Genomic DNA, 115,343 nt, shown 5'->3' with positions numbered 1-115,343 from the left:
TGTTGCGAAAAGCCGTCACTGCTGCAGAGTAAGACTTCACTGGTATATATTTCACTTCAACGCCTAATTGCTCAGACAGATACACGGCGACTTTGTCAAAGCGAGTACGTAATTGGCTTTCATCTTCATCTGGAATTGCCGTAAATGTAAACGTTTCGCTTACTGCTACTGTTGAAAACAAGCTTAAAACGCCTGCTAATATCATTCCTGTAAATTTCATTTTAATCCTTTGATTATTCATTAATGGCATCATTCTAACGTCCCAAGACAACTTAACCTAGGGGGCTAACCATAATAGTGCAGGATATTTATTACGGTTAATATTCAACCAAACAAATAGATAAGGTAATATGAATGGAATATGACTCCTCTCATATCACCTTAGTTAAGGATAAAAATGCGTATATTAGTCATAGAAGACGATCCTATTTTATCGCATCACTTAACGGTGCAACTGAGCGATGCAGGTAATCAGGTACAAGTAGCCTTAACCGCCAAAGAAGGCTTTTATCAAGCAACTAACTACCCTATTGATGTGGCCATTATTGACCTTGGCCTCCCAGACCAAGACGGGATCAGCCTAATAAAATCTTTACGCTCGGCAGACATTAAAGCGCCAATCATGATTTTAACTGCACGCTTAACCTGGCAAGATAAAGTTGAAGGGCTCAACGCGGGCGCCGACGACTACTTAGTGAAACCCTTCCAAAAAGAAGAGCTCATTGCTAGGCTCGATGCCATCGTACGTCGAAGTGGCGGTTTTGTTCGCTCCATCATTACCAGTGGTCCATTACAATTAGATTTAGCGGCGAAACAAGTTAGCTTGCAACAAACACCACTAGACATCACAGCATTTGAATACCAACTGCTAGAATATTTAATGCGCCATTGCCATGAGGTGGTCGCAAAACAGCGTTTGCTCGATGTCATTTATGCAGATAAAGAAGGCGACCCTAATACTATCGAAGTGATGATAAGCCGGTTGCGGAAAAAGCTCAGTCAAGGCGGAATAATCGAGCCAATAGTAACTATTCGTGGCCAAGGATATAAATTTAACCACCCATGCGACTAACTTTGCAACCCAAAAATCGTTTACTCACTAGGGTGTTTGTTACCTCCTTGTGCATTATTGCCCTAGTCGGTTTTGGCTTAGCTTGGTTAATTAACTTACTCCACGCTCAAAATCGATATAACCAAACAACCAGCGCTCTTATTGCTAAACTCCCCATCATTGCAGCAGAATTTCGCGAAAATAATTTAGTGCCTATCACCCAAGCTCGAGAAGGTGATGACATTGATACCCAATACATTATGGCAACATGCAATGCGCGTTATGACACTTTATGGCGTTCAGAATTTGCCACTGGTTTAAACCTAAGCCAAATATGCGAACAATACCTCACGATTAAAGATGACTTACCGCCGTTTTATCTTAATTTTAACCAAAATCAAAGCTACTTTGCTTACCTACTGAGTATTGATGTCGACGCGCAAATGTACCATCTACTGATTTTACAAGATGCCAGCGAGCTAAAAGCAGAGCTAAGCCAGTTTAATCAACTCACCTATTTTAGACTCGCAATAGTCTTACTTGTTGCTTTGTTATTATTGATTAGCGCAGCATATTGGAGCATGCGGCCTTTAGCGCAATTAAAACTTGAGTTGGTCCAGTTGCAGCGAGGACGCAAAAACCGCTTATCTCAAGATTATCCAGAAGAATTACAAGGGATCACTACCGCGCTCAATCAATTAATCAGCCAAGCAGATGATCGCCAAACTCGTTATCAAAATGCGATGAATGATCTTGCTCATAGCCTTAAAACTCGTTTAGCCGCGAGCATAGCCATTATTGATGACAACACCCTAGAGAGACAGCAACAAAATAGACAAATCCTTGAGCAAATTAATGACATGGACCATCTTGTTCAATACCAACTAAAGCGAGCGATGCTCGGTCAACAAGGGCTGCATTTCCAACACACTGAGCTGCTACCCATTGTTGAATCGCTCGCACAAATGCTCACTAAACTGTACCAACAAAAACATGTTTCAATGACCTACAAAATCAGTGAGCATCTTGCGCTGCCATTAAGCAAAGGCGATGTCATGGAGCTACTAGGTAATTTAATGGAAAACGGCTTTAGACTGTGCATCAGCCAAGTGAGCGTGAGAGCTCATATCAAAGACGACAACAAAATATGCCTAAGCGTAGAAGATGACGGCCCCGGTGTGGATGACGCCATAAAACAAAAAATTATACAACGAGGCATACGCGCCGACACGCAATCACCAGGCCAAGGCATTGGCCTAGCCGTTTGCCATGAGTTGGTTAATAGCTATGGCGGCACATTGACAATTAACACCAGTAAACTTGGCGGCGCGGCATTTATTATTGAGCTTCCAATATAAGCGTCACAACTCTAATCAACTCAAATTTAGCCAATACCATTTTAGCTCAGTGGTGCGTATAATTGCTCTGCACGATTGAACATTGCCCAAGACGTTGCAATATACTTATCGTTACTAACTGGCACATTACCACGATGGCTGTGCGTAAAACCGGCAGGCGCTATCACCATGGTGCCTTTTTTAGGGTTTATTTTACGCTGCTGATAGTAAAACTCCGTCTCTCCGCCCTCTTCGACATCGTTTAAATAAAACATATATAACACCACACGGTGCAAGGCTTCATTATGACCGTTTTGCGGAAATTGCTCAGAATGCCAATGTGGGTAACCGCCGACACCTTTTTGATAATGTTGAATATTGATTGTTCCACTACGATATAAGTACTTTGTTAAAGTGCTTGCTCTTGGCATACCCAAAGCATCGAAGTTGTCGGGTGTTAATGTTTGAGGTTTACCCTGTTCATCGGTCACTTGTACTGACACAGCCCCCATTAATGCTAAAGAATATTGGCTAAAATAATCAGTTATATGGCTGAATGTTGCAGCCAATAGTTCATTTTTTAAGTCAGCTAAATCGGTAAAAGCATCTAACATTAAATCTCGGCTGCGCTTTTTTTCGCTATCTACGCCAAATCCAGTTTGACCAGGGCCAACATTTGGGTGGGCATTAAATGCAGCAATTAAGCGGTCACATAAATCATCGCTAATCGCATTGGGATATACTTCAATAAAATCCATAGAGGGTAACTATTATTTGTCCATTTATAGTATTATGCTGCCACGCCAACAAAGGCCCTGTAAAGCATAAAGGCAAACATCGCTTGTTGTTCCATAACGTCACTATGACTAAATTATGAAAAAAAACCAAAAAGTCGCTGTAGAACAACTTGAAGTTGGCACTTTTATTCGTCTGCCTATCTCGTGGAAAGATCATCCATTCTTGTTTAGCAGTTTTAAAATCAAAAATAGCGCCCAAATTGAGTTAATCAAAGGATTAGGACTCAAAGATGTCTTTTTCGACCCGGAAAAAAGTGACATTGAACCTGTCACCTCAGCAGACTCTCAGCAACCGCCTACAGAAGAAGAACTCACTACGCTGAAAGAACAAATGCTCAGCGACAAAACAGCTAAAATTGATGAACAAAAAAAGCTCATACGTGATTTAAAGAAAACCGAACAACAATTTGAACGCTCAGTGGCCATGATGCGCTCAATGGTGTCAAAAGTGAGCAGTCGCCCACTCAATGCCGTCATCGAAGCCAAAGATCTAATTAGTAACATGACCAGCATGCTGCTTAATTCAGACAATCTAGCATTGCATTTAATGGGTGATGCCAAAAACGATGAGCATATTTATCATCACTCACTCAACGTTGCTATGCTATGCATGTTAATGGCCAAAGAGCTTAACTGGAGCCGTGAAGAGGTTGAAACTATTGGTATTGGTGCGTTATTTCATGACATAGGCAAACTGAAAGTACCCAGTACGATTCTCAATAAACGAGTCGCGCTGTCTGCACCAGAAGAAAACTTTATCAAACAACACCCGTTAATGAGTATTAACTTTTTAAAGTTAGCAGACAGCTTCCCAGAGGAAGCAAAACCGTTAATCGCTAATCATCACGAATTTTTAGATGGTAGCGGCTTCCCACAAGGCCTAAAAGCAGACAAGCTTGATAAACTGTCACAACTGATTGCCGTAGTAAACGAATACGACAACCTGTGTAATGGCACCAACCAAAGTAAGGGTAAACCTCCCAGTGTGGCACTTGGAATGCTCTACAAAAACTACAATGCTAAACTCAATACAGAATACGTAGGTAAGCTCATCAAAATGCTTGGTATTTACCCACCGGGTAGCATTGTTGAGTTATCTAGTGGCCAATTTGCAATGGTGATGTCGGTTAACTTGCAGCAGTTATTATTTCCTAACATTGTGGTGTATGACCAATTGGTCCCTAAAGACCAAGCGCCAATCATTAGCTTACAAAATCACAACATCACCATAGTGCGTAGCTTACCTGCAGCTGCACTACCAAAGAAAATTCACGAATACCTTAACCCAAGAGATAAAATTAGCTTTGGTATAGGCACAAATTAAAAGAGCCTCAACAAGCTGTTTTGAATTAAATAAAGCCACTTACTAAAAGTAAGTGGCTTTTTGTTACATGCAATTTATGAATAAAAATGAGTGACTCAACAGACCATTTGTAAGTTACAACCAACCTTTTCGTTTAAAGAAAAAGTAAGTTCCCGCCGCACTGGCTAACATTAATGCTACAGCCATGGGGTAACCAAAACGCCAATCAAGTTCTGGCATAATATGAAAGTTCATGCCATAGCTACTTGCGATTAAGGTTGGGGGTAAAAATACCACCGCCGATACCGAAAATATCTTAATAATCTTGTTTTGTTGTAAGCCACTAAAGCCCATAGCTGCGTCGAGTAAAAACTGTAATTTATCGAAAATAAACTGACTGTGTGGCATTAATGATTCAATATCGGACAACATTTCACGAATAGATTTTAAGTTCTCATCTGACAAACTTTCACGGTAATAACGTTGCATGTAACGTAAAGACCGCTGAGTATCAAGCAAACTTAAACGGATTTTACCGTTAGAGTCTTCTTGTAAGGTAATGAGTTTAAATACATCATCAAGCTCGTCGTCATTAAACACTTGCTCACCGACATTTTCTAATACGCTATACACGTCTTCGATTAAGTCAGATAAGTAATCCACTTTTAAATTAAATAACTCTAGTAACAAACCTTGCGGAGTGGTGATATCTAAACGACCTAAACGTAAATAGTTACGCAATAAACGGATTAAACCAACATCTTCTTCACGAATGGTCAGTAAAAAATCTTTACGCAAGTTAAATGATACGTTTACTGCGCGCACATCTGAACTAACGCGTTGTGGAAATAACGAGTTAATGTGTAAACCGTCTTGGTTTTGGTAAAAACGTGCCGATGCCTCAATCTCTTTAATATCTTCTTCGTCGGGCACTTCTTCAGCAGAGAACAACCTGAGCCATTGGCGTTCGGCATCATCGGGTTTTAATAAATCTAACCACAATGTCGACTCCGGTACCTTGTCACCAACATTTAATTCAGTGGTTACCAGTTGTCTATTTTGATAGGCGTATGCAGTGATCATCGCTCCCCCAAAGTGTGTTAAACCATTAAAGGCATAACAAACAAAAATGCTCAAAAATTGGCGCTAGTTTACTCAACTAAAGCGTAATGAAAAGCAAAAAACTGATCCACGATGAATAATCGTACCAGTTGACATTAAAAAATGATTATTCAAAATAAAAAAGCGCCCTTAATGGACGCTCATTTAACGATATAAATCACCCTTAATGAATAATTACTCGCCCTTTAAACGTCGGTCTAACTGATCTTTTAAATTAGCCGGTACACCCTTAATTAAAATCGTGTCAGACACAGGATCGTAAATAACTCGCTCGCCTAAATGTCCACCGTCAAAACTTAAGGTTACGCCGCCACCTGTCCCCGAAAACTTCTTTAAACTTCGCAAACTGGCTTTATCTGCTGGGAATTCTTCATCGAGCTCATAACTACCGCCGCAAGCAAAATCATAAAATGAATCCATACCAGAATCGGCTAATTCATCGGCCAAATCTTTTACTTCAATCACCTCACCTGAGTCTGCACGCTCAGAGCAATACTCAAACACTTTATTACGGCATTGCTGGCGTTCATCTTTAGTGAGCTCACTGCCAGCAACAAAATCTTCAACCGCATGGATTAAGGTTTTATTTTGCGCTTTAGTATTAACCCCTTCAACACAACCCATAAAATCTAAAAAGAAATCGGCAACCTTACGGCCCGCGCGACCACGAATAAACGAAATATACTTTCGCGAGCTTTTATCGGCTTGCCACTCAGTTAAATCAATTCGTGCCGCTAATTGAATATTACTTAAATCTAAATGATTATTTTGTGACAATTCCATGTCATCTAATACTGTCATCGACGATTTAGCGCTCAATAACGCCACAAACAAATAATCGCTCGTCATGCTGGTGTAGCAAGACATCAACAAAAAGCCGCCCTGGCTAAAATCATACTTGGCTAGCTCTTGTTGCAATAACTTGCTTGCCTGGCCACTAAACTCAACAAAACCTAAATCGCCGTTGCGGTAACCAGTTAACGCATTCGCAAATTCATCATTGGCTTCGCCATCATCACCGTGAGTACCAAAAAAACCAAAGCCCTTACCCGCTTTACCTGAGTAAGTCTGGTGTAATTCTTCTAACATGGTTTCAACAGCGTTGGTATTCAACAACGGTTGCGGACGTAAACGACAGCGCATTTGTCCCTGACCGTCTTGAGAGATTTCGTGAATAATTGCTTGCTCAATACTAATAGCCATAAGCCTTGTTAACCCTAGTCTGTCGCAGATGATAATTTAAAAAAGAATGATATCAGACCCACCGTATAAATCGAACAAGGGTTTGCGATATTCCTTAATCTATGTCGAATAAAACTTGAGGCGATTAACGGCTAAATCCGTTATTATATGCAGCTAATTCATTTTCTATCGAAGTTTTCTGACTATGGCTATTCAATCTAAATACACCAACACCCAAGTTGAAGCACTTATCAGCGAGCTGCTTGCTACCCTGGCTAAGCACCAAGCGCCTACCGATTTAAGCCTAATGGTATTAGGTAACTGTGTAACCCATTTACTTGACAAAAAAGTGCCTAATGAGTCACGTCAAAAAGTGGCAGAGCAATTTGCAAAAGCGTTAACACAGTCGGTTAAGTAATCGACAAAATAAAATTTATCACTAGGGCTAACAATCAGTTACACTCAGTTAGTCTGTGATGATAACGTAGGAATACGAGTTAAGATGATCGAGCGCAAAAAGCAGCAAATGACACGAGATAACGTGTCGCGTTTAGTTAATTGGGGTCACTGGTTTGCCTTCTTTAATGGCATATTAGCGATGCTAATTGGCGCTCGATATATTGGTAGTGTCGGCTACCCAGAAACCTTTATCGGCTGGGTCTATCTGACCATCAGCACCATTGGACATTTTACCTTTTTAGCCTTCATCGGCTACTTACTGTTTATTTTCCCAATTACTTTATTGCTACCTTATTCTAAAATCCTACGCGGTTTTGCCGCGTTTATTGCTTCGCTCGGACTCTACGCCCTACTCTATGATACGGTTATCTACGATGACTACGGTATTCATTTAAGTCCCTTTGCATTCGACTTAGCCTGGCAAGACCTCAATGCATTACTGCACAGTACCTCTTACATTATTACGCCCATCGTCATTGTGTTAATTGAGTTAACTGCGGCGAATTTTTTGTGGAAACGCATCGACAAAATACAGAAAAAACAATGGGGCAACCGGGTTGTGCTGTTTGTGGGTGCTTGTTTTGTCAGCAGCCACTTATTCCACATATGGGCCGATGCCACCAGCATGACAGAAGTCACCCGCTTCGACGACGCCTACCCAGTGTCTTATCCGGCGACAGCACGCTCGTTTATGGAAAGCCATGGTATCGACAGCAGCATGCAAACGCCTCAGTCGCGCAGTGAGAAATCGCGTAAACTCAGCTACCCAATTAATCCTATGCAGTGCAGTGCCGACACTCAACAAAACGTGTTACTGATTAGCGTCGACAGTCTTCGTGCAGATATGGTCGATAACGAAACAATGCCATTCTTAAGTCAATACCGTAATAAAAATCAACGATTTACTAAGCATTTCAGTGGCGGAACAGATTTCGACACTAGCATGTTTACATTAATGTATGGCTTACAGGGAAACTACAGCGATCGTAAAGAATTTGCGGTCACTAGCCCAATGCTAACCAACATCTTAACTGAGCAGGGTTATGTGCAAGCATTTTTTGCGCCTACCGTGAGTAACGACATAACAAATAGCGCCATGTTTAAAGGGATGCAAATACATGTCAGCGAAGGCGCTAACGGCAGCGCAGATGCAGACATTAATACCATCAATGCTGTAAACGCCTGGCAAGCAAACCAAAAACAACCTTGGTTTGCCTTAGTTAACCTCACCGCGCCAAAAGATTACGATACGCCAATCGGTTTTTTAGGGGTACAAACCATCAAACCGAAAATGGAATTAAAACCTGCGCAAAAGGTATTATTTAATCAATATCGCCAATCACTTAATTTTATTGACCAGCAACTGTCTACATTACTGAATAATGTTAGCGACGACACCGTGGTGATCATTACCGGTACTTATGGGCAAGTGTTTACGAGTAATAGCAGCGACGCGCGTAACGACTTATCGCCAGGCAATGTTAATGTGCCATTAATTATTCATTGGCCAGACACCTATGGTAATAAAGTAAATTACCGCACCAGCCACTACGGTATTGCCCCAACCATACTCAGCCATGTATTGGGTTGTACCAATCCAAGCACCGACTATAGTGCGGGTCGCAGCCTATTAGAACCCAACAGTGAAACATGGGTTTACATCGGCGACAGCCGCCGTTTTGCGATTTACCAAAAGTCTGAAATCACCGTCCTTGATCGATTTGGTAAATACCGTATTTACGATGTCGATTATAAAAAGCGTTTAGATAAAAAAATGAGCGCACCAGAGTTGATACAAGTCATGCGAGAAGGCCGTAGACTCTACAATCAGTAATGGTTTACAGCTAATAATGTTTAATTAATTCTATTTAGTTAGGCTTAAATGCTTTTCACTCATTGTCTACCCAATGATGATATTGATTAAGATACACGAACCATAACTGAATAGTTTATAGCCAATCGGTAAATAGCATATAACTAACTGCTTGCGCTCATTAATTACTGTTGATAAAGTGCATATCCACTTAGTTACCCCAATTGTTATAACTCTCTAAGTGTTGATGTATACAGCAATAAATATTCGGTATGTAGCGCAGCCCGGTAGCGCACTGTCATGGGGTGTCAGGGGTCGGAGGTTCGAATCCTCTCATACCGACCAAATTAACAGTCTAGTGTCGATTCATAGTCGATATTAAACAAAACCCCGTATTAGCCATGCTAATACGGGGTTTTGTTTTAGAGTAAGCTTAATTTGTTAATGGTATTCATGCCTAACCGTTTGCATGATATCAATAATAATCTGGCCCTAAGCAAATGAACTCACAAGTAAATAACCATAATTTCCTACATGTATTTACTCACAACTTAACATGCACATAATCTTATTTCTGTTATAAATCCCTAATTGATTGCGTTGTGTAATTCCTGATACATCAATTCACGCATTTTAAACTTTTGGATTTTACCGGTTACCGTCATTGGATATTGATCGACAAATTTTATGTAGCGCGGCACTTTAAAGTAAGCGAATTTTTCGGTTAAAAAGTGGCGAATATCATCTTCAGAAATCGTGGCATTGGCACGGACTTTAATCCAGGCACAGACCTCCTCACCATATTTGTCGCTTTGTACACCAAACACTGCAGCATCTTGTACATCCTTGTGAGTATAAAGTTTTTCCTCAATCTCCCTCGGATAAATATTCTCGCCGCCACGAATGATCATGTCTTTAATACGGCCAACAATTTGCACATAACCTAACTCGTCCATTTGGCCGATATCACCAGAATGTAACCAACCTGCGCTATCTATAGTGGCTGCCGTTTTAACAGGGTCGTTCCAATATCCTTGCATAACACAATAACCGCGACTACAGACCTCTCCAGGCTGACCAATGGGAAGCACATCACCAAACTCATTAATGATTTTAACTTCAGTGTGCGGCAATGCTCTGCCAACCGTGAGCACTTGTTTCTCTATGGGTGAGTCAATTTCGGTAATGTGATTAAGTGGGCTACATTCAGTTTGCCCATAACCAATTAACACTTCCTTCATGTACATCAAATCTTGTACGCGCCGCATGACCTCTTCAGGACACGTCGCGCCAGCCATTATACCTGTGCGTAATGAGCTCAAATCAAACTGGTTGAATTGCGGATGCTCTAGCTCAGCAATAAACATTGTTGGCACACCATGTAATGCAGTACAACGTTCATTTGCAACTACTTGCAATGTGGTAAGCGGATCAAATGCCTCTCCTGGATATACCGCAGCAGACCCATAAATAATACTACTCAAACTGCCTAGTACCATGCCAAAGCAATGATACAAAGGCACTGGAATACACAATTTATCTGTTTGACTTAACCCCATAGCATCAGCAACTAAATAAGCATTATTTAAGATATTATGGTGTGATAGCGTCGCGCCTTTTGGACTTCCTGTCGTACCTGAAGTAAATTGAATATTAATTGCATCGTGAGCTGTCAACGACTCCGCAATATAATCTAACGCGTGTTTATCTTCTGCGTTAACACCTTGCAATAAATCATTAAAATTAAGCATCCCAGGCGATGTTTCATTGCCCATGCGAATAACATACTCGAGCTCAGGTAACGCTTTGGCCTGTAGTTCACCCACCTCACAAGTAGCTAATTCCGGCAATAGCTCATTTAACATTAACAGGTAATCACTAGACTTAAATTTGTCTGCACATATCACCGCGCGGCAACCAACATTGCCTAATGCATAAGCTAACTCTTCGGGCCGATAAGCTGGATTAATACACACCATTATCGCACCAATTTTTGCCGTGGCAAACTGAGTCAAGCACCATTCAATATTATTTGGCGACCATATTCCAACCCTATCACCAGGTTGAATACCTAGCTTGAGCAATCCAACGGCTAAAGCGTCTATTTGTTCGCAATATTGGCGATAGTTCCAACGAATATTTTGATGATTAACCACTACCGCTAAATTGTCAGGATATTGAGTTGCGATATCGGCTAAATACTGTCCAATCGTCTTAGTGGTAAGTACGGTTGAATTGTTACCATGATACTCACTTGAGCCAAGTGGGAATTGTGTTTGATGTTGTTTAATTGTCATTAAAGCCTCCTTGCGTCCTTTTTTACCAAGCTAACTAAAGAGCTGTGTCACTCACAAGGAAAAAAGCTCATCCTTAGACTAAAGATGCATGGAGAATAATCTTTACAATAGGCCTCGAATTAATTTTCACAATAAAAAAACAATAGAAACAAGATGCTCACAATGTAAAGGAATAATACGCAAAACCGATAACTATAACGCCAACAAGTAATAAAAACATTGATTGGGGACATGTTTTAATTAAAAATTAATCAAAATGCTGGTGTTTTTTAATTTGGCGCCGATACACTCTTTATCAGTCACACTAATTATGGTCATCATCAACGACATTATGCTTGAATCAATACATACTTTTTTTGCTATTCCCGATGATAACCTCTTAATTGTTGGTAACTTTCACCCCCTTGTTGTATTGATTTCTATCTCTATAGCGATATTTGCATCATTTATGGCACTGCAAGTTGCATCACAAGCAGTTACAACATTCAATACATACAAACGTCATATGTTGATATCTTGCGGCAGTTTCGCATTAGGTGGCGGCGTGTGGTCAATGCATTTTATTGGTATGTTAGCGTTTAGTTTATGCACCCCTGTAAGTTATGACATTGGCCTTACGGCACTATCATTTATTCCTAGTATTGCCGCATCTTGGGTAGCACTAAATGTTATCTCTAATGCAAACCCAAAACCGAGTCAGTTTATTATTGGTGGCATTTTAGTCGGTGCAGGCATTGGCACCATGCATTATGTTGGCATGGCCGCCATGGAAATGGCACCACTCTTACGCTATGACATGTTTTACTTTGGTTTATCCATTGTGGTTGCCGTTACATTAGCCATTTTGTCTTTGTGGATCCGCTTTAGTTTGGATAACTTAGGCCGTTTCAAGTTAACGATATTGCACAAGAATATGATCGCGGCGCTGGTGATGGGCTCTGCGATTTCAGCTATGCATTATACTGGTATGGCAGCGGCACGTTTTGTTAGGCCACTTGGGTTTGAGTTTTCCGACCAAACAAAAATGGTATCTCTGTATCTTGGGATTGCGGTAGCCACAATTACTGTCGTCATTATCCTTTTTGTACTAACAGTTAATATGCTATTCAAATATCAAGCATCACTACACCAGGCTAAATTAAGCGAAGCGCGTTACCGTGCGACCATCTCAACCGCCATTGATGGCATTATTACTTTTAACGACAAAGGTAAAATAGAAAGTGGCAACCAAGCTGTCGAAAGCTTATTAGGCTGGCGATTAGAAGATGTTTGCCATCAAGATATTCGTGATTTTATTCCATCGACGTTTATCGACGACTTTAATGCATATCTGTCCAGTTATTCAGATGACACAATAAATAATCAAAAAAGTGATGGCCGCGATGTTGAAGCCCTGCACGTCAATGGAACGACCATCCCAGTTAGAGTCTCAATCGGCCATGCCCGCATTGAAGGAAAAAGCTTATTTGTGATGTATGTAAGTGATCTACGTCATCGCATTGAAATGCAGCGCGCACTGATTAAAAGTGAGGCTCAATTCCGTTCGCTCATTACCAATATTCCCGGCATTGCCTATCGTTGTTTAAATTCAGAAAACTGGCCAATGGTGTTTATCAGTGACGCAGTTGAAGGTATTACAGGCTACCCTGCAAGTGACTATATAGGCCAAGCACCAAAACGTCACTTTTATGAACATGTACATCCGGACGATCTTGAACAAATAGCAAATCAAATCGCAATAGATAAGGTCTTTGTTCTTGAATATCGGATCATTAATGCAAATGGCGACACCCGCTGGTTGTTGGGTTATGGCACTCATGTCGATGGGCTAGACGTTACGGATAAATGGCTCGACGGCTTTGTAATGGATATCACAGAACGTAAAGAAATGGAGCAATCGCTATTGATTGCAAAAGATAAAGCAGAACAAGCAGCATCAGCTAGAGCCGCCTTTTTAGCTAATATGAGTCACGAAATCCGTACACCAATGAATGCAATTATTGGTTTTAGCGACATATTACTCGACGATAATCTGCCCGCTGAACAGCATAAGCATCTAAATACTATTAACCAATCAGCTAAATCATTATTGCATCTTCTTAATGATGTACTCGACAGTGCAAAGCTAGACAAAGGTAAATTTGAATTAGAACTTAGGGATTTCTCTGTCATTGAAGAAGTTGACTCAGTGGTATCGACCTTGTGGCTTCAAGCAAATAGTAAAGGTTTATATTTAAATGTCGACGTAGCACCAGAAGTCGCACAATCTTATCACGGTGCGCCAGATAGGCTCCGCCAAGTACTGACAAATATAATCGGAAATGCAATAAAGTTTACTGCCGAAGGTGGAGTTAGTATAGATGTAGGTATTAAGCCAAGTGGCTGTATTGAATTCTCGATTAATGACACTGGTATCGGCATGACCAAAGAGCAACTCGCACTAGTATTTGATGCATTTGCTCAAGCTGATGCCAGCATGAATCGCCGCTTTGGTGGTACAGGTTTGGGCACAACCATTAGCAAGCAGTTAGTCGAATTAATGGGCGGTAAAATTACCGCTAAGAGCACTTATGGTAAAGGCAGCTGTTTTGCGTTTTCACTACCACTCACACCACCAAAGCAAATATTAAGCGAGACTTCTCCTCTATTAACTAAAAGCCTTAAATCATTAGCGATATTAATTGTTGACGACATTCAACAAAACATTGATTTGCTTACGATTGTAATGAAGCGTCAAGGGCATAGTGTCATCACTGCACGAGATGGAAAACAAGCCTTATTACGCATGCTAAGCGACAAGGTTGATATTGTCTTGATGGATGTGCAAATGCCGATTATGGACGGATTAACCGCATCCCGACTGCGCAGAGAGCAAGAGCGTGAGCAGCAACTACCGCATATGCCAATTATTGCGTTAACCGCCAGTGTTCTGCCTGAAGACCGACTTGCCGCACTCCATGCAGGAATGGATGGATTTGCAAATAAACCGATTGATATCGCGTTGCTTAATCATGAAATAGCTCAAGTATTGCACCTTGAACCCCATGAACACACATCTTTACCCGCACAAGACGTTGTCGATAACAAGCAAGTAGTGAACGACAAAAAAGGCATGGTATTGTGGGGTGATAAAGGCACACTCGTTAAAGAAATTAACGGATTTATGCTTAAACAAAAAGGTTGTGTAGACCAATTACAACAATTAATTGTTGATAATAACTGGCCTGCAGTGCAAGCTCAACTGCATGGATTAAAAGGTTTAGCGGGCAATTTGTCACTCACACAGCTCACTCGATTACTCATCGACGCTGAGCGGCTAGCACTTGTATCATCGGCCGCTGAATTATCAGCATTATTACCAATGATTGAACAAGCATTTGTAAAAATAACTGCCTACCTTGACGCCCAGCAAGCCAATCCTGAAATCGTCGCACCAAGCGTTACTGAGACTGCAAATCACAAAATGGAAATTGCACAACTCAAACAGCTTATCAACCGTATTCGGCTCGCGGCAAAAGACAACGAGTACAATGACGTAGATGTCGATTTACTCATTGCATCAACGGCGATGTTATATCGCCCCAAGTGCCAGTCGATTCAACATGCTTTAGACGACTTTGAATTTGAACAAGCATTAACAGAACTCGACAGCCTTGAGTTGCTTATTAATGCACAGGTAACAGAACTCATTAAATGATATTTAACAGACAAGACAGCAAACAGACCATCCTAATTGTAGATGATGAACCCGCCAACCTTAGAGTATTGAAAAAAATGCTTGAGGAGCAATACAGACTCATATTTGCAAAAAGTGGCGAGGAAGCACTGCGCCTAGTTCAACGTGAACTGCCAAATTTGATTTTGTTAGATGTCATGATGCCAGGCATGACCGGCTTCGAAGTCTGTGAAAAACTGAAAGCTGATCCTCTGAGTAAACCTGTGCCGATTATTTTCGTCACAGCATTGAGTGATGAGGTAGATGAAGCAAAAGGATTTGATGTAGGAGCAGTAGATTACATTACTAAGCCTGTATCTCCAGCAGTGGTCAAAGCTCGGGTTCGGACGCACTTATCGTTAGTCCAAGCTGACGATCTGCGTCGCACCCGTTTACAAGTTATTCAACGTCTAGGCCGCGCATCAGAATACAAAGACAATGAAACCGGTATGCACATTATGCGCATGAGCCATTTTTCTAAAATAATTGCCTTAGCATATGGGTTGTCAGAATTTGCCGCAGACAATTTGTTGCACGCAGCACCAATGCACGATATAGGTAAAATTGGTATTCCCGATAGCATTATGCTCAAACCAGGGAAGCTAACTGAAGAAGAATTTACCATCATGAAGACTCACCCTGAAATTGGGGCTGAAATTCTCGGTGACTCTGATTCAGATTTAATTGCGCTTGCTAAAGTGGTATCGCTGACCCATCACGAAAAATTTGACGGTAGTGGCTATCCTAAAGGCTTAAAAGGTGAAGAAATACCAATTGAAGGGCGCATCGTTGCTATAGCTGATGTATTTGACGCACTCACCAGTAAACGTCCTTACAAAGAAGCCTGGACGGTTGAGCAAGCTATGGACTTTATTGAAAGCCAAAGCGGTAAACATTTTGACCCAGAATTAGTGGTGTTATTTCAACAATGTTTACCCAGTATTTTGTACATTAAACAACGCTGGCAAGATTAGCATTTCACCTTGTTAATTTATTTTCATCACGTGTAAATATTCTCTTTTTAATACATTCACTAAATTGATAATTAAGCCAGCTCTGCTGGCTCAATTGTTCTTCATTTATAGGACATTTATGGCCTCGGCAGACAACAGCGCACCGGAACTCAATCGTAACAATACTTGCTATAGGAACCTTTATTTTAGGGTTGTCTGAGTTTGCCATAATGCCCAAGCTGCCGCTCATTAGCGAAACTGTTGCCTGAACACCATCACAGGGTAGTTATGCAATAAGTGCTTATGCCATCGGTGTAGTGATAGGAGTTGAGTTGGCGGCATCGCGATTGCCAATGGCGCAATGCCTAACGAAACAGGTTATGTTGCTGCAGCATTGTTTATTGGTGGATTTATGATGTGGGTGGTGAGTTACCTACAAATGCACAATAATCAGACTCCCCTTGAGCCCTGCAATGCCTAAACAATAACGATCAATTACCGAAAACAGGACAATAATCGATTAACTCATTTAGTTATCGGCATATGCTTATGGATGATTACCATTAAGCTTAATAGGTTACATCAAATGTGAATATATTATTCAACCACACTAGACCAAATCACATCTTGGATCGTATTAAGCATTACCAACTACAAAACTAAATTGAGCAAGACTATGTTTTCATTTTTAAAACCAGATCCGGTCAAAAAACTACGTAAAACTTACGATCAAAAACTTGAACAAGCGATGCAGGCGCAGCGCAAAGGTGACATTAAAACTTATTCGTTATTAACCGCCGAGTCGGAAAGCATTTGGCAAGAGATCGAAGCGCTAGAACAGACCAGTAAATAGCTTAAGCTTTATTACTCAGTGGATAACTAACAATATTTTGAAATATCGCGGTTTCGCTCAAAGCATGATAACCATGGGGTTGGTCTGCAAAAAAACGGCTACTTTGACCGCTAGTGAGTGTTTGCCATTCACCACCACTAAACAGTGCTAACTCTCCTTGTAACACAATCACATGTTCAATCACCCCAACACTGTGGGGTGTCGACATTTGTTGATGATATCCGCTTAAGATAATTTCAAACATTTCAAAACGCGTCTGTGTATTAAACGTAAATATGTTCTTAATAAGCATGTTAGGATCATCAGGAAATGTTTTCTCTCTGATTACATCGCCATGCGGTGACGACATAAATGCTGAAAACGATGTGTCCAAGCCACTAGAGATTTTCCATAACGTTGCAATAGTTGGGCTCGATTCTTGACGTTCAATTTGGCCTAACATCGCTTTAGATACTCCAGTCAGTTTTGCGGTGGCATCTAAACTCAATGCCTTCGCTGTTCGCAATGCTTTTAAATGTTTTGCCATGTGGGCTTTAATATTCATATATGCTAACGCTATTTGAGTCATATTGCCGCTAATTATACGCTACTTTGAAACTATTGTGCGTTATAACATCCAGTGATATATTGCCTTTCAATAATGTGCGCTTTAACGCACATCAGAAAAACCCTTTTATCCCTAGTTTATACAACGCATTGCAATGGACTTTATTATGAATAAACAAGGCGTTGAAATCAGCCATATCTCAGCTGGATTTACGGCGGTACTGGTCGGTTATACCAGCTCTGTGATGATTGTTATCCAAGCGGCAACTCAGGCAGGCGCCAACGCTGCACAAGTGAGTAGTAGTTTATTCGCTTTAGGCTTAATCATGGGGGTAACGTCGATTGGTTTTTCTTGGTATTACAAAACGCCAATCTTGACTGCATGGTCAACACCCGGAGCTGCGATGTTGATTGGCGTTGTCGGTGAGTTCAGTTTAAAGCAAGTAATTGGAGCATATATTATTTCAGCAGGATTGATCACCATAAGTGGATTAATTAAACCGTTAACTCGTGGGTTATCATCTATTCCTCCAGCACTCGCTTCGGCCATGTTAGCGTCGATATTACTGCCATTTTGTGTCAAAGCATTTATGCCATTGTCCAATGAACCCATGTTGTTTTGCTTGCTGTTCATCAGCTTTATACTCGCCAAACAATGGTTACCCAGATATACCATGACCATCTTATTAATCGTCGCTATAGGATATGCCATTCATGCTGACGTATTTAACGCCACCATTCGTCAACAATTCAATTTATCCATCTCCTCACCCATTTTGATATCACCTGAGTTCAACCTTTTAAGCATACTCAATATCAGTATTCCTTTATATATTATTACAATGCTATCGCAGAATTTACCGGGTATAGCCATGTTAAAAAACTATGGCTATCAGGCTCATGGAAAACCACTTTTATTTGGCACGGGTATTTCAAATATATTACTGGCACCGTTTGGCGTGTTTAGCGTTAATCTTGCTGCAATATCAGCAGCTATTTGTATGGACAGCAGCGTTGATGACGATCCTAATCAACGATATCGCGCAACAATATGGGCCGGTGGCTTTTACATTCTTGCTGGATTGTGGGCCAGCGCGGTAGTGGCATTATTTTTGGCATTGCCGGAAAGCATTGGCGATATGCTCGCAGGGCTAGCACTAATGGGAACCTTATTGATGTGTCTTCATAGCGCTTTTGATGCAGTTGAATACCGAGAGTCTGCATTATTAACCTTTGCTTGCACCTTGTCAGGGATCAGTTTTTTAGGCATTGGAGCTGCGGTTTGGGGATTACTATTTGGATTAGCACATCTTGGGATAACCAAAAACAAAAGTGGCAAATAGAGATAACCTGACATAACAGTAATTAAACATGGCTAATATGTGAGCAAACATCAGGAATGTGTTCGCAATAACGCCTATGCTAGTAACTCAAATTCATTGTGAATTTGACGTTTCATTGGAGGCAACATTATGTGGTGGAGAGTAATCATCATTACGTTAGCTTTTCTATTATTAGGCGCACACTTTCTTCGTTTTAGTCAAACCGAATGGGCCATCATCGCGTGCGTAATGCCGCTATTGATGTTTATTCGTCACAATGTCATAAGCCAGTTTCTTAAGTTCACTTTGGTATTAAGTGTCATTTTTGTTTGGGCTGTGACCACATTTAACTTTATTGATATGCGCATTACCCTGTCAGAACCCTGGCTCAGACTTGCAGTGATCATGTCTTGCGTGATGTTATTTACCTTATTTGCCGCCTTTTGCACTAACGGCCTAAACCACAGATTACGTCACTAACTCGATTTGTTAATGACAAAATGAATTAACGCTTCGGCGTAAGCCATTTTTTAATACTGATTCGACGGTAAAACAATAACGCGGCGAATACCACAATATAAATGCTTGGCTCAATAATCTCTGATTTTACCGACCAATAAAAGTGGATCGGTGCTAACAGTGCAACTACATAAATCCAATTATGCAATGATTGCCATTGTTTACCCATTTTGCGCTTTATTTTGATCGGTGAGGTTAACGTTAGCAGTACCACGATAATCAACGCGGCGGCACCAACTAAAATGTACGGCCGTTTAATCACTTCCTCAAACAATAATCCCCATGCGAACAGTAAATCTAAACTAACAAAAGCACTAATGTGCAGTAATGCATATGCACATACATATAAACCAACTAAACGTCGGGTTTGCATAAGCGCAGCTAATTTAAACCGCTTCGCTATTGGTGAAATCAATAAGGTGGCAATTAAGCTATTTATCGCCCCCATACCGGTGTAATGGATAATATATTGCACCGGATCGCCACCGGCATTGTCAGTGAGCACAAGCGCAACAAGATACAATGCAGGCAATAAAAATACTATGTGCAATAACACTTTAAGCCAAAACACACCACGGGGGCTTAAACGCATTAGTAAAACTTCCTTAAATCCATGTTTTTATATAAATTGGCAACAAAATCACCATAGCCGTTGAACATTTGCGTAGGAATACGTTTAGCCGAAAACAACCCGCCCTCGCCTATACTTCGCTCGCTTGCCTGTGACCAACGTGGATGATCCACTTCAGGATTTACGTTGGCATAAAAGCCATATTCGTTTGACGCAAGTTGATTCCAACTGGTGGGTGGTTGCTTATCCATCACGCGGATCCGCACGACCGATTTAATGCTCTTAAAGCCGTATTTCCAAGGTACAACTAAGCGAATTGGCGCGCCATTCTGTGGCGGCAAGGTTTTACCATAAAGGCCAACAGCTAAAAATGGTAACTCGTTCATTGCCTCAGCAATGGTTAAACCTTCAACATAAGGATAATGGATACCTCCGCCCATTAACCGACTTTTTTGTCCTGGCATTTGCTCTGGATCAAACAAGGTTTCAAACGCAACATGGGTCGCATTTGATTTAATCCCAGCTTCTTTTAGAAGGGTTGCCAGTGAAAAACCAACCCAGGGAACCACCATCGACCAGGCTTCAACACAACGTAAACGGTAAGTACGCTCTTCAAGGGCAAAGCGCTTGGTTAACGCTTGTAAATCTAAAGTAATCGGTTTATCAACAAGACCATCAATCACCAATGTCCAAGGGTCGATGTTAAAACCTTGAGCGTTATCAAATGGATCAGACTTACTAGTACCAAACTCATAAAAATTATTATGGCGGGTCACTTTATCTTCAGGCGTGCTGACATCTGGTAACACAAATTGTCGCGGAGTTGAATAATTTAAGCTTTGAGTGGTAAAAGGATTGTTGGCTTTTTGCTCACCAAACAAATCAAATATTCCCGCTTGCACCTGCCCGGGTAAACTGGCACCTAATGCACCTAAACCTAAAGCTTTAATAATATTACGGCGGTCATTAAACACCGACTCAGGCGTTACTTGATTGTCAGCGACATGCCATGGGGCTCGTTGCAATATGCCTTGAGTAAATCGATTTTTACGCGCCATAAATCACCTCTTAAAAAGCTTATACTGAGTTATTTTCTGCCATATATAATGAATAGACAGATAAACTGATGTTTTTATTTCAATTGACTTAAAAATACTCATTAATGCTTTTTACCAAAAGCCTGATATTACTGACTATACGGCTTCACCACTGGATTAGATTCAAATTTAATCATTAACAATAAAAAATCATAAAATCATGATTTTGCCTCTTGCAGGCAGTTATTAGCCGTGCGACCCTTAGCCATTATTTTCTATCGGTTTTTGTTATGCCTTTTGCTGTGTCGTTAACTCCTCCACAAATTGCAGCGCTGATTGCGGTTGCGTTCCTTGCCTTTTTAATTGGTGCACTCATCAATCAACGGTTAACTCGTAAACGTTGGGAGCAACTTAAGCTTCAACACGAACAAGAAAATCTCACGTTAGTGAACGAGGCTCATGCTGAATTGGCTAGGTTGCAAGATACGCTCGATGACAAAATAGATCATAGTAATCACTTGCAAAATAAAATCGAAAGTTTAATTTCACAGCTTTCTACCGCCGAAACTAAAGCAGATCGTGTTTACACTGTTGAGCAACAATTAACTGACACTCAGCACCGCCTGATGGAATCTCAACTTAATCTTGCTAAATCAAACGCTGTACAGCAAACAATATTGGTTAAAGCCGAAGCCGAACAAAAATCATTAGAAGACAAAATCGTCTTGTTGGAGTCAGCCGAGGAGCGACTTAAGCTACAATTTGAAAACTTGGCTAACCGTATTTTTGATGAGCGAAGCGAAAATTTTAAGCAACAAAATGTCTCGCAAATGGACGGCGTTCTTGGGCCGCTGAAACAACAACTTGAAGGTTTTAGGCAACAAATCCAAGAGTCATATACTCATGAGCAATCTGAACGCAGTGCGTTAAAGCATCAGTTAGATCATTTGCGTGAGCTCAATATGAAAATGAGCCAAGATGCCATTAATCTCACCAAAGCATTAAAGGGTGATAATAAGCAGCAAGGCAATTGGGGCGAAGTCATTTTAGAACGCGTATTGCAAGAGAGCGGCTTACGTGAGAGCCACGAATACCACATCCAGCAAGATTTAAAAGACGACAACGGTAAGCGTTTCAAACCGGATGTTATCGTTCACTTACCCGAACAAAAAGATGTGGTGATTGACGCTAAAATGTCGCTTGTAAGTTACGAGCGATATTTTAATAGCGAAGACAAAGACATTCGCGAACAAGCCATCAAAGAACATGCTCTATCAATTAGACAGCATATTAAAGGCTTGAGCCAAAAGGATTATCATAAACTGCATGGGCTTAAGAGCCTTGATTATGTGTTGATGTTTATTCCTATCGAACCTGCTTTTTTGTTAGCCATTGAATACGATCCAAGTCTGGTTAACTTTGCGTTAGAACATAATATTATGTTAGTTAGCCCAACAAACTTATTGGTGGCGCTTCGCACCATTAACAACATTTGGCGCTACGAATATCAAAACCAAAATGCACAAAATATTGCAAAACAAGCCAGCCGAATTTACGACAAGCTCTGTGGCTATTTAGAAGATATGGAAAAACTCGGCCGTGCATTAGAAGGTGCCGACAAAAGCTACCAAAGTGCGATGGCAAAATTGTCGTCAGGTAAAGGTAACTTAATCAGACAAGCACATTTTATGCAGCAACTTGGCGTTGATACCAGTAAGCAAATTGACCGACAACTGCTCAACAAAGCATTAGATGAGTCGGTAGAAACAGCTGCTGAACAATCAATTTAATAAGCACAACCGATACAATAAATATTGCGATTAACGAGTAGATTAATCTTTATTTAATCAATACACGTAATAGTCAGACTTTCACGTAAGTAAACCGTATATATTATTATCGCAAACGATGTATTGAGGCGGAGACTCTCATTTAAATGCGTAACACTTTGGCTAACACTTTATTCACAGGCTTGTTGATTTTGGCCTCGCCTTTGGCTTTTATCAGCCAGGCCAACGCGCTAACACAACAACAGCAAACCTATCTTGATGCGCGTAAAGCTCTGGATAAAAAACAGCTGGGGCAGTATCAAATCTTACGCAAGCAATTAGCCGATTATCCGCTAACAGTTTACCTTGATTACCACGCTACTATTGATCAAATAGTCCAATCGCCTGGCAATACAGCTCTTAATGCCATTAATCAATTTGATACCACGCCGCTGTATAACAATGCCCGTTATCGATACTTGTTAAATGCAGGTAAAAAGCAGCGTTGGCAGGATTTTTTGGTGATATCACCAAATACCCCAAATGATATTCGCCTACAATGCTATTACTACCAAGCCCAACTTGATGCGGGCAACAAAGACATGGCATACCAAGGCATTGAACGTTTGTGGGTGTATGGTTATTCAAGACCAAATGAATGCGACCCAGTATTTGATAAATGGACCAAAGCAGGTTATCGCACTCAAGAGGTCATTTGGCAACGTTTGCTACTGAGCTTTCATTCCGGACAAAGCAGTTTATTAAGTTATTTATCGCAAAAAGTGACCACCCACAGTAATGAAGCTAAATTGCTTATGTCTGTGTATCGAGATCCTAATACCCTGCGCCACATGAATAAATTTGCCAGCTCAAAACCAATTGTCGGCGATATTGTTGATGCTGGTTTACGTAAGTTGGCTCAAAGAGATTTACATCAAGCCATTAAACTCTATGTTAAATATCAAAAAGCTCACCGTTTTAACGATGCCGAAAGTGGCCAATTAAATCGTTATTTAGTGCGCAGAGCCTTAATCAAGCAAGACGCAAAGTTGGTTAATCATATCGACAACATGCTACCACTATTAGACTCTGATGACTTATATGAGATGCGTATGCGCTGGGCGCTGCGTGAACTTGATTACACCACGCTCAATAAATATTTAGCGCTATTAAGTGATACAGGAAAAGCCAATCCGCGCTGGATGTATTGGCAAGCAAAAATGACTGCAAGAAAAGACAAAACTAAAGCTACTGAGTTGCAATCGGCATTAAGTGGCCAACGCAACTTTTATGGTTTTAGTGCTGCAGAAGCTTTAGGCAACCCGTTGTCGATGAACAACGACAACCTAGCACCAAACCCTGAGCTGCAAAAACAGCTAGACCAAGATAAAGGCTTAGCTCGTGTGATTGAGTTAATGGCGCTAGACAAACGTATTGATGCCCGTAATGAGTGGGTTTATTTAATGCGCCGCCACAATAGCGAGCTTACTGCACAGTATGGACTATTTGCACTGCAGCAAGGCTGGCATGGCTTTAGTGTTGAGTCGAGCATTCAAGGTAAGCTTTGGGACTCATTAGCGCTGCGCTTTCCGCTGGCAGCCAATGATGAATTTGTTAAAGCCAGTAAAAAATATAACGTGAATATCGATGAAATTAGAGCGATATCACGCCGCGAAAGTGCCTTTTATCCTTATGCAACTTCGGGAGTGGGCGCACGTGGCTTAATGCAATTAATGCCAGCAACAGCAAAACAAACCGCACAAAAGAACAAAATTGCCTATAAAGACGTAAAAGACTTATACGATCCTAAAGTAAATATTATGCTGGGTAGCGCTTATTACAGCGAACTGCTCAAGCAATTTAACAACAACCGAGTACTGGCCACGGCCGCATATAACGCCGGTCCTGGTAGCGTGCGCCGTTGGTTACGAGCATCAAACGGTTCTTTAGATGCCATGACATTTATTGAAACGATTCCGTACACCGAAACCCGAGAGTATGTGCAAGCCGTATTGAGTTATCGAATGATTTTCCAACAAAATGGTCAATCAAACGACAGCATGTTTAGCAGCAATGAGTTGAGCTATCGATACTAGCTTTAGATACGCTCTCAGGGTAACGTTATAGATTTATGAGCCTTGGGGTCATCAATCTATAACCACCATTTAGCAACAACCTCAATTAAGGGGTTAACATACTGGGAGCGTTCGTGTCGCAATTAACAATCGAAACCTTAATATCGCAACTAGGCCGGGTACTATTAGGGAAACCGGCTCAAATAAAGTTGGCGGTTGCCTGTATTCTCGCTAAAGGTCACTTACTGATCGAAGATCTTCCTGGCATGGGTAAAACTAGCTTGTCACAAGGCATTGCCAGCAGTTTAGGCATGAGCTATCAACGTATCCAGTTTACCAGCGACATGCTGCCAGCAGACATTCTTGGAGTGTCAATTTACAGTAAGGAACAGCAACAGTTTGTGTTTCATAAAGGGCCGGTATTTAATCAAATGCTACTCGCTGATGAAATTAACCGTGCCAGCCCTAAAACCCAAAGCGCCTTGCTTGAAGCCATGGCTGAGCAACAAATCACTATCGATGGCATTACTCATCATTTAAGCTCACCGTTTTTTGTTATTGCCACCCAAAACCCGCTAGATCAAGCAGGTACATTCCCGCTGCCAGAATCACAGTTAGATCGCTTTATGATGCGTATTTCGATTGGGTATCCAAGTCATGAAGCAGAATTGGCGATGTTAAAAACTCACACTCAAGCGACCAAACAAGCGCAGTTAGCTCAGTGCATTACCCCTCAAGAGTTGTTATTACTTCAACAACAAGTAGCACAAGTGTCGGCGTCTGATGCGGTACTGAATTACCTTATCGCCTTAGTCGATTTTTCACGCCAGCACGATGTTGCCAGCGGTTTATCGCCCCGAGCAAGTATTGCGCTATTGCAAGCCGCAAAAGCATGGGCGTTTATTAATCAGCGTCAATATGTGGTACCAGAAGACATTCAAGCGGTATTTGCCTCAGTCGCCGAGCATCGAATACGAAGCAGCAGTCAGTTTCAAGGGCAGGCTTTGTCTGACACTATCCTTGCCAGCGTTAACCCCATCCGTTAACGACAAGGGTCAACAGTTAACATGAGCAAACTTAACGCCAGCAACAATCAACCTAGTAATAGCAAGCCATCATGGTGGCAGCGTGCTATTCCCATATCGGTAACAAAACGCTGGGACCGTTGGCTTACTACGCGTTTACCACCGCAAAAGTACATCACCTTAAGCCATAGAAGTATTTTTATTTTACCCAGCGGCTTTGGTTTGTTTTGGATGGGGCTGATTGTGTTGCTGTATCTGTTTGGCACAAACTATCAAAATAATTTAGTCATTGGCTTAAGTTTATTATTAGCCAGTGTGTTTCACACCTGCATTATTTACAGCTACAAGAACCTTGCAGGGCTTAGCTTTAATGCTATGAGTCCGCCTATTGCCTATGCAGGCGATAGCAGTCCTTTTCCCATCATGCTGACAGGCAATGCACGCAACAAGCATAAAGATACCACTCATCAACAAATCTGTTTGCAGTTTAAACACCAGCGTCATGTGCGCTTAAAACACATGGAGCAACAATCCGTAGCGACCGTGCCCTTCGAGCACCCTAAACGCGGTTACTTAAATCCCGGGCGTATTAAAGTATCATCCAATTTTCCGTTAGGATTATGTCGCGCTTGGTCGTATGTCGACCTTGATATACATCATGTGATTTTTGCAAAACCCGAAGCCAGTGACATTGTGCTCTCTAGCCAAGTCAGTGACAGCGACAGTCAATATGAACACGGAAAATTACGCCCCGGGGTGGATGATTATAAAGGCCTACGTGCTTATGTCCCGGGAGAGTCACTTAAGCAAGTAGCCTGGAAACAATGGGCGCAAGACAAAGGCATGTTATCAAAAGAATTTGCAGAGCCAGAAGGCTTGCCCGTGTGGTTAACGTTGGCCAATACTAATGGCAAAGATATTGAGCAACAACTCAGTCGTTTAGCCTGGCAAGTTGATAAACTCAGTCAAAAACAGCAAATCTTTGGCCTCCTACTTGGACAAACTGTGATAAACCAACATACAGGTGAAGCGCATCGTATTGCCTGCCAAACAGCAATAGCAACCTATCAAGCTTACCCCAGCATCAATCCCGACTTTACCCCAAGTTCGGTTAACGCAGGTGCAGAGGCGACATAATGAAAGATAACTTTGACGCCATCATCAGCCGTAACACCCTGTTTTGGTTATTAGTCACCAATGTCGCTGTATTAAGTCCACTGTATCAGCAAGCCACACTATGGAGCATCGGCATCTGTGCTATTTGTTTTGTATGGCGAGTCGGTATCTACCTGGGTAAAGTTGCAGCACCGCCAAAACTATTAGTGACATCATTGGCAATTGGCGCGGCAACGACCCTCGCCTTAGTATCCTCTGAAATCGGTTTACTGAACGCATTAGTAAACTTACTGATTTTAGGGTATGCCCTTAAATACATCGAAATGCGTGAACAACGAGATGTAAAAGCTATTGTATTAGTTGGCTATTTCTTAATTGCTTTAACCTTGCTCGACCAACAAGGTATGCTAAACACCCTGCACTTATTAGCCGTGGTAGTCATTAACACCGGTATTTTGATCAGCGTATATCAAGACAAATCTAACAAAATTGCCAACCTAGGTTTTAGCGTTAAATTGGTGCTTCACAGCCTACCATTAGCCATATTATTGTTTATCGTATTTCCACGTTTAGGCCCATTGTGGATGGTGCCAAATATGAAGTCGGCTACCACAGGTTTATCTGATGAAATGTCCTTTGGCGATATTAATAAACTCACCCGATCAGCAGAGTTGGCCTTTAGAGTCGGTTTTGACAATCCAGACGGCACAACCATAGGCCCTGCCAACCAAGATTTGTACTGGCGAACCTTAGTAATGGAAAACTATGACGGCAAAACCTGGCGCCAAGACCCGAGTATAAAAAACATACAGCGCCAAGCCTATTTTCAAAAGCCGCAACGAGATAAAGCTGAAATTACGGGTCAAAACCGCAAAATTGAATACGTGGTGATCAGCGAGCCTAGCCATCAAAAATGGCTTTACGGACTAGATGAAGCCTTTAGCGACAATAACCAAATCGTTGAGTTGCCAGACTACCGCTTATATTCTCTGAGACCAGTCGATCAACGTATGAGCTATCGAGTTACCTCTTATCCAGATAATGTCATGGAGTTAACGTTAAAAGACAATACCAAAAAGTTGAATTTAACATTGCCACCAAACAGTAATCTTAAAACCCAAGCTTTAGCGCAGAAATTTGCTCAACAATACCCAGAGCCACAAGCTCGAATGAACGCGATGATGAATTACTTTGCCGAGCAAGCTTATTACTACACATTGAGCCCACCAACAGTGGGCGAGCAACAAATAGATGATTTTTTATTTGAAAATCGCGCCGGATTTTGCGCGCATTACGCCTCTGCATTGGTATTTATGGCCCGCGCGAGCGGCCTACCAGCGCGCATGGTGACGGGTTATCAAGGCGGCGAATATAACCCTCAAGCTGGCTATTACAGTATTTATCAATACATGGCTCATGCTTGGACAGAAGTGTGGCTAGAAGGCCAAGGCTGGCAGCGTTTTGACCCTACCGCAATGATTGCACCACAGCGGATTTTAGATGGCTTTGACGCCACATTTGACAGCCAAAGTAGCTACTTACAAGACAGTCCTTTTAGCTCATTAAGAATGAAGCAATATCCTTGGCTAAACGAGTTACGCCAGCAACTCTCTAGCCTAGATTACTATTGGAGTGTATGGGTACTGGGCTTTGATGAAGACCGTAAACAACAAGTATTATCAAAATTGCTTGGCGAAGTCACCAGCAGTAAAATTGCTTTAATGATGATTTTCAGCTTTATTATTATCGCCTTAGTGATTGGTTATTATGCTGGCTTGTTTAGTCAAAACGTCCAACAAGATCCATTAAATAAACGCTACCAGATTTTGTGTCAGCGTTTAGCTAAAAAAGGATTTCCGCGTCAACAAGGACAAGCCCCGCAAGATTATGCCAATTATGTGCTAACTAACCTCAGCGACAAACATCCGCGTTTAGCCGCCGACTTTAGCGCATTCAGCCAGATCTTTATGGCACTAAAATACCAACCGTTGACGCCAGAACAAAGCCAACTACAGAAACAACAATTTATGCGATTGTATCGCAGGTTACGTATCCGCCTGTTTCGCAGTTAATACTCAGTAGGTTAATTATAGGGAGTTTAGGGCTACTGCGGCTGAGTAAAACAATGCGCATTAGTTCACCAAACAGCAGGCTATATTATTAATAAGCACAGTTTTGATTGATGAAATACTTTAGAGTCCATAGAATGAATTAATGTCGAATCAGCGAGTGGCTCATGCTTACCTTAATTCAATCAAATCAAATGGAAGTGTTGTCGCAGCAACTAGCAAAACTGCTGGCTATTCGCTCCGATAACCTGAGTGTATTGAGCGGTGAACATATTCTGGTGCAAAGTCCCGGTATGTCGACCTGGTTACGGTTAGAAGTGGCTAAACACAATGGTATTGCGGCGGCACTGACCTTTCCGCTGCCATCTAGTTTTACCTGGCAGTTATGCCATGACTTACTGCCTAATGTACCAAAAGATAACGCGTTTACTAAAGCGGCAATGACCTGGAAACTAATGGATTTATTGCCAAATTTGTTAGACAACAGCGACTTTAGCCCATTAAAACAATATTTAAGTCCGCAAATCTCACCAGAAAATAACCTGAACGATACGATAACCGTCGAGCACGATGATGATATAACAAGTGCACCTGAAGATACCTGCAAAAATACCCATACGCTGCAAACAAACGACACCGCCCACGAGGCAATTAAGTTATTTCAATTATGTGGTCGCATTGCCGATATTTTTGACCAATATTTAGTTTATCGCCCTGAGTGGATTCTCGCCTGGGAGCAAAACTTACCGCTCAGCGAAATGAATAGCCAACTTAAACTCGATGACAATCAACGCTGGCAACCTATATTGTGGCGCGCACTGGTCGATTATAATCGCCACCAGCTACAAGCTAGCCATTATCATCGAGCTAATTTACACGCCGATTTGCTGGCAGCATTGATAAACCCCGCCACAGATTTATCCATGCTACCCGAACGCTTATATGTGTTTGGTATTTCATCCATGCCACCACAAACCCTTGAGGTGCTTTACCATTTAGCCTCAAGAATAGACGTGATCATGTTATCCCTAAGCCCCTGTCAGCATTATTGGGGCGACATAATTGAGCCCAAAGCCAGGGCTCGAATGGCATTGCAATACGCGAATAAAAAACAACTCGACCAGGGCTGGGAAGACAAGCTAGAAGTCGGTAATCCATTACTGGCAAATAACGGTCAGATGGGCCGCGAATTACTCGATTTAATGCTCAGTTTACCGCCCGAGCACACCGACTTTGGTTACGATTGTTATGTTGAACCCACACCAGACAACCTATTGCATGGCGTACAGTACGACATTTTACAAATGGAAACCCTCGGGCAACCATTAGGGCCAGATGCTGATATTTATCAGGACTTAGGCGCCAGACGAGAACTGCACATTAACGACAATTCTATTACGCTACGCAGTTGTCACAGTGCCTTAAGAGAAGTCGAAACACTGCACGATCATTTGCTCGAGCTGTTATCTAACGACAGCAATTTACGCCCTAAAGATATTGTGGTGATGATGCCAGATGTCGCGGCATATGCGCCGTTTATCGACGCCGTATTTGGCACAGCAAATAGCCAATACTTTGCCGACACCAATCCACAAAAAGGCGACTATTACCTGCCCTACGCCATTGCCGATCGCGGCGCAGCGCAAGAGTCACCATTGATTAATAGCTTTTTAACCCTGCTTAATATCAATCAAAGCCGCTTTGGCTTAACTGAAATTATCAGTATTTTAGAAGTTCCGGCTATTTTACGTCGTTTCGATCTCGATGATGACGAGCTGTCACTGATCCGACGTTGGTTAGACGAAGCCAATGTTCGTTGGGGACGCGATCAAGATACACGCAGCCAATTAGGTGTAGCCCCCTTCGCACAAAACTCTTGGGCATTTGGCATTAAACGCTTAATGCTAGGTTATGCGTTTAATGACCAGGCCGAAATATATCGAGACACCTTAACCGTACAAGGTATTGAAGGTCAGTCTTCGCAAGCGTTAGGTAAACTGCTTAACTTTTTAGAAACTATCGACACCTACTACAGCTTATTTGCCGGCGACTTTAGCACCCAACAACGTTTGGTCCAATTACAGCAATTATTGGCCGACTGTTACGACACCAATGATGACGAACGCGAACAAATTCAAGCGATACGCGACGCCTTGGTGGTGCTAGAAACAGAGCTTGAAAGTGCAGGACACCAAGGCCAGGTCAATATTGAAGTGTTAAAGCAATGGTTTAATCAACGCCTTACAGAGTCTCGTGTTGGCCAACGCTATCTTGCCGGCAGCATTAACTTTTGTACCTTGATGCCAATGCGCTCAATTCCATTTAATGTTGTATGCTTATTAGGTATGAACGATGGCGTATATCCTCGAGTGCAGCACCCTGTCGGCTTTGATTTAATGGCCCACTTTGGCCCTAAAAAAGGTGACCGTTCTCGACGTTTAGACGACAGATACTTATTTTTAGAAGCGCTGCTATCCGCCAGGCAGCAATTGTACATCAGCTATATAGGCCACAGCGAACGCGACAATGCTGAACGTATTGCCTCGATGCTGGTGTCTGAATTAATTGAATATTGTCAGTTAAGCTACATACCATCAATGCTTAAAGATCAGCTTAAAAATGGCCGTAAGGTCAGTAATGATGACGCTGACAGTCTAGTGTTACAGCAACTCATTCAAGCACAACCATTACAACCGTTTGATGCTAAATTATTTCGCGCCAACCGCGAAAATAATCCATTGCAACAAAGCTATAATGCACAGTGGTGTCCACCCGCTAAACAAGGAATGATTAGTATGCCATTTTTTTATCAGCCATTGCCGTTATCGACCGAACAAGCTGATGAAGTGTTTGCCCATACACATACTGATAACCTAGGCATTAAAGTGGTCGAATTAGAGCTGTCATCACTAATCCGCTTTTACCGAAATCCGGCTCAATTCTTTTTCAATCGCAGTTTGAAGGTGGATTTATCATTAGATATTCAAGCAGACGATAACGATGAGCCTTTTAGCCTCAATGCATTAGAGCGCTTTATATTGCAATTATCGATGATAGATAACGCCATAGATAATAAACTGAGCGTACCAAACGAGGCACTTATCAATCGGCTCAAAGCCAGTGGCGAACTCCCCATGGCACCGTTTGATAATATTTTGTTAGCGCAATATCAACGCGACATCGTGCCATTAATTAACCGGGTGCAGTTTTTACAAGACGAGCAACCCATGCACACTGTGAATGTCGACCTAAATTTTGATTTACTCACTGAAGATGAAAACCCCAATATTCGGGTTAATTTGGTTGGCCGCATAGACGATATCTTGCCAAAAGGCTTAGTTAACTACCGGCCAGGCACCGCACATGGCCGCGACTTTATTAGAGTGCATTTACGTCACTTATGCCTTAATGCCATGGCAGATCAAGTTGTACCAACAGCGCAATATAAAGCTAAACAAGGCTATAGTTATTTACTCGACATTGGACATTTTCATGCTTTTGCTCCCATTACTGCCGAGCAAGCCCGCGAACAACTTAAGCGTTTTATTGTGTGCTTTATTCAAGGCCAGCGCCAGCCATTGTGCTTTATGCCTAAAACCGCCTTTGCCTATGCAGAAGCTGAAGGTGAGCATGAAGATAAACTGCTTAAAGCCGAAGCGAAATGGGACGATGGCCAAACACAATTTGGCGAAGCCTTTGATCCGCACAATCAGCGTTTATTCACTTTTCCAGATGATTTTAGTCAAGAGCATTTTGGCCAACTGGTAGAACATTTATTACAGCCTATGATAAGTCTGTATCACAAAGATAAACTGGCAGAACTTGAAAGCTTTGTCTCTGAAAGCGCCATCACTAACGTTGTAAAACCGATTGCACCGAACACTTCTGGAACTCAAGAATGACGTTAGCGACAAGCGATAATAAAGTCATCCCGTTAAACGCCCTGACTCTACCTTTTGCAGGCTCAAGCTTAATTGAGGCCAGCGCAGGTACCGGTAAAACCTACACCATATCAGGCTTGTATTTACGCTTATTACTTGGCCATGGTGGCTATACACCACTGAGCTGTGAGCAAATTTTGGTAGTAACCTTTACCAATGCTGCAACAGAAGAACTGCGTGACAGGATCCGTAAACGTATCAACTTGGCATTTAAACGTTTTTTAGGGTTGCCGATTGACGATCCGTTTATTGAGCAGTTATACCAAGACATTACAGAAGATGAGCGCCCTATCGCGCTGCGCCGCCTAGATTTAGCCTTAAAATCGTTAGACGAAGCCGCCATTTTTACCATTCATGGTTTTTGTCAGCGTATTTTATCCGACATGGCATTTGAATCCTCACTGCTGTTTGAGTCAGAGTTTACCCTTGATGACAGCGAGTTTTTACATCACGCAGTGCGCGATTTTTGGCGTGAAGTCTGCTATCCGTTGCCACCATTTTTAGCAGAAGCCATTAGCGATAAATATGCCGAACCCGATGCGCTGGCACACAGTTTACGTCCGTTGCTTGGCGCCAGCCAAGCCCAATTATCAAATCAGCCAATGGCATTTGATAAACTCAGTTCAGATTTGAGCGTGAGCCTAAATCGCTTTAGCTTATTGTGGAAATCTCAGCAGGAGCAAACCTTAGCATTACTGCATAAACTGCCACTCAATGGCCAACGCTTTGGTAAAGCAAGCGATGGCTACCCCAAACTTGCCAAGGTATTTGATGACATCAGTAACTGGGCAACATTCGGCCAGGGTTTACCACCAATTAAAGCCCTAGAGCAAATTGCCTTATCAGAACTTAAGCTGAATAAAGGCGGTGTGCTACCCAGCAGTGCAGAAGCTCCACTACTTGACCACATCGACAATTTACTCGGGCTAATAAATCAATTAATTCCTTCATTTTTAGTGCGAGCTCGCGAAGGGATCCGCCAGCGTTTTGCAGGGCAAAAGCAGCAGCGCAATTTAATGACACCCGACGATTTGTTACTCAGCTTAGCCATGGCATTAAGCCAAAATCCGTACACCTTGGGCCAGGCAATCGCCAAGCGATTTCCAGTCGCATTAATTGACGAATTCCAAGATACCGACCCGCTGCAATTTACTATTTTTAACCAGGTCTACCAGCAACCACTGGCCTCTCAGCTTGACCTTGTGGCAGAGAACAGCCCTGAGCCAATTGAAACAAACAGCCTTGAGCAGGTTGAAGCAAACAGCCCTGAGCAAGCTGATTCAAACAAGCAGCAAACAGGCAAACTCAGTTTGTTAATGATTGGCGACCCTAAACAAGCAATTTATGCTTTTCGCGGCGCCGATATTTACACCTACATTGCGGCCCGCCAACAAACACAAGCGCACTATAATTTAGAGACAAACTATCGCTCATCGACCAAATTAGTAAACGGCGTCAATCAATTATTTAGCCAGCACAGCAATCCGTTTATTAGCGATGAAATTCCTTATGATCAAGTCAATACGCCACCAGCTTCAGCTCATAAGTTATTAATAGAGGCCAATACAGATCTCAGCGCATTACGGATTAAATTGCTCGCCGAAGACAGTGAGCTTGGCTTAAATAAAGCCACCGCCAGACAGAGACTTGCCGCCGATGTAGCCAGTGAAATAAAACGCTTATTAACCGAAGCGCAGCAAGGCTTGTGCACCATTAACAGTAAAGCGCAGCCACAAGGCGAACCGCTCATTGCGAAACACATTGCCGTGTTGGTGCGTGATCGCAACGAAGCCGCAGTGATGAAAGCTGAGTTGTCAGCCCGTAAAATTGGTGCGGTATTTTTAAGTCGTGACAGTGTGTTTAACACTCTAGAAGCACGTGAAATGGCGCTACTATTGTACGCACTCGCCACCCCAAAAGATGAGCGAGCCATTCGTGCAGCCCTAGCCACCGAGTTAGTCGGCTACAGCGCATTACAAATTCATCAATTTAATCAGGATGAAGAACAGCGCCAACAAGTGCTCAATCAATTTATTCACTGGCACGATCTATGGTTAACACGCGGCGTGATGCCAGCGCTGCTTAACTTTGCCAGCGAAACTCAATTAATTCATCGCTACCTGTCGCAAGCAGAGCAACTTAAAAGCGAGCACATTAACGATATTGACGACACTGACACGGCAACAAACAGTAAAGGTTCTGGCGAGCGCCGCCTTACCGACTTTAGGCATTTAGCCGAATTACTGCAGCAAAAAGCCACCGAGCTTGATGGCAGTAGCGCCTTAATCAATTGGTATGAGCAACAACTTATAGATACTCAAGGCGGCGATGAGCAACAGTTACGCCTAGAGAGTGAACAAAACCTGGTGCAAATTGTGACAATTCACAAAAGTAAGGGGCTTGAATACCCTGTGTGTTTTGTGCCATTTATTAGCCTCGCTAGAAACAACAGCCGACGCCCATCACCGATGTTGTATCACCAAGGTGAGCAATTAGTGTGGGACATAGACGCTACCGACGAAGGTTGGGAACAGCTTAAACAAGAAACCCTCGCCGAAGATTTACGCTTATTATACGTTGCCTTAACCCGGCCAATTTATGTGTGCTATTTATACATTGCTAATCAAAGTCGCAAGCTCAAAGCGGGCATAAGCAGTCAATTGCATGAAACTGGAATAGGCTATTTATTGGGGATTGTCGATAAACACACCGAATTTAGTTTAATCAAAGCGCAAGTCGACAAAATAGCCACTATTGATGCCATCAGTGTAAGCCAAATTACCGATACCATCGACACATCAGCACTAACCAGCACTGATAACAACGATGTTCATTTAAGCGCTAAAGCGGTTACACGTAAGCCAAGTTTAGCCTGGCGAGTCGGCAGTTACTCGGGCCTAGTGAAACACTTGCCCCATGAACGCGTCGCCCCGGGCGCTGATGATGAAGACTTTAGCGATGAGCTACAGCGATTGCAGTTACAAGATGATGAACTCCTTGAGCCACAACTTGACCGCTTTAACTTTGAGCGAGGTGCTAATGCCGGTAGCTTTATGCATTTAGTGTTAGAGCTGTTTGATTTTACCCAAGCAGACACCGAACTTGCCGGCGCGCTGCAAAAAGCCATGAAGCAATACGGCTTCGATGAAACGTTATGGTTTGAGCCATTGATGCAGTGGTATGAGCATATTTTAGCCACACCGTTAGGCAAGCATCAATCAGTTCACAATGACTCAGATGCCATTAGCCTAATACAGTTGCCGTCCAAACAAACCAGTGTAGAAATGGAGTTTTATCTGCCGATTTCGACCTTACAAGCGCAGCAACTCAACCACATTTTACAGCAACACGGCTATGTCGCCGGACTCGACTTTGACACCTTGCAAGGCATGCTAAAAGGCTTTATCGATTTAACGTTTGAACACCAGGGCCGCTATTACATTGCCGATTATAAGTCTAACCACCTTGGCGATAAATTTAGCGACTATAGCGAAAGCGCCATGGCACAAGCCATTAATAGCCACCGCTATAACTTGCAGTACATCTTGTATACTCTGGCATTGCATCGTTATTTACGTTTACGCTTACCCGGTTATGATTACCAGCAACACCTGGGCGGCTGCTATTACTTATTTTTACGCGGCATGAGCCCAGAACACCCTGGCAGCGGCGTGTTTTTTGACAAACCACCACAAGCGTTAATTGAGCAACTCGACAGCCTATTTAATGGCGATGCGACTCACGCTGTTTTGGAGACGCCAACATGCTAATGCTCAGCCAACCTATCGATTTATTACTTAAACAATGGCAACAACAGCGCTTATTAACCCCGCTTGACCGCCATTTTGCTCTTGAACTTGCCAGTATTGAGTCGATGCCAACGCAGCCATCAGTTAACGCCTCAATGCAAAACACACAAGCCGAGTCCGCAAGCTTTCAGCAGCAATTAATACAAGATAATAATTCAACATCGCTATTTTTATTAGTGTGTGCGTTATTAAGTCAGCAACTGTCTAATCAGCATAGTTGTTTGGTTATTGATCAAATTAATTTAGCTAATCCAATGGCAGAAGACAGCCACAAATATGCCCAAATTAATTGCCAAATCAACCTAAACCATAGCCAACTGATTGAACAAATCAGTCAGTTTGATGCTGTCGGTTTGCCCGGTGACAATAAGCCATTAATTTTAGAGCATGGCCGTTTATACCTTAATAAATACCACTTTTTTGAAACACAAGTCGCCAATAAGTTGATCCAGCTTGCCAGTCAGCAAATTAGTATTGATTTCAACCAAAGCCAATTGCCAAAGCTTATCGACAGTTTGTTTGCCGATGGACAGACGGATAATTCTGCCACTATCGATTGGCAAAAAATCGCCACTGCCACCGCGCTCATCAACGCATTAGCGGTGATCACTGGCGGTCCGGGCACAGGTAAAACCACCACGGTAACCAAGTTATTATTGCTACTGCTTACCCAATCTAGTTTAACCATTCGCTTAGTGGCGCCAACCGGTAAAGCGGCGGCACGATTAAGTGAATCGATTAAAGCTTCAAAACAGCGTTTGCACAAGGAGCTGACCCAATTAGCCGACCAAAGCATTGCAGCAGTGCTAATTGAAGCGCTCACCAACATCCCAGAAGAAGCCTCAACACTGCACAGGCTCTTAGGGGTAATTCCTAACTCGCATCAATTTAGGCATCATCAAGATAATCCATTACGGCTCGACTTATTAGTGGTCGACGAAGCCTCAATGGTCGACTTACCTATGATGTACAAACTACTCAGCGCATTACCCGCCCATGGCAGATTGATTTTACTGGGCGATCAGGACCAGCTCGCCTCAGTTGAGGCTGGCGCGGTATTAGCCGACATTTGCATTGGTTTAAAGCATGGACAAGACAATTTTTCATCGCCCTCTTCTTCGCCATGGTCAATGCGTTACAGCCAAGCTCAAGCTCAGAAAATTGGCAAACTTACAGAGCAAGATGTGAGTCAGTTTATTCACCCCCAGCCGAAAATCGGCGACAGCTTATGCATGTTAATGCACAGTCATCGTTTTAAAGGTGATGCCGGAATTGGCTTATTAGCAAATGCCGTCAATCAGGCCAACGTAGCCGCTATCCGTCAAGTATGGCGCCAACAACACGCTGAGCTGAATTGGTATGAACACCAACAAAATGCCCAAGGTGAAAATACAGGTAAGCAGCAGTTACTGGCGTTATCGGTACAGGCTTATGGAGAGTACTTACAGCAAGTCAACGCCAATCAACAGGCGATTTTGGCTTACTCTCAGCGACAAACTGACCGCGAACAACACACAGATCCAGAGAAAAATGCACCAATTGTGTTGCCGCACAGCGAGCAAACCATTATCGACAGCTTTAACCAATACCGTATTTTATGTGCCATGCGCGCCGGTGAATATGGCGTTGAAGGCATCAACATTGCTGTGACAGAAAGCTTAAAACAAGCTAAGTTAATCCATGTTCAAGGTGAGTTTTATCTTGGCAGACCAATCATTATTCAAAGCAATGATTACAACCTAGGATTATTTAATGGCGACATTGGCTTAATTTTACAAGACCGCAATAAACCAGAGCGCTTAATGGCCCATTTTGTGATGGCCGATGGCAGCTTGTTAAAAGTGTTGCCAGCCAGATTACCAAGCCACCAAACCTGTTATGCAATGACAGTTCACAAAAGCCAGGGCAGCGAGTTTGATAAAGTCAGCTTTGTGCTGCCCACACGCCCTAGCATCGCCCAATGGCAGCTACTCACCAAAGAGTTGGTATACACTGCCATCACCCGCGCCAAAAATCACTTTTATTGCCTAGGCAGCGCAAACATATTTGAAAAAGCCTGCCAGCAAGCCACCTCACGAGCATCAGGTTTAGCTTGGCGATTGTGGGGTGAAGATGACACAAAGTAATAAATACTCCCCCTTATTAGGAGGTGTTCTTAGCGCGAATAGATCATCCTTTTTGATAAGTGTCATAGAGGATTTTTAATGTTATTTTGCTTGGCTTAAGGGTTAAATTTAACAACAATCACTAAAAGGACATTAGAATTGAAAAACACCTTAGCAACAATAATGTTGGCACTATGTTTACTCCCTGCAACAGCCTTTGCCCGCGATGATATTGGCAATTACGCGATCGCAGATGCCATGAGCACAGAACATGCTAAAAACAAACTTGGCGACAGTATCCGTTTTTATTTTGGCGATCAAACTTATGGTGAACCCCAGCAAACAATGGGTGAATTTAACACCAGTAAAAAAACCAACGCCTTTAATAAAACCGATTTAGAGGCATGCCAATGGGTATTTTTATCGGCAATGATTGCTTTAAAAGATCGTGCGATAAAAGAAGGCGGCAATGCGGTGGTTGAGATTAAATCAAACTACAAGCACAACCTCACCAGCAGTAATGACACGTTTCAATGTGGTGCAGGCGCATTAATGGCAGGTGTCGCACTAACGGGGAAAGTAGTAAAACTCTAATTTATGCGTCTAGACATAACCATCAAACATCGTTTGATGGTTATTTTGTTATTGGCAATTAGGATAACCTGCCAACAATACGGTATCCTTAGCCAAAATAGTTAACCGCAGCCTTTAATGCCTTCAAATCTTATTGCCAAGTTTACCGATATAGCACCTAGCGCTTCACCTGAATCTGGCAGTGCTATCGACACCATTACGCCAAGAAAAAATCCGATAACCTGCTCAAACTGTCAAGCATGTTGCTGCCGATTAGAAGTGATGTTAATTACCGAAACCGGCGTGCCTAAAGCCTATATTGCTAAAGATGATTGGGGCGGGGAAGTGATGCGCCGCCTTGATGATGGTTGGTGCGCCGCCCTGGACAGAGACACCATGATGTGTTCAATTTACGAACTGAGACCACTTATTTGCCGTGAGTTTGAAATGGCCGAATATGAGTGTGAATCTGAGCGTAAGGCATTTGGTATTTAACAATGAGGCATTATTGCTGGCAATTGTTAAATACCAACAACCAGCAAACAACGCCCAACAGCACAAGGCTAGTTATCAGTGGTGTGAATATAACACCTCAGGTAAAGCCCAGCTCGTCACCTGATGCTGGCCTTGCCAATCTTCAATCGTTAACCAGACTTTATGCTCTGCACGCAATACTTCAGGCGCAATGGCATGCACTTCTTGTCCATGTTGGCTACCGTGTAAAATCCCTGCGTCCCCTAACTGTAATGTCGCCAAAGGTAGAGGATCGATACCAATGGTTAAATATGCCTGGCGAATCGCACTCACCTGCCCTTTACTGAACAAGAGTAAAAAGTCTTTGGTATAAGTACCATCATGCAGATATGGGGCATCTACATTGTAAGGAATTGGCGTGACTTCAAATGCACCCAGCTCCTGAGTGGGCAGCGCATCAGGAAATTCCGGAAACAGAGACTGATATAAAAAATAGCCAACGAGCACTAATATTAAGCCATTGATTTTATATTTGTAACGGTTCCAAATCGTGTTTTGCATGCGGGCCATTAGTGACTCTCCTGTTTAACTAAGTGCGAGTTAACACCCGAGGTCACGTCTAAATCAGCTTTAGCGGCTTTGACAGTGCGCCCTCCCCACATTAAAAAGCCTGTAATAGACATCCCCGTGAGAAAAATGCCAAAAACAAACCAAATCGCTTTTGTCCACAGCCCACCAATTGTGCCGTAATGCAGCGGATCGGCAATATGCGATAGCGTTTGTAATGTGGTCATTTTCGCTGGTGAACGCTCACTTTCAACTTTGCCATTCCATGGATTAACGGTCACACCATAAGCATACTGATCATAGAAAATATGATCGCCTTGACCATACACTTTATACGTATCTCTTTGGTGTTCTGGCAGCATAACATAGGTGCTTTTAAAATCTGGGAACTGTTGTTCAGCAACTTGTAACGCATTAGACAGTGTATAAGGTCTCGTCGGCGCCTCATTAGACGACATCGGCACCTGACTGACTTCAATTAACGGTGCGTGCTCTTCGAGTTCGATGTGATTGTGCCACATAATCGCTTGTGCCAAATACCACAAACCAGTAATGCTCATCAGCAGTAAAAACCACATCGACCATACACCCGCTAAACGATGTAAATCTGCAAGCAGTGTTTTTTTGCCTTGAGTAATACGTAATTTAGGTTGAGTAAAAGCCCGCCAGAAATTTTTATACACCACCAGCCCAGTAATGAGCGCGCCAAGCATCACAATGGCCATTGCACAAACAATGTAATAGCCCACGCTGTAATTACTATGCCAAGGAAACAGCAACCAGCCATGCAAAGACCGCATAAAATTAATGAAGGTGATGCCTTGATTAATCTCCTGAATGTCACCTGTATATTGGTTGACATAGGCAATAGCAAACGGCACATCCTTATCGGTAAAAATAACCGCATTAACCAAATAAGGCTCAAAACTCATTACCGTTGAAATACTTGCCGTTGGATGCGCCTGTTGAACAATTTCAACCAGTTCTGACATCGGTTTTTCTATAACATCCTGTGGATTACTTGCACGAGATTCAGGATTAGTCAGCCAAGTTAACTCATGGCTGATGACTGAAATGGTCCCAGTAAGGCACACAAAACAAAAAATGATCCACACGGGTAATGAAAACCAGCCATGAAGTCTAAACCAAAATCGATTATTAAGTTTTGCCATTTGTCTTCCGAATCTGTTCATTGCCTAGGTAAAGGCTAATATTGCCCATATGATAATAAGATTGAGAACTAATCTCAATAAGAATGTAATGATAACCATTATTAATTGTAAATAATGATTTATAGATCAAGTTTTGCGTTTTTTACTTCAAAACAGGGTTGTAAATGATAATGATTAGCAATACCATTCTTGTATCTTAACATTGTGCCACATTGTTAATTACAATCATCATAAAAAATTAGGTAAGGCAAACCATGCAATCTCAAAAAATCTTTGCACTTTCAACATTAGTTTTGGCTATGGGTTTTCTTGTTCAACCACTCGCTCATGCAGCTGAGCAACAAAATGCTGACAACAATGACCAAAATATCGAAAAAATCCAAATTATAGGCGTGCGCTATAAACGCGTTAGCCAAGGTGCAACCGGATTAACCATGGAGATTGATGAAACCCCTCAATCAATTAGTGTGGTCAGCAACGAGCAAATCACTAACTTTGCCGCTAACAACCTTAATGACGTCCTTCGTCTGGCGACCGGTATTAATGTCGAAGAATGGGAAACCAACCGTACGCAATATACCTCTCGCGGTTTTGAAATTAAAAGCACCCAAATTGATGGCGTCGGTTTACCTAATGATTGGGGCATTGTGACCGGGGCGATGGAGGCTTATGGTTATGAAAAAGTGGAAGTGATACGTGGCGCAAACGGCTTACTCACGGGTATTGGTAATTCTGCTGGTACAATTAATTATGTGCGCAAACGCCCTACGAACGAAAATCAAGGTGAACTTGGCGTTTCATATGGTTCAGATGACTTCAAACGGGTACAAGCAGATTACTCTGTTTTATTAACAGACAGCGGCAGCTGGGCTGCTAGAGTTGTTGCGGTAGCCGAAGACAAAGAGTCTTACCTAGATGGTCTAGAAAACGATCGCGGCTATATTTACGCTGTTGTTGATGGTCAATTAACTGATAATTCAACACTCGCATTAGGCTTTTCTTATCAAGATGCTAATACAGATGGCAATACTTGGGGTGGGTTAGTCTTTAATTATACCGACGGCACCCAGGCCGAATGGGATACTAGTGCGACGACCACCCAAGAATGGACCATGTGGGACACAATTAATACCACGGCCTTTGTTGAATACACTTACATGCTATCCAATGATTGGGATCTTAAAGTTGCCTATAACCACCAAGGCTTAGAAGACCAAAGCAAATTATTTTACGCCTATGGCACTATCGACAAAGATACGGGCTTAGGTTTAACCGGTTGGCCTGGACGTTATGACACTGACTTTTCAGCCGATATGTTAGACATTACCACACTTGGGCATTACAGCTTATTTGGTCAAGACCACGAGATAACTGTGGGAGTAAGCGGCTCTCAAAGCAAAAAGTACATGTATCAATACCCATTTGATTATGCTACTACAACCGCATTTGGAGCCACTCCAGCATTCCCTTATGCCCTTGACGCAATCCCAGAGCCTGAATGGGATGATAAAGTAGAATATTCAGATATTGATGTCAGTTTATTACGAGCATATGGTTCAACTAAACTTAATATCAATGACAACCTATTCGTGGTCGCTGGCTTTAATGCGATAAAATATACCCGAGAAGGTGTGAATAGCGGCGTTGATATCGACAACGATGAGAGCGAGTTCAGTCCTTATGCGGGTGTGGTTTACAGCATCACAGATGATATCAACACTTACTTCAGTTATTCAGATATTTACCAACCACAAGAGCAGTATGATTACGATGGGTATTTTTTAGCGCCAACCAAAGGTGTTAACTATGAGTTAGGACTTAAAACCTTATGGCTTGATAACGACTTAATGGCAACCTTTGCGTTATTTAGTGCTGAGCAAAATAACCTCGCAAGCTACGCCGGCCTCAATGCAGATGGAAATTACTTTTATGAAGGTGTCAACGTCGAATCAAAGGGCTTTGAAGTTGAAGTGACCGGGCGTGTAACAGACAACCTTAATGCAGTATTTGGTTATACCTTGCTTGATGTCGAAGACGAAAATGGCGATAAAGCAAACGAGTGGGCTGCTCGGAACGTGGTTAACTTCTCGATGGATTACACCCTACCACAATTACCAGAAGTGAGTGTTGGACTGGGCGGCCGGTGGCAGTCTAAAACCAAAAATGTTGATTACAATGTAGAGCAAGATGCCTACCTAGTCGTTAATGCTTTTGCCAACTGGGATGTATCGGAAGACCTTAGTCTAAGAGCTAACATTAATAACCTTACGGATGAAAAATACATTAACAGTTTAGCGACTGTTGGCTATTACGGCGCACCAGTAAACGGTTCAGTTAACTTAACGTATCGCTTTTAAGCGCAGTATCACCCACGTTAGCCGTAGCTAATGTTAATGCTTTAGCCACGCAATCTAGCCGATACCTCATGACACCTCTTTTATAAAATATAAAGAGGTGTCATTTTTACCATTGCTAGCCGCTAAACTCCCCCCCGCAAACGATGGTTGTACAGGGTTTCTAATGCACCTGAACCTAACCATCTGTATAACTTATAAGCGGTATACCGATTTATTATCTTAAATCAACAATCAACCTCGAAAATCAGACTACATAAGCTGAAATATTATTAACTCTTACTTGCACTGCATGGCTGTGGGTCTTTATCATAAGCAAACTTTTACAGGGCTAATCAGATCTTAACCTAGCCCATTTGTTGGTCTTTTCAGGAGTAAACATGCCAAAGATTAATCTGCTGTTATTGTGCGGCGGTGGCGGTGCAGAGCACGATATTTCGTTAATGTCTGCACGTTTTTTTGAGTCATCACTGGCAACGTCAGATAAATTTTCGGTACTTAAATTAGTACTCGACGAACATGGGCATTACCACACAGAAGACGGCAAGTTATGCGATTTAACCAACCGTCGTGAAATCCGCTTTGAAGACAACGACACACCAGCGTGGCCTGTAGATTATGTTATTCCTTGTATTCATGGGTTCCCGGGTGAAACCGGCGATATTCAATCGTACTTTAATTTAATCCAACTGCCCTACTTTGGCTGTGAGTCTGAAGCATCAAGCAATTGCTTTAACAAGATCACCGCTAAAATGTGGTTTTCAGCCTTGGGCGTACCAAATACACCGTACATCTTTTTACACCAACTCGATGATGATGCCATAAAACAGACTGAAGCGGCATTTGATCTATGGGGCTCGGTGTTTATCAAAGCAGCCTCTCAAGGCTCGTCGGTAGGCTGTTATAAAGTTGATGTCAAAGCCAATATAGCCAGAGTTCTCAAAGATGCCTTTAGTTATGCGCCTTATGTGGTGGTTGAGCAAACCATTCATGCTCGAGAATTAGAAGTGGCAGTATACGAATACCAAGGTGAAGTCGTCGCCACATTACCCGGTGAGATTATTTGCGACAGCAATACTTTTTACTCATTTGAAGAAAAATACGCTAAAAACAGTAAAGCGCGCACCGACGTCGTCGCAGAAAACTTGTCACCCGAGTTAAGTCAACAAATTCGAGACTATGCCATTAAAGCGTTTAAAGGCATGAAGCTGCGTCATTTATCGCGTATCGATTTCTTTTTGACCCAGGATGATCAAATTCTACTCAATGAAATCAATACTTTCCCGGGCCTAACACCTATTTCAATGTTTCCGAAGATGTTACAAAATCACGGCCATAATTTTACTGAGTATTTAATTGATGTGATTGGCAGACAAGTCGATTTGTCGTAACAACTTTTGTCGTTAATAAGCGATCGATAGATACCATTAATTGGTTTTTATGAGGCAAAAAATAAGGCCAGCATATGCTGGCCTTATTCATTTAAGTGTTATATCGACAGCGTTTAGAAGCCTTCTACACCTGCCATGTCAGGTAATTGATGCGCAATCCCCTTATGACAATCGATACAGGTTTTTTCGCCGCTAGCTAAAGAGGTTGAATGCATTTGCGATGCACGCTTAGACTGACGAGTAAAATCCATATAATCAAAGTTATGACAGTTACGACACTCTAAAGAGTCATTAGCCTTAAGTCGGTTCCATTCATTTTCAGCTAAATGGCGACGCTTTGCTTCAAACTTTTCACGTGTGTTGATTGTACCAAACACTTTACCCCACACTTCTTTAGATGCCTGCATTTTACGGGCAATTTTATCGGTCCAGTTATGCGGTACGTGACAATCAGGACACGTTGCACGCACACCACTACGGTTAGTAAAGTGGATCGTTGTTTGTAACTCTTGGTAAACGTTGTTTTCCATTTCGTGACAACCGATACAAAATTCCTCGCGGTTAGTTAATTCTAAAGCAGTGTTAAAACCACCCCAGAAAATTATTCCCGCAATAAAGCCACCGATGGTCAAAAAGCCAAGACTGTAATGGACACTCGGACGAAGCAGAATTTTCCATACCAGTTTTAGTTGTTCAAGCAGTTTTGCTAACATATTGACTCCTAGTGCTTAACCGCAGCTTTCGCTTTAATTAAGTGATCAATGTCAACGAAGTCATTTTCCACTAACAATTTCGCATCCAATTGCGGTGCATGACACTGGGTACAAAAATAACGACGAGGCGACAAATCCGCTAAGAAATTATTGTCGCGGTCCATATAGTGAGTCACACTCACCATCGGCGCTTGCGAATGCCCAGTACTCGTACGAGCATGGCATTGCATACACTTATTCACTTTAAGATCAATTTGATAACCATCAATCTTATGTGGAATAACCGGTGGCTGCATAGGATAGTTACGCACTTGCTTAACGTCAGTATTGATCACCGCTTGCATTGCTGGCGGAGTCGGTTCAACGTTAATCGGTGCTAAACGTAATGTGTCGATTTTTTCTTCAGGTACGCTGGTCGCCATTACGCTGACAGTGAACCCTAATAACGCGATAATCGATAATAATTTACCTGTTTTCATGGTCTGTCTCCTTAAGCCTTTACAATCTTAATGGCACATTTCTTATAGTCAGTTTGCTTTGACAAAGGATCTGTCGCATCTAACGTAACTTTATTAATGAGCTGACTGGCATCAAACCAAGGTACAAACACTAAGCCGACAGGCGGTTTGTTGCGACCACGAGTTTCAACACGGGTTTTAATCTCACCACGACGAGAAATCACTCGAATTTCATCACCGCGACGTAAACCACGCTTTTTAGCATCATCAGGATGCATAAAACATACAGCATCAGGGAAGGCTTTATACAGTTCAGGTACACGTTGCGTCATCGAACCAGAATGCCAATGCTCGAGTACACGGCCTGTTGATAACCAGATATCGTATTCTTCATCCGGCTCTTCGGCTGCTGGCTCGTAAGGTAATGCAAAAATAACCGCACGACCATCAGGCTTACCATAGAATTCAAAGTCTTTACCGGCTTTAACGTATGGATCAGACCCTTCACGGAAACGCCATTTAGTTTCTTTGCCATTCACTACTGGCCAACGTAAGCCGTGTTCTTTATGGTAAACATCGAAGTCGGCTAAATCGTGACCATGGCCGCGGCCAAAGGTCGCGTATTCTTCAAATAAGCCTTTTTGCACATAAAAGCCAAAGTGTTTAGCTTCATCGTTTAAATACTTAGGATCGGCATCGCTTAATGGGAACTTATCAACATTGCCATTTTGATAAAGCACTTCGAATAAGGTTTTACCTTTAAATTGTGGGTTAGCCGCTAACACGTCAGCAGGCCACACTTCGTCAGTGGTGAAACGCTTAGAGAATTCCATTAACTGCCATAAATCAGACTGTGACTCACCTGGGGCTTTCACCATTTGATGCCAAAACTGAGTTCTACGTTCTGCGTTACCGTAAGCACCTTCTTTTTCGACCCACATTGCTGTTGGTAAAATTAAGTCCGCCGCTTGAGTTGTCACTGTTGGGTAAGCATCTGACACAACGATGAAGTTTTCAGGGTTACGGTAACCCGGTAAACCTTCTTCGTTAATATTGGCACCAGCTTGGATATTATTATTGACCTGAACCCAGTAGCAATTTAAATCGCCGTCTTTTAAGCGACGGTTTTGCTCAACAGCGTGGTAACCAGGCTTTGGTGGAATAATACCACTTGGGATTTTCCAAATATGTTCAGCGTGTTTTCTGTGCTCAGGATTAGTTACAACCATGTCGGCAGGTAGACGATGTGAGAATGTCCCCACTTCTCGTGCAGTACCACAAGCCGATGGTTGACCCGTTAACGAGAATGGGCTGTTACCTGGAGTAGAAATTTTACCCACTAATAAGTGGATGTTATAGATCAAGTTGTTACACCAAACACCACGAGTATGTTGGTTAAAGCCCATAGTCCAGAAAGACGTCACTTTACGGTTAGGGTCAGCATAAAGCTCAGCTAACTCAATCAATTTGTGTTCAGGCACGCCAGATAATTTACTGACCGATTCAACATCATAATCAGCAACAAATTTAGCAAACTCATCAAAATCCATCGGGGTTGAATCGCCAGCTGTAGCAACGTTTTTGGCTTTCATTTCTAATGGATGCGTTGGACGTAAACCATAACCAATGTCAGTAGTCCCCTTACGGAAATTGACATGCTTGTTAACGAAATCTTTATTCACTTTGCCATTTTGAATAATGTAGTTGGCAATAAAGTTAAGCATGGCCAAATCGGTTTGCGGTGTAAATACAATCGGTAAATCAGCAAGGTCAAATGAGCGATGCTCAAAAGTAGACAGAACCGCAACCTTAACGTGTGGCGCACTTAAACGACGATCAGTAATACGAGTCCACAAAATTGGGTGCATTTCTGCCATGTTTGAACCCCAAAGTACAAACGCATCAGCCGCTTCCATATCGTCATAACAACCCATTGGCTCATCGATACCAAAGGTACGCATAAAGCCACCTACAGCAGAAGCCATACAATGACGAGCATTAGGGTCGATGTTGTTTGAACCAAAGCCCGCTTTCATTAATTTAACTGCTGCATAACCTTCCCAAACGGTCCATTGACCCGAGCCAAACATACCAACAGCGGTTGGACCTTTAGCTTTAATGGTGGCTTTCCAGCGTTCAGCCATAGTGTCGAAGGCTTTTTCCCAGCTGATCGGGGTAAATTCGCCATGTTTATCGTACTTGCCATCAGTCATACGCAACATAGGTGTTTGCAAACGATCGCGACCGTACATAATCTTAGATAAGAAGTAGCCTTTAATGCAGTTTAAGCCACGGTTTACTTCACTTTTTGCATCACCATGAGTAGCAACAACTTTGCCATCACGGGTGGCGACCATAACCGAACAACCTGTGCCACAAAAACGACAAGGGGCTTTATTCCATTCTAATTTGGTTTGTTCTGAGCTAGTGATCAGGTTACTTGCAGAAGTAGGCAGCGCTAACCCTGCTACACTTGCAGCTGCAATAGCGGCATTAGCTTTCATAAAATCGCGTCTATTCATTTTCATATTTCACCTTCTTCTAGCGCTTCACTTTGGTGATACACCATGGTGGCCGACAACACACCTGGAATGGCATTAATCGTTGAGATATCATCCATCAACGACTTTTGGCTCGGACCTTCAACGACAACAACTAACTTAACGTCATTATTGGCTGATAATTCAGCATTTGGGATGGCCATTATTTTCTGTCTTACTTCAGCCATTTGTTCAGGTTTCACTTGGACAATTAGGCTGGTTACGTGCAGTTCATTGCTCATTACATCACTCTCATTTTAATTATTGGATTGATGGATTAACCAGCGCCTGGAGGCCCTGTGAGTATTTGACTAAACCAAATACTGAAACCCAGTGCACTGACCAGTAATACAGATAAAATAGGTGCTAAAAATACAGTTAAGAAGATGAATATTTTCAGCTCCAAACCTTTTAAATTAGTAGTATCTTTACTCATAGACCCTCCAGCAGTGGGAGATAGATAAAACAACACATGAATTTATATTTGCTGTTTCTTAATTAGGACTCGGGGGAATTTTACCGTTTATCAATTAACAAACTATATACTCACAAATTGGTAAACTAAGGGTTATATGATCTAGATCATCAAATTAGGTAAATCATTATTCAGATCAGGGTTCTTAAACATAAATATCGATTAAATAAAGACTTATTTACCGATTATTTGATGAATATCACCTTTCACTAAAATAAATTAATTCTGCTTGCACGCTTAAATTGTTAATAAATTGTAGTAGACAAACGCCCATAAAAAAACCGACACCTTTACGATGTCGGTTTTATTTAAAAATTAACAGTTTAACTATAAGCTCAAACGATAACGTAATACTTTTAGAGACTTTTGTTCATCGATGTCAGCAAATACATTAGGATTGTCTATTCGCTCAACATAACTCAATTGTGGCGCGGTATTACTCACTTGCTGCATTAAAAAATCACACCCTAACTCTGGCGCATTAAGGCACAATAACACTTCACCTGCTGGCGCAAGCAAGTCTGGTAAGCGTTTTAACAGGCGCTCATAATCTTTTGTAGCCACAAAACTGCCACGTTGATTACTTGGCGGATCTGCAACAATTAAATCATACGGACCAAGTTTAGTGAGTTTGCCCCAGGACTTAAAAATATCATGCCCCAAATAACGAGCGCCAACGGGTAAATCGTTAAGTAAATGGTTTTGCTTACCAATACTTAACGCGCCTTTGCTCATGTCCATGTTAACCACTTCATCGGCCCCACCTTGCAGTGCGGCTACCGAAAACCCACAAGTGTAGGCAAACAAATTAAGCACTTTTTTGTGTTTAGCATGTTGCTTAACCCATGCACGCCCATTAGCCATGTCTAAAAATAGACCGTGATTTTGACCACGTAATAAATGCACAATAAAGCGGGCGCCATTTTCCGTCACAACGTGTTGTTCAGGGACTTCACCTAACAGTAATTCGCTTAAGGTTTGGCCTCCATGACGATATTGATAAACCAAATTTAGTGGTAAATTTGGGTATGTCGATTGCCAAAAAACCACAATGGCACTCACCAATTCATCTCGCTGCTCATCCGCTAACATTTTAAAGCTTGTGAGCAGTAATACCGGTTTATACCAGTCTAAACAAAGATGCTCATCGCCGGGAAACAAACCGCCACGCCCATGAAATAAACGGCAAACATCTTCGCCAACCGTTAAATTAGGTAATACCTGTAAAAAACGCTTCATACACTCTCTTACTTAATAAATGAACCATCACACTATGATGGTTTAATTTGATCATCTTTAGCGCTAACAGCGTTAACATTCGCTTGATTTGTCGCCACATCGGTTACGGCTACTTTTTCACTATCAGTCGAACTCTGCACTGTACTGTCAATCGAGTGTTCAGTATTACTCGCCGCAGTTTTCTCAGTACTAAGTGGTTCATTAGTAATCTCTTCAACATCATCAGATAACAATATCGCTAACCAGCCACCAGACTGGCTTGATTCAAGACCAATTTTGACAATCATAGTCAAAGGTACTGACAACAGCATGCCGACCGAGCCAAGCAACCAGCCCCAAAAAATTAATGATAAAAAAACCACTAAGGTAGACAAACCTAAGCCGCGCCCCATAAAGCGCGGTTCAACTACGTTACCCATAACCATGTTGGTACCCACATATAACAACCCGGTAATGCCTGCAGCACCTGGGCCCATTTGAATAAAAGCCAACAAAACCGCGGGGATCGCAGCAATAATAGAACCAATATTAGGAATATAATTGAACAAGAACGCAATCACAGCCCACAGTAATGCGTAATCAACACCAATGATGCTCAAACCAATACCGATAACAGCTGCTGTGGCCAAACTTACTAAAGTTTTAATCACCATGTACTGATTAACAGAATGTAAAAACTTGTCTATTTGCTTTAAACGCATGTCAGGATCGTCTAGCGCTAAATGAAACTTTTTAGGCAATGATTGTGCTTCAAATAACATAAACACAATAGTCAAAATGATCAGGAACAAATTAGCCATCACATTACCGACACCCGACAGCATATTGGTGGTCATTGATAACGCCATACCGGGATCAAAATAATCGAGCACTTTTTGTTTAGATATCTGAATATTAAAAGTTTGTAGTTTTTCTATAATCCACGCAAACTGTTCAATTAATTGCTGGCGATATACTGGCATCTGCTTAGAGAATTCATTGATAGAACTGCCCACTAAACTCGCTAACCATAGCCCCATGAGTACGATAAACGCCATCAACAAAATAATTGATAACCATTTAGGTATCCGATATTTGGACAACAACACAATGGCTGGGTTACAAATCACCGCCAAAAATGCTGACAACACAAAAGGCACCACAATTGGGCTAGCAGTTTTAATGCCCGCTAAAATAATCACCACACACGCCATAACCACAAAGCTGCGCACGGCCATTGACGACTGTTGTATTCCCTTCATAGAGTAAAAAATCCTTATTGCTACTTATTAAAATAATTGATTATGCTAAGCTAAACCCAGTAACGTGTTGCTAATTAAGTTAAATTTTTATTTTTTACGCCTTAACATTGGCTATATTAGCAGCTAATCACATTTAGGGAATAACACACACAATATGAAACCAGAAACCGCTATTATACGCATTAAAAACCTACGCTTACGTACTTATATCGGCATTAAAGAAGACGAAATTAACAATCAACAAGATGTTATCGTCAATGTGGTTATTCATTATTGTGCCGACAAAGCCCGCAACAGTAACAATGTTGCCGATGCGTTGAATTATCGCACCATTACTAAAAAAATCATTGCCTTGATTGAAAATAATCGTTTTTCGTTATTAGAAAATCTCACAAACCAAACACTGGCCATTGCCAGCGAACATGATTGGGTTGAGTTTGCCAGTGTCGAAATAGACAAACCGCACGCTCTGCGTTTTGCCGATTCGGTGTCGATGGAATTGTGTTATCAAAAGCAGAAATAAACTCACATAGCGTGAGTAAGCGGATGATCATTTTGATGTAAAGTCTCGTATAAAAATTAAATGGCATATAACAAGTGGGAACGGATATGAAAATTCTAGTTACTGGAGCCACAGGCTTTGTAGGCCAACACTTAGTTGATTTGCTAGCACAACATCAGCTGGTTATTTTGAGCCGTAACATTGTCGCCGCTAAAGCAAAACTAGGCGAACAACACCAATACTGGTCAAGCCTGGCAGACAAAACCGACCTCAATGACATTGATGCAGTGATCAATTTAGCGGGTGAGCCTATTGTTGCTAAGCGTTGGTCAGCTAAACAAAAGCAGCTTATTTGCCATAGCAGATGGGATATTACCGCCGCTATAAGCCAACTTATCCGCAACAGCAGCAACCCGCCTCACACCTTTATTAGCGGCTCAGCAATCGGCTATTACGGTAGCCAAGGCACTACACCAGTTGATGAAAAAAGCGGATTTCACGCCGAATTTGGCCACGACATTTGCCAAAAATGGGAAGATCTAGCCCTGCAAGCACAATCACCTAAAACGCGCGTGTGCATTACTCGGATTGGCATTGTATTAGGTAAAAATGGCGGTGCGTTAGCCAAAATGTTACCACCATTTAAATTAGGGCTAGGCGGGCCAATTGGCAAAGGCGACCAAGGTATGAGCTGGGTACACATCAGCGACTTGGTGGGCTTAATTAACTATTTACTCGAGCACCCGCCTTTGCAAGGCGTGTTCAATGCCACTGCGCCAAATCCAGTCAGTAATAAAGTGTTTTCACAAACATTAGGCAAAGTGCTTAATCGCCCAGCCATTATCACCACGCCACCGTTAGCACTGAGATTGGCTATGGGTGAAATGTCACAGTTGCTTATCGAAGGCCAATTTGTACTGCCCACCAATGCGATCAAAGCAGGTTATGAGTTTAACTATACCGATATTGAAGCAGCACTCACCGATGTTGTGAGTTAAATGGGTTTTGGATTGAGAGTGTAGTGAGTAAAGAAATGCTGAAATACAGTTTTTTGTTATGATTTGTGCTTAGGAGCTAAGGTAACTTGCTGGCCACAGAAAAGTGCCAGATAGATAACTATGACATCAAATTTCGCGTTTTCTCAAACTGTTATTTACCTAATAAATAGTCACATCTTACCTATTAGGGCTATACACCTAACAAAAGTAAACTTGGGATAAGGACGCGGCTTCGCACTGCCTATCCTTACTAGTTATTTTTTGCTCTCCACTTTCCATATGTGTGTTTTGTACTCCACTTTCCAGAGATAATCATGACATAAACACCAATTGTAATTATACCAAACATTAATCCTATGAAAGGCGATGAACTCCCGACAAATATAGACATACTAAGTGAAGTGCCAAAACATAAGGTTAAAGCACTAAGCTGCGCCCGATTGAGTTTATGGTTTAATTTCATCTTGGACTCCTCATCCTTGAATTGACAGAGAATCTTAAACACATAACCAGTCTCTAGAATTACTCGTTTTAAGATTTGTTTTGATTAATGAACAAACAATATCTGAGTTTCTATTTTGATTCCATTATTTAGTGGTTCTAAGATTATTATTTAACATGCAGGTGTATTGTTGTTTTTAAAGGGAGTATAAAGCGGGTTTGGTCAGAGCTACTTGCACCAAGATATTAGTGGTCGTAGGCCATATTAAATACCCAATGAGACAAAAATGAGCCAATAATGCCCCCTCCGAACCCAATAGCCCTAAAAACACCTAAATAATAAAATCATAAACTGACTCAAACCAAGCTGTGAATAATATCGATGATCGGTTGGTAACGCTTTGCCAGCGGGCGGTGCTTTTTATTAATTAAAAATAATGGCTCACTGACCCCCTGCTTTGGCTCAGTTATACCTTCAAGCTTGGCTATGCATATTTGTGCTTGCTGGGCAAAACTGTCTACTGCAAATTGTGGCAACACGGCAAAGGCTAAGCCTTTTGCTACTGGCACGAGTATTTGATTCAGCTGGTTAACGTAACTTCTTATTGGCACCTGCTGGGACATGGCTTGTTTGTCATTAAAGTAATGGTTCACTATTTGTTGCCAATAATGCATACCATCTGGATGCGCTACCATGCCTAGTGCCATTAATTGTTCAAAGCTTATCGCGGAATTTTGATATTTTTTCGGCAGTACAATACATAGAGCTTGCTCTTTAAGTGGTGTGAGCTCTAACTCATCCATATGAACCGCTTGCGTAACAATACCTAGCTCAACTTGATTAACCAATACGCTGTCAATAATACGTTTATTGGGCGCAGCTTCCAGTGATATTTGTAATTGCTGGTGCGGCTGCTGATAATCAATTAAGTGCGGGTAGAGCAATAATGCCAACGAGCCGGAGCAAGCTATTCGACACTCTCCAACGTAAACATCATCGACAGCCAGTTGTGATAACAATTGTTGCTGCTGTTGCTGCCAAAGTAGAGCGTGTTTATGCAATTGAATACCAGCTTCGGTGAGCTCAAAGCGTTTGCCGACCCGATATAACAATGCCACACCAACTTGCTGTTCCAACTTTTTAATGTGTTGGCTTACCCCTGGCTGGGTCATAAACAGTTGTTCTGCCGTCTGAGTAAAATGCCCGACTTCAACTAACTTAATAAAGGTTGATAACCATTGCTGGTTTAACATGCCAAGCTCCAATCCTATTGATGTCGATAGCATAACAGCTTTGATAAATTGAGATTATCGATAAGTTTACTTTTGATAACAAAATATTGAAAACGAGTTTTATGTTGATGTTAGCCAAGGGCAGATCGGTCTTCGCTATTTGCCATGTAAAAAGAGCTGATCTCCTCTGCGGTTAAATAGCGCCACTGACCTTCAGGCACATCAAGGCTAACAGCCCCAATACTTTGTCGATGTAATGCAACCACTTTATTACCAACCGCGGCAAACATTCTCTTCACTTGATGAAACTTGCCTTCTGTGAGTGTTAGCAACACCTGCTGTGCTGAGATAATCGTTAATTTTGCGGGTAAAGTAAGCCCTTTTTCGCCCTGTAATAAAATCCCATTTGCAAAGCGCTCTGCCACATCCTCTTTAATTGGTTTTGCCAAATTAACTCGATAGGTTTTATGGCACAATTTTGCTGGAGAAGTAATATTAAATGTCCAGCGTCCATCATCGGTAATTAACACCAACCCCGTGGTATCTGCATCTAAGCGCCCAGCAATATGAAGCTCAGACTGGCGCTCAATATCGATCAATGAAAATAGCGACGGATGAACCCCGTCGACATTTGAACATAAAGTTTGCTGCGGTTTATTAAACAACAAATAACGAAAGGGACGCGTTACTAACGTTTGGCCCTGTAATTGAACCACATTATTTTCATGCACTTGAGTGGTCTCATCGGTAATGGTAACCCCATTGACCCATACTTTGGCTTGACGGATATACTCACTCACTTGTTGTTGAGTTAATTCGGTACTTTTACTGATAAAACGGTCAAGACGCATATTATAGGGATACTCAGGATAATTATTTAAAAATAAACCATTGTTAAATAGACCATGGTTAAACCAAGATAAGCTGGCTAACGTATGTACAGGCAAACCCAATAACAACATCATACGCAATGCTTTCAGTGCAAGATACCTCAAGAATTATTGAAATGGCGTGGGAAGACAGAACGCCATTTGAAGCCATTGAACACCTTTATGGCTTAAACGAATCCGCCGTAATCAAATTGATGCGCAGCAGCATGAAACCTGGCAGCTTTAAACTGTGGCGAGCACGTGTTACAGGCCGAAAAACCAAACACCTTAAGCTGCGACCAGAAGGAATTGATCGTGGTTATTGCCCAACGCAATATAAACCTCGATCTAAATAACCTGAACTCGGGCTAAAATGGCTTCAGTCCACTCAAATAAAAAAAGGAGATGACAATGCATCTCCCTTTTCATTCATTTACCTGTCATTTTGCTCAGTGTTAACCCGCTTTTAGCATGTCACTGCACGACTTATTTAATAGCTGCCTGCAACGCCACACACCAAGCGTAGATACAATTGCGGCACCAGCTACAGGCGCAATCCCCCACCATGGCCAATGCATATAAACCACCAGCTCAAACACCTGAGTTTTAAGCATGTACAAGGCAAACTCAGCCACAATGACCGCTAACAAGCCGGCAATAGCACCAAGTAATGCAAATTCAAACCCCGTTGATGCTCGCAGTAACCACCCCGATGCCCCAAAGGTGCGTAAAACGGCTAACTCACGTTGACGAGTTGCCATGCCAGCCTCTGTTTGAGCAATCAATACTAACGCACTGGCGAGTAACACCAAGGCCAAAACTAATGACAAAGACAAAGACACTTGCTCAATAATTTGCCTTAACTGCCCCACCATGGCGCCAACATCAATAATCGACACTGTCGGGAATTGCCTAATTAACTGCAACACCACTTGGTCAGCCGTTAATGTGCTGCCATCTGCTGCCAATAGTTGATCATTGAGATGAAAACTGGCCATTGAAGTATATGCAAAAGGCTCAAGTGCTTTTGGGGTAAATATCATATAAAAGTTAGGTTGTAAGGTTTCCCACTGCACCTGCCTAATACTGGCAACAGTGACCGATAAATCCTGGTTATCAATGCGATAAGTCAGTTTATCACCCAGTTTAAGCTCCAAACGCTCAGCGACACCAGATTCGACAGATACCTCATCGTCAGTTTGATTAAATTGCCCCTCGAGCAATTTGTTATTGGGCGGCAAGGTAGCGCGATAGGTTAAGTTTAACTCACGAGAAATCCCCACTCGCCCTTCCTGACCATCTTCTGATTGGCGGCGAGAAATTAACTCTTCATCATTGATGTGGGTTAAACGTCCACGCACAACCGGATAAATATCGGTAGCTTTAATATGATTAAGCGTTAAAAAGTCATCGAGTGGTTTGCTGTCTTCAGGGGCAATGTTCACCAAAAAGTAATTAGGCGCATTTTCAGGTAACTGCTTTTGCCATTCGTTAAGCAAATCTTGCCTTAAGGCCAAAATGGTTAATAGCAATACCAGAGCACTGCTAAACCCCACCAATTGCACGGCATTTTGACGAGCACGGCGACGTAATCCAGCCAAAGCAAGTTGCAATGGATTAGTGGTTCTCATGCCGATACCATGGCCTAGACGGATCATCACAAAACCTAAAATACTGAGCAATACCCCAAGCAGCATGACCGCAAGCACAACAGTCATTGTGAGTGCGAGACTTCTTGAGTACAAATACCCTAACAAAGCCATCGCCGCTAAACTTAATAACAAATGCAACCACATTCCGAGCTGTAAGCCCTCAAGCTGGCGTTGCAGCACACGCAGTGGCGGAATCGCTAACAAACGCATTAACGGATAAGCAGAAAACATAAACGCGCTGATTAAGCCGGTACTGACACCGAGTAATACCGGGCGTAAGTATGGTGGCGAGTAGGCTGCTATTTCGGGCGGCAAAAATGCCGTAATACCGATATCGAGTAATAGGCCACCTATTAGACCAAGCGCAATGCCCAGTAATGTCACTAACGATAAATGTAAACCAAATAACACACGGATCTGTTTACCCGACGCACCAAAGGTTTTCAGCATCGCCACCACATCATAATGGCGCTGACAATAGCGCTGCGCAGCAATTCCAATGGCGGCACATGCGAGTGCAATCCCTAACAAACTGGCTAGCAATAAAAAACGCTCTGCGCGTTGTACCGCTGATGCAATAGGAGAATCGCCCGACTGCACATCTACCCAACGCTGGCTGTTATTGAGCAGCGGTTTAGCTTGTAGCTCAAAGTCGGCCAATTGCTGTACATTACCGGTAAACTGATACAGGTAAGTCACTCGGCTGCCAGGTTGAATAATGCCCGTCGCAGCAACATCATTTAAATGAATAAGTAACACAGGTGATGAAGCAAATGGATTAAAACCGGCATCCGGTAAACGGCTGATTTCTTCAGTTAGTAATAACTCACTGTTGCCTAACTCAATACTTTTTGGATAACCGAGTAAGCCGCCTAAACGATTCTCATACCAAGCTTGGCCAGTTTTAGGCAATGCGCGCGTAATACCATTGCTAAGTTCGATATCGCCTTTGAGTGGATAACCATCACCCACCGCTTTAACTGTGACTAACTGAAACTTATCACCCGAATATACCATTGAGTTAAACTGCATATTGGTGACATGAGCAAGGCCAATGTCATCTGCAATCGTCAACACTTTAGGGTCTAATTCAACAGGTGTGTCAATAATACGATCGGCAGCGATAAAGTTAGCTGCCTCACCATTTATGGCAACTTGTAAACGCTCGCTAACCCGAGCAAGCCCGGTAACAGAGAGCACAGCTAAGGTAATGGCTAATACAATCAGTACCAGCTGACCTTGAGCAAGCTCGCGTTTAAATAACCGCCAAGCAATACGCCACTCCATTAGCTTACCTCCGCGACTTTACCGTCAGCTGCTTGTGTTGTATTGCTCTGATTGGCCGCGGGTTCAGACAAATGACCATTTTCCATGACAAGCTGTCTTGCACAACGCTGGGCAAGGTGCAAATCATGAGTAACCAGCACTAAAGTTGTGTCACTTTCCTGGTTTAGGGCAAATAGCATGTCGGCAATTTTGTCGCCATTTACGCTGTCTAAATTTCCAGTGGGTTCGTCGGCAAATAACACTTTAGGTTCACAAATGAATGCTCTGGCAATTGCAACACGTTGCTGCTCACCACCAGACAATTGTTTAGGTAAATGATTTAATCTATGTGATAAGCCAACACGCTCAAGCATCGCTTGGGCTTTTTGTTTAGCATCTTTAACGCCTGCGAGCTCTGCAGGCAACATGACGTTTTCTAACGCTGTTAAGGTGTCGACCAGCATAAAGGATTGAAAAATAAAGCTGACTTTTTGCTTACGCAGGGCCGCTTTTTGTTCTTCGTTTAATCCTGATAATGCCACGCCATCAAGGACAATCTCACCCGTAGTAGGTGTGTCTAATGCAGCTAACAATCCAAGTAAGGTTGATTTACCAGAACCTGATGGTCCAAGAATAGCAATGCTGTCACCTTGCTTGACTTCTATATTAATGCCGTTGAGGATAGTCAACTCTCCCTCTTGGGTCACTACAGTTTTATTAAGGTTAGTTACAGTTATGGCACTGGTATTTCGAACGATATTATTAGACATACAATCCTTCTTATTTTTGTCGCTTAAACGCATGTTAGCTACTGCATTTACGCTAATGTTAATGTGCGCGCCCACCTATGCTGCCACGGTTTTGATACTAGGTGATAGCTTAAGTGCAGGCTATGGCATGCCAGAAAATCAAGGTTGGGTACAATTGTTGCGAAACGAACTACCTCAACATGACATAGTTAATGGTTCAGTTAGTGGCGAAACAACTGCAGGGGGACTGCGTAGACTCCCTAGTTTACTGGATTCTAGCCAACCTGACATTGTTGTTATTGAGCTTGGAGGTAACGATGGTCTGCGCGGATTTCCGCCAAACCAATTGAAATCAAATCTTACAAAAATCATCAACCAATCTCAGGAACATGGCGCCAAAGTGTTGCTTACCGAAATCATGGTGCCACCAAATTACGGGCCTCGCTACACAAAAATGTTCACTGATGTTTACCATCAATTGGCCGACGAATTTTCGATCAGCCTAGTCCCCTTTTTTATGCAGGATATCGCCGCAGATAAAAGCTTGATGCAACGTGATGGTATTCACCCCAACGAACAGGCTCAAGATAAAATTACGCAATGGATGCTGCCTTGGATCACTGCAGCGATAGATAAATAACTATTTAAATTTTATGAGTTTAATAGCAAATGTTAAAAAGTTTTGCATAAAGTGAACGAAAGTCATTTTATTTTCAGATTCAATGTTTAAAATGGATGCTCAGCAAGCAATTAAATAACGATAAACTTTAGACAACACTAGACAATTTAAGGAAATACCATGTCCGTCAGTCGTCAAAAAAAAGTATATTTACCTAGTGCGACCCGTAAAAACCAATACATCACTATCGGATTCCCATTAACCGACGAATACCTTAATACATACAGCAGCTTAGAAACTTGTTACGATGAATTCAGTAAATTAGTATACCAACTCGCTGAAAAACAAGAGCTGTATAATGTGCATGTTGTTACCACAGATAAATTACCTATGGTGCGCTTTCACAGTGAAGCTTACTGTTTAAGTTCAAACGAGCAACTGCGTTTCTTTTATAATCCAGCCCATCATGAAGCTAACCGCCTACATAGCACTCCGGGATTTAGAGCGCGTAAATTACGTATTGTATTTTTAGCTACAGGTGATGACTTACGCAGCAATGCAGCAAGTTTTCACACTAAAATTCAGCACTTTATTGCCGAACTAAAACCACTGTTACCAGTAAAAGATGTGCCGATTAAAATTCGCGATCACCAGCATATCTCTTATGACTTTTTTGCTAAAGCAAAAGGTCTTAAAGAAACATATGGTTATAAATTGCGCGCGGTAGACAGTCGCTATCAGCGCCGTCACTGTGAATTGCCTGAAAACGTTAGTACGTTGAACTACGTTACGATTAACATTCCTGTCGATCGCCGCATTAAAAAACAATTATTAGCTAATGATACTGTCGATTTTGGTGCTATTTACCAAACGGTTTATGACAAGTTTATTCAGGCAACTCAGAGTAAGCAGTTAAAGCGCGTGGCTATGGTTGCTAATGGCAAATTACCACTAGTACGTAACAGTAAATACGAGCAACTCACCAGTACCGATGAATTTCAAATGATTGGTTTTGATCCTCATGCCCAATCACCAGAACCGATTGGCCACTGGGACAGCAATAAGCTCGTCGATGTGTTCCGTTTTGTGATTGTTGCAGGTAAGAGTGACGAGACCGACGAAGGTTATGGTCGCTTTATGAATCAAGTAGAAGATGCATTGCGCATGTTTACTCAAGAATTTGATATTGATAAAGAGCATGTTGATGTGATTTTACGCTTCCACCAGCACATCAGTTATAAAGCTCAGTAATGATGTCATCATTATAATGCTTACCAAAATAAAAACGACAGCCTAGGCTGTCGTTTTTATTAGTCTAAACTAGTATTACACCGATTGATTGCGTTCAACCAGTTTGTTCATCACGGCATTAACCGACAACGAAGCTCCATGGGCAATTTTATCTGCCAACTTTTTCTTCATCTGATATCGAATTTTAATCACTTGGTGGGTTTTCACTAAGTTTAAAATAACATCATCACTAGTCGAAATTTCATCAATTAAACCGAGATCAATCGCTTGTTGGCCATACCAATGCTCGCCGGTAGCCACCTTAGCGATGTCCATTTCTGGACGGTAGCGACCAACGAACTCTTTAAATAATACGTGAGTCTCTTCAAGCTCTTGTTGAAACTTAGCCCGGCCTTCATCGGTATTTTCGCCAAAGATGGTTAAGGTACGCTTAAAATCACCCGCGGTATGTTGTTCGTAATCTATATCATGCTTTTTAAGTAAACGGTTAAAGTTCGGCACCTGTGCCACTACACCAATTGAGCCAACAATGGCAAAGGGAGCCGCATACACTTTATTAGCCACACACGCCATCATGTAGCCACCGCTAGCAGCGACTTTATCGATACAAATAGATAAGGGGATGTTGGCTTGACGTAAACGGTCTAATTGGCTTGATGCGAGGCCATAACCATGGACCATGCCGCCGCCACTTTCAACATTCACCAGGACTTCATCATCTTTATCAGCAATGGTTAAAATAGCCGTGACTTCTTCACGCAATGAAGCGACTTCACCAGCATCGATACTGCCTTTAAAATCAATAACAAAGACTTTCCCCTTGGTGACATCGGATTTTTCAGCCGCTTTTTCATCTGCCTTAACCTGTTTTTCATAGGCTTTAAATTGCTTTTTAGACAGCAACTCTTCTTTCAACTGGTGTTTAAGTTGCAATAGCTCATCTGAAATATCGGTCAGGCGTAGCTCACCTTTGTCAGCTTTATGTTTAATGCCACTGGCTAACACCAACACCACTACCGCCATTATTGCTATCACAATCGTCACGGCTTTAGCTAAAAATAAGCCGTATTCATATAAAAATTCCAAATTTCGCTCCATATAGGAAAAAACAATCTACCGATATTTTATCAGTAATTATCGATAAATAGAGAATAAAAAACCCAGCTAATTGCTGGGTTTTAAGTCAAAACGAAGACTAATTAGTAAGTATTAGTTACAACTTTTAATTACATCGCTATTTGATACCACAATTGTGGCTTGTCCAGCGCCAGCACTTTTTGCAAAGCCTGCAACCTGAGCTTGCATTTCTGCGGTCGCTGCAGCAGCCATTCCATCTGTAACACCAGCAACTTCACTAGGACTTACAATTGAACTGTGATGCCCTTTAGAGAAACGCACAGCACCAGAACCAGGCATGGTTGCATCAACACAATCTAAACCCATTGCGGAAATTAACGGCTCAGTTCCAGACAGAGGGAAATTAGCAACACTGTTAGGCAAGGTTTGGTCAGACAAGTTATCAGCACCATCACCCGCGATTTCGATTAGATGCACCGGAACTTCTGTCGCAGCTAACATCCCCGCATGGTTTAATGGGTCTGCAGAATCTACAGCTGTTTGTACAGCTAGAGCAAATGATGGGATAAATCCAGCATAAACAGCCTGCACTAATGCCTCGTACTCAGCAGTGCCTTCTTCATAACCTGCCGTATTAGCCGCAGTTAATAGTGCAGCAAAAGTGCTAGATGCAGTGACGTTAGCAAACAATTGTGGACCAAACGCTGCTGAACCCGCAAATGAACCCGCTAAACCACCCGCTGGAGCAACTAATGAAGCTGCATTAATGGCGTAAGGGTTACCTAAATACGTGCCCGTAGATGGATCTGTTAACCCAGTACTTGCATAAGTCGAGAAGGTTGTACCTACAATGCCGCCCAAGCTTAAACCTTGAGCACTGATTTTCGATACATCGAACACTTGTGGCTGGTTAGCCGCAGCTAATTGCCCTGCCATACCCTCTAATAATAAACGCAATGCTAAATGGTCTAGCGTAGCTTGGCGGAAATTATCACGAACCGTTAAGGTACTTGCGATGTTAACAAACACTAATGGGTCACCATTAGTAAATGCATCCGGCTTGCCAATTAAATTACCAAATGCAGGTGCTGTTGCCGACATTTCATAAACGCCATCACCATTGATATCATACGAACGCTCACCATGCAGTGGCATATCGATTGAAATGGTGGCAATACCTGCCGCTGCGTATGTACCTGCGTAAGCTAGGTTCATTTCTTTACCGCCGCCTAAACCATGCATAGTAATGGTCGTTGGCCAACCACTTGTTGGAGGAACAAATGTGCCACCTTGAGCGGCTGTAAATGCTGCAAGCTTAGTTGCATTTGGTATCGTAATTTGCACAGGGATTGTTTCATATCCCTTAATTGCTGGGATAGGATTTAAACGAGTTAAATGCTTTGACGTATCTGCTGCGGTGCCATCATCTAATTTCCACTGTTTACCGGCTAATAGGGCTGGGTTAGCTAATGCAGCTTGTGCATCAACACCTTGCTCAGAAGCTTGAGTGAAAAAGTTAGTTTGACTTAGCGTGCCAGCTTGTAACGCCAATAACACAGATACAGGGCTGTCTCCCTGAGCAAACCAGCGACCATTCGGTGCTGTCGGTGCACCGTCAACAACTGGAATAACACAACTAGCTGACGAACAGTTTCCATAAAATGGTACTGTAATTTCAGCCGTATACACATCAGCCATATCAGCTAATACATAAGCAACACCACTTGCTGAAGTTAATCCTAAGGCATTCGCGGCAGTATAACCAGCAGGGGCTGGCGTTTGAGTAAAAGAGGGTTTATATGGATCGCTTGATGCCATTAACAGCTTAGCTGTCTCATAAACATTAGCAACCGACTGAGTGGTAAATAAGCCTGAGAAGATAATGTTTTCAGAGTCAACGCCATGCTCAGCGGCTACCCCTTTTTCATAGCTATTGACTAAGCCTTGTAATTGCAATTGAGCAGCGGTTTCTAACGGCTTAGTGTCAATGTCTAACTTAAGTAGGTTATATGTTGAAGAAGGTGCAATGCTACGACCTAAAGAGTCTTGAATTAAGTCCGTAGCCACATATAAATACGATTGGATAGGTTTTAGAGGCTTAAGTGGCACAATAACCACACTGCTACCTGACGCTTTGGTAACAAAATCAACACCAAATGTTAATTCTTCACCTACTTTACAAGCAGATACAGATGCTTGTGAAGTACATTCAGGATCGGTAGAGAGTGAACCACCAACAGTGGCTTCAAAAACGCGAACAGCACCTGGCTGAAATACCGATGCTGCATCAATGGTAAGTGCATTACCCTGTAGGTCGTTTGCTAGCTCCATAGTTATTGAAATTGGTGAGCTAGTTGACCATCCATCTAGTGCACCTAGTGCAATTGAAGGATTAGTGTAATCGACACCGGTTTCACCCGGAATAGACAAGGTACCATCTGTAGTACCGCTAAACAGTAAATCGTTTGGTAGAGGCAGCTTTCCATTAGCTGGATCAAACTGAACGTATGACAAAGGCACCAATGGCTCAGCTTTTTCTTTTGCTTCGTTAAAACTATCACCACCACATGCCGTCAAACCAAGAGCAGATGTTATTGCAACACCCAAAATGAGTCTTTTCATCTTTTTTCCCCAAATCTTGTTTTAATAATTTTGTTTTCCCCAAGAATTGGTCACAATAGGCCTATCATGCGACCAAAAGGACTTATGTTAGTCCTTAACTATTCTCAAGTTAACGCAAAATTATAGAGTTAGCTACAAGTTTGTTACATACAAATGACCTATTCGCATACAATTATCAATCATTTGTTTCAAACGGTCGTTTATTTTTTATTCGGTTCTAGATTTGACGGGCGATTGCGCTAAGAGGAATTAATTAATCATGTTGGAATATCAAGCTGCAAAAGATTTACTTAATAATAAAACTATCTTGGTAACTGGCGCTGGAGACGGTATCGGTCAGGCTGCCGCGATTGAATTTGCTAAGCATGGCGCGACCGTTATTTTATTGGGTAAAACAGTTAAAAAACTTGAAAAAGTGTATGACGAAATTGTCAATGCTGGTTATCCAACACCTGCAATTGTGCCGCTTGACTTAAAAGGGGCAACAGAACAGAACTATATCGACATGGCTGAGACCATTGCAGAACAATTTGGCCACTTAGATGGGCTATTACACAATGCTTCACAACTGGGTGCGTTAGGCCCATTTGAACACATTGATCTAACCTCTTTAGAGACCATAATGAAAGTCAATGTAACGGCTCAAGCAATTATGACTAAAGCCTTGTTGCCGATTATGCGTAAAGCGCCACATGCATCAATCATCTTCACCTCTAGCAGTGTTGGCCGCAAAGGACGTGCTTACTGGGGGCCTTATGCTTTCTCTAAGTTTGCGACCGAAGGCATGATGCAAGTTCTCGCTGATGAATGTGATGAAACACATGTTCGAGTCAACACAATTAACCCTGGTGCAACACGCACTGAAATGCGCGCTAAAGCATATCCTGCAGAAGATCCACAGACATTAAAAACAGCCCTGCAGATTATGCCTACTTACTTATTTTTAATGGGTGATGAATCAATCGGTACTAACGGCCAAGCATTGAATGCGCAATAACAAGTCCGTAGCAGTTAATCTACTCAACAAAATTAGCTGTGCTCAACTAACAACACCCAAATAGAACGGTAAATTCGTTAGACAAAAAAACGGAAGCCAAGGCTTCCGTTTTTATTGCAATCAGTCTTTTATAATCTCACATCAGCTAACTTAAAAACTGATATTTTTGGCATTTTGACCGACTAACTTATCGCCCACACCTTTTACCATAGTCAATTGTTGTAAATTTTTGAACTTACCATTTTTACTCCGATAATCGACAATAGCTTGAGCCTTCGCTTGACCTATGCCTTTAAGCGATTGTAGCTCGACAACACTGGCTTTATTTACATTAACATTCTGTAATTTAGCGGTGTTTTCGTCGACGGTCTTGGTTACTTTTTTGGATGTTTCAGCGGTAACTTTCGTTTTGGCTGAGTCGGCGGCAAAAGATGAGGTGCTGAAAAAACAACATAAGCACATAAATACCGCGGTTAATGTCAATGATGACTTCATTAGAGTCTCCTTGTTTCCTTATTTTGCTGGCATGTTCCTTACTCCTTAAGCCAGCGCGAAGATTCAGAACGCTATGCTGTTTCTAAATCGACACTAACTGTAGTCAACAACGAGAAGTTGTACACAAAAAACACAATTCGCTATGCCTTATTATTGACCGATTCTGCGGTTTTGGCTTTTGTTTTAGTCATCATCGACGAGGTGAACTGGCTTAACTCACCCAATAAATGTTGGTGTACTTGAGTCAGTTTGGGCTTATTTTTAGCTTTAAAGGCAATAGGACGACATAAGCTCATTGCTTGGTAGCCTAATCTTGCTGTCAGCAGACCACCACCCAGCCCTTGCGCTATTCGAGTAGATAATTTACCGGTCATTTCGACCGATAATAATTGCGTACCAAGATCGGTAATAACTTCAGTGCTGCCCGCGTAAATAACATTGATAATGATGCTACGAATAAGTTTAATTCGGCTCCAATAACCTAATTCAATACCATAAATAGCAGCCACTTCATTAATCATCTTTTGATTACGCAACAAAATGATGGCCATATCTAATGCGGCCAACGGACTTGCAGCAAGTAATAATGCCGATTCTGCAGCGAATCGATTAACTCTTTTTTTCGCTAATAAATCACGTTCACTAAGGACTATTTGATCAAACAGCATGACAATCTCTGCATCATTATGCTCTTTATTACTGACCTTAATATAATGCTGCTTTGCCTGTGTATTAGGATATTTTGCTAAGATAGGTGAAATAAATCTATTAGCCTCACCCATTTGCATACTTTGCGATAATCGTTCTGCAATAGCCTGGTGATCGGCTACTTTTTTAAGATTAACCAATTTACGCCATTCTTTTATCACTCCTACACCAGCCCATAAACTCACAATGGCCAAAACAGCAGCATAAAAACCAAATAACCATGGGCTTTGATTAAATGACTCCAATAAGCCTAATACTGTTTGCACAACGGCTAACAAAGCCACACTGATAAGCGACAGTATCGCTAACCTAGACCAGCGTTTAGGTTTACTGGGTGCAATGCTGTCAGAAATAGATTCAGGTAATTCATCCAGAACCTGTTCGCACACAAACTCAACGTCATTGAATGATTGCGTTGGTTTGATAGGTTCAGCACTTTTGCTTGCCTCTGCGTCGTTGATAAGATCGACGTCATCGAAGACTTGTGATTTTTTAAGTCCTGAAATGTTATTTGTCTGATTCATAAAGATACTCACACTCATGCAACTAGGTTAACTTGTCGCCTAATAGAAACTCTAAAAGATGATCTAGACGAATATGCTCAAACGTAGGATGAGTTTCATTTAAATGGCTAATATTCGGAGGTAAAAAGGCGTTAAAGTTAAACCCCTGTTGCTGCCAAAACGAGGCATCGGGCAAAGTTATTGGGACATCGCCCGGATAAACCGTTATTTGTTTACCGTCTAAACCTGTCCCTTTGACAACTTCTTGTTGGCCATTTCCGGTATTAACCATCCCATGCTGAGTTGCCTTAATGGCACTGATGGCCATGGTTTCAACTTCGCTGCCTTCAAAATTGGCGTAATGCTGGCTTTGTTGCAACATTGCAGTGAGCAAACTAAGGACATGACTTTGTTGGTCTCTCGTCACCCGGTCGACTTGGCTTGCGGCAAATAATACTTTATCAATGCGGGGTGAGAACAAGCGCTTAATCAAACTTGATTGCCCAAACTGAAAGCTTTCCATAATACTGTTTAGCGCTCGGCCCATGTCATTAAACTGAGCTTGGCCATGGTTTAACGCATTTAAACAATCCACCAGCACTAATTGACGATCAAAACGTGAAAAATAATCGCGATAAAAAGGCTTAACCACCTGCGAGACATATTGTTCATAACGACGCTTTAACACATGATAATTAGAGTCATTTGGGCTTAAAGCCAATTCAGAATGATTCAAAGGGCTAAGAGACAACAAAGGAAAAAATGCCAATAATGGTGTGTTCTCATACTCGCCAGGTAATAACATCCGACCGGGTTGAGCGTGATAAAAACCTTGCTCACGAACTAAATCAACTAACAACGTTTGATAAATATCTGCAACGTATTTAAGTTGTTGCTCATCGGCGACTTCAACTAAGTCCAACTTGCTCACGGCCTGGGTAAAGTCAGCATAATAAGGAGAGTGACTCAAACAGGCTATATTTTGCTGTTGTGATAAACACCAATGGGTAAAATCATGCTTTAACATAGGTAAGTCGAGTAACCATTCACCGGGGTAATCAACTATATCGACATATAATGTGGCGGTATCGGTTAATTTTGCCAATATGCCTTGCTGAGGTTGGTACTTTATGGCCAAGCGTAATTCAGTAATCGTTCGCGTTGATGCCGGCCAACGTGGCGGAGATGAGTTTAATGCATTCATTGAGCCTTGATAGTCAAAGCTAGCAATGTCTAAGTCTGGCTGCATTGCACGTTGCACGCCAATTAATCGCTCATCTCTAGCAACTTGCCATAAAGGTAACGGGTTATGTTTATTGCCTTTACCTGCATGCAGTAACTGATTTACCAGACCACTGATAAATGCCGTTTTACCTGCACCAGACAAGCCAGTAACAGCAAGCCTAACATGACGGTCGGTACTGCGGTTTACGAGAGATTGTGCTGTTTGGGTGACTTTGAATAAGGAACGATCTAAAAAGTTCATGGTAGTTGACAGCTCCTAAATCAAGGTAAATAAAACAAGGGCGGTAAACCGCCCATTTAGAATCATTAGAGACTATTGATTTCCCGTTTTAAGTCAAAGCTGTCTGACGTTACGTGTTTCTCAAGTCGTTGTAGTCGAGTTTCGAGGCCATTAAACTGGCGACTAACATCAAACAAAGCGCGTTTAGCGGGTTCGCCGGCTTGCCATACTTTCTTTTTGACTTCGATATCTTTGTGCTCTTCTTTATAATCTAACGCTTGTGGTTTGACATCTAATATCATCCATAGCGCGATATAAATCACAAACACAAACCCGGTTCCACCAAGCAAAAATATCGATACAGCTAACACACGCACTAACCAGGTTTCAAAGTTAAAGTAATCCGCGATGCCTGAACAGACTCCCGCTATTTTACCACTTTTAGGATTGCGATATAACGTTCGACCATTAGATGTGCCCATGTTTCGCCCTCCACTCTGGTGAATCAGTATCTAAAATCGCTTCTAAAGTTTCTATGCGATGGCTCATTTTTTCAGCTTTCGCAATTAAATCATTGAGCTGACCAAATTCTTCCTCTGTGAGTCCTTGGCTCACTTGTCGCTTACTGCGGTAGTGAAGAATCAACCAAATGGGGGCAACAACAACCAAGAAAATGATAATTGGTGCTACAAGAAGATCCATATCCATAACTCACCTCTGAAAAATTATTATGCTTTTGATTTAGGTTGTGATTTTGCATTTACTTTTGCTTTTAGTGCAGCTAACTCATCGTTAACAGCATCTTCAGCTTCTAATGCTGCAAACTCATCAGCAAGTGAATCTTTTTTACCTAAGTCATATGATTCAACTTGAGCTTCTAGGCCTTCTACACGACGCTCATATTGCTCAAACTTCATCATTGCATCATCAATTTTGCTTGAATCAAGCTGCTTTTTCACTTCTAAGCGTGAGGTCGCAGTTTGTTTACGCATAATGATGGTTTTTTGGCGAGCACGGGCATCATTCAATTTGTCTTGAAGTTGCGCCACTTCGTCTTTTAAACGAGTGATATGCTCTTCAACAACTTGCAATTCCATTTCAAGCGTTTGCAGTAAACCAGTGGTTTTTTGCTTTTCAATTAAGGCGGCTTTTGCTAAATCTTCACGATCTTTAGATAATGCTAACTCAGCTTTGTTCTGCCAATCTTGAACTTGCTCTTGAACACGGTTAATGCGGCGTAACAGTTCTTTTTTCTCAGCCAATACTTTGGCAGAGGTTGAACGAACTTCAACTAGCGTGTCTTCCATTTCTTGAATGATAAGGCGAACCATTTTTTCTGGATCTTCGGCTTTATCTAGTATTGCACTGATATTTGAATTAACGATATCTGCAAAGCGAGAGAAAATTCCCATAATGTATTCCTCAAAAAGTAACGTGGATGTCGCAATAGGTATTACACATTGCGTGCCAACTTTTTCAACTATAACAATATCAGGCAGTTATACAAAATTTTAACTTTTACTTTCAATTATTAACTAAGCCATCTATTATGATTTTCACCAATTATTAGTCTAATTCACTAACAATTTTGCGAGAAAGCCAACTGTGAGTAAACAATACCAACAAGATAATCTCATCGGCCAATCTAATGCGTTACTTGAAGTATTAGAGCATGTGTCTAAAGTCGCGCCGTTATCAAAACCTGTGCTCATTATTGGTGAGCGAGGTACGGGGAAAGAGTTAATAGCAGAACGTTTGCATTACTTATCTGCCCGATGGGACCAAAGCTTTATTAAACTTAATTGTTCATCATTAAGTGAAAACTTACTCGAAAGTGAGCTTTTTGGCCATGAATCTGGTTCATTTACAGGTGCCAAAGGTAAACACGAAGGCCGCTTTGAGCGCGCCGATGGTGGCACTCTGTTTCTAGATGAGCTGGCCAATACTTCAGGTTTGATCCAGGAAAAGTTACTCCGTGTAATTGAATACGGTGAATTTGAACGTGTCGGCGGCAGCAAAACTGTCCAGTCTGATGTGAGATTAATTTGTGCGGCTAACGAAGATTTACCCGCTCTGGCAGAAAGTGGAGAATTTAGGGCTGATTTACTAGACCGCTTAGCTTTTGATGTCATTACTTTACCGCCGCTGCGCAGTCGTACAGAAGATATTATGCCATTAGCTGAACATTTTGCTATTAGCATGGCTAGACAGCTTGGGCTAGAATATTTTGGCGGCTTTGGGGCAATAGCCATTGAGCAACTCATGATGCACGACTGGCCGGGCAATATCCGTGAACTTAAAAATGTTGTTGAGCGTAGCGTGTACCGAGAAGGCTCTGAAGGGCAAGAGATTGATCACATTATTTTAGATCCCTTTGCATCCCCCTATCGTCCTTTAAGCAGAGTTAAAACTCGCGAACGTCAAGCAAGACCCATTGAATCCATAATAGATAAACCGGAAGCGGATGCTGAACAAAGTGAGATAACTTTAATGCAAAGTAGCATCGAGTTTCCGATAAACTTCAAAGAATACACCGAAAATGCCGAGGTAACGTTATTACAACGCGCACTTGCTGAAGGCCTATATAACCAAAAGAAAACCGCGGATTTACTTGGGTTAAGCTATCACCAGCTCAGAGGTATTCTCAAAAAGTACAACTTACTTGATAAGTCGTAAATGAACTCATGCATCAGCGATTGCTCCACTGACATGAACACTGTTAAAATACTGACTCAAAGTCGATAAAAAATGATCACACCATGCCTGTTATAGTAAAACGCTGGTATCAGCTGATTTCCTTATGTTTTACCAGTTTACTACTGGCAGCATGTGGACAAGCACAATTGCCTTCTGGTTTGGTATATTGCAGCGAAGGTAACCCTGAGAGCTTTAACCCACAATTAGTTACCTCTGGCACCACTATTGATGCCACTTCAAACCAAATTTACAGCCGCTTGGTCAATTACAGCCAAGCTAAAGCCGATATCATTCCAGGCCTTGCTACAGAGTGGCTTATGTCTGAAGACGGCTTAAGTTATCAGTTTACTTTACGTGAACATGTCAGTTTCCATAAAACACGCCAATTTACGCCAGCAAGAGACTTTAATGCTGACGATGTACTGTTTTCATTCAATCGCATTATCGATCCCTTACACCCCTATCACTTAGTCAGTCGAACAGGCTATCCATTTTTTCAAAGTATTGGATTTGCAAACCTTATTGAATCCATTGAAAAGGTAAATGACTATCAAGTTATATTCCATTTAACCCGAAAGGATGCTTCGTTCTTATCTAATTTGGCGACAGATTTTGCTGTCATATTATCTGCAGAATACGGTTATCAATTGTTATCTCAAGGTAAACCTGAAGACATTGATTATTATGCGGTAGGTACCGGACCATTTCAGCTCAACCAATATGTTAAAAACGAGTATATTCGTTATAAAAAACATCCAGTTTATTGGGGGCCAACGGTAGAACTCGATCAGCTAGTGTTTGATATCACCCCACGAAGCACTGCTCGTATTGCAAAATTGATTACCGGTGACTGCAGCGTATCAGCGTTACCTAAAGCCGGCGAACTTGCTGTGGTCGCGCAGCACCCTGATGTAATTGTTGAAGCAAAACCAGGATTAAACGTGTCTTTTTGGGCTTTTAATACCCAAAAGCCGCCGCTCGATGATGTCCGCGTGAGACGAGCTCTTGCACATGCTATTGATAAGCGTAATATTCTGGATGCGGTGTATAACGATACTGCGGTTGAAGCCACAGGCGTATTACCACCCGCATCGTGGGCTTACTCTAAAAATTTATCGCCAAATGAATACAACCCACAAAAAGCCATTGAGTTATTGAACGAGGCTGGGATTAATAATTTATCAATAAATGTTTGGGCGATGCCAGTTGCACGCATTTATAACCCAAGTGCATTAAAAACAGCCGAACTTATACAAGCCGATTTAGCACGAATAGGCGTAAAGCTGAATATCATTAGCTATGATTGGAGTGTATTTACGCAAAAGCTTTCTACCTCAAACTATGATTCTGTATTAATCGGATGGAATGCAGATAACAGTGATCCTGATAACTTTTTTACCCCGTTACTTAGTTGTGCAGCGCTGGCATCAAACAACAACCGGTCTAGATGGTGCCAAAAAGACTTTGAACATTTACTCACTCAAGCGCAAAGTGTTACGTCACAACCAGAACGCAAAGCATTTTATCAGTCAGCTGAAGCGATTATTAGCGACCAGGTTCCTATGGTGACTCTGGCTCATGCAAAGAAGGTCGTCCTGAAAAAGAACAATATTACTGCAATGCAAATTCGCCCTTATGGCGGTATTTCATTTGCAAAAGCGATACAGACATCAGAGGAAGGCGAATAAATGTGGCGTTATCTTTTTAGACGCATCACCCTGTTTGTTGCCACATCGATGTTGATGATAGCAGTACTGTTTGTTGCCACGGGTTTGTTTCCAGCCAGCAAAGCCTACTCGTTGTCGGGGATCCAATATCCCACAGCCGAACAACAACGACAGATAGACATCGATTATCAATTAAACGATAACGTATTATTGCAATTTACCGCTTATCTTCGTCAGCGGTTATCGGGCAATTTAGGGATTTCGAGTAATTCACAACAAACAGTGGCAGGAGAGTTAGCATCGGTGTTACCCGCCTCTTTTGAATTATCATTGTTCTCTGGTTTTATTGCAGTATTTTTTGGTGTTCCTATCGGGGTGATAGCAGCTCTAAGCCGAAACAAAGCTCTGCAACACAGCATTTTAGCGTTTACATTAACAGGATATTCCATTCCGGTTTTTTGGCTTGGACTAACATTGTCGATGTGGTTTGGGGTGAATTTAGGTTGGTTACCTATTTCTGGACAAATTAACTTATTATATGAAATTGAACCCGTAACCGGCTTTATGTTAGTAGACACATTAATGTCCGAATCAGCTTACCGTATTCCCGCTTTTCATGACGCAGTGCTGCATCTGATATTACCTGCAGTAACCTTAGCGCTGTTACCCTTTACCTTGGTTGTCCGCATTACTCGACAAGCTGTGATTAATGTCATGAATCAAACCTATATTCGCGCAGCTGAAGCTCGGGGATTACATACTTTTAAAATACTCGTCCGCCATGCAATGCCCAACGCACTTATTCCGGTACTCAAAAGCATTGGCTTAATGCTCGGTTCATTTGCTAGCTACGGTATTGTTGTCGAAGTCATATTTTCGTGGCCAGGTGTTGGCAGTTGGTTGGTTTCAGGGATTTATCAACGAGACTATACCGTTATTCAAGCAGGCATTTTGTCCGTGTCGCTGTTAATTATTTTCTTAAGTATTTTGATTGACCTATTGCATACCGCAATCAATCCGATGAGTAGAAAGGAATTATATGCCGCGCATTAAAGTCTATCATGAAGACCATATCGACTCGCCAATGTGGCGCGTTTGGCAAAGCTTTTCATCCAATCCGTTTGCGGTAATAGGTTTGTGGGCGGTAATATTTTTACTGGTGCTGACCATTTTTGCCCCGATTATTGCGCCCTACTCTGCAGAAGCTCAAGATCAACAAGTTTTGCTCTTGCCACCGTCATGGGATCCGGCAGGTAAAGTCGAACACTTTTTAGGTACAGATGATTTAGGCCGTGATATTTTCAGCCGCATTTTACATGGCGTGCAACTAACCTTCGGCATGTCGTTATTAATTGTGGCGGTGTCATTATTTTTTGGCTTTATTATTGGCTCTTTGTCGGGAATGATGCGCGGTATCAAGTCTAGCGTACTCAGTCATTTACTCGATGCACTATTGTCTATCCCGTCATTATTAATGGCCATTTTGGTGGTTGCGGTGATGGGACCGGGTTTGAACAATGTATTTTGGGGCGTGGTGATTGCCATGATCCCGCAATTTGTGCGTGCAATTCATCTTGCCGTCCATGAAGAACTGCAAAAAGAGTATGTTACCGCAGCAAGATTAGATGGAGCTAATTCCATGCAAATTTTTTGGTATGTGATTATGCCTAACGTGTGGGATGTATTAATTATTCAGGTTACGATGGCGATTTCTGCGGCCATTTTGGATATTGCCGCATTAGGTTTTTTAAACTTAGGTGCACAAGCGCCGAGCCCTGAATGGGGCGCGATGGTGGCGCAAGGATTAGATAACTTATTACTCGCGCCATGGACAGTGACTATTCCCGGTGTTGCCATTTTGTTTACTGTATTATCGGTAAATTTAGTGGGTGACGGTTTACGCTCAGCACTTGCACCAATAAGAAACTAACTTATGCCATTACTCGACGTGCGTAATCTCACCATTGAACTCGATACCGCTCAAGGCCGCGTGAAAGTGCTTGAAAAGGTTAGCTTGACCATCAATCCAGGTGAAATCCATGGCCTAGTGGGTGAATCAGGTTCTGGTCGCAGCTTATTTGCTAAAGCTATTTTAGGCGTACTTGGCCCCAATTGGCATATTATCGCCGATCGAATGATGTGGGATGGTAAAAATCTACTTGAAATGAGCGCCAAAGAACGGCGTAATTTAATGGGTTGCGACATTGCAATGATTTTCCAAGATCCATCCGGCAGTTTAGATCCAGTCAAAACGATTGGCAGTCAAATTATTGAAGCTATGATGCCTAATAAAAATGTGCCTTTTTGGCGTCGTAGCCGCGACACCTATTTGAATGCGCAAAAATGGTTACATAAAGTAGGCATAAAAAAACCTAAACAGCTGATGAAATGTTATCCATGGGAATTGTCTGAAGGCGAATGTCAAAAAGTCATGATTGCGATGGCGGTAGCAAATCACCCTAAGTTATTGATTGCTGACGAACCGACCAACTCGATGGAGCTCAATACTCAAGCACAAATATTTAGGTTATTATCGCAACTTAACCAACTGCAAAATGTATCCATATTATTGGTAAGCCACGAACTTGAAATTATGGTGAACTGGTGTGATAACCTAACCATTTTATACAGTGGCCAGGTGATGGAGTCTGGGCCTGCTGCGGCAATGGCAGAAATGCCCTTTCATCCTTACACTCGAGCACTGTTAAAAAACTTACCGGATCACACTCAAAAAATGCGGCATAAAGCTGACTTACCAACACTACAAGGTTCGTCACCGTCGATGCAACACTTGCCTACAGGATGTCGATTAGGTCCACGCTGTCCTGAAGCGCAGCGTAAATGTGTAAAACAGCCACACCTTGAGCACAGTAAAGGACGCTATTTTGCCTGCCATTTCCCTTACCAAAGTGAGCAAGAAGATGACGACGCCATTGCTTAAAGTGAACGACTTGTGCAAACAATACGTCACAGGTTATAAACGTTTTAAACCACAATATTATCAAGCCTTGGCACCTGTATCGTTTGAACTCGAACGAGGCGAAACGATGGCAATTGTGGGTTCAGTTGGTTCAGGGAAAAGCACATTAGCGCGTATTCTAGTTGGCGCTGAACGCCGAAGCGGCGGTGAGATTTTTTTTGAAGGTGAAGCGTTAGAAACTCGCAACCAAAAACAACGTTGTCGGTTAATAAGGATGATTTTTCAAGATCCTACCACCTCGCTCAACCCACGTTTATCAATAGGTAATTTACTTAAAGAACCTTTACGCTTTAACACCACATTAAATTCTAATGAGCGTAAAGCCTTAGTATTTGAAACCTTGCGTAAAGTAGGATTACTGCCAGAGCATGCCGATTTTTATCCACATATGATTTCTGAAGGACAAAAGCAACGCGTTGCCGTCGCGCGCGCATTAATGCTCAACCCTAAAATTATTATTGCCGATGAAGCCTTAACGGCTTTGGATATGTCTGTACGCTCTCAAATTATTAACTTATTGTTAAAATTACAGAAAGAGATGGGCCTGTCGTATATTTTTGTATCGCACAATCTTAATATTGTTCGCCACGTCAGCGACAAAGTCATGGTGTTACAAAATGGCGTTATGGTTGAAAAAACCACCACTGAAGCCTTATTTAACTCACCTCAACATGAATACACCCAAAGGCTCATTCAAGAACAAAGTCAATTTATGCAACGACGCTAAACTGCTCCAACCACTGTACATTTACAGGCTTTTTAGCAAAAATCAGTGCCATTTACGCGTCGAACTAATTATCCTAGAGCCAATGTTAAAGGAAGAAACCTAAATATGATTATTAAACCTAAGATCCGTGGCTTTATTTGTACAACAACTCACCCAGTTGGCTGTGAAGCCAATGTAAAAGAGCAAATCGAGCTAACCAAAGCCAAAGGCAAAATTGCTAACGGCCCTAAAAAAGTCCTTGTTGTGGGCTCTTCAAGTGGTTATGGCTTGTCTTCTCGTATTGCCTCAGCATTTGGTAGCGACGCGGCAACTATTGGGGTGTTTTTTGAAAAACCAAGCTCTGAAACCAAACCTGGGACAGCTGGCTGGTACAATACAGCGGCATTCGACAAATTTGCTAAAGCTGAAGGCTTATATTCTAAAAGTATCAATTGCGACGCCTTTAGCCATGCAGCCAAACAACAAGTTATTGACTTGATCAAACAAGATTTAGGTCAAATCGACATGGTGGTATATTCATTAGCATCACCTGTTCGCAAACTTCCAGACACTGGTGAAGTGATCCGCTCATCACTTAAACCTATTGGTCAAACCTACTCAGCTACCGCTGTAGACACCAATAAAAATACCATTATTGAAACCTCAGTAGAGCCTGCAACAGAGCAAGAGATTGCCGACACAATTACTGTTATGGGTGGCCAAGACTGGGAAATATGGATGAGTGCGCTTAGCGATGCTGGCGTATTAGCTGATGGTTGTAAAACAGTGGCTTACAGTTACATTGGTACCGAATTAACCTGGCCAATTTACTGGCATGGTGCACTTGGACAAGCCAAGATGGATTTAGACCGCGCAGCACACGCACTTAACACCCAACTCGCAACCACTGGTGGTTCAGCCAACGTAGCGGTATTGAAAAGTGTTGTGACTCAAGCCAGTTCAGCAATTCCTGTAATGCCACTATATATTGCTATGGTGTTCAAGAAGATGCGTCAAGAAGGCCTTCACGAAGGGTGTATGGAGCAAATTTACCGTTTGTTTACAGAACGTTTATACCGTGAAGATGGTCAAGCTCCTGTCGTTGACAGTGAAAACCGTCTGCGTTTAGACGATTGGGAATTGCGTGAAGATATTCAGCAACACTGCCGCGATTTATGGCCACAAGTGACTACTGAGAACCTTAGCGAGTTAACTGACTACAATGAATACAAAGAAGAGTTTTTAAAACTATTCGGCTTTGGCATTGAGGGTATCGATTACGAAGCGGATGTCGATCCTAACGTGACATTTGAGGTTATTGAACTGTAACGTTCAATTAGAATTAGCATCTCATTAGCCAAAAGCCGCAATGCACGCATTGCGGCTTTTTTGTATTTAAAAGAACCATTAAACTCACGTTAATACCATTCCCTGCTTTGTATATTCTGCCCATCGTCAAGATCAACAAACAATGATGCGAGTCGCTACACCAAAGGTTTATATTCATTCCATATTAGACATAAAAAAGGGTTAAGCCAGATGGCTTAACCCAAAGTAACGCAAGGGGGTAATAAGATGAAGTAAATCTATTTGTTATCTAGCGCATATTTAGCGGCATTTTCTCCTGCAATTCGACCAAAGACTACAGTATCGGCTATTGCGTTACCACCTAAGCGGTTATAACCATGCACCCCACCAGTCACTTCACCAGCAGCAAATAGACCAACAATAGGCTTACTTTGAAGATCAAGAACTGATGCGGTTGTATTTACCGCGACACCACCCATAGTGTGGTGAATACCAGGCGCGACTTTAACGGCATAGTAAGGGCTTTGTGTCATGTTTAGTGGCATATCATCACGACCAAACGCAGTGTCTTTACCTGAAGCGACATAACCATTGTAATCACTGACTGTTTTAGCTAAATCGGCTGCTTTCATTCCGGTTTTTTCAGCTAATTTTTCAATGCTATCACCCTTATAAAGCATGTTTAGGTGATCATAACCACGGACCATTTTGGCTTTTGCGTATAACTGGTTATCAAAAATAAGCCAAGCAAACTGTTCAGGTTGTTTTAAAATGGCATCTGAAGCTTTGTCACGGGTAGTTAACTCACTAATAAAGCGATTACCATCTTTGTTTACCATAACAGCACCGACACCACGCACAGTCTCTGAAATCAGAATACGGCTATCTTTACCAACGGTTGGATGCGCTTGAACCCAATCGATATCGGTCATGCTGGCACCGATTTCTTTTGCCAGTAACACACCATCACCTGTTGCGGTAATATTGTTAGAACTGGTCATGTCTTTCATTGTTGGACGGTAATAAGCAATCATTTCTTTATTCATACCGTAACCACCAGTTGCTAACACCACTGATTTAGCACTAATCATGTAATATCCAGTGTGCTTGCCGTGTACAACCGCACCGACAACAGTGTGATCATCATTAACCACTAACTTAACAACGCGTGAATTTAAGCGAGTATCAATGCCTTGAGCTTTAGTTGCTGCTCGTAAGGTATCAATAATTTCAGGACCAGAACTTTTGCCGCCATGTGGACGATGAGTACGGTCAACTCGAGCACCACCAGAACGTTTTAGATCGTCTAAGTTAGCACCTAAAGACTCTAACCATTCCACGCCTTCAGCAGATTTTTCGGCAAGAATAGTCACGAGTTTTTTATCATTATGTTGACGACCGCCTTTCATCGCATCTTCGATAAACCATTCAACGCTGTCATCTACACCATGATCTTTTTGCTGTTTAGTACCTACAGCATTTATGCCACCAGCTGAAATCATAGAGTTACCACCACTAAAGGGCGCTTTCTCTACCAAAATAACATCAGCGCCAGCTTTTTTAGCTGTAAGTGATGCGTTAAAACCTGCACTACCGGCACCCACTACGAGTACGCCTGTTGATTCACGTGGGCCAGCAGCAATCGCTTTTTGAATTTTGTCCTGATCCCAACCTGTATCCCAAGGTTGTTTCTTTTTAGCATCAGCAAAAGGCATTGGTTTGTTATCAAATGAATGACATTCATTACAGTAGAATTTAGGTTCTTCATGGCCTTTGTGGCAACTAGTACAGTTAATATCACCTAAGTGTGAATTGTGTGGATCAAACTGTAGCTTGTCGTTAGCCAGTTCTGCGTAATCTCCATGACATGATTTACATTGCGCATTTTCATGAGTTTCACTGTCGCTTACGTTAATTGGTTTGGTATGACAAGACTGGCAGCTGTCCATTTCGGCGTGAAAAGACGCCAGGTCATTCGTCTTGGCTACCGCTGTACCAGAAGATAGCATCATCACTGCCATCGCTGAGACTAAGTATTTTAGTTTCATTGTTCATTTCCTTTTCTTATTGGTTATTGACTTGCTTTGTTGACGGCAAGATTACTCATAAAGAGATATCGAAACTTAGACACATGTCATATTTGGTCTTTGGTTAAGTTTTTGTGAAACCCTGTTCAGACTTTCTTAAAATGCTCAGTAATCTAACGGGCTGTGACCCACGTTCATGTTCACCTATTCGTAAATCTTTAGCATTCACCCATGCTTTCAACTCGATGCGAAAGCCAACTCATACAAATAACATTAACTAATGAGAAGAGATGACTATGAACACAAATAAAAGCTTACTTTCTATGGCGTTACTATCTGCCTTATCATTAATGTCTGCCAACACATTGGCCGACTCACCTACCGCTTATGGTCGTTTAGATATATCGATGACGAATTCAGATCACGGATTCACCACCCAAAATAGAAAAGAAGGCACCGTACTTGAAAACAACTTGAGTCGTGTGGGTGTAAAAGGCAGTGAAAAAATCAATGATGACTTGCAACTGGTTTACCAAATGGAAGTACAGGTAAATAGCGCGACAAATGAGGGTGACGAAGAGGTATTCAGCGCAAGAAGTACCTACTTAGGTGTAGCATCCAATGCCGGTACTGTATTAATTGGCCGCAATGATACTGTGATGAAATCATCTAAAGGTGATGTCGAAGCATTTGATTTAACCAACGCAGCTTATAACCGCATGATTGCCGGTCAAGACAGAAAAGCGGATGGTATTACATATTACTCTCCTACCATTGCAGGTTTATTTACAGTAAATGGAACGTACCTCGTTGATGATAACTTCGAAGACAGCGATGAAACGCAATATGCATTAAGTGTTGTGGCTGGTGATAAAAAATTGAAAAGCACCCATTACTATGTCGCGGGAGCTTATAACACGATTGGAGGGGTTGATGCTTATCGTGCTGTTGGACAGGTTAAATTAGGTGACTTTAAAGTAGGCGGATTATTCCAAAACACCGAAAGCCAAACATTCGACCAAAAAGAAGGTAACTCATACTTTTTCACGGTGACTTACGATTTAAATGGTATTGATTTAAAAGTTGAATACGGTCAAGACGAAGCCGGTTTTGGTAAGTTCATCAAGTATAACTCAGCAGTTGCATCGAGCGCTGATTTCAACCAAGCAACCGATGTTGAAGTGACCTCGTTGATATTTGGTGCTAGATATCAATTATCAAAATCAACCATGCTGCAAGCGCACTATGCGATGTATGATGGTGAATATCAAATCGCGAATTCAGGCACGGTAATCGATCTAGTAGACGATAACATTGCCAGCGTTGGGGTACGATTTAACTTTTAACCTGAGCTCGCTTTTAGAGATCATTCATTTGCAAATCATCCAAGCCAAGTTAGATTGTCGTTTCAGCTAACTTGGCTTTATCACTAAATATTAAGAACTTTGCTCTTGTTAACATTTTTAACATTTTGATAGTCCCTTGTACGCAGGCATTCGCTAAGGCAAGGTATAATTCATCTAACAACCTTTACCGATATGCTTATGCGAATCACATTAAAACAATTATCTATTTTTAAAGCCATACATCACTGTGGGCAAATTTCTAAAGCAGCCAAAGAACTGCACATGTCAGTTCCAGCCGTTAGCATGGCATTAAGAGACTTAGAAGATTCACTAGGTAGTCGTTTATTTGAACGAAGCAGTACGGGACTGACCATTAATGACAATGGTGCAGTTATACTACCTTACGCCAATGAAATGCTGTCAAAAAGCATGGAGTTAGAGCATGTATTTGCTCAAGGCAATAATATTAGAGGCAGCATTAAAGTCGGTTGCAGCAAAACTGCAGGCAATTACGTATTGTCTCGAAAAATCCCTTTATTTAAAATGCAGCACCCTTCCGTTGATATTAAATTAGTCATAAATAATAGCCTTTGTATTGAGCAAATGGTTGCTGAAAAAGAATTAGATTTAGGCTTTGTGGACGCAAAACCTGGGCTTAAAAACCTATCTCATGAACCTTGGCTTAAAGACAGGCTATGTATTGTCACAGGATGTGATAACCCGCTCGTTACAGAAGTCATTACCAGTGAATTATTGTCCCAGCAACTTTGGGTGATGGATGAGACCATTTCGGTTTCTCGATTTAGAAATACTCAATTACTCAAAAGCGCCAACATTACCATCTTTCAAGAGTTATCAATGAACACGATGGGAGCAATAAAACGAGCCTTGGGTACAGGTTTTGGCGTCAGTGTTCTGCCACTTTTAGCGGTTGAGGAAGAGATTGTTCGCGGTGAGTTAGTTGAACTTGAATTAAACCATTGGGATTACTCACGCCATTACTGGGCAATTTATCGTAATGATGAACCACTAACGCGCCTTACACGTGAGTTTTTAGACTTTAGCTTACCAAAAACTGTTCAATGATAAATCAAGACCCTGTCATTCTTGGTTTATTGGCTGCCACACTGGGACTCATTTTTTATACCAGTGAACACCCTCATCCATTTTGGAAAAAGTTCTACCATTTTATGCCTGTTATGGTGGTGTGCTATATCGCGCCCTCATTGTTTAACACATTTGATATTATCGATACCACTCAAAGCCAATTAAACCATGTTGCCTCACGCTATATCATGCCATCTTGTCTCACATTGCTAATTATTAGCGTGGACATTAAGTCTATGCTAATGCTTGGACCGAAGATAATAGTGCTGTTTTTAGTTGGCAGTATCGGCATTATTCTAGGAGGACCTTTATCACTCTATATTTTCTCACTCTTGTCACCAGAACTAATTAACTGGGAGGGAAGCGCTGCGGCTTGGCGAGGCATGGCAACCCTTGCGGGTAATTGGATAGGCGGTACAGCTAATCAACTGGCCATGAAAGAAGTCTACGCTGTTGATGACAATATGTTTGCCATCATGATTTCTGTGAACGTGGTGTTTTCAGCGCTTTGGATGTCATTTTTACTCTTTTGTGCCAATCACGCTAATGCCATTGATAGCAAACTCAAAGCCGACAATAATGGCATAAACACACTGGTTGAGAGCATTAATTTACGAGACAAAACACAGTCTAAAATTAAGTTACCATTACCTAGTCTGTCCAGCTATATGGCTATTTTCGCAGTGGCATTTGGGGTCACAGGCTTTGCACACCTGGGGGCAGATCTATTAGTGCCATTTTTTAGTCAGCACTATCCTCAATCAGAAAAGCTAAGTTTCACATCGCACTTTTTTTGGATTGTTATCATTGTCACCAGTGTCAGTATTGCGTTGTCATACACCAAAGTACGCCGACTAGAACGCCAGGGAGCCTCGAAAATCTCGACAGCTTTACTGTACTTGTTAATCGCTACGATGGGATTAAAAATGGACTTAACCATGATTAATGACTTTCCAATTTATTTTGCCATTGGCTTTGTCTGGCTTGGCTTTCACGCATTACTGATTTTGATTGCAGGATTAATCATAAAAGCGCCATTAGCGTATATGGCCATTAGCAGCCAATGTTGCATTGGCGGCGCGGCATCATCGCCAATTGTGGCTATGGCGTTTAACCGCCACTTAGCTCCCGTTGCGGTGATGTTATCGGTATTTGGCTATGCTTGGGCCAATTACATGGTGTGGATTTGTGCCGAGTTAATGCGCATGATCAATCAATAAAGAATTCGTCCCTAAATAGCCGCCAATCATCAATGACGGCTCATTGATTAAAAAAACAAAAGCTATTGCAAAGGAAGGAAGATATCGACTGATTGTTGCAGTTCGGTGCCGGGCTCAACAACTTGGCCAACGTTAAGGCGTTCAAACATCAATGGGCTATTGCGTAATGAATATAACTGCTCGTTTAACCAAATACGGTAAAGGTAATCAACTCCAGCATGCAACAGCGCATTGATATTGCTATTTTGCTTATCGGTTGTTACCGATAGCTTTGCATAACGACCTGCAACAATAATTTTAGTCTCAATACCCTCTTGTGTTAAACCCGTAGACGCCAACCTAGATTGCGTTGCTTCATCAAGCTCGACGCCAATATCGATATGATATGGCTGCGTCTGTGGCAGACTGTGCACGAGATTAAATGTTCGACCAACGTTAGGCCCCACTTCGTTCTGTTGACGCCATTGAATAAAACGCTCGATCGTCTTAGGAATTGCCTTGGCAGGGCCATTGTGCGTAACGCTAGCCAGCGTTAAGCTATCCATTGACACTATCTCAACATTTGCAGTGAGCATTCCATCTTGAGGTGACTCAAACGATTTAAGCGGTTGTTGTTTGGAAAAGAAATTATTCCAATCGGGCGCTTGTCTGAATGACTGTGGGCTTTGACCAATACTATGGGTGAACGAGTCAACAAAATCAGTTTCATTGTTATAGCCTAAATTTGTCGCGAGAGTCTCAAGTGAAATTTGTTCACCAAACCCCAATTGATGGGCTGCCTGCAAACTTTTAAGTAACTCGACGTATTCTTCTATCGACAAACGGTATAGCGAGTAAAACAAGTGTTGAAAATGACACGCTGGCAGATCAGCAATCCTTGCGAGGTTATCAATATTCAGTGGCGCTGCAATATTAGAATCGATATAGGCGAGTGCTTTTTCAAATGCTTGATCGAGTTTATGGCTCACTTGTTTTCCTTAATGGCCTAAAAAAAAAAGACCTAGACAGTATGCCTAGGTCTTTTCTATTTCACTAATTTAATTGACTAAAACGAATAGACGATAATGAGATTAACGCAATTCATTGTCATTTAATTATTCAACTACTGGATATTCAATTTCAGCATCTGCTTTAAGTGTAGCAATTACCGCACGGTAATCAGCTTCACTATATTGTGGCGCTAAACGTTGCTTAAGAGTATTAATTAAGTTGTCATTAATGCCTTCAGCCTCATTTACTTTATCAACCACAATCACCGCATAGCCTGTGGCTAATGCAGCAGTATCAATCGTGACACTGTTTGCTGCAGGTGCTGCAATCTTAAATGCTTTATCAGTAATAGCTTGATCAATATCTTGATTAAAACGACCTAGCTTAGGCAATGCCGTTAATGTCGCACCGCTTAAGGTGTCATTACCTGCTTTTAACTGAGCCATAAATTCGGCCGCTTTTTCACGGGCGGTTTCATTAGCTTTATCTTGTTTTAAGCGATCACTAATTCCAGCTTTAACATCTGCGAAAGGCATAGTGCCAGCCATAGAGTGTTGCTTCATACGAATAACAACCACATGGTTAGGCGCCAACTCAATCACATCACTGTTCATACCGCTGGCTAACACTTGATCAGAGAAGGCTGCTTTAATGAACTCAGGATTATTAAATTGTGCAGGTACATTGTCACGAGAAAATAATGCAGTAGTTTGTACTTTTCCGCCAACAGCTTGGGCAGTTTCGCTTAACGTATCTGGAATTTCATAGCTCGTATCAGCAAGTTTACTTTGTAAGCCATAAAACACATCAAGGGCTTTCTTTTCTTGTAACTGAGCAACAATTTTTGCTTTTACGTCAGCAAATGAAGTTGCCTGGCTTGCTTGAATATCAAGTAACTTAATGATGTGATAACCAAATTCACTCTTAACAACGGGTGATACTTTACCTTGTTGTAAGGCAAATAACGCTTCATCGAAAGCAGGATCCATTACGCCTTGTTCAAACCAATCTAATTGACCGCCTTGCTCTGCACTTAATTGATCGTCTGAATCTGCTTTAGCCACTTCAGCAAAATCTTCACCATTGTTAAGCTTAGCGGCAATCGCGTCTGCTTTTGCTTTATCTGCGCTTTCATCGTCAGTGGCGGCAACAAATATATGTGCAGCTAAACGTTTTTCAGGTGTTTGATATTGCGATTGATGCTCATCGTAATAAGCTTGCACTTCTTCGTCTGTAGTTTGGCTATTCTGAGCCATATCAGCAGCATTAAGTTCAACATACTCTAAGCTGACTTTTTCAGGGCTCATAAACTGAATGACGTTAGCATCATAATAGGTTTGAGCCTCTTCGTCAGACACTGAAACCGTCGATAAGAAAGGCGTAGAATCAACCACTAAATAGCGTATATCGCGTGTTTGACCTTGAACTTGTGCAAGCTGTTTAGCTTCACCGTCTAATACAAACTCACTACCAACAAGTGCATTTAATAGCTGACGACGAGTCATGTCAACACGCATCATGGTTCTGAAACTGGTCGTTTGATATCCGAGTTGACGTAATACCGCTAGGTATCGGTCATTATCAAATTTCCCATCAGTTTGAAATGCAGGTTCTTCAATAATGGCTTTTTTGATTTGCTCGTCAGATACACGTAAACCTAATTTATTAGCAGCTTGATCAATCAATTTATCAGCGACTAAACGGTCTAATACACCCTGCTTTATGCCATTCATGTAGTTGTCATCAGCGGCTAATGCATTAAACATTTCACCCAACTGTTGCTCAATGCGCGAGCGTTCATTTTGGAATGCATTTTCAAGTTCGCTGGCGCTAACTTCTTCACCATTAACGATTGCAGCAGGTACACCTGTGTTAGAGCCTAAATAGCTGCTGACACCGGCAAAAGCAAAAGAAAGTATCACAAGCACAAGAATTGTTTTAGCAACAACCCCTTGTGATCCTTCACGGATTTTTTCTAACATCTGAATTCTCGCTTGTTGCGATTAATAAAATAAAAAGGCGCATCACCTTGTGGATGCGCCTTAATGTAAATTATATGGAGTTATCAGACGCTACCACGGGTATGACCCAATACTCCCAATATTCATTATGCTATACATAACGATATTGCTTTTCGTAAAAAGCACCGCCTAAGCAGTGCTTGTATTACGAATGCCTTACAAAGGCTACGTTGCTAACGATTTAGTTAACAGCGTCTTTTAGCGCTTTGCCAGCTTTGAACGCAGGAATGTTCGCAGCAGCAATTTTAATTTCTTTACCCGTTTGTGGGTTACGGCCAGTACGTTCAGCACGTTGACGTACTTCAAATGTACCAAAACCAACTAGAGAAATCTTATCGCCTTCTTTAAGACCTTCAGTTACCGCAGCGATAAATGAGTCTAGTGCGCGGCCAGCAGCAGCTTTAGAAATATCAGCACCAGATGCGATTTTCTCGATTAGTTCAGATTTGTTCATGTCATCCCCTTGAATGTTATTGTCGCGCCGCAACCAAATCCGTGTTTAGAGCGGTCTGCGGAGGCTTTATTGTAATAAGTTTGATAACACATCAAACTTAGTATGAAAACCAAAAAAATAAAATTGGATACAGCTCAAAGTCAGATGCCCCAAGGGCTTGGTGCGTCTGACTCTCCACAGACCTAGGCTACCACAGGTCAGCGTTTTGTTAAGCCCCTTTTTTCACTTTTTTCATGCTCTACAGCAATTTTTTAACTGATAAGCTATTTTTTAACCACTTCAAAGCCTTCAACTGGTCGCTCAAGCGCCAATTTTAAAACTTCGTCAACCCAACGCACAGGATGAATGATTAAATCAGCAATCACATTTGCTGGAATTTCTTCCAAATCGCGCTCATTTTCTTTAGGGATCAACACGTGTTTAATCCCACCGCGATGTGCAGCAAGTAACTTCTCTTTTAATCCACCAATCGGTAACACTTCACCACGCAAGGTGATTTCACCTGTCATAGCAACATCACTACGCACTGGGTTACCGGTTAAGCTAGACACTAAAGCAGTACACATTGCAGCACCGGCTGAAGGACCGTCTTTTGGTGTTGCACCTTCAGGGACGTGCACATGAATATCACGTTTTTCATAAAAGTCGCCATTAATACCGAGGTTTTCAGCACGAGCACGTACTACTGTCATCGCCGCTTGAATCGACTCTTTCATGACATCACCGAGTGAACCGGTATAAGTTAACTTGCCTTTACCCGCTACCGAGGTGGCTTCGATTGTTAATAAATCACCGCCAACCTGAGTCCAAGCTAGGCCGGTTACCTGGCCAATTTGGTTACTCGACTCTGCTTTACCAAAATCAAAACGCTGCACACCTAAGAATGATTTAAGGTTATCTTGATTAACTTCAACCACTTTGACAGTTTTGTCTAACAAGATTTGTTTAACAACTTTACGGCATATTTTTGATAATTCGCGCTCAAGTGAACGTACGCCAGCTTCACGAGTGTAGTAACGAATGATGCCTAAAATAGCACTGTCATCAACCTTGATTTCTTTAGCTTTTAGACCATTACGCTCAACTTGCTTTGGCAACAAATGTTGCTTAGCAATGTTAAGCTTTTCATCTTCGGTATAACCCGCTAAACGAATCACTTCCATACGGTCAAGTAATGGACCTGGGATATCCATTGAGTTAGATGTTGCCACGAACATGACATCTGACAAGTCATAATCAACTTCAAGATAGTGGTCGTTAAAGGTCGCGTTTTGTTCAGGATCGAGCACTTCTAATAATGCAGATGACGGATCGCCACGCATGTCAGAGCTCATCTTATCGATTTCATCGAGTAAGAATAATGGGTTTTTTACGCCCACTTTAGCCATTTTTTGAATGACTTTACCTGGCATTGAACCAATATAAGTACGGCGATGGCCACGAATCTCTGCTTCGTCACGCACGCCACCTAATGCTACGCGCACATACTTACGACCAGTTGCTTTTGCAATTGATTGACCCAGTGAGGTTTTACCAACACCTGGAGGCCCGACCAGGCACAAGATTGGGCCTTTAAGTTGTTTAACGCGGCTTTGCACCGCTAGATACTCAAGAATACGCTCTTTCACTTTTTCAAGGCCATGGTGATCCATGTCGAGCACTTCTTGTGCTTTGGCTAAATCACGCTTAATTTTAGAGCGTTGTTTCCAAGGCACAGACGTCATCCAATCAACATAGCTACGAACAACTGTGGCTTCTGCTGACATCGGTGACATCATTTTAAGTTTGTTTAATTCTGCACTGGCCTTTTCTTTTGCATCCGCAGGCATGCCCGCTTCTTCAATTTTACGCGCGAGTACTTCAAATTCGTCGTGGCTTTCGTCAATGTCACCTAATTCTTTTTGAATAGCTTTCATTTGCTCGTTCAAATAGTATTCGCGCTGACTTTTTTCCATTTGTTTTTTAACACGAGTACGAATACGTTTCTCAACTTGTAACAAGTCGATCTCCGATTCCATCATCGCCATTAAATATTCAAGACGTTCGCCGACGTTGATCATTTCTAATACCGATTGCTTGTCTTCAAGCTTTAACGGCATATGCGCTGCCATGGTATCGGCTAAACGCGCGGCTTCATCAATACCCGACAATGAAGTTAATACTTCAGGTGGGATTTTTTTATTTAACTTGATGTAACCTTCAAACTGACCAATAGCACTTCGAACCAATACTTCTTCTTCCTTGTCGCTTAATTCTTGCGATTCAAGGTATTCGGCAGTGGCTGCAAAGAACTCTTCTTCTTGAGTGTAGCGAGTAATTTTTGCGCGCTGGCCACCCTCAACAAGCACTTTTACGGTGCCGTCAGGAAGTTTAAGCAGCTGCAAAATAGAGGCTACAGTACCAATATCAAAAATATCGTCTTTAGTCGGTTCGTCAAGATCAGCATCACGCTGAGCGACAAGTAAAATTTGTTTGTCTTGTTCCATTGCCGATTCTAGGCAACGAATGGATTTTTCCCGTCCTACGAATAGCGGAATTACCATATGCGGATAAACCACCACATCTCGCAGTGGTAATACGGGGAGTTCGATATGCGCTTCACGCTCTTGGGTCATGGCTCGATTCCGTTTAATGAAATAGACTTAATACTGAGTATATTGGGGTGATGTTGTCAGTTTCAATGGCCAATACGAAAAAAGGAGCCCAATGGACTCCTTATTTTTCAGTTTATTAGCTTTTAGAACAATTATTGTTCTCCAGAAGCTGCCTGAGTGTCGGTATTTTCGTAAATTAAGATAGGTGCTGACTCGCCTTTAACCACAGACTCATCAATCACAGCTTTAATTACGCCTTCCGTTGATGGAATATCGTACATAGTGTCTAGCAAGATGCTTTCAACAATTGAACGTAATCCACGGGCACCGGTTTTACGCGACATGGCTTTATGAGCAATGGCTTGCAATGCATCTTCGCGGAATTCTAGTTCCACGTTTTCCATCTCAAATAAAGCACCATATTGCTTGGTCAATGCGTTTTTAGGCTCAGATAAAATCTGTACTAGTGCAGCTTCATCTAACTCTGTTAGTGTTGCAACGACGGGTAAACGACCAATAAATTCAGGAATTAAACCGAATTTAACTAAATCACCAGGTTCAACTTGACCTAAAATTTGTGAAATAGTCGCTTTGTCGGCTTCACCTTTCACTTCAGCACCAAAACCTATGCCTGTACCAGTATGTGCACGTTGCTCGATCACTTTTTCAAGTCCAGCAAAAGCACCACCACAGATAAATAAGATCTTAGAAGTATCTACCTGCAAAAACTCTTGTTGCGGGTGTTTACGGCCGCCTTGTGGCGGAACAGAAGCCACGGTACCTTCAATTAGCTTAAGCAATGCTTGCTGTACACCCTCACCCGATACGTCACGAGTGATTGATGGGTTGTCAGACTTACGACTAATTTTGTCGATTTCATCTATATAGACAATGCCACGCTCAGCTTTTTCAACGTCATAGTCGCACTTTTGTAGTAATTTCTGAATGATGTTTTCTACATCTTCACCCACATAACCCGCTTCAGTTAGCGTCGTTGCATCAGCCATTGCAAAAGGTACATTAAGTGAACGAGCAAGTGTTTCTGCTAATAATGTTTTACCGCTACCTGTAGGACCAATGAGCAAAATGTTACTTTTACCCAGTTCAATACCACCTTTAACGGAACCATTACGTAACCGCTTGTAGTGGTTATAAACCGCAACAGCCAACACTTTTTTTGCTTTATCTTGACCGATAACATAGTCATCAAGATGCTCGCGTAACTCATGTGGCGTAGGTAATTTGTCTTCATCGCGCTTAGGAGAAATCTCTTTAATTTCTTCACGGATGATGTCATTGCACAAATCCACACATTCGTCACACACATAAACCGATGGGCCAGCAATTAGCTTTCTGACTTCATGTTGGCTTTTTCCGCAAAAAGAGCAGTACAGCAGTTTGCCACTGTCACCGTTATTTTTGTTATCGCCCATTATTCTACCTCTGCTTACAGCCTAGACGTTACATCTGAGCTCTGCTTGTCGATATGTTTACCGTCTGCATATCTGGATTATTCGTTAACTAGGATGAAGAATAACCCAGTCGCAGCAAAAAATCAGCCTGAATTAACCGCGTGTGGTTAAAAGCGAATCCACTATACCGTATTCAACCGCTTGAGTTGCACTCATAAAGTTGTCACGGTCTGTGTCACGTTCTACCACTTCTAGTGGTTGACCTGTGTGATCGGCTAGCATTTGGTTTAATTTATTCTTAATACCGAGAATTTCTTGAGCGTGGATAGCAATATCTGACGCTTGACCTTGGAAACCGCCCAATGGCTGATGGATCATCACGCGAGAGTTAGGTAAACAGTGACGTTTACCCTTAGCACCGCCAGCAAGTAAAAATGCGCCCATACTTGCTGCTTGGCCCATACATACTGTACTTACGTTAGGCTTGATAAATTGCATGGTGTCATAAATAGCCATACCCGCAGTGACAGAACCACCAGGAGAGTTAATATAAAGGTAGATGTCTTTATCTGGGCTTTCTGACTCAAGGAATAATAACTGAGCAACAATGAGGTTAGCCATATGTTCTTCAACTTGGCCAACTAAAAAAATAACACGCTCTTTTAATAGACGAGAGTAAATATCGTAAGAACGTTCGCCTTTAGCTGTTTGTTCAACAACCATAGGTACAAGCGCATTGAGTACTGATTCTGGTGCTTTATGCATTATTCATTTCCCTAAAAAATAAAAATGGCCCGCATGAGGAACCTCATACGAGCCATTATAAATGGCGAACGCCTTGTTAAGTCAAGCTTAGCTTACGCTTTGCCTGTAGCCTTGTTCATAAATTCTTCAAAAGCGACGTCTTTAGTTGTCACTTTAGCCGATTTTAGTAGGGCTTCAACAGCTTGCTCTTCAAGCGCTACGTTGCGCATGTTTTGCATGAGTTCTTTGTTTGAGTTGTAGTAAGCTACAACTTCAGATGGATCTTCATACGCAGAAGCCATAGATTCGATCAATGCATTAACGCGATCATCTTCAGCTTTTAGCTCGTTTGTTTTGATTACTTCGCCTAAAAGCAAACCAATCTTCACACGACGCTCTGCTTGCTCAGTGAACAATTCAGCTGGAAGCTCAGGCATATTTTCAGTTTGGCCACCAAAACGTTGCATAGCTTGCTGACGCAATACGTTAACTTCGCCGTCAACTAATGCTTTAGGGATAACGATTTCGTTAGCCGCTAATAAACCAGTGATCACTTGCTCTTTAACGTTAGCTTTAAGCGCTTGCTCTAGCTCACGAGTCATGTTTTTACGGATTTCAGCTTTAAGCGCTTCTAAACCACCATCAGCAATACCAAATAATGAAGCAAATTCATCATTCACTTCTGGTAAGCTTGCGCCTTGAACTTCAGTTAAAGTAATTGCGAATTTAGCCGCTTTACCTTTTAAGTTTTCAGCGTGGTAGTCTTCAGGGAAAGACACTTCGATTTCAAATTCGTCACCAGCTTTATGGCCAACAACACCAGTTTCAAAACCTGGGATCATACGGTTTGAACCGATTTGCAGTTCGAAATCGTCAGCTTTTCCGCCTTCAAATTCTTCACCGTCGATAGAACCAACAAAGTTCATTTTAACTTTGTCGCCATCTGCAGCTTCACGCTCAACAGCAGCATAAGTTGCATGTTGTTTACGTAGTGTTTCGATCATTGTGTCAACGTCTGCATCGTTTACTTCAGCTTTAGGCTGTTCAACGGCAATCGTGTCTAAACCGGTTAATGCAACTTCTGGGTAAATTTCAAATGTAGCAACAAACTGGAAAGTGTCACCTTCAGTCGTACCAGGAGTGAATACTGGCGCGCCTGCTGGGTTTAATTTTTCAGCTACGATTGCTTCAATAAAGTTACGTTGCATCACTTCACCAGTGATGTCTTGGCGAATAGCTTTACCATAACGCTTGTTGATTTCTGTGACTGGTACTTTACCAGGACGGAAACCAGGAAGACGTGCACGCTTTGCTTCGCGAAGTACATTGTCTTTAACCAATTTCTCGATTTGCTCAGCAGGTACAGAAATAGTTAGGCGACGCTCTAGGCCTTGAGTTGTTTCAACAGAAACTTGCATTGTTTTACCTCGAAATATGTCTAACGTTCTTTTTAATAGTCGACAACTCAACTATTCGATATTCGTTTCTTGACCGTGTGTTTAGCTAAGGCCTCCAGCACAGCGATATTATGATGCTGAAGACGCTGTTGGTTCAGGTAGCTTATTTTTGATATTTATCAAGACGCGACATTATAGCCACCGTTTTTAGCATAGTCGAGCCTGAAAAGGTCGATTTACGCGATAAAAGGGCTGACTTTGAGCCATTTTTGACGTGTTTGCACGTTTAATGTGCGAATTGATTTTATTGTATTGCTAAGGAATGATTTGGCAGAACGGTTTTATAGGGTATCAAACTAGATGTTAAGTTTTTTACTACACATCTATTTGAATCAAACAAAGAAAAATGGGGTGACTGATGGGGCTCGAACCCACGACAACCGGAATCACAATCCGGGACTCTACCAACTGAGCTACAATCACCACTGAAATGGTACGCCCGGCAGGGCTCGAACCTGCGACCACCCGCTTAGAAGGCGGGTGCTCTATCCAACTGAGCTACGGGCGCATGGCACAGCAATTTGCTGTATCCTGTCTGGCTAAACAAGCTTAACACTTGTTTGATTATTTGTTTAGTTAACACATAAACAAATAATTGAATTTGGTCGGTGATAGAGGATTCGAACCTCTGACCCTCTCGTCCCAAACGAGATGCGCTACCGGGCTGCGCTAATCACCGAGTTTACTGTGTTCTTCAACACATGCAGTGTAACCATGTTGTCTTGAGAACGGAGCGCATCTTAACGAGTCACTTTGTTATCGTCAACGATTTTTTTGAGCTAATTGTCTATATGTTGAATTTAACAGCAAAAAGGGCGATTAGCATCATAGCGCGAATAGTTTATTCACTGTATTTCCCTGTCTTACAAATGACACACTTTTAATCGCCTGTTAGAATACACCCGATTTATTCATCAGCCTCAAGCCGCGCCATTCAAAGGAAACTCTACAGCCATGACTGCTCAACTTATTGACGGTAAAGCCATTGCACAATCTATCCGTAATACTCTTAAACAAAAAGTCGCCGCGCGCAAAGACGCTGGCCAAAGAGTTCCTGGACTGGCAGTTATTTTAGTGGGTAGCGACGCGGCATCACAGGTATATGTGGGAAGTAAACGCAGAGCCTGTGAGGAAGTCGGTTTTGAATCACAATCATTTGATCTTGATACAAGCACTTCTGAAGCAGAATTATTAGCCTTAATTGACCAATGCAACAACAACCCTCAAATAGACGGCATTTTAGTGCAACTGCCGCTTCCAGATCATATTGACGACTCTAAAGTGATTGAGCGTATTCGCCCTGATAAAGACGTGGATGGCTTTCACCCTTACAACGTTGGCCGTTTAGCACAGCGGATCCCGGTTCTTCGATCGTGTACTCCAATGGGTATTATGACGTTAATCAAATCGACGGGTATCGACACCTATGGACTGGATGCCACTGTTGTTGGCGCATCCAATATTGTTGGGCGTCCTATGACATTAGAGCTTTTGTTAGCCGGTTGTACTACAACCACTTGTCACCGCTTTACAAAAAACCTAGAACAAAAAGTTCGTCAGGCGGATTTATTAGTCGTTGCCGTCGGTAAACCTGGGTTTATTCCAGGAGAATGGATTAAGCCTGGCGCAATTGTTATTGATGTTGGTATTAACCGTCTAGAAGATGGCTCATTAGTCGGTGACGTAGAGTTTGATATTGCCGTTAAAAATGCAGCATTCATTACTCCCGTTCCTGGCGGTGTTGGCCCAATGACCATTGCCAGTCTTTTAGAAAACACGCTTTATGCTTGCGAGCAATATCACAGCTAAAATATCGTGTTAATACGCTGATCATTAGTGACTATCAAACAGTAAAAAGCCTGCAAGTTGCAGGCTTTTTACTTAATATATTGAAGAACTATTTTTTACGCCAAGTCGTACCACTTGGACCATCTTCTAAAATCACACCGAGCTCGTTTAAACGATCTCGTGCAACGTCAGCTGCAGGCCAGTCTTTTTCTGTTCTGGCGCGGTTACGCTCAACGATTAGGGCTTCTATCTCTGCCACTTCATCATCAGTCCCCTCACCTTTAAAAAATGCTTCTGGCGTTTGGCTAATCAAACCTAATACATCGGTTAACTGCTTAAGGCTCACGCCTAGAGCAGAAGCGGCTGCCATGTCTGTTGTTTTAAGACGGTTTATTTCACGTACCATATCAAACAACACTGAATACGCTTCAGGAGTATTAAAGTCATCATCCATCGCATGCTTAAATTTAGCCACATATTGCTCAGCATCCGCTGGAGAAACGGTTAGATCTAAATCTTTAAGCGCTGTGTATAAACGCTCTAACGCTGCACGAGCCTGTTTTAAATTATCTTCTGAATAATTTAACTGGCTGCGATAATGACCTGACAATAAAAAGTAACGCACGGTTTCAGGATCATAATGTTCAAGCACATCGCGAATAGTAAAGAAATTACCTAACGATTTAGACATTTTCTCGCGATCGACCATCACCATGCCAGAATGCATCCAGTAATTAACATATGGTGTATCATGAGCACAGCAAGACTGAGCAATTTCATTTTCATGATGTGGGAACTGTAAATCGCTTCCACCACCGTGAATGTCAAAATGCACACCTAAATGCTTGCTGTTCATGGCAGAACATTCAATGTGCCAGCCAGGACGCCCTGCTCCCCACGGAGATTCCCAAGTAGGTTCACCAGGTTTAGACATTTTCCACAATACAAAATCCATTGGGTTTTGCTTGGTTTGGTCGACTTCAACTCGGGCGCCGGCTTGTAATTGGTCGAGATTCTGGCCAGATAAGCGGCCATAATCTTTGTAAGACGCCACACTGAACAACACATCACCGTCTGGGGCAACATAGGCATGACCTCGGTCGAGAAGCAATTGCACCATATCAATAATTTCAGCCATGTGAAGCGTTGCACGAGGCTCGAAATCTGGACGTAACATATTTAACGAATCAAAATCACGGTGCATCTCTACTGTTAAACGTTCAGTTAATGCGTCACAAGATTCATTATTTTCAGCTGCACGTTTAATAATTTTATCATCAACGTCGGTAATGTTACGTTGAAAATTCACCTCGTAACCAATGTAACGTAAATAGCGTACGATCATGTCAAACGAAACAAAAGTACGCCCGTGACCAATATGACACAAATCATAAATTGTCACGCCACAGACGTACATGCCAATTTTGCCAGGGTTTATTGGTTTAAATTCTTGTTTTTCACGACTGATACTATTGTAAATTTTCAACATCAAAAGTTCTCTTTTACACTAATTTATAACGGTAAATGTTACTAGTGAGTCTATCATGATGTCACGGGTTTTGAACACTGCACTTTATGCCGCAACTAAGATAAGTTAGAATCGCGCAAATTATTTTTTCTAGGTGAATATTAATGGTTACTTTACACACAAATTACGGCGACATTACTCTACAACTTGATGCAGAAAAAGCACCTTTAACAGTTGCTAACTTCATGAAGTATGTTGAAGAAGGCTTTTATGACAACACCATCTTTCACCGTGTTATCGATGGTTTCATGATACAAGGTGGTGGTTTTACCGAAGATATGGGTCAAAAGCGTTGCAATGAAACCGTGAAAAATGAAGCCAGCAACGGTTTATCAAACCGTAAAGGTACTGTGGCAATGGCGCGTACTTCTGATCCGCATTCTGCTACGGCTCAATTTTTCATTAATATCAATGACAACACCTTCCTAGATTTTAAATCTGAAACGTCTCAAGGTTGGGGTTACTGTGTATTTGGTGAAGTCGTTGAAGGCTTAGATGTTGTTGAAAAAATCAAAGCAGTAGCTACTGGTAACCGTGGTATGCACCAAGATGTGCCTTTAGAAGCTGTTGTTATTAACAACGTTAGCGTAAAAGCGTAATTTTGAAGCGCACTGTCTTTGTGGGCGATTTGCACTTGAGTGCTGATCGCCCCGATATTACTCACGCTTTTTTAGATTTTTTAACCCACGGATTAAAAGATGCCGAGGCGCTTTACATTATCGGCGATTTGTTTGAAGTATGGATGGGTGATGATATTGCGGAGCCATTCTCACAAGATATCGCCAAAGCGATAAAGTCAGTTTCAACCGTAATGCCAGTGTATTTTATTCATGGTAATCGTGACTTTATGGTTGGGCGTGCATTTTGTAAACAAGCTGGCATGCAAATACTACCCGAAGTACATTGCGTTAACTTGTACGGCACTCGAACCGTTATTCTTCACGGTGATAGCCTTTGTACGCTTGATGAAGCTTATCAACGCTTTAGACGTTTTCGCAGCATTGCACTCGTTCGATGGATTTACGCCAATATATTACCGAAGCAAACGCGCTTAAATATAGCCGCGAAAATTCGTCAAAAAAGTATCAAAGGCAATCAACAAAAACATTACGAGATAATGGATGTTGAACCTGCAGCTGTCGATGCGCTCTTAACTGAAACCAACTGTCAACGCATGATACACGGTCATACTCACAGGCCTGATATTCATCAATTATCCAATCATAAACAACGTGTCGTTGTGGGAGATTGGTACACACAAGGCAGTGTTTTATCAGTTAATTCGCAAGGCTGTGAGTTGCAAAAAAGACCCTTCTCAACCTAATTTTTTGATCCCAGTTGTTTGTGACACACTGGGGTTTATCGAGATACAGGTACGCCACTGTGAAATCGAAATTCGGTATCTTCAGATAAAACTAATGCGGCTTCCTTCGCTCTAAAATATGCAACCCGCTCGCTGATATCTTTATCTGCAATATCTTGCGCCAATAACAAGTAATCTTGAAAATGGCGGGCCTCAGAGCGTAATAATGACACATAGAACTTAGCTAACTCATCATCTAAATGCGGTGCTAGCTTAGCAAAACGTTCACAAGATCTTGCCTCAATAAAAGCGCCAACAATTAATTTATCGACAATTTTTAACGGTTCATGGGTACGAACATAACTGATAAGCTGTTTCGCGTATGTTCCTGCACGAATGTTGTTGTAAGCAATATTTCTGGCCGTCATTATCTGAAGAACTTGTTCAAAATGATGAAACTCCTCTTTGATTAGGCGCACCATTTTCCCCATTAAATCAGCACTGTTTTTCATGGATGTATTTGCAACGAGCTCACTCGTGATGTCGTTCTTTTTAATATCACGATTTAAAAATGCCTTAACATCTCTATCTTGACTGTATACAAAGTCCTCATAAGGCTTTGCCCAGGCAACGAGTACTTGTGCACTTTGTTTATCTATAGCGTATTTTCGGATCATCATCATGGCAGTTTGCGCCGCTTTGAGCTCACAATTACAATGATCAATAAGTAAGGCCGTTAATTGCTCAGGTTGCTTAGCTAGCTCAATCCAGCTATTTGGCGTTTCACAACCTAAGAATTGATTAATTGGCACGAGTAGTTGCTGCATTTGTGTATGAATCCGAGTCAAACATTGAAATTCATTTTACCGTTTTGATGATCTTTTCTGAAGCTGAAATCGTAATACAACTTGACGAAAGTCTATTTATGTTCAATAAATAGACTAGACATTGGCAATTTAACGAAACATTAACACTTTAATTAATGTCTCTGTTAACCAATGTGTTCAATCTCCTTAAAGAGAACCTCTAGTTGGGATGAGGTGATAGCTTAGCAACAGACAGTAAACAGTTTTTATGTTTAGCTTTTATCAGTCTTTTGTAAAGTGGTAGTGAGCTGATTAAGGCGATTGATAATGAGCTGCAGTCAGCTCGTCTATAGTTTGGCGAGCTAGGTCGAAAATGCTAAACAAGGATAACTATAATGGTACTAAATCACTTAATGGGGCTTTACACTCATCCAAAACAAGAGTGGCAAACAATTGAAAAAAATCACGAAGCACTGAAAAGTAGCTTAAGTCATGTGTTACTTATCGCGTTAATTCCTGCTGTATGTTCATATTTTGCCACTGCCCACATTGGCTGGCACCCTGGTGCAGGCGATCCCCTTTTCTTAACACCGAAAAGCGCTATGTTTATGTCTATTGGGATGTACTTTGGCCTGATTGCTGGAGTGTTAGCTTTAGCTTATTTAGCATTTTGGATGGGAAGAACATTTGATGCTGATCCTACTTACACTCAAGCATTAGAACTTGCCGCCTATACAGCTACTCCATTGTTTATGGTGGGATTATCAGCTTTATATCCTGTACTTTGGTTTATTATGGTAGTGGGGTTAATTGGGTTGGCTTACTCTGTATATCTTCTATACGCTGGGGTGCCTATTATTATGAACATACCTGAAGAGAAGGGGTTTATTTATGCCAGTTCGGTTGTCACTGCAGGCCTAGTATTGCTTGTTGCTTTAATGGCCTCAAGCGTCATCTTATGGAGTGTCGGTTTAGGTCCTATGATGCAATAACCTCCCAAAACTAAATAATAGACATAAAAAAGGCGCTACTAGCGCCTTTTTTGAAAGTATTATTTATTGATTACACTGACTATGCGAAGGTATCGCGAAGTGGCACCGTTAAATTAAAGACTAAATGCTCTGCACTTGAGTCTTTACTATCTGCACAGAAATAACCTTCACGTTCAAATTGATAGGCTTTTTCAGCTTCAGCATTTACTAAGCTTGGTTCAACTAAGCCATTAACAATAACTAAAGATTGTGGGTTAATCACTTCATCCACTGTCTCAAATGCTGCAGGGTTTTCATTGGTGAATAAACGATCATAAAGACGGAATTCTGCTGGCTTAGCTGTACTAGCTTCAACCCAATGAATAACACCTTTTACTTTACGGCCATCAGCTGGGTTTTTGCCTAGCGTGTCAGCATCGTAAGTACAATAAATAGTCGTTATGTTACCTTCAGCATCTTTGTCACAGCGCTCAGCTTTAATGATGTAAGCATTACGTAAACGAACTTCTTTGCCTAGTACAAGGCGTTTAAAGTGTTTATTGGCTTCTTCTTTAAAGTCTTCAACATCAATAAACAACTCGCGACCAAAAGACAGTTCACGCGTGCCCATCGATTCGTTACTAGGATGTGCTGGAGCAGTAATCTTTTCAGGCTGTGCATTCGGGTAGTTTTCAATAACAACTCTTACCGGTCTTAATACTGCCATTGCACGTGGAGCATGTTCGTTTAATTCTTCACGAATACATGCGTCTAACATACCCACTTCAATCAAGTTTTCTTGTTTAGTGACACCAATACGCAAGCAAAACTCACGAATAGAAGCTGGTGTATAACCACGACGACGTAATCCTGCAATGGTTGGCATTCGCGGGTCATCCCAGCCGTCAACTAATTTACGAGCGACTAAATCGTTTAGCTTACGCTTCGACATCAAGGTGTATTCAAGATTTAAACGAGAAAACTCATATTGACGTGTGCGATTAGGCGCTTGAAAATCGTCTAAATGGTCTAAAACCCAGTCGTACAAACGGCGGTTATCTTGAAACTCTAATGTACAAATTGAATGAGTGATATTTTCAATCGCATCAGAAATACAATGCGTGAAATCATACATTGGATAAATGCACCACTTGTCACCGGTTTGGTGATGATGTGCAAAACGAATACGATAAATAATCGGATCGCGCATGCACATAAAAGGTGATGCCATGTCAATTTTGGCTCGAAGCGCACACTCGCCTTCTTTGAACTCACCCATGCGCATTTTTTCAAATAGCGCGAGGTTTTCAGTAACGCTAGTATCACGATAAGGACTGTTTTTACCCGGCTCTTTTAATGAACCACGGTATTCTCTTGTCTGTTCGCCATTTAAAAAGCAAACATAAGCAAGACCTTTTGTGATTAACTCCACTGCATATTGATGCAATTGATCAAAATAATTTGATGAATAACGAATATCACCAGACCATTCAAAGCCCAACCAACGCACATCTTCCTGAATCGACTTAACATAGTTAATGTCTTCTTTTTCAGGGTTAGTATCGTCAAAACGTAAGTTACATTGACCTTGATAATCTTTTGCAATGCCAAAATTTAAGCAAATAGACTTAGCGTGTCCAATATGCAAAAAGCCGTTAGGTTCTGGCGGAAAACGAGTATGAACTTGGCTGTGCTTACCGCTACTTAGGTCTTCGTCTATAATATTACGAATGAAGTTACTAGGACGTACTTCGGTGTCCACATGACTCATGGAATTCCTCTTGGCACACAATGGCAATATGAATAAAAAACAGATGATCCTACAGTTCTTCAGTAGTTACAACTACTAGCACTGAAAAAGATCGTCAGATAAACAAAAAACTCCAAATCATTTCTGTAGAATCTCACTTAAGAGGTAATTTTATTCTTAAAGAATAAAAAACCCAGCCATGCTGGGTTTTTAGTTTAATGCTAACAGTTACAGCGATGATTACTCAGTCACAATACGGATCCCAGGAATAATCTGTTGAGCTTGTCTGCCTTTTTTACTTAACCACATATAAAAGCCAACTAAGGCCACCGCAAAAAATCCAATCCAACATGCAGACTGTAAAGGATGCTGGGTAAACGTCGCACCTTGATAGATAACCGTAGCAGAACCGTATGCTAATGAAAAAGTCCAGATTGCTGCAAATCGAGCCCACTTAGCGCCAAATTCATTGACCAACGCTCCCATTGCCGCCACACAAGGTGTATAAAGCAATATGAACAATAGATATGAAAAAGCTGCTAGCTGGCTCTTAAAGCCACTCTGTAACGCGCTAAAGGTTGAAGTATCAACAGACAGTTCTGCGGCAGCTTCATCTAAATCGGTAATACTCGCTATAGCAATTGACAATGGGTCATCTGGTTCAATACCCAGTAAATTTGTTGGTATTGTGGCTAGACCTACTTTAACGCTATCCCATATAGACAGCATTTCTTCATCATCACCATCAGCAGTGCTATATAAGCTGTTTAACGTCCCCACCACAGCTTCTTTTGCAAAAATACCGGTAATAATTCCTACTGTCGCAGCCCAGTTATCTTGTTCTATTCCCATAGGAGCAAATAATGGCGTAACCTGTTGACTAGCAACACTTAATAATGATTCTTTACTGTCTTCATGGCCAAATGAACCATCTGTACCAATTGCATTAACGAAGTTAAGTAAGGTTACAACAATAATAATGGTTTTACCTGCGCCCATAATAAAGCTTTTAGTACGCTTTGTAGTGCGAGAAAACACCGCTTTAGTTTTAGGCATTTCATAACTTGGAAGTTCCATTACCACCGCACTACTTGTTCCTGGAAGTACTGTTTTACGTAATAATAACCCGGTACCAATTGCAGCAAAAATACCAATTATATAAAGAAGAAACACTAAGTTTTGACCCGATTGCGGGAAAAACGCTGCCGCAAATAAGGCATAAACAGGCAAACGGGCACTACAAGACATAAACGGAGCCATCATGCCTGTTACTATTCGTTCACGCTCACTGCCAAGGGTTCTGGTTGCCATAATCGCGGGCACAGAACAACCAAAGCCAACAATCATAGGGACAAATGCTTTACCAGGTAAACCAATACGACGCATTAAACCATCGACAACAAAGGCAGCTCGAGCCATATAGCCTGAAGCTTCTAAAACCGATAATGCTAAAAATAATGCCGCGACTACAGGAATAAACGTAGCGACAGTCTGAATACCTTGACCAATCCCGCCAGCTAAAATAGTCACTAACCAATCAGGAGAACCCATTGATGCTAATAATGCACCAAAGTGATCGACAAAAATTGCTCCCGCAGTGATATCGAAGAAATCAATAAATGAGTTACCGACATTAATACTAAATAAAAACATTAAGTACATAACAAATAGGAAAACAGGAATACCCAAAACTGGGTGTAGAACAATGTTGTCTAATCTGTCTGAAGCACTGATGTGTTTACCTTGATTAACAGAAGATTCAAAAACTTTTTGTACAAAATCATATCGCGTAGTCGCGATCATAATTTCAATATCAACACCATTTTGCTCTGCACGTTGAGCACATTGTTGTACAGTCTCGTGAAGTTGTACTTCACTAGTACCACAGGCATTACCGTGACAATTCGCTAAAATAGATAAGGCTTGACCACGGCTAAGTATTGGCAGTTCTTGATTAGTATTTTGTGCCTGTAACGCTTTGATACTGCCTTCAATATCATCAGAATATTGTAACACTAACGGTATTGTTACCTCGTTACTCTTCAACAAGGTTAATACGTTAGATTGTAATTGTTCAACATCTGTTGGATTACGAGAGCTTATAGCGATTACAGGACAGCCTAAACGACTAGACATATCATCTACATTGATATTAATACCAAGCTTTTTAGCCGCGTCAATTTTATTAATAACAACTATAATAGGAATGCCAAGCTCACGCAGTTGAGTCGTCAGGTATAAGTGACGCTCTACGTTTGTGGCATCAACTAAGTTAATGATTGCATCGACTTGTTGATTAGCTAAGTAATTCTGAGCGATTTGTTCGTCTAATGAGCAATCACAACTATTGCCGGCGGGTAACAAATCATAGATACCGGGCAAATCAGTGAGAGATATTTCAACACCAGAATAATTAAATTTACCGGTTTTCTTTTCGACAGTGACACCTGACCAGTTACCAACTTGTTGATTGGAACCTGTTAGTGCATTAAAAAGGGTCGATTTACCTGCGTTTGGATTACCAACAGTGACGCAATGGAATTTTTTAGTCATTAGTTATTACTACCTCGATGATATCGGCTAAATCGCAACGCATGCATAATTTACTGCCACGTAAATCTAATTCAACACCCGATCCCATCGGTGCTCGGCGAATAAAAGAAAACTGCGTATTAGGTGTTATGCCCATCGATAACAACTTACGCTTTACTGTTTGCGGTAACGTTAATTGACCGATTTCAGAGATAATTGCGCGGTCACCTGCTTTTAGTTCACTCAGCTTCATGTAACATATACCTTAAACAACATTATTAACGCCGGAAATTTTATCTGAGCTTAGCTTGTGAAACTCGAATCTAGATCAAAGTTTTACCTGCTAACGAGAATAGTTTTCACTTGTATTACGTATTATGTGACAAATGCCCAATAGAATACAGTGCATGATGCAATTTATTTTCTATTCACGCTTGATTTGACAATCTAGTTACAGCCTTTGCGAAGTTAATAAACCTAAATAACAATCATCAAACCAAGTACCATTTATACAACTATGTTGTCGTAATGTTCCCTCCAGAACGAACCCAACTTTCTTAAGAACTCTCTGTGATGCTATATTATCACTAGCACAAATACCCAAAAATTTATGCATATCATATTGCAACGCCCCCCAATCAATAACGGCGCGTAAACTTTCAGTTGCAAACCCCTTGCCTTGCTGGCTTGTTGCAATAAGGTAGCCGACTTCAGCACGTTTTAAAGATAAATCATCACACCTAAAGCCAATCAAACCAACAAACTCTTGGTTATCAACACGCTCAATAACCAAAGATAACCATTCACCACTTTCAAAAGACCAAGGCAAAGTGCGCTGAATAAACGTTGTTTTGATACTGGCTTCGCTCTCCACTGGGCGAATGTATTGTTGTACAACAGGATCACAATGCAAGGACAAAAAATCAGCCCAATCCGTTGAGGTTAAATTACGTAACACCACTTTATCGGCATATAACATCACTTGCATATTTAGCCTTCATGATTCAGAAATGGTTTAACAACCATAAAAAATGGCAGCCTAGGCTGCCATTTCCCCAGTTAATGCATTAAACATTAACCACGACTTGTCACTTCAAGTAAGTGATAACCAAATTGAGTCTTAACCGGCCCCTGAACAACATTTAACGGCGCACTGAACACAACTTCATCAAACTCTTTGACCATCATCCCAGGACCAAATGAACCTAAATCACCGCCTTGAGCACCAGAAGGACAAGAAGAATTTGCCTTCGCAACATCGGCAAAATCAGCACCTGATTCAATTTGTTGCTTTAACGATTCGCATTGCTCTTGCGTGCTAACGAGTAAATGTCTTGCTGTTGCTTGTACCATATAAAGGCTCCTAAAAAATATTCTCAATAAAAAATTACACTAACATAATGACACTAAGATGGCACTGTAAGACCTGTTGAAATTTGTCGGTTAAATAACCATGAAGATCAATAAGCCCTAAACAGCGATATTTTAGACGACTAATTTGCAGATTGGGCTTCTATCCAAGTTGCAATCTTATTTTCCATTACAGCCATAGGTAACGAACCCGTAGTTAATAGCTGCTCATGGAAACCTTTTAAATCAAACTTATCACCCAAAGCTTTTTCAGCGTCTGCGCGTAATCGTAAAATAGTTAACTGACCCACTTTATACGATAACGCTTGGCCTGGAATCGCCATGTAGCGCTCAACTTCGGCAACGATGTCAGACTCAGCCATAGGTGAGTTATCTTTCATGTATTGAATTGCTTGCTCACGGCTCCAACCTTTTGCATGCAACCCTGTATCAACGACTAAACGCATTGCTCTGAGCATTTCATCAGACAATTTTCCAAAATACTGGTAAGGGTCATTGAACACGCCCATTTCAATACCTAAATACTCCGCATACAAAGCCCAACCTTCTTCAAAGGCTGTATATCCCTGGAAACGTTGAAACTGAGGGACATCAGTTAATTCTTGCTTAATTGCTATTTGGAAATGGTGCCCAGGAGCTGCTTCATGTAAAGACAGAGTAGTCATTCCCCATTTAGGTTGAGCTTTTAAATTATAAGTATTGATATAGAAGATACCTGGACGAGACCCATCAACTGCAGGTGATTCATACGACGCGCCAGCAGCCGATTTTTCTCTAAACGCCTCTACAGGTTTAACGATGTAGTCAGCTTTTGGCATTACATCAAAATATTGCGGTAAAACCGCATTAATCTGATCTTTAATAATCATATAACCATCAATCAAATCTTGCTTATCAGTAAAAAAGTATTGAGGTTCAGATGATAACGAAGCAAAAAATGCATTCAGGTCTCCCTTAAACCCAACCTGTTCCCTCACTTTATCCATCTCAGATAAGATACGGGCAACTTCAGACAAACCTATTTGATGGATTTCATCGACTGGTAATGTTGTTGTTGTATGGCTATTTGCAAGATGTTGATACCAATCTTTACCATTAGGTAAACCCCACCAACCATCTGATGCTCTTGAATTTGGTAGATACACATCATTAACATATTGACGTAATTGCGCTAGAGCAGGGAGTAACTCTTTTTCGATAACAGATTGATACTCTTGTGTTAATTCTGATTTTTCATCTGAACTAAAGCTATCTGGCATCAAATTAATAGGTGAATAAAATAAACTGTTTTGCGCCCCTTCAACTAATTGGGCATCTAATTGAGGAATGATTTTTTCGACGAGAACTCGAGGAAGTACAACTTTACTTGCTATCCCCTCATCCATACGTTGCTGGGCTAATTCAGTCCATTTGATAAATCCACGAAGCCTTGATAACCAATTTTTATAATCTGCTACAGTCTTGAATGGTTGTGCACTTTCTCCGGTACCTAATTGGACCATAGTAAATACTGTACTATAAAACTGATTAATGGGTAAAAAGCGTTCTGGGTACGTTTCGCCAATAAGCTCCATGTTGCGATCATAAACAAACATATCATAACTCAACTTAAGCGGAGCAGATAACTGTTCTACATTGATCGATTTAGCCAAATCAAAATAACGGCTATTGAGCTGATGACGTTCTGTTAAGTATGCTTCAGTTAATGAACCACCAAATTGATCGTTATAATCGTTAACCCCAACAAAAGTAGCATAAATAGGTTCAAGTTTTAGTTGGTCTTGAAAGAAAGCATCAACCATCGCTAAGTATTTCTCTGAAGCAGTTTGTTCAACAGCCAGGCTCTTCGAGTCGCTTTGTGTATTATTAATTTCAGGTGCAATAGTGCTATCTGAACACCCTTGAGTGGTAATTAATAATGACACTGTAAGTGCCAACATCGTTTTTTTCATTGTTATTATTCCTTAACACATTCTCGCACAGGGTTATTGACTCTCGCTGAAATACGCTTAATAAAGCTAACAATAAGCAATAAGTTAAACAGCTTTAATCAAATCATGACTGTATTGTATCTATGCTATGCACCACTTGAAACTAAACTTATTCAAATACACATAAATTAACAATTTAGTACACAATACATAAGCCAGCACTAAATAACTGGCAATAAAAAAGCCCCTTAAAAGGGGCTTTTTATTACTAACTTAGTATTTAAAGCGTTACGTTGTGAATACGTGCCTTTTCTTTAATATAAGAAATATAGCTTCTTGCACTACGTTCTGTCTTCTTATCATTGGCAGCAAGTACTGCACGGTTATAAGCTGACTTGTACTTTTTCAAACTTAGGTATGCTAAAGCTAGCTCAAATTGAGCTTCACCAGGGTTATCAATACCTGCATCAAGTGCTTTTTTAAGCACTGGAATTGCATCGTTGAATTTTTGATCTAAAGCTAAGATTCGACCTTGCTTTAAGAATAAATCACCCTTTCCGCTAATAGCTGCTGCTTTACCGTAGTAGTTAGCTGCTTCTTTTAGCTCTTTAGCATTATGATAAAAACCAGCCAGAGTTGATAAACTCTTCTCGTTTTCAGCAATAAGACCAGACTTCATGTGCTTTTCAAAAATTGTTGCAGCTTTATAAGGTGAACCCTTTTGCGCTAACAATTGAGCTAAACGAGTAATATTACCGTCTGTCTCTAAAAAGCCATTTTTGTAAGCCAAATCATAAGTTGCTAATGATTTATCATAATCTTCAGTCATTAAGTAAAACTGAGCTAACTGTACCCATAGACGTTTGTCGTCTTGGAACAAAGGAACCATAACTTCTAATACTTTTACGGCATCTTTGTACTTTTTCTGGTTAAAGTAAGCAGTTAACTTCATCTGATACAGACCTTTGTCAGGTGTTTCAGCTAAAGATAACCCTTTATCAGCTACTTGTAGTACTTTGTTCCAATCTTTTAACTCTGTATAGGCAATACCGATACGGCGATACATTTGAGCATCAGCCTTACAGGTAAAGTCCATCCATTTGTAATAGTATGGAATCGCTTCTTTAAACTTTTTTTCCTGTAGTAATAAATCTGCATACAAACGCATAGTTGCAGCATGATCAGTACCACCAAGAATGTCAGCATCAACAGCAGTCTTCAAATATTTGATTGCTGTGCCCATCTGACCTTTTTCAGCGTAGAAGTTACCTAACATACGATCGACATAAGCTTTGTCGAAATCGTTTTTAGCATTAGCTTCAAGCAATATTGAAATTGCTTGGTCTAAATTACCTTCGGTATACGCTTCAAAAGATTTTTGAACTTTTTTAGCTGCACTTTCGCCTACTGCGCGCGATTGACGTTTGTCAATCTCACACTTTTCAGCGGCCAAAGCAGAACTAGACAACATTGCACTTGTACAGACTGAAAGTAATAACGCTGTAGCGATACTAGTAACTTTACGCATTATCTACCTCCTTTCTCTAAAGTAAAATCAAGTTGCACAGTCATGCCAGGTTGTTTTAATGGTTTTCCATCAACAATCTTTGGCTTATATTTCCACTTTTTCAATGCGCGAATCGCTTCACGATCGAATAAACGCTTAGGTTCTGCCTTGATAACAGATACGTCATCAACACCACCTAGTTCGTTAATTGTAAAGGTAAGTTGAACCCAACCTTCTTTACCATCACGGGCAGCAGCAATTGGATACTGAGGCTCGATACGAACGATAGGTGTAGCGTCACCATCACGGGTCATCATGTTGCCTAGCTTAAAGCCTGTACTTGGCCCGCCAGCTTCAATTCCACCCATATTAAACGCCAAGTTGGTGTCAATATTAGATGATGAGTCAGGCGGAGTAGTATCCGGCTTCGGTGGCTGCTCCGGTGGTGGAGGTGGCTTAGGTGTAACCCTTGGTTTTTTCTGTGCCTTCGAATCCTGTTTATCCATCGTAATTTCAATAACAGGGGTTTCCGCTGAGTCGCCGTTGCGCTGCGCACCGCCGCCGACTAGGAAAGCCATGAAAGCAAACAGCCCAAAAGTCACTGCAGCACCAATGATTATTGATACGAGTGCTCTTAGCATATTACTCATTCCCCGCTGATACTGAAATTTTGTCAATACCCGCAGCTTTCACGTTATCAAGCACTTTAACAACCAAACCATGTTGGGTGTCTTTATCTGCTTGAATCAGTACAGCTGCTTCTGGTGCTTCAGCTAACATACGTTCAACGTTAGCCGTTACACGTTCGATATCAACCTGACGGTTTTCCATCATAATGACGCCAGTTTTACTGATGCCAATAAAGATGTTTGCCGATGGTTTAGACGTAGCCTGTGACGCTTTAGGCTTGTTGTAGTCTAAGCCAGATGGCTTAACAAACGATGTTGTTACAATAAAGAAGATCAGCATGATAAACACGATGTCTAGCATCGGGGTCATATCAATTTGAGCTTCCTCTTCCATACTGGAATGCTTCTTACGTGCCATGTTCAATCTCTCTCTAGTGGTGAGGCATGCTGTCTTTTAGCTTTTCTAAACTGATTCTCATTTTTGAGTCTAAACGAGTGCTAAAGAAAACACCCGATAGCGCTGCAACCATCCCTGCCATAGTAGGCATGGTGGCCATAGAGATACCAGCGGCCATTAAACGAGCATTACTCGTCCCCTGAACTGCCATCACATCGAATACTGAAATCATACCAGTTACGGTACCTAATAAACCAATCATTGGACAAATGGCAACTAGGGTTTTGATTAACAGCATACGTGCATTCAAATCTTGCTTCGCTTGGGATACCCAAGCTTCACGGATACGGTGAGCATGCCAAGAAGTTGTTTCTTCTCTTGCTTCCCATGAGGCAATTACTGCTTGATGTTGTTTAGGTGATATCCAATTTAGATACCAATAACGTTCAAGCATTAACACCCACATTAGGAATAGCACTGCTGCAACCAACCAGAGGACATCGCCTCCGGAGGCCATGAAGCCCCTGACGGAATCCCATACGTCCATCAGGATTAGCATCATTAGTCAGCCCTCTTCTCAGCATGTTCTGCAATAATACCAGCACTTTGCTCTTCAAGAACTTGAACAATAGATTTACTACGTGCAACAACGATTGCATGTAATAACATTAACGGCAATGCAGCGATAAGACCTTGAACCGTAGTGATAAGTGCCATAGAGATACCACCCGCCATCAATTTAGGGTCACCAGTACCGAATAACTGAATTGATTGGAAGGTTGCGATCATACCGGTAACAGTACCTAATAGACCCATCATAGGTGCGATAGCAGCGATAACTTTAATAATAGAGATACGAGCTTCTAAAGCTGGCGTTTCTTTTAGGATTGCTTCATCAAGTTTTAACTCTAATGTTTCAACATCAACATCTTTGTTAGACTGATAAACTTTCAAGATACGACCTAAAGCATTGTTGCCTGGGTTATCGATATTCTTACGCTGGCTATTCACTTTACCGCCAATAACAGTAAGTGTAACTAAACGCTCAAGGGCAATTAAAGCACCTAGTGCAAGTAGAGCCAAAATAATATAACCAATTGTACCACCGGCTTCTAAACGGTCTTCAAGACTTGCTTTGTTAGTGAAGATGTTTAGCAACACGCCACGTGCAGGGTCGATATAGAAAGGAGCAGTACCAGAAGTGGTATTTTCCCATGAACCGACAGCACTCACTTGGTAACCTTCAGGCTGTTGAGATAATTCTTGAATCAAGCTCAATTCTGGCTTGTAAACAACATATTTACCTTCAGCTGTTAAGTTAAATGGACCAACACGGTGAATAGCAGTATTCACAACGTTACCGTCAATAGCAGTAACCGCGCCATCAAACTTAACGACTTTACCAGATTGAACCATTTCAAATAATTGAGCTTCCCAGAATTGCTCTAGTTCTTCAATTTTTGGTAATGATTTACGTGCACCTAGGTCAGCAATAAATGCATCGCGACCTGGAAACTGTGCGCTAATGTTAGATGCTGCAAGCTTACCAGCGAAATCGCCAGCTTCACCTTTTACAACACCAAACATTTCACCCAAGTCACCTTGAGCTGTTTTTAAGTCTTCTTCTAACTGAGCAATCTTACGCTCGTTGTCTAAAAAAGCTTGGTTTAAATCTTTACCACGTTGTTTTTCAGCAGATAAAGCATCTTTTTCACGCTTAAGTAATGCAGCTTTATCGCCACGTTCTGCTTGGAATTCTCTTTCGCGTTTAGCGTTGGTTTTACCTTCGTTAGCACGATCAACTTTAACTTGCTGTAACAGCTGGTCAATAGTTTTCGGTGCATCAGCAGCTGAAACCATACCGGTTGCTAAAGAGAAAGTTGCAGCCACTAGCGCTGATGTAATTAACTTCTTCATTATTGTGCAGTCTCCGCAGCAGGAATTGGTAATGCGAATAGGTCTAGAGCGCCTTGCTTACGAGCAATACGAATACCTTTTGTAATATCGCGTAAGTAGCTGTCTTCTAACTTGTTCCAAGTTTTAGCGTCAGCGTCATACATCCATGCTATTTTCTGATCTAAGCTTTGAGCGTAAAGTGCAACACGACCTAGGTTGAAGAAGTCAACTAACACTTCTTTACCATCTAAGTTTAATTTACCAGTGTGAACTGCAACGAAGCTACCGTATTCACGCTCGATGCTATATGCATCAAGGATAAGACGGTATTTTTCAGCAAGAGTAACCTCTGCTGTATTAAGAATGTTCTTTAGGTTCTCAACACGTTCTTTACGAACTTCAGTGTTGAATGGAAGATCTAGATTAACAAACTGATCTAAAGCTTCTACCATTTTAAACATTAAAGGAACAACACCTTGACGTAATTTATCAACGCCGTTGATGTCAGTTTGAATTGCATCAAGTGTTTTCTGTTGATCAGCTACCAAGCCTGCAACGTAATCATTATATGATTTTAATGACTCACGTTCGTCAGCAACGCTGCCATACTCAAAAAGCATGTCTTGTGCTTGGTCAAAATATTTGTCGACTTTCTGTTGTGACGCTGCTGAAGCAGCATGTAGGCTGCTATCCGCTTTTTGAACGTCAGCTAGAGGACCTGCAACAACGAAGTTGCTACCCGCTAAAGCCAGTGCGCCAACAAGTGCAGTAGCGATTTTTGTTCTATTGCTTACCTTGGACATAGTTCCCAACCAATTTGAAGTGAATTAAAAAGTTCTACTAGAGCGTAAATAACGAATGATAAATTTTTGTTATCAATGTTAATTCAACTAAGTGTGTCTTTTTCTTGTGATTGTTAGTTTTTCTTCCCTTTTCTACGCCACCTAAGGCGCAGACCCGTTGGCATCATTTCACAAAATGTTGACCTGTGTCAACATTTGCAAAGCGTAAAAACTAGTAGAAAGAGCTGTTAAGGCTAGCAATGTAAATGAAAGGTGAATAAATATACATCTTCAACAGAATTTTATAGGAATGGCATTTTATTTTAAAAAAGTAATTACTTTAAATCATTGACTTAAAGTGTATAAAACTTACTTTTTCATTCATAACATATCGCTAATCTATGGCATTAACGACTTTGCTGGCATCTAAATACCATCCTAAAATTTCATTTTTTTCGTTTTTAAGCACTTTAAGCTCATTTAACACCAATGAGTTTTGCTCAAATATAGCAATAAATTTTGCCAGTTTATTTTCATCAAAAGATGCATTAACCAATTCGGTTAGTCTTAGCTTTAACGTATCCATTTGTAATTTAATGAATTCGATAAATTGTTGCTTTTTTGCTAAAGGCCAAAATATCCCTTCTTTAAAAAATTGAGCAACGAACATCATTAACTGACTATCTTGTGCGGATAGTTCATCATATCCAACTAAATACTTAATTGATTGATTAATTTTTGCACGAATAGTTTCACACTTAGGATCTTGTTTTATTCTTGCAATATCATTTGCAGTCACCATAGACCCCATCGCGATTGCAATTTCACTTAAATATTCTATCAACTCATTTGCTTGAGGCTGCTCAATCAACCTTAAAATATTTTTATTTCGATTCAATATCATTGAATTACTATGGTGGAATACAATTGAAAATTGACCATTTGCTTTAAGTACTCTTGAGGCTTCTGTAATTGATTGCTCGATATTTGAGTACTCAAAACCAAATTGCGACGCATACAGGTCCACTGAATCATCGGCAAAAGGTAACTTTTCACTGGCTGTATTAGATAAAAGCTCTATTTCAATTGTTGATTTTTCGCTTTTATTTATGTCTGCTAGTTGCACTTCGGCAAGATCAACACCAAATACAGTCCCGACTTTGGCGCTATTAATTAATGTCTCTCTTAATAATAAAGGAACCGAGCCGTTGCCAGTGCCAACATCTACTGCGATAAAATCAGTCGGTAAATTATTGAAGGCAGAGAGCCAAACCGACTGTAAAACACCTTCATAATTACCTGATAATGCATCACCAAATGATGTTGTATGGCCTTGCCGCCAATATTCACTCCAATGATTACTCATATGAATCTCTCTATTACGCATACGCTTTGAATATTAGTCTAAATAAAAAGGCTCCCGAAGGAGCCTTTTTAGCCTAAATAATTAGCAAATGGTGACTAATTTTTAGAACTTTAGAGTATAACTTGCACGGTATTCACGACCGTAGTTGTTATATAGATCAGTATTTACGAACTGACCTGTAGATGTTAATACAGGATCTTCATCAGTTAGGTTGTTAATACCTAACAATACTGAGCCATAGTTACCAGCATCGTATACGTAGCTTAGGTTATGAATTAACCATGAATCTAAATGACCTGTGTCATCTGTTTCATAAGTAGAGCCAGTATAGTTGATGTTCCATGATAAGCTATGGTCACCTAACATGTAGTTAGTAGTAAAGTTAGACTTATAGTCTGGAGCACCGTTCCAACCTGCGATATCTTCTGCAGCCTGACCACCTTCAACTTCTTGAATGTAGTCAAGAACGAAGCTGTTAGTCCAGTTAAAGCCGATATCACCAATTGATGTTTCAAACTTAGCGTTTAATGCAACGTCAATACCTGTAATTTCTAACTTATCAGTATTACCATAGCCTGTACCAATTTCAAGTGCACGGCCAAGAGTACCATCAGTAGTAGGTGCAC

The 115,343-nt window shown here is 41.6% G+C and carries 95 protein-coding genes, 4 tRNA genes and 1 pseudogene (2 of these 100 cut by a window edge); 44 read left to right on the top strand and 56 right to left on the bottom strand.

Annotation, left to right across the window (positions count from 1 at the left end):
- Positions 1-205, bottom strand: the start of a protein-coding gene (locus IEY40_RS07755; RefSeq protein ID WP_428848155.1) for a putative selenate ABC transporter substrate-binding protein. It extends 635 nt beyond the left edge of the window; 205 of the gene's 840 nt are visible here — the first part of the coding sequence; it begins with the start codon at positions 203-205; its stop codon lies beyond the left edge, outside the window.
- A 192-nt stretch (positions 206-397) separates the two neighbouring features.
- Between IEY40_RS07755 and IEY40_RS07750 the strand changes: the two genes are divergently transcribed.
- Positions 398-1,072: a response regulator gene (locus IEY40_RS07750; RefSeq protein ID WP_188954910.1), complete on the top strand. Its 675-nt coding sequence runs from the start codon at positions 398-400 to the stop codon at positions 1,070-1,072.
- Positions 1,063-2,409: an ATP-binding protein gene (locus tag IEY40_RS07745; RefSeq protein WP_188954908.1), complete on the top strand. Its 1,347-nt coding sequence runs from the start codon at positions 1,063-1,065 to the stop codon at positions 2,407-2,409. Before IEY40_RS07750 ends, IEY40_RS07745 begins: the two co-directional genes overlap by 10 nt.
- Before the next feature lie 41 nt (positions 2,410-2,450).
- Here IEY40_RS07745 and IEY40_RS07740 read toward each other — a convergent pair whose 3' ends face one another.
- Positions 2,451-3,146, bottom strand: a complete 696-nt coding sequence (locus IEY40_RS07740) for a 2OG-Fe(II) oxygenase family protein (RefSeq protein WP_188954906.1) — start codon at positions 3,144-3,146, stop codon at positions 2,451-2,453.
- A gap of 115 nt (positions 3,147-3,261) precedes the next feature.
- Between IEY40_RS07740 and IEY40_RS07735 the strand changes: the two genes are divergently transcribed.
- Entirely contained in the window at positions 3,262-4,509 is a 1,248-nt protein-coding gene (locus IEY40_RS07735; RefSeq protein ID WP_188954904.1) for a cyclic di-GMP phosphodiesterase, read from the top strand.
- Positions 4,510-4,623: 114 nt separating this feature from the next.
- Here IEY40_RS07735 and corA read toward each other — a convergent pair whose 3' ends face one another.
- Together corA and yejK are read right to left on the bottom strand one after the other, a co-directional pair.
- Positions 4,624-5,571: a magnesium/cobalt transporter CorA gene (corA, locus tag IEY40_RS07730; protein ID WP_188954902.1), complete on the bottom strand. Its 948-nt coding sequence runs from the start codon at positions 5,569-5,571 to the stop codon at positions 4,624-4,626.
- Positions 5,572-5,784: 213 nt separating this feature from the next.
- Positions 5,785-6,813 carry a nucleoid-associated protein YejK gene (gene yejK, locus IEY40_RS07725; protein WP_188954900.1) on the bottom strand — a complete coding sequence of 343 codons (1,029 nt, stop codon included), beginning with the start codon at positions 6,811-6,813 and terminating at the stop codon, positions 5,785-5,787.
- A gap of 184 nt (positions 6,814-6,997) precedes the next feature.
- Between yejK and IEY40_RS07720 the strand changes: the two genes are divergently transcribed.
- The 3 genes from IEY40_RS07720 (at position 6,998) to IEY40_RS07710 (ending at position 9,409) form a co-directional block, all read left to right on the top strand.
- The gene (locus tag IEY40_RS07720; RefSeq protein WP_160056483.1) at positions 6,998-7,210 is read left to right on the top strand and encodes a YejL family protein; all 213 of its coding nucleotides are present in this window, start codon (positions 6,998-7,000) and stop codon (positions 7,208-7,210) included.
- 84 nt (positions 7,211-7,294) lie between these two features.
- Positions 7,295-9,085, top strand: coding sequence for a DUF3413 domain-containing protein (locus IEY40_RS07715; RefSeq protein ID WP_188954898.1), 1,791 nt, complete (start codon positions 7,295-7,297; stop codon positions 9,083-9,085).
- A 247-nt stretch (positions 9,086-9,332) separates the two neighbouring features.
- Positions 9,333-9,409, top strand: a tRNA-Pro gene (locus tag IEY40_RS07710).
- A gap of 242 nt (positions 9,410-9,651) precedes the next feature.
- Here IEY40_RS07710 and IEY40_RS07705 read toward each other — a convergent pair.
- The gene (locus tag IEY40_RS07705; RefSeq protein WP_188954896.1) at positions 9,652-11,361 is read right to left on the bottom strand and encodes an AMP-binding protein; all 1,710 of its coding nucleotides are present in this window, start codon (positions 11,359-11,361) and stop codon (positions 9,652-9,654) included.
- A 331-nt stretch (positions 11,362-11,692) separates the two neighbouring features.
- On the opposite strand from IEY40_RS07705, the gene IEY40_RS07700 reads away from it, so the two are divergent.
- The 4 genes and pseudogenes from IEY40_RS07700 to IEY40_RS07690 all read left to right on the top strand — a co-directional run bounded on the left by IEY40_RS07700 (position 11,693) and on the right by IEY40_RS07690 (position 16,882).
- A complete protein-coding gene (locus tag IEY40_RS07700) occupies positions 11,693-15,058 on the top strand; it encodes an MHYT domain-containing protein (RefSeq protein WP_188954894.1) in 3,366 nt (1,121 codons plus the stop codon).
- The gene (locus tag IEY40_RS07695; protein WP_283108062.1) at positions 15,055-16,050 is read left to right on the top strand and encodes a response regulator; all 996 of its coding nucleotides are present in this window, start codon (positions 15,055-15,057) and stop codon (positions 16,048-16,050) included. Before IEY40_RS07700 ends, IEY40_RS07695 begins: the two co-directional genes overlap by 4 nt.
- Positions 16,051-16,157: 107 nt before the next feature.
- Positions 16,158-16,364 (top strand): annotated as a pseudogene (locus IEY40_RS20315) (MFS transporter); the annotation flags it as partial.
- Between the two features lie 341 nt (positions 16,365-16,705).
- Complete coding sequence (locus tag IEY40_RS07690; protein WP_188954892.1) at positions 16,706-16,882, top strand: DUF6435 family protein; 177 nt, start codon at positions 16,706-16,708, stop codon at positions 16,880-16,882.
- A 1-nt stretch (position 16,883) separates the two neighbouring features.
- On the opposite strand, the gene IEY40_RS07685 is transcribed toward IEY40_RS07690, so the two are convergent.
- Positions 16,884-17,450 carry a helix-turn-helix domain-containing protein gene (locus tag IEY40_RS07685; protein WP_229777048.1) on the bottom strand — a complete coding sequence of 189 codons (567 nt, stop codon included), beginning with the start codon at positions 17,448-17,450 and terminating at the stop codon, positions 16,884-16,886.
- Positions 17,451-17,583: 133 nt separating this feature from the next.
- Here IEY40_RS07685 and IEY40_RS07680 point away from each other — a divergent pair, with 133 nt between their 5' ends.
- Both IEY40_RS07680 and IEY40_RS07675 read left to right on the top strand, forming a co-directional pair.
- Positions 17,584-18,771, top strand: coding sequence for a benzoate/H(+) symporter BenE family transporter (locus IEY40_RS07680; protein WP_188954890.1), 1,188 nt, complete (start codon positions 17,584-17,586; stop codon positions 18,769-18,771).
- A 129-nt stretch (positions 18,772-18,900) separates the two neighbouring features.
- Positions 18,901-19,230: a hypothetical protein gene (locus IEY40_RS07675; RefSeq protein WP_188954888.1), complete on the top strand. Its 330-nt coding sequence runs from the start codon at positions 18,901-18,903 to the stop codon at positions 19,228-19,230.
- Between the two features lie 25 nt (positions 19,231-19,255).
- Here the strand turns inward: IEY40_RS07675 and msrQ are convergent, their stop codons facing one another.
- Complete coding sequence (gene msrQ / locus IEY40_RS07670; protein WP_188954886.1) at positions 19,256-19,861, bottom strand: protein-methionine-sulfoxide reductase heme-binding subunit MsrQ; 606 nt, start codon at positions 19,859-19,861, stop codon at positions 19,256-19,258.
- Positions 19,861-20,898 carry a protein-methionine-sulfoxide reductase catalytic subunit MsrP gene (gene msrP, locus IEY40_RS07665; RefSeq protein WP_188954884.1) on the bottom strand — a complete coding sequence of 346 codons (1,038 nt, stop codon included), beginning with the start codon at positions 20,896-20,898 and terminating at the stop codon, positions 19,861-19,863. Before msrP ends, msrQ begins: the two co-directional genes overlap by 1 nt.
- Before the next feature lie 269 nt (positions 20,899-21,167).
- Here msrP and rmuC point away from each other — a divergent pair, with 269 nt between their 5' ends.
- The 10 genes from rmuC to IEY40_RS07615 all read left to right on the top strand — a co-directional run bounded on the left by rmuC (position 21,168) and on the right by IEY40_RS07615 (position 39,854).
- Positions 21,168-22,667, top strand: a complete 1,500-nt coding sequence (rmuC, locus tag IEY40_RS07660; RefSeq protein ID WP_188954882.1) for a DNA recombination protein RmuC — start codon at positions 21,168-21,170, stop codon at positions 22,665-22,667.
- 146 nt (positions 22,668-22,813) lie between these two features.
- Positions 22,814-24,742 carry a transglycosylase SLT domain-containing protein gene (locus tag IEY40_RS07655; protein ID WP_188954880.1) on the top strand — a complete coding sequence of 643 codons (1,929 nt, stop codon included), beginning with the start codon at positions 22,814-22,816 and terminating at the stop codon, positions 24,740-24,742.
- A gap of 113 nt (positions 24,743-24,855) precedes the next feature.
- A complete protein-coding gene (locus IEY40_RS07650; protein WP_188954878.1) occupies positions 24,856-25,767 on the top strand; it encodes an AAA family ATPase in 912 nt (303 codons plus the stop codon).
- Positions 25,768-25,788: 21 nt separating this feature from the next.
- Entirely contained in the window at positions 25,789-26,883 is a 1,095-nt protein-coding gene (locus IEY40_RS07645) for a DUF58 domain-containing protein (protein ID WP_188954876.1), read from the top strand.
- The gene (locus IEY40_RS07640; protein WP_188954875.1) at positions 26,883-28,934 is read left to right on the top strand and encodes a transglutaminase TgpA family protein; all 2,052 of its coding nucleotides are present in this window, start codon (positions 26,883-26,885) and stop codon (positions 28,932-28,934) included. The genes IEY40_RS07645 and IEY40_RS07640 overlap by 1 nt, the downstream gene beginning before the upstream one ends.
- A gap of 164 nt (positions 28,935-29,098) precedes the next feature.
- Positions 29,099-32,833 carry an exodeoxyribonuclease V subunit gamma gene (gene recC, locus IEY40_RS07635; RefSeq protein ID WP_188954873.1) on the top strand — a complete coding sequence of 1,245 codons (3,735 nt, stop codon included), beginning with the start codon at positions 29,099-29,101 and terminating at the stop codon, positions 32,831-32,833.
- Positions 32,830-36,642 (top strand): UvrD-helicase domain-containing protein, encoded by a 3,813-nt coding sequence (locus IEY40_RS07630; protein WP_188954871.1) that lies wholly within the window; start codon positions 32,830-32,832, stop codon positions 36,640-36,642. Before recC ends, IEY40_RS07630 begins: the two co-directional genes overlap by 4 nt.
- Complete coding sequence (gene recD, locus IEY40_RS07625) at positions 36,636-38,807, top strand: exodeoxyribonuclease V subunit alpha (protein WP_188954869.1); 2,172 nt, start codon at positions 36,636-36,638, stop codon at positions 38,805-38,807. The genes IEY40_RS07630 and recD overlap by 7 nt, the downstream gene beginning before the upstream one ends.
- 138 nt (positions 38,808-38,945) lie before the next feature.
- Positions 38,946-39,380, top strand: coding sequence for an excinuclease (locus tag IEY40_RS07620; RefSeq protein ID WP_229777046.1), 435 nt, complete (start codon positions 38,946-38,948; stop codon positions 39,378-39,380).
- 117 nt (positions 39,381-39,497) lie between these two features.
- Complete coding sequence (locus IEY40_RS07615; protein ID WP_188954867.1) at positions 39,498-39,854, top strand: YkgJ family cysteine cluster protein; 357 nt, start codon at positions 39,498-39,500, stop codon at positions 39,852-39,854.
- A 75-nt stretch (positions 39,855-39,929) separates the two neighbouring features.
- Here IEY40_RS07615 and IEY40_RS07610 read toward each other — a convergent pair whose 3' ends face one another.
- Positions 39,930-40,403: a PA2404 family protein gene (locus IEY40_RS07610; protein WP_188954865.1), complete on the bottom strand. Its 474-nt coding sequence runs from the start codon at positions 40,401-40,403 to the stop codon at positions 39,930-39,932.
- Positions 40,403-41,572 (bottom strand): PepSY-associated TM helix domain-containing protein, encoded by a 1,170-nt coding sequence (locus IEY40_RS07605; protein WP_188954863.1) that lies wholly within the window; start codon positions 41,570-41,572, stop codon positions 40,403-40,405. The genes IEY40_RS07610 and IEY40_RS07605 overlap by 1 nt, the downstream gene beginning before the upstream one ends.
- A gap of 254 nt (positions 41,573-41,826) precedes the next feature.
- Between IEY40_RS07605 and IEY40_RS07600 the strand changes: the two genes are divergently transcribed.
- Together IEY40_RS07600 and IEY40_RS07595 are read left to right on the top strand one after the other, a co-directional pair.
- Positions 41,827-43,929, top strand: a complete 2,103-nt coding sequence (locus IEY40_RS07600) for a TonB-dependent siderophore receptor (RefSeq protein WP_188954861.1) — start codon at positions 41,827-41,829, stop codon at positions 43,927-43,929.
- Positions 43,930-44,306: 377 nt separating this feature from the next.
- Complete coding sequence (locus tag IEY40_RS07595) at positions 44,307-45,317, top strand: D-alanine--D-alanine ligase (RefSeq protein WP_188954859.1); 1,011 nt, start codon at positions 44,307-44,309, stop codon at positions 45,315-45,317.
- Positions 45,318-45,430: 113 nt separating this feature from the next.
- Here IEY40_RS07595 and IEY40_RS07590 read toward each other — a convergent pair whose 3' ends face one another.
- The 7 genes from IEY40_RS07590 to IEY40_RS07560 all read right to left on the bottom strand — a co-directional run bounded on the left by IEY40_RS07590 (position 45,431) and on the right by IEY40_RS07560 (position 51,983).
- On the bottom strand, positions 45,431-46,018 hold the full coding sequence (locus IEY40_RS07590; protein ID WP_160053409.1) for a cytochrome c3 family protein: 588 nt from the start codon (positions 46,016-46,018) through the stop codon (positions 45,431-45,433).
- A 20-nt stretch (positions 46,019-46,038) separates the two neighbouring features.
- A complete protein-coding gene (locus tag IEY40_RS07585; RefSeq protein ID WP_188954857.1) occupies positions 46,039-46,509 on the bottom strand; it encodes a nitrate reductase cytochrome c-type subunit in 471 nt (156 codons plus the stop codon).
- A gap of 11 nt (positions 46,510-46,520) precedes the next feature.
- Positions 46,521-49,010, bottom strand: a complete 2,490-nt coding sequence (gene napA / locus IEY40_RS07580; RefSeq protein ID WP_188955324.1) for a nitrate reductase catalytic subunit NapA — start codon at positions 49,008-49,010, stop codon at positions 46,521-46,523.
- Between the two features lie 2 nt (positions 49,011-49,012).
- Positions 49,013-49,270 (bottom strand): chaperone NapD, encoded by a 258-nt coding sequence (locus tag IEY40_RS07575; RefSeq protein WP_188954855.1) that lies wholly within the window; start codon positions 49,268-49,270, stop codon positions 49,013-49,015.
- 35 nt (positions 49,271-49,305) lie between these two features.
- Complete coding sequence (locus IEY40_RS07570; RefSeq protein WP_160053316.1) at positions 49,306-49,464, bottom strand: periplasmic nitrate reductase, NapE protein; 159 nt, start codon at positions 49,462-49,464, stop codon at positions 49,306-49,308.
- Between the two features lie 366 nt (positions 49,465-49,830).
- On the bottom strand, positions 49,831-50,742 hold the full coding sequence (locus IEY40_RS07565) for a class I SAM-dependent methyltransferase (protein ID WP_188954853.1): 912 nt from the start codon (positions 50,740-50,742) through the stop codon (positions 49,831-49,833).
- Positions 50,743-50,774: 32 nt separating this feature from the next.
- Positions 50,775-51,983: an AI-2E family transporter gene (locus tag IEY40_RS07560; RefSeq protein WP_229777045.1), complete on the bottom strand. Its 1,209-nt coding sequence runs from the start codon at positions 51,981-51,983 to the stop codon at positions 50,775-50,777.
- A gap of 154 nt (positions 51,984-52,137) precedes the next feature.
- On the opposite strand from IEY40_RS07560, the gene folX reads away from it, so the two are divergent.
- Entirely contained in the window at positions 52,138-52,506 is a 369-nt protein-coding gene (folX, locus tag IEY40_RS07555; protein WP_188954851.1) for a dihydroneopterin triphosphate 2'-epimerase, read from the top strand.
- An 86-nt stretch (positions 52,507-52,592) separates the two neighbouring features.
- Entirely contained in the window at positions 52,593-53,483 is an 891-nt protein-coding gene (locus tag IEY40_RS07550) for a TIGR01777 family oxidoreductase (protein WP_188954849.1), read from the top strand.
- Positions 53,484-54,281: 798 nt separating this feature from the next.
- Here the strand turns inward: IEY40_RS07550 and IEY40_RS07545 are convergent.
- Both IEY40_RS07545 and IEY40_RS07540 read right to left on the bottom strand, forming a co-directional pair.
- Positions 54,282-55,178 carry a LysR family transcriptional regulator gene (locus IEY40_RS07545; protein ID WP_188954847.1) on the bottom strand — a complete coding sequence of 299 codons (897 nt, stop codon included), beginning with the start codon at positions 55,176-55,178 and terminating at the stop codon, positions 54,282-54,284.
- A 110-nt stretch (positions 55,179-55,288) separates the two neighbouring features.
- Entirely contained in the window at positions 55,289-56,008 is a 720-nt protein-coding gene (locus IEY40_RS07540; RefSeq protein ID WP_188955322.1) for a pseudouridine synthase, read from the bottom strand.
- Between the two features lie 119 nt (positions 56,009-56,127).
- Here IEY40_RS07540 and IEY40_RS07535 point away from each other — a divergent pair, with 119 nt between their 5' ends.
- Positions 56,128-56,382: a TIGR03643 family protein gene (locus tag IEY40_RS07535; protein ID WP_188954845.1), complete on the top strand. Its 255-nt coding sequence runs from the start codon at positions 56,128-56,130 to the stop codon at positions 56,380-56,382.
- 99 nt (positions 56,383-56,481) lie between these two features.
- Here IEY40_RS07535 and IEY40_RS07530 read toward each other — a convergent pair whose 3' ends face one another.
- On the bottom strand, positions 56,482-58,965 hold the full coding sequence (locus IEY40_RS07530) for an ABC transporter permease (protein WP_188954843.1): 2,484 nt from the start codon (positions 58,963-58,965) through the stop codon (positions 56,482-56,484).
- On the bottom strand, positions 58,965-59,714 hold the full coding sequence (locus IEY40_RS07525) for an ABC transporter ATP-binding protein (protein ID WP_188954841.1): 750 nt from the start codon (positions 59,712-59,714) through the stop codon (positions 58,965-58,967). The genes IEY40_RS07530 and IEY40_RS07525 overlap by 1 nt, the downstream gene beginning before the upstream one ends.
- A gap of 61 nt (positions 59,715-59,775) precedes the next feature.
- Here IEY40_RS07525 and IEY40_RS07520 point away from each other — a divergent pair, with 61 nt between their 5' ends.
- Positions 59,776-60,333 carry an arylesterase gene (locus tag IEY40_RS07520; protein ID WP_188955320.1) on the top strand — a complete coding sequence of 186 codons (558 nt, stop codon included), beginning with the start codon at positions 59,776-59,778 and terminating at the stop codon, positions 60,331-60,333.
- Between the two features lie 159 nt (positions 60,334-60,492).
- Positions 60,493-61,563 carry a DUF3083 family protein gene (locus IEY40_RS07515; RefSeq protein ID WP_188954840.1) on the top strand — a complete coding sequence of 357 codons (1,071 nt, stop codon included), beginning with the start codon at positions 60,493-60,495 and terminating at the stop codon, positions 61,561-61,563.
- Positions 61,564-61,638: 75 nt separating this feature from the next.
- On the opposite strand, the gene sohB is transcribed toward IEY40_RS07515, so the two are convergent.
- Both sohB and IEY40_RS07505 read right to left on the bottom strand, forming a co-directional pair.
- Positions 61,639-62,649 (bottom strand): protease SohB, encoded by a 1,011-nt coding sequence (gene sohB / locus IEY40_RS07510; RefSeq protein WP_188954838.1) that lies wholly within the window; start codon positions 62,647-62,649, stop codon positions 61,639-61,641.
- Positions 62,650-62,772: 123 nt separating this feature from the next.
- Entirely contained in the window at positions 62,773-65,262 is a 2,490-nt protein-coding gene (locus IEY40_RS07505) for a VolA/Pla-1 family phospholipase (RefSeq protein ID WP_188954836.1), read from the bottom strand.
- A gap of 259 nt (positions 65,263-65,521) precedes the next feature.
- Between IEY40_RS07505 and IEY40_RS07500 the strand changes: the two genes are divergently transcribed.
- The gene (locus IEY40_RS07500; protein WP_188954834.1) at positions 65,522-66,259 is read left to right on the top strand and encodes a YciK family oxidoreductase; all 738 of its coding nucleotides are present in this window, start codon (positions 65,522-65,524) and stop codon (positions 66,257-66,259) included.
- Between the two features lie 150 nt (positions 66,260-66,409).
- Here IEY40_RS07500 and IEY40_RS07495 read toward each other — a convergent pair whose 3' ends face one another.
- From IEY40_RS07495 to pspA, 6 genes are all read right to left on the bottom strand, one after another.
- Positions 66,410-66,754, bottom strand: a complete 345-nt coding sequence (locus tag IEY40_RS07495; RefSeq protein WP_188954832.1) for a ComEA family DNA-binding protein — start codon at positions 66,752-66,754, stop codon at positions 66,410-66,412.
- Between the two features lie 140 nt (positions 66,755-66,894).
- Positions 66,895-67,986 (bottom strand): TIGR01620 family protein, encoded by a 1,092-nt coding sequence (locus IEY40_RS07490; protein WP_188954830.1) that lies wholly within the window; start codon positions 67,984-67,986, stop codon positions 66,895-66,897.
- 22 nt (positions 67,987-68,008) lie between these two features.
- On the bottom strand, positions 68,009-69,451 hold the full coding sequence (locus IEY40_RS07485) for a YcjX family GTP-binding protein (protein ID WP_188954828.1): 1,443 nt from the start codon (positions 69,449-69,451) through the stop codon (positions 68,009-68,011).
- 65 nt (positions 69,452-69,516) lie between these two features.
- Positions 69,517-69,912, bottom strand: a complete 396-nt coding sequence (pspC, locus tag IEY40_RS07480; RefSeq protein ID WP_188954826.1) for an envelope stress response membrane protein PspC — start codon at positions 69,910-69,912, stop codon at positions 69,517-69,519.
- Positions 69,899-70,138 (bottom strand): envelope stress response membrane protein PspB, encoded by a 240-nt coding sequence (gene pspB, locus IEY40_RS07475; RefSeq protein ID WP_188954824.1) that lies wholly within the window; start codon positions 70,136-70,138, stop codon positions 69,899-69,901. The genes pspC and pspB overlap by 14 nt, the downstream gene beginning before the upstream one ends.
- A 20-nt stretch (positions 70,139-70,158) precedes the next feature.
- On the bottom strand, positions 70,159-70,842 hold the full coding sequence (gene pspA / locus IEY40_RS07470) for a phage shock protein PspA (RefSeq protein ID WP_188954822.1): 684 nt from the start codon (positions 70,840-70,842) through the stop codon (positions 70,159-70,161).
- A gap of 193 nt (positions 70,843-71,035) precedes the next feature.
- Between pspA and pspF the strand changes: the two genes are divergently transcribed.
- The 7 genes from pspF to fabV all read left to right on the top strand — a co-directional run bounded on the left by pspF (position 71,036) and on the right by fabV (position 78,809).
- Positions 71,036-72,106, top strand: coding sequence for a phage shock protein operon transcriptional activator (pspF, locus tag IEY40_RS07465; protein WP_188954820.1), 1,071 nt, complete (start codon positions 71,036-71,038; stop codon positions 72,104-72,106).
- 83 nt (positions 72,107-72,189) lie between these two features.
- Positions 72,190-73,815 (top strand): ABC transporter substrate-binding protein, encoded by a 1,626-nt coding sequence (locus IEY40_RS07460; protein ID WP_188954818.1) that lies wholly within the window; start codon positions 72,190-72,192, stop codon positions 73,813-73,815.
- Positions 73,816-74,847 carry an ABC transporter permease gene (locus IEY40_RS07455; RefSeq protein ID WP_188954816.1) on the top strand — a complete coding sequence of 344 codons (1,032 nt, stop codon included), beginning with the start codon at positions 73,816-73,818 and terminating at the stop codon, positions 74,845-74,847. It begins immediately after the preceding gene.
- Positions 74,834-75,724: an ABC transporter permease subunit gene (locus IEY40_RS07450; RefSeq protein ID WP_188954814.1), complete on the top strand. Its 891-nt coding sequence runs from the start codon at positions 74,834-74,836 to the stop codon at positions 75,722-75,724. The genes IEY40_RS07455 and IEY40_RS07450 overlap by 14 nt, the downstream gene beginning before the upstream one ends.
- 3 nt (positions 75,725-75,727) lie before the next feature.
- A complete protein-coding gene (locus tag IEY40_RS07445; RefSeq protein ID WP_188954812.1) occupies positions 75,728-76,735 on the top strand; it encodes an oligopeptide/dipeptide ABC transporter ATP-binding protein in 1,008 nt (335 codons plus the stop codon).
- Positions 76,716-77,501: a peptide ABC transporter ATP-binding protein gene (locus tag IEY40_RS07440; RefSeq protein ID WP_188955318.1), complete on the top strand. Its 786-nt coding sequence runs from the start codon at positions 76,716-76,718 to the stop codon at positions 77,499-77,501. Before IEY40_RS07445 ends, IEY40_RS07440 begins: the two co-directional genes overlap by 20 nt.
- Before the next feature lie 105 nt (positions 77,502-77,606).
- On the top strand, positions 77,607-78,809 hold the full coding sequence (gene fabV / locus IEY40_RS07435; RefSeq protein ID WP_188954810.1) for an enoyl-ACP reductase FabV: 1,203 nt from the start codon (positions 77,607-77,609) through the stop codon (positions 78,807-78,809).
- A 257-nt stretch (positions 78,810-79,066) separates the two neighbouring features.
- On the opposite strand, the gene IEY40_RS07430 is transcribed toward fabV, so the two are convergent.
- Entirely contained in the window at positions 79,067-80,836 is a 1,770-nt protein-coding gene (locus IEY40_RS07430) for a flavocytochrome c (protein WP_188954808.1), read from the bottom strand.
- A 269-nt stretch (positions 80,837-81,105) separates the two neighbouring features.
- Here IEY40_RS07430 and IEY40_RS07425 point away from each other — a divergent pair, with 269 nt between their 5' ends.
- From IEY40_RS07425 to IEY40_RS07415, 3 genes are all read left to right on the top strand, one after another.
- Positions 81,106-82,161 carry a porin gene (locus IEY40_RS07425; RefSeq protein WP_188954806.1) on the top strand — a complete coding sequence of 352 codons (1,056 nt, stop codon included), beginning with the start codon at positions 81,106-81,108 and terminating at the stop codon, positions 82,159-82,161.
- A gap of 192 nt (positions 82,162-82,353) precedes the next feature.
- Positions 82,354-83,247, top strand: coding sequence for a LysR family transcriptional regulator (locus IEY40_RS07420; RefSeq protein ID WP_308424500.1), 894 nt, complete (start codon positions 82,354-82,356; stop codon positions 83,245-83,247).
- Positions 83,244-84,488 (top strand): DUF819 family protein, encoded by a 1,245-nt coding sequence (locus IEY40_RS07415; protein ID WP_188954802.1) that lies wholly within the window; start codon positions 83,244-83,246, stop codon positions 84,486-84,488. Before IEY40_RS07420 ends, IEY40_RS07415 begins: the two co-directional genes overlap by 4 nt.
- A 62-nt stretch (positions 84,489-84,550) precedes the next feature.
- Here IEY40_RS07415 and IEY40_RS07410 read toward each other — a convergent pair whose 3' ends face one another.
- The 10 genes from IEY40_RS07410 to IEY40_RS07365 all read right to left on the bottom strand — a co-directional run bounded on the left by IEY40_RS07410 (position 84,551) and on the right by IEY40_RS07365 (position 94,839).
- Positions 84,551-85,456: an AraC family transcriptional regulator gene (locus IEY40_RS07410; RefSeq protein ID WP_188954800.1), complete on the bottom strand. Its 906-nt coding sequence runs from the start codon at positions 85,454-85,456 to the stop codon at positions 84,551-84,553.
- A gap of 126 nt (positions 85,457-85,582) precedes the next feature.
- On the bottom strand, positions 85,583-87,460 hold the full coding sequence (locus IEY40_RS07405) for a SurA N-terminal domain-containing protein (protein ID WP_188954798.1): 1,878 nt from the start codon (positions 87,458-87,460) through the stop codon (positions 85,583-85,585).
- Between the two features lie 220 nt (positions 87,461-87,680).
- Positions 87,681-87,953, bottom strand: a complete 273-nt coding sequence (gene hupB / locus IEY40_RS07400; RefSeq protein WP_160053351.1) for a nucleoid-associated protein HU-beta — start codon at positions 87,951-87,953, stop codon at positions 87,681-87,683.
- A gap of 263 nt (positions 87,954-88,216) precedes the next feature.
- Positions 88,217-90,568 carry an endopeptidase La gene (gene lon, locus IEY40_RS07395; protein WP_188954796.1) on the bottom strand — a complete coding sequence of 784 codons (2,352 nt, stop codon included), beginning with the start codon at positions 90,566-90,568 and terminating at the stop codon, positions 88,217-88,219.
- A 131-nt stretch (positions 90,569-90,699) separates the two neighbouring features.
- Positions 90,700-91,980, bottom strand: a complete 1,281-nt coding sequence (clpX, locus tag IEY40_RS07390) for an ATP-dependent protease ATP-binding subunit ClpX (RefSeq protein ID WP_188954794.1) — start codon at positions 91,978-91,980, stop codon at positions 90,700-90,702.
- Between the two features lie 132 nt (positions 91,981-92,112).
- A complete protein-coding gene (clpP, locus tag IEY40_RS07385; protein ID WP_188954792.1) occupies positions 92,113-92,724 on the bottom strand; it encodes an ATP-dependent Clp endopeptidase proteolytic subunit ClpP in 612 nt (203 codons plus the stop codon).
- Positions 92,725-92,816: 92 nt separating this feature from the next.
- Entirely contained in the window at positions 92,817-94,121 is a 1,305-nt protein-coding gene (tig, locus tag IEY40_RS07380) for a trigger factor (protein WP_188954790.1), read from the bottom strand.
- A gap of 386 nt (positions 94,122-94,507) precedes the next feature.
- A tRNA-His gene (locus IEY40_RS07375) sits at positions 94,508-94,583 on the bottom strand.
- A gap of 8 nt (positions 94,584-94,591) precedes the next feature.
- Positions 94,592-94,668 (bottom strand) — tRNA-Arg (locus IEY40_RS07370).
- 94 nt (positions 94,669-94,762) lie between these two features.
- A tRNA-Pro gene (locus tag IEY40_RS07365) sits at positions 94,763-94,839 on the bottom strand.
- Between the two features lie 275 nt (positions 94,840-95,114).
- Between IEY40_RS07365 and folD the strand changes: the two genes are divergently transcribed.
- Positions 95,115-95,969, top strand: coding sequence for a bifunctional methylenetetrahydrofolate dehydrogenase/methenyltetrahydrofolate cyclohydrolase FolD (gene folD, locus IEY40_RS07360; protein WP_188954788.1), 855 nt, complete (start codon positions 95,115-95,117; stop codon positions 95,967-95,969).
- A gap of 88 nt (positions 95,970-96,057) precedes the next feature.
- Here the strand turns inward: folD and cysS are convergent, their stop codons facing one another.
- Positions 96,058-97,437, bottom strand: a complete 1,380-nt coding sequence (cysS, locus tag IEY40_RS07355) for a cysteine--tRNA ligase (protein WP_188954786.1) — start codon at positions 97,435-97,437, stop codon at positions 96,058-96,060.
- Between the two features lie 143 nt (positions 97,438-97,580).
- Here cysS and IEY40_RS07350 point away from each other — a divergent pair, with 143 nt between their 5' ends.
- Together IEY40_RS07350 and IEY40_RS07345 are read left to right on the top strand one after the other, a co-directional pair.
- A complete protein-coding gene (locus tag IEY40_RS07350) occupies positions 97,581-98,075 on the top strand; it encodes a peptidylprolyl isomerase (protein ID WP_160053358.1) in 495 nt (164 codons plus the stop codon).
- 2 nt (positions 98,076-98,077) lie between these two features.
- On the top strand, positions 98,078-98,800 hold the full coding sequence (locus IEY40_RS07345) for a UDP-2,3-diacylglucosamine diphosphatase (protein ID WP_188954784.1): 723 nt from the start codon (positions 98,078-98,080) through the stop codon (positions 98,798-98,800).
- Between the two features lie 35 nt (positions 98,801-98,835).
- Here the strand turns inward: IEY40_RS07345 and miaE are convergent, their stop codons facing one another.
- The gene (gene miaE / locus IEY40_RS07340) at positions 98,836-99,606 is read right to left on the bottom strand and encodes a tRNA isopentenyl-2-thiomethyl-A-37 hydroxylase MiaE (protein WP_188954782.1); all 771 of its coding nucleotides are present in this window, start codon (positions 99,604-99,606) and stop codon (positions 98,836-98,838) included.
- A gap of 374 nt (positions 99,607-99,980) precedes the next feature.
- Between miaE and IEY40_RS07335 the strand changes: the two genes are divergently transcribed.
- Positions 99,981-100,577: a Yip1 family protein gene (locus tag IEY40_RS07335; protein WP_188954781.1), complete on the top strand. Its 597-nt coding sequence runs from the start codon at positions 99,981-99,983 to the stop codon at positions 100,575-100,577.
- 79 nt (positions 100,578-100,656) lie between these two features.
- Here the strand turns inward: IEY40_RS07335 and glnS are convergent, their stop codons facing one another.
- From glnS to IEY40_RS07265, 14 genes are all read right to left on the bottom strand, one after another.
- Positions 100,657-102,327: a glutamine--tRNA ligase gene (glnS, locus tag IEY40_RS07330; RefSeq protein WP_188954779.1), complete on the bottom strand. Its 1,671-nt coding sequence runs from the start codon at positions 102,325-102,327 to the stop codon at positions 100,657-100,659.
- Between the two features lie 219 nt (positions 102,328-102,546).
- Positions 102,547-104,859 (bottom strand): Fe(2+) transporter permease subunit FeoB, encoded by a 2,313-nt coding sequence (gene feoB, locus IEY40_RS07325; RefSeq protein WP_188954777.1) that lies wholly within the window; start codon positions 104,857-104,859, stop codon positions 102,547-102,549.
- On the bottom strand, positions 104,852-105,091 hold the full coding sequence (locus IEY40_RS07320; protein ID WP_160053364.1) for a FeoA family protein: 240 nt from the start codon (positions 105,089-105,091) through the stop codon (positions 104,852-104,854). The genes feoB and IEY40_RS07320 overlap by 8 nt, the downstream gene beginning before the upstream one ends.
- 198 nt (positions 105,092-105,289) lie before the next feature.
- Positions 105,290-105,826, bottom strand: coding sequence for a GNAT family N-acetyltransferase (locus IEY40_RS07315; RefSeq protein ID WP_188954775.1), 537 nt, complete (start codon positions 105,824-105,826; stop codon positions 105,290-105,292).
- 86 nt (positions 105,827-105,912) lie between these two features.
- Entirely contained in the window at positions 105,913-106,191 is a 279-nt protein-coding gene (locus IEY40_RS07310) for a peptidylprolyl isomerase (RefSeq protein ID WP_188954773.1), read from the bottom strand.
- A 140-nt stretch (positions 106,192-106,331) separates the two neighbouring features.
- Positions 106,332-108,161, bottom strand: coding sequence for a DUF885 domain-containing protein (locus IEY40_RS07305; protein ID WP_188954771.1), 1,830 nt, complete (start codon positions 108,159-108,161; stop codon positions 106,332-106,334).
- A 259-nt stretch (positions 108,162-108,420) separates the two neighbouring features.
- Positions 108,421-109,668, bottom strand: a complete 1,248-nt coding sequence (locus IEY40_RS07300; protein ID WP_188954769.1) for a tetratricopeptide repeat protein — start codon at positions 109,666-109,668, stop codon at positions 108,421-108,423.
- Positions 109,668-110,288 carry an energy transducer TonB gene (locus IEY40_RS07295; protein WP_188954767.1) on the bottom strand — a complete coding sequence of 207 codons (621 nt, stop codon included), beginning with the start codon at positions 110,286-110,288 and terminating at the stop codon, positions 109,668-109,670. Before IEY40_RS07295 ends, IEY40_RS07300 begins: the two co-directional genes overlap by 1 nt.
- 1 nt (position 110,289) lies before the next feature.
- Positions 110,290-110,694 (bottom strand): ExbD/TolR family protein, encoded by a 405-nt coding sequence (locus IEY40_RS07290; protein ID WP_160053370.1) that lies wholly within the window; start codon positions 110,692-110,694, stop codon positions 110,290-110,292.
- Between the two features lie 13 nt (positions 110,695-110,707).
- On the bottom strand, positions 110,708-111,235 hold the full coding sequence (locus IEY40_RS07285) for a MotA/TolQ/ExbB proton channel family protein (RefSeq protein ID WP_011638074.1): 528 nt from the start codon (positions 111,233-111,235) through the stop codon (positions 110,708-110,710).
- Positions 111,235-112,590: a MotA/TolQ/ExbB proton channel family protein gene (locus IEY40_RS07280; RefSeq protein WP_188954765.1), complete on the bottom strand. Its 1,356-nt coding sequence runs from the start codon at positions 112,588-112,590 to the stop codon at positions 111,235-111,237. The genes IEY40_RS07285 and IEY40_RS07280 overlap by 1 nt, the downstream gene beginning before the upstream one ends.
- Positions 112,590-113,372 (bottom strand): DUF3450 domain-containing protein, encoded by a 783-nt coding sequence (locus IEY40_RS07275; protein ID WP_188954763.1) that lies wholly within the window; start codon positions 113,370-113,372, stop codon positions 112,590-112,592. Before IEY40_RS07275 ends, IEY40_RS07280 begins: the two co-directional genes overlap by 1 nt.
- Before the next feature lie 373 nt (positions 113,373-113,745).
- Positions 113,746-114,717, bottom strand: a complete 972-nt coding sequence (locus IEY40_RS07270; RefSeq protein ID WP_188954761.1) for a class I SAM-dependent methyltransferase — start codon at positions 114,715-114,717, stop codon at positions 113,746-113,748.
- A 102-nt stretch (positions 114,718-114,819) separates the two neighbouring features.
- Positions 114,820-115,343: the final stretch of a TonB-dependent receptor domain-containing protein gene (locus IEY40_RS07265; protein ID WP_188954759.1), read on the bottom strand. 2,083 nt of this gene lie beyond the right edge of the window; the window shows 524 of its 2,607 coding nt (coding positions 2,084-2,607); its start codon lies off the right edge, out of view; its stop codon occupies positions 114,820-114,822.

This window comes from Shewanella ulleungensis, assembly GCF_014648315.1.
GTDB lineage: Bacteria > Pseudomonadota > Gammaproteobacteria > Enterobacterales > Shewanellaceae > Shewanella > Shewanella ulleungensis.
Note: the sequence above shows the minus strand (reverse complement) of the source record. Positions and strands in the feature narration are given on the sequence as shown.

Excerpts from the sequence above, each read along its gene's own strand:
- IEY40_RS07305 (WP_188954771.1), bottom strand. The coding sequence starts at position 108,161 with ATGAAAAAAACGATGTTGGCACTTACAGTGTCATTATTAATTACCACT.
- IEY40_RS07455 (WP_188954816.1), top strand. The coding sequence starts at position 73,816 with ATGTGGCGTTATCTTTTTAGACGCATCACCCTGTTTGTTGCCACATCG.
- IEY40_RS07720 (WP_160056483.1), top strand. The coding sequence starts at position 6,998 with ATGGCTATTCAATCTAAATACACCAACACCCAAGTTGAAGCACTTATC.
- IEY40_RS07565 (WP_188954853.1), bottom strand. The coding sequence starts at position 50,742 with ATGAAGCGTTTTTTACAGGTATTACCTAATTTAACGGTTGGCGAAGAT.
- msrQ (WP_188954886.1), bottom strand. The coding sequence starts at position 19,861 with ATGCGTTTAAGCCCCCGTGGTGTGTTTTGGCTTAAAGTGTTATTGCAC.
- IEY40_RS07320 (WP_160053364.1), bottom strand. The coding sequence starts at position 105,091 with ATGAAGCTGAGTGAACTAAAAGCAGGTGACCGCGCAATTATCTCTGAA.
- IEY40_RS07515 (WP_188954840.1), top strand. The coding sequence starts at position 60,493 with ATGTCCGTCAGTCGTCAAAAAAAAGTATATTTACCTAGTGCGACCCGT.
- recD (WP_188954869.1), top strand. The coding sequence starts at position 36,636 with ATGCTAATGCTCAGCCAACCTATCGATTTATTACTTAAACAATGGCAA.
- IEY40_RS07705 (WP_188954896.1), bottom strand. The coding sequence starts at position 11,361 with ATGACAATTAAACAACATCAAACACAATTCCCACTTGGCTCAAGTGAG.
- IEY40_RS07285 (WP_011638074.1), bottom strand. The coding sequence starts at position 111,235 with ATGATGCTAATCCTGATGGACGTATGGGATTCCGTCAGGGGCTTCATG.
- IEY40_RS07610 (WP_188954865.1), bottom strand. The coding sequence starts at position 40,403 with ATGGCCCGCATGCAAAACACGATTTGGAACCGTTACAAATATAAAATC.
- tig (WP_188954790.1), bottom strand. The coding sequence starts at position 94,121 with ATGCAAGTTTCTGTTGAAACAACTCAAGGCCTAGAGCGTCGCCTAACT.
- IEY40_RS07270 (WP_188954761.1), bottom strand. The coding sequence starts at position 114,717 with ATGAGTAATCATTGGAGTGAATATTGGCGGCAAGGCCATACAACATCA.
- IEY40_RS07315 (WP_188954775.1), bottom strand. The coding sequence starts at position 105,826 with ATGCAAGTGATGTTATATGCCGATAAAGTGGTGTTACGTAATTTAACC.
- pspB (WP_188954824.1), bottom strand. The coding sequence starts at position 70,138 with ATGGATATGGATCTTCTTGTAGCACCAATTATCATTTTCTTGGTTGTT.
- IEY40_RS07695 (WP_283108062.1), top strand. The coding sequence starts at position 15,055 with ATGATATTTAACAGACAAGACAGCAAACAGACCATCCTAATTGTAGAT.
- IEY40_RS07490 (WP_188954830.1), bottom strand. The coding sequence starts at position 67,986 with ATGAATCAGACAAATAACATTTCAGGACTTAAAAAATCACAAGTCTTC.
- IEY40_RS07550 (WP_188954849.1), top strand. The coding sequence starts at position 52,593 with ATGAAAATTCTAGTTACTGGAGCCACAGGCTTTGTAGGCCAACACTTA.
- IEY40_RS07715 (WP_188954898.1), top strand. The coding sequence starts at position 7,295 with ATGATCGAGCGCAAAAAGCAGCAAATGACACGAGATAACGTGTCGCGT.
- IEY40_RS07735 (WP_188954904.1), top strand. The coding sequence starts at position 3,262 with ATGAAAAAAAACCAAAAAGTCGCTGTAGAACAACTTGAAGTTGGCACT.
- IEY40_RS07640 (WP_188954875.1), top strand. The coding sequence starts at position 26,883 with ATGAAAGATAACTTTGACGCCATCATCAGCCGTAACACCCTGTTTTGG.
- recC (WP_188954873.1), top strand. The coding sequence starts at position 29,099 with ATGCTTACCTTAATTCAATCAAATCAAATGGAAGTGTTGTCGCAGCAA.
- cysS (WP_188954786.1), bottom strand. The coding sequence starts at position 97,437 with ATGTTGAAAATTTACAATAGTATCAGTCGTGAAAAACAAGAATTTAAA.
- IEY40_RS07570 (WP_160053316.1), bottom strand. The coding sequence starts at position 49,464 with ATGAGTAAAGATACTACTAATTTAAAAGGTTTGGAGCTGAAAATATTC.
- IEY40_RS07295 (WP_188954767.1), bottom strand. The coding sequence starts at position 110,288 with ATGCTAAGAGCACTCGTATCAATAATCATTGGTGCTGCAGTGACTTTT.
- rmuC (WP_188954882.1), top strand. The coding sequence starts at position 21,168 with ATGCCTTTTGCTGTGTCGTTAACTCCTCCACAAATTGCAGCGCTGATT.
- IEY40_RS07535 (WP_188954845.1), top strand. The coding sequence starts at position 56,128 with ATGCTTTCAGTGCAAGATACCTCAAGAATTATTGAAATGGCGTGGGAA.
- IEY40_RS07690 (WP_188954892.1), top strand. The coding sequence starts at position 16,706 with ATGTTTTCATTTTTAAAACCAGATCCGGTCAAAAAACTACGTAAAACT.
- clpX (WP_188954794.1), bottom strand. The coding sequence starts at position 91,980 with ATGGGCGATAACAAAAATAACGGTGACAGTGGCAAACTGCTGTACTGC.
- hupB (WP_160053351.1), bottom strand. The coding sequence starts at position 87,953 with ATGAACAAATCTGAACTAATCGAGAAAATCGCATCTGGTGCTGATATT.
- IEY40_RS07595 (WP_188954859.1), top strand. The coding sequence starts at position 44,307 with ATGCCAAAGATTAATCTGCTGTTATTGTGCGGCGGTGGCGGTGCAGAG.
- IEY40_RS07585 (WP_188954857.1), bottom strand. The coding sequence starts at position 46,509 with ATGAAAACAGGTAAATTATTATCGATTATCGCGTTATTAGGGTTCACT.
- IEY40_RS07415 (WP_188954802.1), top strand. The coding sequence starts at position 83,244 with ATGATAAATCAAGACCCTGTCATTCTTGGTTTATTGGCTGCCACACTG.
- IEY40_RS07675 (WP_188954888.1), top strand. The coding sequence starts at position 18,901 with ATGTGGTGGAGAGTAATCATCATTACGTTAGCTTTTCTATTATTAGGC.
- IEY40_RS07700 (WP_188954894.1), top strand. The coding sequence starts at position 11,693 with ATGCTTGAATCAATACATACTTTTTTTGCTATTCCCGATGATAACCTC.
- IEY40_RS07430 (WP_188954808.1), bottom strand. The coding sequence starts at position 80,836 with ATGAAACTAAAATACTTAGTCTCAGCGATGGCAGTGATGATGCTATCT.
- IEY40_RS07575 (WP_188954855.1), bottom strand. The coding sequence starts at position 49,270 with ATGAGCAATGAACTGCACGTAACCAGCCTAATTGTCCAAGTGAAACCT.
- IEY40_RS07600 (WP_188954861.1), top strand. The coding sequence starts at position 41,827 with ATGCAATCTCAAAAAATCTTTGCACTTTCAACATTAGTTTTGGCTATG.
- pspA (WP_188954822.1), bottom strand. The coding sequence starts at position 70,842 with ATGGGAATTTTCTCTCGCTTTGCAGATATCGTTAATTCAAATATCAGT.
- miaE (WP_188954782.1), bottom strand. The coding sequence starts at position 99,606 with ATGCAGCAACTACTCGTGCCAATTAATCAATTCTTAGGTTGTGAAACG.
- IEY40_RS07450 (WP_188954814.1), top strand. The coding sequence starts at position 74,834 with ATGCCGCGCATTAAAGTCTATCATGAAGACCATATCGACTCGCCAATG.
- fabV (WP_188954810.1), top strand. The coding sequence starts at position 77,607 with ATGATTATTAAACCTAAGATCCGTGGCTTTATTTGTACAACAACTCAC.
- IEY40_RS07685 (WP_229777048.1), bottom strand. The coding sequence starts at position 17,450 with ATGACTCAAATAGCGTTAGCATATATGAATATTAAAGCCCACATGGCA.
- IEY40_RS07350 (WP_160053358.1), top strand. The coding sequence starts at position 97,581 with ATGGTTACTTTACACACAAATTACGGCGACATTACTCTACAACTTGAT.
- yejK (WP_188954900.1), bottom strand. The coding sequence starts at position 6,813 with ATGGCTATTAGTATTGAGCAAGCAATTATTCACGAAATCTCTCAAGAC.
- IEY40_RS07425 (WP_188954806.1), top strand. The coding sequence starts at position 81,106 with ATGACTATGAACACAAATAAAAGCTTACTTTCTATGGCGTTACTATCT.
- corA (WP_188954902.1), bottom strand. The coding sequence starts at position 5,571 with ATGATCACTGCATACGCCTATCAAAATAGACAACTGGTAACCACTGAA.
- folD (WP_188954788.1), top strand. The coding sequence starts at position 95,115 with ATGACTGCTCAACTTATTGACGGTAAAGCCATTGCACAATCTATCCGT.
- IEY40_RS07605 (WP_188954863.1), bottom strand. The coding sequence starts at position 41,572 with ATGGCAAAACTTAATAATCGATTTTGGTTTAGACTTCATGGCTGGTTT.
- IEY40_RS07445 (WP_188954812.1), top strand. The coding sequence starts at position 75,728 with ATGCCATTACTCGACGTGCGTAATCTCACCATTGAACTCGATACCGCT.
- IEY40_RS07655 (WP_188954880.1), top strand. The coding sequence starts at position 22,814 with ATGCGTAACACTTTGGCTAACACTTTATTCACAGGCTTGTTGATTTTG.
- IEY40_RS07500 (WP_188954834.1), top strand. The coding sequence starts at position 65,522 with ATGTTGGAATATCAAGCTGCAAAAGATTTACTTAATAATAAAACTATC.
- IEY40_RS07615 (WP_188954867.1), top strand. The coding sequence starts at position 39,498 with ATGCCTTCAAATCTTATTGCCAAGTTTACCGATATAGCACCTAGCGCT.
- IEY40_RS07335 (WP_188954781.1), top strand. The coding sequence starts at position 99,981 with ATGGTACTAAATCACTTAATGGGGCTTTACACTCATCCAAAACAAGAG.
- IEY40_RS07420 (WP_308424500.1), top strand. The coding sequence starts at position 82,354 with ATGCTTATGCGAATCACATTAAAACAATTATCTATTTTTAAAGCCATA.
- IEY40_RS07680 (WP_188954890.1), top strand. The coding sequence starts at position 17,584 with ATGGACTTTATTATGAATAAACAAGGCGTTGAAATCAGCCATATCTCA.
- IEY40_RS07530 (WP_188954843.1), bottom strand. The coding sequence starts at position 58,965 with ATGGAGTGGCGTATTGCTTGGCGGTTATTTAAACGCGAGCTTGCTCAA.
- IEY40_RS07750 (WP_188954910.1), top strand. The coding sequence starts at position 398 with ATGCGTATATTAGTCATAGAAGACGATCCTATTTTATCGCATCACTTA.
- IEY40_RS07485 (WP_188954828.1), bottom strand. The coding sequence starts at position 69,451 with ATGAACTTTTTAGATCGTTCCTTATTCAAAGTCACCCAAACAGCACAA.
- IEY40_RS07525 (WP_188954841.1), bottom strand. The coding sequence starts at position 59,714 with ATGTCTAATAATATCGTTCGAAATACCAGTGCCATAACTGTAACTAAC.
- IEY40_RS07440 (WP_188955318.1), top strand. The coding sequence starts at position 76,716 with ATGACGACGCCATTGCTTAAAGTGAACGACTTGTGCAAACAATACGTC.
- IEY40_RS07280 (WP_188954765.1), bottom strand. The coding sequence starts at position 112,590 with ATGAAGAAGTTAATTACATCAGCGCTAGTGGCTGCAACTTTCTCTTTA.
- pspC (WP_188954826.1), bottom strand. The coding sequence starts at position 69,912 with ATGGGCACATCTAATGGTCGAACGTTATATCGCAATCCTAAAAGTGGT.
- IEY40_RS07630 (WP_188954871.1), top strand. The coding sequence starts at position 32,830 with ATGACGTTAGCGACAAGCGATAATAAAGTCATCCCGTTAAACGCCCTG.
- IEY40_RS07540 (WP_188955322.1), bottom strand. The coding sequence starts at position 56,008 with ATGCGTCTTGACCGTTTTATCAGTAAAAGTACCGAATTAACTCAACAA.
- folX (WP_188954851.1), top strand. The coding sequence starts at position 52,138 with ATGAAACCAGAAACCGCTATTATACGCATTAAAAACCTACGCTTACGT.
- IEY40_RS07505 (WP_188954836.1), bottom strand. The coding sequence starts at position 65,262 with ATGAAAAGACTCATTTTGGGTGTTGCAATAACATCTGCTCTTGGTTTG.
- IEY40_RS07740 (WP_188954906.1), bottom strand. The coding sequence starts at position 3,146 with ATGGATTTTATTGAAGTATATCCCAATGCGATTAGCGATGATTTATGT.
- glnS (WP_188954779.1), bottom strand. The coding sequence starts at position 102,327 with ATGAGTCATGTGGACACCGAAGTACGTCCTAGTAACTTCATTCGTAAT.
- IEY40_RS07275 (WP_188954763.1), bottom strand. The coding sequence starts at position 113,372 with ATGTCCAAGGTAAGCAATAGAACAAAAATCGCTACTGCACTTGTTGGC.
- IEY40_RS07460 (WP_188954818.1), top strand. The coding sequence starts at position 72,190 with ATGCCTGTTATAGTAAAACGCTGGTATCAGCTGATTTCCTTATGTTTT.
- IEY40_RS07520 (WP_188955320.1), top strand. The coding sequence starts at position 59,776 with ATGTGCGCGCCCACCTATGCTGCCACGGTTTTGATACTAGGTGATAGC.
- lon (WP_188954796.1), bottom strand. The coding sequence starts at position 90,568 with ATGACCCAAGAGCGTGAAGCGCATATCGAACTCCCCGTATTACCACTG.
- feoB (WP_188954777.1), bottom strand. The coding sequence starts at position 104,859 with ATGACTAAAAAATTCCATTGCGTCACTGTTGGTAATCCAAACGCAGGT.
- napA (WP_188955324.1), bottom strand. The coding sequence starts at position 49,010 with ATGAATAGACGCGATTTTATGAAAGCTAATGCCGCTATTGCAGCTGCA.
- IEY40_RS07560 (WP_229777045.1), bottom strand. The coding sequence starts at position 51,983 with ATGAAGGGAATACAACAGTCGTCAATGGCCGTGCGCAGCTTTGTGGTT.
- IEY40_RS07645 (WP_188954876.1), top strand. The coding sequence starts at position 25,789 with ATGAGCAAACTTAACGCCAGCAACAATCAACCTAGTAATAGCAAGCCA.
- IEY40_RS07745 (WP_188954908.1), top strand. The coding sequence starts at position 1,063 with ATGCGACTAACTTTGCAACCCAAAAATCGTTTACTCACTAGGGTGTTT.
- clpP (WP_188954792.1), bottom strand. The coding sequence starts at position 92,724 with ATGCATAAAGCACCAGAATCAGTACTCAATGCGCTTGTACCTATGGTT.
- IEY40_RS07405 (WP_188954798.1), bottom strand. The coding sequence starts at position 87,460 with ATGTTAGAAAAAATCCGTGAAGGATCACAAGGGGTTGTTGCTAAAACA.
- IEY40_RS07310 (WP_188954773.1), bottom strand. The coding sequence starts at position 106,191 with ATGGTACAAGCAACAGCAAGACATTTACTCGTTAGCACGCAAGAGCAA.
- IEY40_RS07545 (WP_188954847.1), bottom strand. The coding sequence starts at position 55,178 with ATGTTAAACCAGCAATGGTTATCAACCTTTATTAAGTTAGTTGAAGTC.
- msrP (WP_188954884.1), bottom strand. The coding sequence starts at position 20,898 with ATGGCGCGTAAAAATCGATTTACTCAAGGCATATTGCAACGAGCCCCA.
- IEY40_RS07290 (WP_160053370.1), bottom strand. The coding sequence starts at position 110,694 with ATGGCACGTAAGAAGCATTCCAGTATGGAAGAGGAAGCTCAAATTGAT.
- IEY40_RS07495 (WP_188954832.1), bottom strand. The coding sequence starts at position 66,754 with ATGAAGTCATCATTGACATTAACCGCGGTATTTATGTGCTTATGTTGT.
- IEY40_RS07300 (WP_188954769.1), bottom strand. The coding sequence starts at position 109,668 with ATGCGTAAAGTTACTAGTATCGCTACAGCGTTATTACTTTCAGTCTGT.